This is a genomic window from Pseudomonas sp. AAC, from assembly GCF_000725445.1.
GTDB lineage: Bacteria > Pseudomonadota > Gammaproteobacteria > Pseudomonadales > Pseudomonadaceae > Pseudomonas > Pseudomonas citronellolis.
The window spans coordinates 332643-444304 of sequence record NZ_KL647099.1; the positions used below are offsets into that span (position 1 = coordinate 332643).

Annotated in this window: 99 protein-coding genes and 1 pseudogene (2 of these 100 cut by a window edge); 42 read left to right on the top strand and 58 right to left on the bottom strand. The window is 67.9% G+C overall.

Annotation, left to right across the window (positions count from 1 at the left end; genetic code table 11):
* From FG99_RS22815 to FG99_RS31560, 6 genes are all read right to left on the bottom strand, one after another.
* Positions 1 to 1807: the 5' portion of an ATP-binding protein gene (locus tag FG99_RS22815; protein WP_043272443.1), read on the bottom strand. Its footprint begins 1571 nt before the window's first position; the window shows 1807 of its 3378 coding nt (coding positions 1–1807); the start codon lies at positions 1805 to 1807; the stop codon falls past the left edge of the window.
* Positions 1804 to 2478 (bottom strand): DUF4194 domain-containing protein, encoded by a 675-nt coding sequence (locus FG99_RS22820; protein ID WP_043272444.1) that lies wholly within the window; start codon positions 2476 to 2478, stop codon positions 1804 to 1806. Before FG99_RS22820 ends, FG99_RS22815 begins: the two co-directional genes overlap by 4 nt.
* A gap of 31 nt (positions 2479 to 2509) precedes the next feature.
* Positions 2510 to 3982, bottom strand: a complete 1473-nt coding sequence (locus FG99_RS22825; RefSeq protein WP_009618251.1) for a DUF3375 domain-containing protein — start codon at positions 3980 to 3982, stop codon at positions 2510 to 2512.
* A 95-nt stretch (positions 3983 to 4077) separates the two neighbouring features.
* Positions 4078 to 4683 carry a type IV toxin-antitoxin system AbiEi family antitoxin domain-containing protein gene (locus tag FG99_RS22830; RefSeq protein WP_043272445.1) on the bottom strand — a complete coding sequence of 202 codons (606 nt, stop codon included), beginning with the start codon at positions 4681 to 4683 and terminating at the stop codon, positions 4078 to 4080.
* Positions 4684 to 5046: 363 nt separating this feature from the next.
* Positions 5047 to 5394, bottom strand: coding sequence for a type II toxin-antitoxin system RelE/ParE family toxin (locus FG99_RS22835; protein WP_043272446.1), 348 nt, complete (start codon positions 5392 to 5394; stop codon positions 5047 to 5049).
* Between the two features lie 9 nt (positions 5395 to 5403).
* Positions 5404 to 5655 carry a type II toxin-antitoxin system Phd/YefM family antitoxin gene (locus tag FG99_RS31560; RefSeq protein ID WP_081884705.1) on the bottom strand — a complete coding sequence of 84 codons (252 nt, stop codon included), beginning with the start codon at positions 5653 to 5655 and terminating at the stop codon, positions 5404 to 5406.
* 455 nt (positions 5656 to 6110) lie between these two features.
* Between FG99_RS31560 and FG99_RS22840 the strand changes: the two genes are divergently transcribed.
* From FG99_RS22840 to FG99_RS22855, 4 genes are all read left to right on the top strand, one after another.
* Complete coding sequence (locus tag FG99_RS22840) at positions 6111 to 7526, top strand: amino acid permease (protein WP_043272447.1); 1416 nt, start codon at positions 6111 to 6113, stop codon at positions 7524 to 7526.
* Between the two features lie 125 nt (positions 7527 to 7651).
* Complete coding sequence (locus FG99_RS22845; RefSeq protein WP_043272448.1) at positions 7652 to 8188, top strand: 2,4'-dihydroxyacetophenone dioxygenase family protein; 537 nt, start codon at positions 7652 to 7654, stop codon at positions 8186 to 8188.
* Positions 8189 to 8244: 56 nt separating this feature from the next.
* The gene (locus tag FG99_RS22850; RefSeq protein ID WP_043272449.1) at positions 8245 to 9150 is read left to right on the top strand and encodes a LysR family transcriptional regulator; all 906 of its coding nucleotides are present in this window, start codon (positions 8245 to 8247) and stop codon (positions 9148 to 9150) included.
* 62 nt (positions 9151 to 9212) lie between these two features.
* Positions 9213 to 10454 (top strand): aspartate aminotransferase family protein, encoded by a 1242-nt coding sequence (locus FG99_RS22855; RefSeq protein ID WP_043272450.1) that lies wholly within the window; start codon positions 9213 to 9215, stop codon positions 10452 to 10454.
* A gap of 551 nt (positions 10455 to 11005) precedes the next feature.
* On the opposite strand, the gene tatA is transcribed toward FG99_RS22855, so the two are convergent.
* Entirely contained in the window at positions 11006 to 11230 is a 225-nt protein-coding gene (tatA, locus tag FG99_RS22860) for a twin-arginine translocase TatA/TatE family subunit (protein ID WP_043272451.1), read from the bottom strand.
* Positions 11231 to 11561: 331 nt separating this feature from the next.
* On the opposite strand from tatA, the pseudogene FG99_RS22865 reads away from it, so the two are divergent.
* Positions 11562 to 12467: pseudogene (locus tag FG99_RS22865) on the top strand (transporter).
* A gap of 763 nt (positions 12468 to 13230) precedes the next feature.
* On the opposite strand, the gene FG99_RS22870 reads toward FG99_RS22865, so the two are convergent.
* Positions 13231 to 15081 (bottom strand): sigma-54-dependent Fis family transcriptional regulator, encoded by a 1851-nt coding sequence (locus FG99_RS22870; protein ID WP_043272452.1) that lies wholly within the window; start codon positions 15079 to 15081, stop codon positions 13231 to 13233.
* A 101-nt stretch (positions 15082 to 15182) separates the two neighbouring features.
* Here FG99_RS22870 and FG99_RS32210 point away from each other — a divergent pair, with 101 nt between their 5' ends.
* The 6 genes from FG99_RS32210 to FG99_RS22895 all read left to right on the top strand — a co-directional run bounded on the left by FG99_RS32210 (position 15183) and on the right by FG99_RS22895 (position 21792).
* Complete coding sequence (locus FG99_RS32210; protein WP_141766225.1) at positions 15183 to 15404, top strand: hypothetical protein; 222 nt, start codon at positions 15183 to 15185, stop codon at positions 15402 to 15404.
* Between the two features lie 207 nt (positions 15405 to 15611).
* Complete coding sequence (locus tag FG99_RS22875) at positions 15612 to 17087, top strand: aldehyde dehydrogenase family protein (protein WP_043272453.1); 1476 nt, start codon at positions 15612 to 15614, stop codon at positions 17085 to 17087.
* A gap of 44 nt (positions 17088 to 17131) precedes the next feature.
* On the top strand, positions 17132 to 17467 hold the full coding sequence (locus FG99_RS22880) for a c-type cytochrome (RefSeq protein WP_009618272.1): 336 nt from the start codon (positions 17132 to 17134) through the stop codon (positions 17465 to 17467).
* A gap of 10 nt (positions 17468 to 17477) precedes the next feature.
* Positions 17478 to 18164 (top strand): hypothetical protein, encoded by a 687-nt coding sequence (locus FG99_RS22885; RefSeq protein ID WP_043272454.1) that lies wholly within the window; start codon positions 17478 to 17480, stop codon positions 18162 to 18164.
* Between the two features lie 13 nt (positions 18165 to 18177).
* Positions 18178 to 19746 (top strand): FAD-binding oxidoreductase, encoded by a 1569-nt coding sequence (locus FG99_RS22890; protein WP_043272455.1) that lies wholly within the window; start codon positions 18178 to 18180, stop codon positions 19744 to 19746.
* Positions 19747 to 19863: 117 nt separating this feature from the next.
* Entirely contained in the window at positions 19864 to 21792 is a 1929-nt protein-coding gene (locus tag FG99_RS22895) for a methyl-accepting chemotaxis protein (RefSeq protein ID WP_043272456.1), read from the top strand.
* A gap of 32 nt (positions 21793 to 21824) precedes the next feature.
* On the opposite strand, the gene FG99_RS22900 is transcribed toward FG99_RS22895, so the two are convergent.
* Complete coding sequence (locus FG99_RS22900; protein WP_051879127.1) at positions 21825 to 23099, bottom strand: HD-GYP domain-containing protein; 1275 nt, start codon at positions 23097 to 23099, stop codon at positions 21825 to 21827.
* A gap of 283 nt (positions 23100 to 23382) precedes the next feature.
* On the opposite strand from FG99_RS22900, the gene FG99_RS22905 reads away from it, so the two are divergent.
* The 3 genes from FG99_RS22905 (at position 23383) to FG99_RS22915 (ending at position 27726) form a co-directional block, all read left to right on the top strand.
* Positions 23383 to 24174 carry a response regulator transcription factor gene (locus FG99_RS22905; protein ID WP_009618278.1) on the top strand — a complete coding sequence of 264 codons (792 nt, stop codon included), beginning with the start codon at positions 23383 to 23385 and terminating at the stop codon, positions 24172 to 24174.
* Positions 24164 to 26839, top strand: a complete 2676-nt coding sequence (locus FG99_RS30875; RefSeq protein WP_051879129.1) for a hybrid sensor histidine kinase/response regulator — start codon at positions 24164 to 24166, stop codon at positions 26837 to 26839. The genes FG99_RS22905 and FG99_RS30875 overlap by 11 nt, the downstream gene beginning before the upstream one ends.
* Before the next feature lie 74 nt (positions 26840 to 26913).
* A complete protein-coding gene (locus FG99_RS22915; protein ID WP_051879131.1) occupies positions 26914 to 27726 on the top strand; it encodes a response regulator transcription factor in 813 nt (270 codons plus the stop codon).
* An 18-nt stretch (positions 27727 to 27744) separates the two neighbouring features.
* Here FG99_RS22915 and FG99_RS22920 read toward each other — a convergent pair whose 3' ends face one another.
* The 3 genes from FG99_RS22920 to FG99_RS22930 form a co-directional block, all read right to left on the bottom strand.
* Entirely contained in the window at positions 27745 to 28557 is an 813-nt protein-coding gene (locus FG99_RS22920; protein WP_051879133.1) for a response regulator, read from the bottom strand.
* Positions 28558 to 28598: 41 nt separating this feature from the next.
* Positions 28599 to 29057 (bottom strand): response regulator, encoded by a 459-nt coding sequence (locus FG99_RS22925; RefSeq protein ID WP_009618285.1) that lies wholly within the window; start codon positions 29055 to 29057, stop codon positions 28599 to 28601.
* Between the two features lie 169 nt (positions 29058 to 29226).
* The gene (locus FG99_RS22930) at positions 29227 to 29415 is read right to left on the bottom strand and encodes a Flp family type IVb pilin (protein WP_043272457.1); all 189 of its coding nucleotides are present in this window, start codon (positions 29413 to 29415) and stop codon (positions 29227 to 29229) included.
* 203 nt (positions 29416 to 29618) lie between these two features.
* Here FG99_RS22930 and cpaB point away from each other — a divergent pair, with 203 nt between their 5' ends.
* Genes cpaB through FG99_RS22985 form a run of 11 tightly spaced genes read left to right on the top strand, consistent with a single transcriptional unit; the run spans position 29619 to position 42340 of the window.
* A complete protein-coding gene (gene cpaB, locus FG99_RS22935; RefSeq protein ID WP_043272458.1) occupies positions 29619 to 30536 on the top strand; it encodes a Flp pilus assembly protein CpaB in 918 nt (305 codons plus the stop codon).
* A gap of 35 nt (positions 30537 to 30571) precedes the next feature.
* Positions 30572 to 31840 (top strand): type II and III secretion system protein family protein, encoded by a 1269-nt coding sequence (locus FG99_RS22940; protein WP_081884708.1) that lies wholly within the window; start codon positions 30572 to 30574, stop codon positions 31838 to 31840.
* Positions 31840 to 33084 carry a type 4b pilus Flp biogenesis protein TadZ gene (tadZ, locus tag FG99_RS22945; protein ID WP_051879137.1) on the top strand — a complete coding sequence of 415 codons (1245 nt, stop codon included), beginning with the start codon at positions 31840 to 31842 and terminating at the stop codon, positions 33082 to 33084. The genes FG99_RS22940 and tadZ overlap by 1 nt, the downstream gene beginning before the upstream one ends.
* Positions 33081 to 34322, top strand: a complete 1242-nt coding sequence (gene tadA / locus FG99_RS22950; protein WP_009618290.1) for a type 4b pilus Flp biogenesis ATPase TadA — start codon at positions 33081 to 33083, stop codon at positions 34320 to 34322. Before tadZ ends, tadA begins: the two co-directional genes overlap by 4 nt.
* Entirely contained in the window at positions 34319 to 35215 is an 897-nt protein-coding gene (locus FG99_RS22955; RefSeq protein ID WP_009618292.1) for a type II secretion system F family protein, read from the top strand. Before tadA ends, FG99_RS22955 begins: the two co-directional genes overlap by 4 nt.
* A 9-nt stretch (positions 35216 to 35224) precedes the next feature.
* Positions 35225 to 36136 carry a type II secretion system F family protein gene (locus FG99_RS22960; protein WP_043272460.1) on the top strand — a complete coding sequence of 304 codons (912 nt, stop codon included), beginning with the start codon at positions 35225 to 35227 and terminating at the stop codon, positions 36134 to 36136.
* Positions 36136 to 36942: a tetratricopeptide repeat protein gene (locus FG99_RS22965; RefSeq protein WP_043272461.1), complete on the top strand. Its 807-nt coding sequence runs from the start codon at positions 36136 to 36138 to the stop codon at positions 36940 to 36942. Before FG99_RS22960 ends, FG99_RS22965 begins: the two co-directional genes overlap by 1 nt.
* A gap of 60 nt (positions 36943 to 37002) precedes the next feature.
* Positions 37003 to 37284, top strand: coding sequence for a DUF3613 domain-containing protein (locus tag FG99_RS22970; RefSeq protein ID WP_043272462.1), 282 nt, complete (start codon positions 37003 to 37005; stop codon positions 37282 to 37284).
* Between the two features lie 23 nt (positions 37285 to 37307).
* Positions 37308 to 39077, top strand: coding sequence for a pilus assembly protein TadG-related protein (locus tag FG99_RS22975; protein WP_043272463.1), 1770 nt, complete (start codon positions 37308 to 37310; stop codon positions 39075 to 39077).
* A gap of 45 nt (positions 39078 to 39122) precedes the next feature.
* Positions 39123 to 39581: a TadE/TadG family type IV pilus assembly protein gene (locus FG99_RS22980; RefSeq protein ID WP_043272464.1), complete on the top strand. Its 459-nt coding sequence runs from the start codon at positions 39123 to 39125 to the stop codon at positions 39579 to 39581.
* Positions 39582 to 39589: 8 nt separating this feature from the next.
* Positions 39590 to 42340 carry a PAS domain-containing sensor histidine kinase gene (locus tag FG99_RS22985; protein WP_081884710.1) on the top strand — a complete coding sequence of 917 codons (2751 nt, stop codon included), beginning with the start codon at positions 39590 to 39592 and terminating at the stop codon, positions 42338 to 42340.
* Positions 42341 to 42717: 377 nt separating this feature from the next.
* Here the strand turns inward: FG99_RS22985 and FG99_RS22990 are convergent, their stop codons facing one another.
* Both FG99_RS22990 and FG99_RS22995 read right to left on the bottom strand, forming a co-directional pair.
* Entirely contained in the window at positions 42718 to 42906 is a 189-nt protein-coding gene (locus FG99_RS22990) for a hypothetical protein (protein ID WP_009618311.1), read from the bottom strand.
* Between the two features lie 234 nt (positions 42907 to 43140).
* A complete protein-coding gene (locus FG99_RS22995; RefSeq protein WP_043272465.1) occupies positions 43141 to 43686 on the bottom strand; it encodes a TetR/AcrR family transcriptional regulator in 546 nt (181 codons plus the stop codon).
* A gap of 459 nt (positions 43687 to 44145) precedes the next feature.
* On the opposite strand from FG99_RS22995, the gene FG99_RS23000 reads away from it, so the two are divergent.
* Positions 44146 to 45156 (top strand): MASE2 domain-containing protein, encoded by a 1011-nt coding sequence (locus tag FG99_RS23000; protein WP_168187697.1) that lies wholly within the window; start codon positions 44146 to 44148, stop codon positions 45154 to 45156.
* 361 nt (positions 45157 to 45517) lie between these two features.
* Here the strand turns inward: FG99_RS23000 and FG99_RS23005 are convergent, their stop codons facing one another.
* On the bottom strand, positions 45518 to 46567 hold the full coding sequence (locus tag FG99_RS23005) for an RNA methyltransferase (protein ID WP_043272467.1): 1050 nt from the start codon (positions 46565 to 46567) through the stop codon (positions 45518 to 45520).
* A 412-nt stretch (positions 46568 to 46979) separates the two neighbouring features.
* Between FG99_RS23005 and FG99_RS23010 the strand changes: the two genes are divergently transcribed.
* Together FG99_RS23010 and FG99_RS23015 are read left to right on the top strand one after the other, a co-directional pair.
* Positions 46980 to 47474: a BRO-N domain-containing protein gene (locus FG99_RS23010; RefSeq protein WP_043272468.1), complete on the top strand. Its 495-nt coding sequence runs from the start codon at positions 46980 to 46982 to the stop codon at positions 47472 to 47474.
* Between the two features lie 136 nt (positions 47475 to 47610).
* Positions 47611 to 48171, top strand: a complete 561-nt coding sequence (locus FG99_RS23015) for a DUF6436 domain-containing protein (RefSeq protein WP_009618327.1) — start codon at positions 47611 to 47613, stop codon at positions 48169 to 48171.
* Positions 48172 to 48638: 467 nt separating this feature from the next.
* Here FG99_RS23015 and FG99_RS23020 read toward each other — a convergent pair whose 3' ends face one another.
* The 13 genes from FG99_RS23020 to galB all read right to left on the bottom strand — a co-directional run bounded on the left by FG99_RS23020 (position 48639) and on the right by galB (position 63965).
* A complete protein-coding gene (locus FG99_RS23020; protein WP_009618329.1) occupies positions 48639 to 49973 on the bottom strand; it encodes a TldD/PmbA family protein in 1335 nt (444 codons plus the stop codon).
* Positions 49973 to 51409, bottom strand: coding sequence for a TldD/PmbA family protein (locus FG99_RS23025; RefSeq protein ID WP_043272469.1), 1437 nt, complete (start codon positions 51407 to 51409; stop codon positions 49973 to 49975). Before FG99_RS23025 ends, FG99_RS23020 begins: the two co-directional genes overlap by 1 nt.
* A 381-nt stretch (positions 51410 to 51790) precedes the next feature.
* A complete protein-coding gene (locus FG99_RS23030; RefSeq protein ID WP_043272470.1) occupies positions 51791 to 52684 on the bottom strand; it encodes an alpha/beta hydrolase in 894 nt (297 codons plus the stop codon).
* Between the two features lie 50 nt (positions 52685 to 52734).
* Positions 52735 to 54966, bottom strand: coding sequence for a TonB-dependent siderophore receptor (locus tag FG99_RS23035; RefSeq protein WP_043272471.1), 2232 nt, complete (start codon positions 54964 to 54966; stop codon positions 52735 to 52737).
* Positions 54967 to 55041: 75 nt separating this feature from the next.
* Positions 55042 to 56388: a HAMP domain-containing sensor histidine kinase gene (locus tag FG99_RS23040; protein ID WP_043272472.1), complete on the bottom strand. Its 1347-nt coding sequence runs from the start codon at positions 56386 to 56388 to the stop codon at positions 55042 to 55044.
* Complete coding sequence (locus FG99_RS23045; protein ID WP_141766164.1) at positions 56388 to 57080, bottom strand: response regulator transcription factor; 693 nt, start codon at positions 57078 to 57080, stop codon at positions 56388 to 56390. The genes FG99_RS23040 and FG99_RS23045 overlap by 1 nt, the downstream gene beginning before the upstream one ends.
* A 414-nt stretch (positions 57081 to 57494) precedes the next feature.
* Complete coding sequence (locus tag FG99_RS23050) at positions 57495 to 58304, bottom strand: ABC transporter ATP-binding protein (protein ID WP_043272474.1); 810 nt, start codon at positions 58302 to 58304, stop codon at positions 57495 to 57497.
* Entirely contained in the window at positions 58301 to 59341 is a 1041-nt protein-coding gene (locus FG99_RS23055; protein ID WP_043272475.1) for a FecCD family ABC transporter permease, read from the bottom strand. Before FG99_RS23055 ends, FG99_RS23050 begins: the two co-directional genes overlap by 4 nt.
* Positions 59338 to 60348 carry a FecCD family ABC transporter permease gene (locus FG99_RS23060; protein ID WP_177330916.1) on the bottom strand — a complete coding sequence of 337 codons (1011 nt, stop codon included), beginning with the start codon at positions 60346 to 60348 and terminating at the stop codon, positions 59338 to 59340. Before FG99_RS23060 ends, FG99_RS23055 begins: the two co-directional genes overlap by 4 nt.
* A complete protein-coding gene (locus FG99_RS23065; protein WP_043272476.1) occupies positions 60348 to 61280 on the bottom strand; it encodes an ABC transporter substrate-binding protein in 933 nt (310 codons plus the stop codon). The genes FG99_RS23060 and FG99_RS23065 overlap by 1 nt, the downstream gene beginning before the upstream one ends.
* Before the next feature lie 155 nt (positions 61281 to 61435).
* Positions 61436 to 62515 (bottom strand): 4-oxalomesaconate tautomerase, encoded by a 1080-nt coding sequence (locus tag FG99_RS23070; RefSeq protein WP_043272477.1) that lies wholly within the window; start codon positions 62513 to 62515, stop codon positions 61436 to 61438.
* 2 nt (positions 62516 to 62517) lie between these two features.
* On the bottom strand, positions 62518 to 63234 hold the full coding sequence (locus FG99_RS23075; protein ID WP_009618359.1) for a 4-carboxy-4-hydroxy-2-oxoadipate aldolase/oxaloacetate decarboxylase: 717 nt from the start codon (positions 63232 to 63234) through the stop codon (positions 62518 to 62520).
* The gene (gene galB / locus FG99_RS23080; RefSeq protein ID WP_043272478.1) at positions 63231 to 63965 is read right to left on the bottom strand and encodes a 4-oxalmesaconate hydratase; all 735 of its coding nucleotides are present in this window, start codon (positions 63963 to 63965) and stop codon (positions 63231 to 63233) included. The genes FG99_RS23075 and galB overlap by 4 nt, the downstream gene beginning before the upstream one ends.
* A 156-nt stretch (positions 63966 to 64121) precedes the next feature.
* On the opposite strand from galB, the gene FG99_RS23085 reads away from it, so the two are divergent.
* A complete protein-coding gene (locus FG99_RS23085; RefSeq protein WP_043272479.1) occupies positions 64122 to 65327 on the top strand; it encodes a LysR family transcriptional regulator in 1206 nt (401 codons plus the stop codon).
* A 658-nt stretch (positions 65328 to 65985) separates the two neighbouring features.
* On the opposite strand, the gene FG99_RS23090 is transcribed toward FG99_RS23085, so the two are convergent.
* The 4 genes from FG99_RS23090 to FG99_RS23105 form a co-directional block, all read right to left on the bottom strand.
* Positions 65986 to 67236, bottom strand: coding sequence for an OprD family porin (locus FG99_RS23090; RefSeq protein ID WP_043272480.1), 1251 nt, complete (start codon positions 67234 to 67236; stop codon positions 65986 to 65988).
* A 90-nt stretch (positions 67237 to 67326) separates the two neighbouring features.
* Positions 67327 to 68589: a gallate dioxygenase gene (locus tag FG99_RS23095; protein WP_043272481.1), complete on the bottom strand. Its 1263-nt coding sequence runs from the start codon at positions 68587 to 68589 to the stop codon at positions 67327 to 67329.
* Positions 68590 to 68610: 21 nt separating this feature from the next.
* The gene (locus FG99_RS23100; RefSeq protein ID WP_043272482.1) at positions 68611 to 69948 is read right to left on the bottom strand and encodes an MFS transporter; all 1338 of its coding nucleotides are present in this window, start codon (positions 69946 to 69948) and stop codon (positions 68611 to 68613) included.
* A gap of 217 nt (positions 69949 to 70165) precedes the next feature.
* Complete coding sequence (locus FG99_RS23105; protein ID WP_043272483.1) at positions 70166 to 70900, bottom strand: siderophore-interacting protein; 735 nt, start codon at positions 70898 to 70900, stop codon at positions 70166 to 70168.
* Positions 70901 to 70977: 77 nt separating this feature from the next.
* Between FG99_RS23105 and FG99_RS23110 the strand changes: the two genes are divergently transcribed.
* Positions 70978 to 71406 carry a MarR family winged helix-turn-helix transcriptional regulator gene (locus FG99_RS23110; protein ID WP_043272484.1) on the top strand — a complete coding sequence of 143 codons (429 nt, stop codon included), beginning with the start codon at positions 70978 to 70980 and terminating at the stop codon, positions 71404 to 71406.
* A 377-nt stretch (positions 71407 to 71783) separates the two neighbouring features.
* Here the strand turns inward: FG99_RS23110 and ppnN are convergent, their stop codons facing one another.
* Together ppnN and FG99_RS23120 are read right to left on the bottom strand one after the other, a co-directional pair.
* Positions 71784 to 73160, bottom strand: coding sequence for a nucleotide 5'-monophosphate nucleosidase PpnN (gene ppnN, locus FG99_RS23115; protein ID WP_043272485.1), 1377 nt, complete (start codon positions 73158 to 73160; stop codon positions 71784 to 71786).
* Positions 73161 to 73389: 229 nt separating this feature from the next.
* Positions 73390 to 74292 carry an alpha/beta fold hydrolase gene (locus FG99_RS23120; protein WP_009618378.1) on the bottom strand — a complete coding sequence of 301 codons (903 nt, stop codon included), beginning with the start codon at positions 74290 to 74292 and terminating at the stop codon, positions 73390 to 73392.
* Positions 74293 to 74781: 489 nt separating this feature from the next.
* On the opposite strand from FG99_RS23120, the gene FG99_RS23125 reads away from it, so the two are divergent.
* Together FG99_RS23125 and FG99_RS23130 are read left to right on the top strand one after the other, a co-directional pair.
* A complete protein-coding gene (locus tag FG99_RS23125) occupies positions 74782 to 75633 on the top strand; it encodes a substrate-binding periplasmic protein (RefSeq protein ID WP_043272486.1) in 852 nt (283 codons plus the stop codon).
* Entirely contained in the window at positions 75630 to 78512 is a 2883-nt protein-coding gene (locus FG99_RS23130) for an HD domain-containing phosphohydrolase (protein ID WP_043272487.1), read from the top strand. Before FG99_RS23125 ends, FG99_RS23130 begins: the two co-directional genes overlap by 4 nt.
* A gap of 648 nt (positions 78513 to 79160) precedes the next feature.
* Here FG99_RS23130 and FG99_RS23135 read toward each other — a convergent pair.
* Together FG99_RS23135 and argF are read right to left on the bottom strand one after the other, a co-directional pair.
* Positions 79161 to 80234, bottom strand: coding sequence for an ABC transporter ATP-binding protein (locus FG99_RS23135; protein WP_043272488.1), 1074 nt, complete (start codon positions 80232 to 80234; stop codon positions 79161 to 79163).
* A gap of 126 nt (positions 80235 to 80360) precedes the next feature.
* Complete coding sequence (gene argF / locus FG99_RS23140; protein ID WP_043272489.1) at positions 80361 to 81278, bottom strand: ornithine carbamoyltransferase; 918 nt, start codon at positions 81276 to 81278, stop codon at positions 80361 to 80363.
* Positions 81279 to 81604: 326 nt separating this feature from the next.
* Here argF and FG99_RS23145 point away from each other — a divergent pair, with 326 nt between their 5' ends.
* The 4 genes from FG99_RS23145 to FG99_RS23160 all read left to right on the top strand — a co-directional run bounded on the left by FG99_RS23145 (position 81605) and on the right by FG99_RS23160 (position 86000).
* Positions 81605 to 82039, top strand: coding sequence for a hypothetical protein (locus FG99_RS23145; protein WP_009618388.1), 435 nt, complete (start codon positions 81605 to 81607; stop codon positions 82037 to 82039).
* A 197-nt stretch (positions 82040 to 82236) separates the two neighbouring features.
* Positions 82237 to 84330 carry a molybdopterin oxidoreductase family protein gene (locus tag FG99_RS23150; RefSeq protein WP_043272490.1) on the top strand — a complete coding sequence of 698 codons (2094 nt, stop codon included), beginning with the start codon at positions 82237 to 82239 and terminating at the stop codon, positions 84328 to 84330.
* A gap of 103 nt (positions 84331 to 84433) precedes the next feature.
* Positions 84434 to 84760: a Grx4 family monothiol glutaredoxin gene (gene grxD, locus FG99_RS23155; RefSeq protein ID WP_009618392.1), complete on the top strand. Its 327-nt coding sequence runs from the start codon at positions 84434 to 84436 to the stop codon at positions 84758 to 84760.
* 79 nt (positions 84761 to 84839) lie between these two features.
* Positions 84840 to 86000 (top strand): MFS transporter, encoded by a 1161-nt coding sequence (locus FG99_RS23160; protein WP_043272491.1) that lies wholly within the window; start codon positions 84840 to 84842, stop codon positions 85998 to 86000.
* A 40-nt stretch (positions 86001 to 86040) separates the two neighbouring features.
* On the opposite strand, the gene bfrB is transcribed toward FG99_RS23160, so the two are convergent.
* The 4 genes from bfrB to pyrC form a co-directional block, all read right to left on the bottom strand.
* Positions 86041 to 86517, bottom strand: coding sequence for a bacterioferritin BfrB (bfrB, locus tag FG99_RS23165; RefSeq protein ID WP_009618404.1), 477 nt, complete (start codon positions 86515 to 86517; stop codon positions 86041 to 86043).
* A 207-nt stretch (positions 86518 to 86724) separates the two neighbouring features.
* Positions 86725 to 86940 (bottom strand): bacterioferritin-associated ferredoxin, encoded by a 216-nt coding sequence (locus tag FG99_RS23170; protein ID WP_009618406.1) that lies wholly within the window; start codon positions 86938 to 86940, stop codon positions 86725 to 86727.
* Positions 86941 to 87364: 424 nt separating this feature from the next.
* Positions 87365 to 88039, bottom strand: coding sequence for a ribonuclease T (gene rnt, locus FG99_RS23175; RefSeq protein ID WP_009618408.1), 675 nt, complete (start codon positions 88037 to 88039; stop codon positions 87365 to 87367).
* Positions 88036 to 89082, bottom strand: a complete 1047-nt coding sequence (gene pyrC / locus FG99_RS23180) for a dihydroorotase (protein WP_043272492.1) — start codon at positions 89080 to 89082, stop codon at positions 88036 to 88038. The genes rnt and pyrC overlap by 4 nt, the downstream gene beginning before the upstream one ends.
* A gap of 141 nt (positions 89083 to 89223) precedes the next feature.
* Between pyrC and FG99_RS23185 the strand changes: the two genes are divergently transcribed.
* From FG99_RS23185 to gloA, 3 genes are all read left to right on the top strand, one after another.
* On the top strand, positions 89224 to 90225 hold the full coding sequence (locus FG99_RS23185; RefSeq protein ID WP_043272493.1) for a flagellar protein MotY: 1002 nt from the start codon (positions 89224 to 89226) through the stop codon (positions 90223 to 90225).
* A gap of 117 nt (positions 90226 to 90342) precedes the next feature.
* Positions 90343 to 91560, top strand: coding sequence for an argininosuccinate synthase (locus FG99_RS23190; RefSeq protein WP_043272494.1), 1218 nt, complete (start codon positions 90343 to 90345; stop codon positions 91558 to 91560).
* A gap of 93 nt (positions 91561 to 91653) precedes the next feature.
* Positions 91654 to 92046 carry a lactoylglutathione lyase gene (gloA, locus tag FG99_RS23195; RefSeq protein ID WP_009618415.1) on the top strand — a complete coding sequence of 131 codons (393 nt, stop codon included), beginning with the start codon at positions 91654 to 91656 and terminating at the stop codon, positions 92044 to 92046.
* A gap of 791 nt (positions 92047 to 92837) precedes the next feature.
* On the opposite strand, the gene FG99_RS23200 is transcribed toward gloA, so the two are convergent.
* From FG99_RS23200 to metG, 11 genes are all read right to left on the bottom strand, one after another.
* On the bottom strand, positions 92838 to 93017 hold the full coding sequence (locus FG99_RS23200) for a PA3496 family putative envelope integrity protein (protein ID WP_009620730.1): 180 nt from the start codon (positions 93015 to 93017) through the stop codon (positions 92838 to 92840).
* A gap of 108 nt (positions 93018 to 93125) precedes the next feature.
* Positions 93126 to 93764, bottom strand: a complete 639-nt coding sequence (gene nth / locus FG99_RS23205; RefSeq protein ID WP_009620729.1) for an endonuclease III — start codon at positions 93762 to 93764, stop codon at positions 93126 to 93128.
* A complete protein-coding gene (locus FG99_RS23210) occupies positions 93761 to 94468 on the bottom strand; it encodes an electron transport complex subunit E (RefSeq protein ID WP_043272495.1) in 708 nt (235 codons plus the stop codon). The genes nth and FG99_RS23210 overlap by 4 nt, the downstream gene beginning before the upstream one ends.
* The gene (gene rsxG / locus FG99_RS23215; protein ID WP_043272496.1) at positions 94461 to 95105 is read right to left on the bottom strand and encodes an electron transport complex subunit RsxG; all 645 of its coding nucleotides are present in this window, start codon (positions 95103 to 95105) and stop codon (positions 94461 to 94463) included. The genes FG99_RS23210 and rsxG overlap by 8 nt, the downstream gene beginning before the upstream one ends.
* Before the next feature lies 1 nt (position 95106).
* Positions 95107 to 96144, bottom strand: a complete 1038-nt coding sequence (locus tag FG99_RS23220; RefSeq protein WP_043272497.1) for an RnfABCDGE type electron transport complex subunit D — start codon at positions 96142 to 96144, stop codon at positions 95107 to 95109.
* Between the two features lie 3 nt (positions 96145 to 96147).
* On the bottom strand, positions 96148 to 98445 hold the full coding sequence (rsxC, locus tag FG99_RS23225) for an electron transport complex subunit RsxC (RefSeq protein WP_043272498.1): 2298 nt from the start codon (positions 98443 to 98445) through the stop codon (positions 96148 to 96150).
* Positions 98442 to 99008 carry an electron transport complex subunit RsxB gene (gene rsxB, locus FG99_RS23230; protein WP_043272499.1) on the bottom strand — a complete coding sequence of 189 codons (567 nt, stop codon included), beginning with the start codon at positions 99006 to 99008 and terminating at the stop codon, positions 98442 to 98444. The genes rsxC and rsxB overlap by 4 nt, the downstream gene beginning before the upstream one ends.
* Positions 99005 to 99589, bottom strand: coding sequence for an electron transport complex subunit RsxA (rsxA, locus tag FG99_RS23235; protein WP_043272500.1), 585 nt, complete (start codon positions 99587 to 99589; stop codon positions 99005 to 99007). The genes rsxB and rsxA overlap by 4 nt, the downstream gene beginning before the upstream one ends.
* Positions 99590 to 99632: 43 nt before the next feature.
* Positions 99633 to 99944 (bottom strand): CcdB family protein, encoded by a 312-nt coding sequence (locus FG99_RS23240; RefSeq protein ID WP_043272501.1) that lies wholly within the window; start codon positions 99942 to 99944, stop codon positions 99633 to 99635.
* Positions 99944 to 100189: a type II toxin-antitoxin system CcdA family antitoxin gene (locus tag FG99_RS23245; RefSeq protein WP_043272502.1), complete on the bottom strand. Its 246-nt coding sequence runs from the start codon at positions 100187 to 100189 to the stop codon at positions 99944 to 99946. Before FG99_RS23245 ends, FG99_RS23240 begins: the two co-directional genes overlap by 1 nt.
* 108 nt (positions 100190 to 100297) lie before the next feature.
* Entirely contained in the window at positions 100298 to 102331 is a 2034-nt protein-coding gene (metG, locus tag FG99_RS23250; RefSeq protein ID WP_043272503.1) for a methionine--tRNA ligase, read from the bottom strand.
* 221 nt (positions 102332 to 102552) lie between these two features.
* Here metG and apbC point away from each other — a divergent pair, with 221 nt between their 5' ends.
* Positions 102553 to 103647 carry an iron-sulfur cluster carrier protein ApbC gene (apbC, locus tag FG99_RS23255; RefSeq protein ID WP_043272504.1) on the top strand — a complete coding sequence of 365 codons (1095 nt, stop codon included), beginning with the start codon at positions 102553 to 102555 and terminating at the stop codon, positions 103645 to 103647.
* 60 nt (positions 103648 to 103707) lie between these two features.
* On the opposite strand, the gene FG99_RS23260 is transcribed toward apbC, so the two are convergent.
* Together FG99_RS23260 and FG99_RS23265 are read right to left on the bottom strand one after the other, a co-directional pair.
* On the bottom strand, positions 103708 to 104544 hold the full coding sequence (locus FG99_RS23260) for a hypothetical protein (RefSeq protein ID WP_043272505.1): 837 nt from the start codon (positions 104542 to 104544) through the stop codon (positions 103708 to 103710).
* Between the two features lie 81 nt (positions 104545 to 104625).
* The gene (locus FG99_RS23265) at positions 104626 to 105204 is read right to left on the bottom strand and encodes a tetratricopeptide repeat protein (protein ID WP_043272506.1); all 579 of its coding nucleotides are present in this window, start codon (positions 105202 to 105204) and stop codon (positions 104626 to 104628) included.
* A gap of 331 nt (positions 105205 to 105535) precedes the next feature.
* Here FG99_RS23265 and dcd point away from each other — a divergent pair, with 331 nt between their 5' ends.
* Together dcd and FG99_RS23275 are read left to right on the top strand one after the other, a co-directional pair.
* Positions 105536 to 106102, top strand: a complete 567-nt coding sequence (dcd, locus tag FG99_RS23270; protein WP_009620709.1) for a dCTP deaminase — start codon at positions 105536 to 105538, stop codon at positions 106100 to 106102.
* Between the two features lie 183 nt (positions 106103 to 106285).
* A complete protein-coding gene (locus FG99_RS23275; RefSeq protein ID WP_043268243.1) occupies positions 106286 to 107596 on the top strand; it encodes an IS4 family transposase in 1311 nt (436 codons plus the stop codon).
* 372 nt (positions 107597 to 107968) lie between these two features.
* On the opposite strand, the gene FG99_RS23280 is transcribed toward FG99_RS23275, so the two are convergent.
* The 5 genes from FG99_RS23280 to FG99_RS23300 all read right to left on the bottom strand — a co-directional run.
* Complete coding sequence (locus FG99_RS23280) at positions 107969 to 108733, bottom strand: ABC transporter ATP-binding protein (protein WP_009620708.1); 765 nt, start codon at positions 108731 to 108733, stop codon at positions 107969 to 107971.
* Positions 108734 to 108773: 40 nt separating this feature from the next.
* Positions 108774 to 109487, bottom strand: coding sequence for an ABC transporter permease (locus tag FG99_RS23285; protein ID WP_009620706.1), 714 nt, complete (start codon positions 109485 to 109487; stop codon positions 108774 to 108776).
* Complete coding sequence (locus FG99_RS23290; RefSeq protein WP_043272507.1) at positions 109484 to 110209, bottom strand: ABC transporter permease; 726 nt, start codon at positions 110207 to 110209, stop codon at positions 109484 to 109486. The genes FG99_RS23285 and FG99_RS23290 overlap by 4 nt, the downstream gene beginning before the upstream one ends.
* A gap of 82 nt (positions 110210 to 110291) precedes the next feature.
* Positions 110292 to 111071 carry an ABC transporter substrate-binding protein gene (locus FG99_RS23295; RefSeq protein ID WP_009620702.1) on the bottom strand — a complete coding sequence of 260 codons (780 nt, stop codon included), beginning with the start codon at positions 111069 to 111071 and terminating at the stop codon, positions 110292 to 110294.
* Between the two features lie 326 nt (positions 111072 to 111397).
* On the bottom strand, positions 111398 to 111662 hold the final stretch of the coding sequence (locus FG99_RS23300) for a penicillin acylase family protein (RefSeq protein ID WP_043272508.1). The gene runs 2279 nt beyond the window's last position; 265 of the gene's 2544 nt are visible here — the last part of the coding sequence; the start codon falls outside the window, past its right edge; its stop codon occupies positions 111398 to 111400.

Sequence of the window (111662 nt, forward strand, 5' to 3'; positions counted from 1 at the left end):
GGTCCTTGATCTGTCCGGCGCGGGTGATGGCGCGGGTCTCGCGGCGGAACTGCTCGGTGTTGTCGCAGCAGGCCAGGTCGAAGCGGTGGTGCAGTTCGCGTTCCAGCCAATCGTAGTGCTGCGTGTCGGGCTTGATGAGCAGCTTGCGCACCAGCGACTGGGGGGGCAGGCTGACGGCCTGCGTGGACTTGCGCGCACGCACGTGGAAGTACACCAGACGCGTGCCAAGGTGCTGGCGTTCCACCCAATCGGCCACGTCCTTGTAGTGCACATCCGGCACCAGCAGGGACAGGCCGAAGCCATGCAGCAGGCGTTCGGCCGCGCCCTCCCAGTCGCGTTCGTCCTCGCGCACCTGGATCAGTTCACCGGCAAAGGGCAGGTCTTCCTCTGCGATGGACAGGGCGGTGCACAATGCCTCGCGGATACGCACTTGGGCCGCGTCGATATTGCTCTTGCGACGCGCAAGGCTGTCGATCTCGTCGCTGAGCGCTTTGTGTTCTTCCTGACCCCGCCGCAGCGCATAGCCGTCTTCATTGATCTGCGTATCGTGGTCCGCAATGCTTGTACGCAGCGCTTCGGCGTGTTCTCCGATGGTGGATCTTTGTGTCATGAAAGCAGCTTCGTCTCCCGGCGCTGCTTCGCCAATGCACGTCAATAGCGTGGTGTACGCGTCGGCTTTCTCCTGCCGTTGCTGTTTCTCGGCCTCCTGCTGCTGAATGGCGGCAGCGAGTTGTTGCAGCCGGTCGCCGCCGTTCTCGCGCAGTGCGCCTTCGAGTTTCCCCTGCTCGATTCGGGCGTTGTCTCGTTGCTCTCCCAATTGCTTGATGCGGGCATCCCAGCGCGTCGCATCCTGAGTCAACAATTCCAGGCGCCTCTCCAGCAATGCTGCCTTCAAACCGGCAAAGTACGGGCGTAATGCATCGCGTCCTTGGCGCAGCGCCTGGATCTCGCCGGTGATTTGCCCGTGGCGAAGGCCATCCTCCACCAGCGGAGCCAACAACTCGATCTGGCGCTTGGCCTTGAGTACCGACTGGTGGGCGCGGTCGAGGTCATCGAAATGGCCGAGCAGTGCCTCGATGCGGCGCCCTACGTCGAACGGTTCGAGCATGTGGCTGCGCACGAAATCGGTCAGATTGCCAACCGATTTCATGGAAACCGTCTGATGGAACAGTTCCAGTGCCTGCTCGTGCTCGATGCCGAAGCGGCGGCGGAACCAGGCGCCGTAGGGCGGGAAGCTGTCGTTCAGTTCGCAGCCCATCGCGCGTAACTTCTTGCGCAGGCCGTTGATGTCGCTGCCGAATCCGGAAAAGTGCTCGGTGATGGACAGTTCCCGCTCTACAGCCACGAACAAGCGCGCAGGCTGGCCCTGTGGTTCGCGAAACCAGAAGACTTGCGCCAGTGTGACCGCCTGGCCGTAGCCTTCGTTGCGGAATACACCCAGGATCACGCTGTAGCTGGTGGTGTCGCGTAGCGCCACCGGGCGGGTGCTGCCGGTGGTTTCGTTGCGCTCGCTCTTGTAGTGGCCCAGCACGTAGGACCGCAGTGATCGTTCACGCGTCTCGGCGCCTGCAGCCTTGTTGTAGGCGATGCGTTGCGCCGGCACCAGCAGCGTGGTGACGGCATCGACCAGGGTGGATTTGCCCGAACCGATGTCGCCAGTCAGCAGGCCGTTGCGCCCATCGAGTTCATAGCGCCAGACACGCCGGTCGAATGTGCCCCAGTTCAGGACTTCCAGCCGCTGCAGGCGAAAGCCGACGCGGCTGTCGTCGGCCACGAAATCGAGCTCCTGTGGCGAAAAATCGTTCATCGGCCGGCTTCCTTGTCGCGATCGGCACCTGACAATGCGGTGCGATAGCCCTCCAGGCGTGCATCGAAGTCGGCCAGCCACTGTGCATCGACGAACGCCTTGAGGATGCGCCGTACCTCGTAGCGAGTTGCCTGCTGAGCTGCGCCAGCAGCGGGCTTGAGCTTGCGCAGATAACCCAGTTCCACCACCTTGGTGATGGTCGAATCCACTTGGTCGATGAGGCGCGCCTCGTTGGTGCCGTCCGGCAGGAACACGCGCATCAATTCGGCGATCTCCTCGCGCGACAGCACCAGCCGGGTATCGCCGCCGCTGGCGTCGGATTCGGCCATGCGCTTGCGCAGCAAGGCCAGCATCAGGCTGACCGGGTAGGACAGCGGCCGTCGCGCGATCAGGCGTGGCGGACGGGGTGTGGCGTCCGCATGCTCCGGCTCCGGCTGACTTTTGAGGAAGGCGTAACCCTCGGCTTCGTCCAGTACCAGATCCAGCAACAGCACCGCCGCCTGCTCCCGCACCCGCGCTTGCAGGCTCAGCAGGCTGGCCCACAGGCGCTCGTCGTCCTGAAGGTACAACACGCCTTTGAGCAAATGCACCATCAGTTGCGAGAGTTCCGCGACAACGGGCGGGCGGGACTCGGTACTGCCTTCTGGATCATCCTGGTGCATGTCGTTCATGGCTCTTTGCTCTATCCGTCGCAGCTTGCATTCAACGCGCAAAAATAACGCGGGGCATTCGCGCCCGCCGTCGTACCGTTGAGCCATCGCTGTCCTGCATGGCCCATTCGACGATCTCCTGCACATCGTCATCCACCGTGGCCCTGAGGCCATCCAGCCCGCGGCTGCCCGCGTGCGCCAGTTCCAGCCAGGTCACCAGCTCGGCCAATCCCTGTTGCAGCGGCTGCGTCTCCAGCAACGCGCGCAAGCTGATCTGCGACTGCTGCCGCAATGCCTGCCGCAGGGCCTGACGCAGGCGGGTCTTGTCCACGACGTGCTGGTCGAACAGGCGTGCGGTGTCGATGTCGTCGTCACCGTCCTCAAGGACCAGTTCCGCCAGGCGTGGCTTGGCATGAAGCGCGAACAGGGGGCGTTCCTGCGGCAAGGCGATGTCCGCGCCCATCTCGTCGAGGCGTATCACGTCGCCGGCCGGAGGCATGTCGCGCAAGGCCAGCGCCTTGGTTTCGATGCCGTGCAAGAGTTCGAGGATGCGGCGGTTTTCCTGGAAGGCCCGGTCATCCAGGAAGCGGCGCAGTTGTTGCGACAACTGCGCTACCGTGCGTTGGGTATGTTCGCCCGCTTCCAGCCAATCGTGGTGCACCCGGCGGGTGCGCGGCTCCGGCTTGAGCGCAACCACGGCGGGCAGGCCGAGGATCTGGTCGAGCCGTGCGGACAGTTCTTCCTGGCGACGGCTGGACATCAGGAAGTCCCAGAATGCACGGAAGCTGCGCCCCTGGTCGGAATCCCCGATGGCGTCGCGCTCGCCCATGACCTCGTCGAGCAGCGCCCCCTTGCTCCCGTCCCACAACGCGATCTTCTCGCGGACGCTGCGGTCGAGTTGGCGGAAGTTGTGTTCCACCTGGCGAAAATCGCTCAGCAGTTCGCGCGCCAACTGCTGGAATTGCAGGAAGCGATCCTTGATGGCCGTGTCATCCATGAGCGGCACATCGCCGGACAGGACGCGGCCAATCTCGGCGTCGATCTCATCGCGCTTGCGGCGCAGTTCCTCCAGGCGCTTGGCTGGATCGGCCTCGCTTCCGGTGCTGATCTGCTCCAGCAGCGCGAACAAGGTCAGCAGGCGCGATTCGGTACCGACGAAAGGCCGTTCGGTCAGCGACACCAGCCAGGCGATGGCCTTTTCCGTGGCAGGGGTGAGATCGAACTGGGCCTCGTCGGTGCCGGGCTTGTAGAATTTGCGCAGCCAGCCCTTGTCCGGCGCGCACCAGTCATTCAGGTATTCGGTTGCGGCTTTCGGATACGCCTCGGCACCGAGCTGTTCGCGCAGGGCAAACAACTCGTCTTCCAGCATTTCGGCCAGATCCGCTTCGCTCGTCAGCCGCACGTTCGGTGCAACGAACACCCGGTACAGGAAGCTTGCTACCAATGGCGCATGTGGCGAGGCGAGCAATCGCCATGCAGGATGCCGATCGCGGTATGTCGTGAGCGTGAGGTGGTCCAGTGCCATGATGGGCTGCCTATTCGAGCCGTTCGTTGACAACGACGTCTCGATCCGAATTTACGGATCGGCTCGCCCGGCAAGCGTGAATCAAGGCAGCGTGGTCACTCATGCGAAACCGCCTCCAGGTAAGGACGCATGACATTTGCGACCCGACAGACCTTGGCATGGCGCCATAGGTCATCGGCTGAAGCCTTGCGTGTCCTCCAGGCAGCTGCCTCAATGGCCACGTCCAGGCCGATCTGGTTGCGGTGCTTGAAGCAGTCCGCCACGGTTTTTGCGGCACTGTAGATCCGCAGTCTGGCGCCGTCGCGTTCGTGCTCATCAATGCCCGAGGCATAGGCATCACCCGCCATCTGCACCATCTTGATCGGCGGCTGCTCGATACGTGGGGTGTGGCTGCCGCGAGGCATGGCAATCCAAACCTGGCGAGGCAGTTGCGTGGTCAGTTCGTGGAACTGGAGTGCCGTCAGCAAGCAGAACACGGCTTTGGGAACCTTGACTGCAATCGTGGCAAGGTCCTCGTGCTCGGACATGGGGGTGCCTGGCAAACGGTAGAGGCCGCGCCCGACACGCTCCAACTGCCCGGAAGTAGACAGACGTGTCAGCACCACCCGCGGCGCGCCGATGGTGTCCAAGTCGCTGGTGCGCAGGAAGCCCTGCTTGTGGAGCAGGGCAAGAGCGCGCTGGGCATGTGAGGATCTTTCCATCGTCCCAAAGGTGTTCCTTGATTTCGTTGATCTTATACATCAAACGATAGAATGAAACTCGCCTGCCTGGAGCGCGCGTTGATGACTGATCGCGAATGTCCGCAGACAAATGCGGACAGGATCTGGTTGCCGATGCGGTTCGACCGGTACATGATCTGGCCTGATTCCGTAGCGCCAACGGAATAAACCCGTTATCAATCAACGATATGAGTGCGGCGTGATGTTCCCTTCGCCCGCTCCAGAACACCCTGCCAAGCCCCTGAAATGCCTAGCGTTTCGGGGGTTTTGCTTTTTTGGGGGCGGGAAGGTGTCGAAAAAGTGTCGAGGCATACTTGCTCATACGCACTCGGGCGCAGAGAGCCATCACCCGATAGGCCCCACCAAGCAGTAGCGAATCAATTGCTGTTCCACACTCTGCTTCTGGCGTAAGACCAGGATAACCGCGACCTCGCCTTGCTCTTCGTGTAGTTCGTAAAAGACGCGATAAGGGCCGGTATTGAGTTCGCGATAGTTCAACACCCCCAAAAGGCTTGCCTGCTGGCTGATTGGGTAACCTTGGGGTGTAAGAGAAATCTTCTCTTCAATCTCATCCAAAAGGCTCAGCACTGACTGGAGTGCAGCCTGCGAACCTTGGAATTGAGCCAAGTGGTGTACTTGGTCTTCGATGCTTTGTTCTGCGGTATCGGTGAGACGGATGACGACCTTGGACATCGAACCTCCTTATTCTGGTTGATCGAACCTCCTGGAAAGACGAGCTTTCAGATCATCTACAGAGCGATGTTTGCCTTCTGCGTATTGACGAGAGCCGATCGCAAGCAGCTTCACCAACGCAATTGCTTCGTCACGTTGCTTTCGTTCTGCATATGACTCAATCACGTAGGCAGGAACACCGTTCTGTGTGACGACCATTGGCTCGGATAAATCCAGGTCGGCCGCATGGCGTTTCAAATAACTAATTGTCTCGACTCGCATGAGTCGGTACCTCCATTGCTGTGGGAACACTCAAGGCCTGGAACTCAGGTTCTACGGTGTTCGAACTCCACCAGGCTCCATATCCAGGCAACCGATGGGATTCACACGTCGACAGTTGAACCTGCCGATCGGTTTCGTATCGTAGCCTGAATTCGGACCGAATTTGAACCGTCTGCGGACGCTTTTTTGCCTCTGCCGACACTGTGACGTTCAGCCTATGAGCGGGTTGAATCGCGCATCACTACCCAAATGGCGATTGCTTCAATGAGCAGCGCGGTTCCGACTGCACCGAGTCCTTCGGCTATCCCTCATCCCTAGCTGTGAACCCAGTTCACAGCCCCTATGCCACCAACGGGGATTATCACCCCGCCCCCGGCTCCCTACCCTGCGCAGACCAGGGCCCGTGAGGCCCTGGACAATCACAAGAACAATTCCTGCGTGCCGAGGTGCTGTCGATGAACGCGACGCCTGATAATCCACCCAAGAACCGCCTGGGCCATGGCCTGAAGAGCCGCCAGGTGACCATGATTTCCATCGGCGGCGTGATCGGCGCCGGGCTTTTCGTCGGTTCCTCCAATGCCATCGCCACCGCCGGGCCGGCGGTGCTGCTGGCCTATCTGCTGGCTGCGGTCATCGTCGTGCTGGTGATGCAGATGCTCGGCGAGATGGCCACCGCGCGGCCGGACACCGGTTCCTTCTCGTCCTATGCCGACCAGGCCATGGGGCGCTGGGCCGGGTTTTCCATCGGCTGGCTGTACTGGTGGTTCTACGTGCTGGTGATCAGCATCGAGGCCATAGTCGCCGGCAACATCCTCGCGCCCTGGCTGGGCGTGGCGCCCTGGGTGGCGGCGCTGGGCATCACCCTGGCGCTGACGCTGTGCAACTGCCTGAGCGTCGGCAACTTCGGCGAGCTGGAGTACTGGCTGGCGTTATTCAAGGTGGTTTCCATCGTCGGCTTCATCGTCCTCGGCGTGCTGGCGATCTTCGGCTTGCTGCCGGGTTCTTCCACTTCCGGTGTGCAGCATCTGTATGCCGACGGCGGTTTCATGCCCAAGGGCCCGGTGTCGGTGGTGGCGGCCATGCTCACGGCGATGTTCAGCTTCCAGGGCAGCGAGATCGTGACCATCGCCGCCGCCGAGACCAGGGAGCCGCGCGCCAACATCCGCAAGGCGATCCGCGCGGTGGTCTGGCGCCTGGGCCTGTTCTACCTCGGCTCGATGCTGGTGGTGGTGTGCCTGGTGCCGTGGAACGCCCCGGGGCTGGCGCAGGGTTCCTACCAGTCGGTGCTGGCGGCGATGAACATTCCCTACGCGCCGCAGATCATGAGCGTGGTGGTGCTGGTGGCGGTGAGCAGTTGCCTGAACTCGGCGATCTACACCGCCTCGCGCATGGCCTACTCGCTGGCCTATCGCGGCGATGCGCCGCGCGCCTGGGGCCGCACCAACCGCCGCGGCGTGCCGCTGGGCGCGGTGCTGAGCACCGCCGGCGTGGCCCTGCTGGCGCTGGGCGCGAACTACCTGCTGCCCAAGGAGGTGTTCGACTTCCTGCTCGCCTCCAGCGGCGCCATCGCCCTGCTGATGTACCTGGTGATCGCCATCACCCAGCTGTGCATGCGCCGCAAGCTGCGCGCCAGCGGCGAGCCCCTGGCGGTGGAGATGTGGGCCTTCCCCTGGCTGACCCTGGCGACCATCGCGCTGATCGTCGGCATCCTGGCGATCATGTCGGTGTTCCCCGGCCACCGCGGCGAGCTGCTCACCACCCTGGGCCTGAGCGCCGTGCTGGCGGGCATCGGCCTGTACCTGCAGAAGCGCCAGCCGCAGCTCTCCGCGCAGCGCGCGCAGGGCGGCTTCGGCGAACTGGCGGCGCTGTGACGCCACTTCACAACGCCTGTGCCGGCGGCCCGGTTTTTCCGCCGCCGGCGCCCACCTAACCTGCCCGTGGCGCGGTTCGCCGAGCCCGCCGTGGCCTTCCCCAACTGCCTGATAGAGAGTGATCGATGAGCATCGCGATGAAGCCGGACGAACTGGCGATTCCCTACCAACTGCCGCAGGTGCCGTTCATGGCGCCGGACATGGTCCTGCCCGGCGTGCTGGACCAGTGGCTGGAGGACGACCAGCTGTGGGTCCCGGTGACCGCCAGCGTCTCCTTCAAGCCGCTGCTGCTGAGCGTGAGCGGCGGCTACTACATCAACCTGCTGCGCGTGCGCCAGAGCGGCGTGCTGTCGCGCCATCGCCACACCGGCGGCGTGCACGCGCTGGTGCTCAAGGGCCGCTGGTGGTACCTGGAGCACGACTGGGTCGCCGAGCAGGGCTCCTTCGCCTTCGAGCCGCCGGGCGAGACCCACACCCTGTTCGTGCCCGAGGACGTCGAGGAAATGATCACCTGGTTCCACGTCCAGGGCGGCTACACCTACGTCGATCCGCAGGGCGTGGCGGTGGGCTACGAGGACGTCTTCACCAAGCTGGAGGCGGCGCGCCGGCACTATGCGTCCATCGGCCTGGGCGAGGACTACGTCGAGCGCTTCATCCGCTGAAGCGGGCCGGCACGGCGGGCGCTATGCTCGCCGCCACGGCGCATCGAGGACCGGACATGGACAACTATTCGCAACTGCTGGCCTTTATCTGGGCGGTCGAGCACGGCAATTTCTCCGCCGCGGCGCGCGCCCACGAGATGACGCCTTCGGCGGTCAGCAAGCTGATCAGCCGCCTGGAGGATCGCCTGCAGGTGCGCCTGTTCCAGCGCGGCACGCGGAGCCTGACGCTGACCGAGGAGGGCGCCGCCTACCTGCGCAGCGCCCGCGCCGTGGTGGAGGCGATGGCCGAGGCGGACTCGCTGGCCGAGGCGCTGCCGACGCGGGTCAGCGGCACCCTGCGCATCCACACCATGACCACCTTCGCCAAGCACCAGATCGCGCCCTGGCTGCCGGAATTCCTCGACCGCTACCCGGCGCTGCAGGTGGAGATCCAGGTCGGCGCGCAGTACGTCGACCAGTTCGAGCAGGGCCTGGACCTGGCCATCCACAGCGGCGTGCTGCCGGACTCCAGCCGGGTGACCCGGCGCCTGGGCGAGACGCAGTGGATCACCTGCGCCGCCCCGGCCTACCTGGCGCGCTGCGGCACGCCCCGCCACCCGCAGGAGTTGCTGCGCCACCGCTGCTTCCAGTTCAGCTTCGACAGCCCGTGGAACCGCTGGAGCTTCCGCGCAGGCCCGGAGCGCCTGAACGTGCCGGTGACGCCCGCGGCGACCTTCGCCCAGGGCGACCTGCTGCGCGACATGGCCCTGGCCGGCGCCGGCATCGTGCGCCTGGCCGACTTCCATATCGGCGCCGACATCCGCGCCGGCCGCCTGGTGCAGGTGCTGGAGGAATACCCCAGCGACCTGCGCGAGCCGGTGTACCTGATCTATGCCAACCGCAAGCACCTGAGCCCGAGGATCAAGGTCTTCCGCGACTTCCTCGAGCAGCGCCTGCGGGAGGCACCCTGGAGCCTGTCCTAGGCCAGGCCGTTACGACCCTTTCACGAGGCGCCCGCATGGCGGGCGCGATGCAGGAGTAGACCATGGCCCATCTGGTGGGTGACGTATCCAGCGCCGCGCGCATTCTTCCCGACCTGGACGGCGAGAAGCTGTTCATCCAGCGGGGCAGGGGAGCCTACCTCTGGGATGCCCAGGGGCGGCGCTACATCGATACCGCGCTGGGCTTCGGCGCGGTGCTGCTCGGCCATTCCGAGCCGGCGGTGATCGAGGCGGTGGGCACTGCCCTGCAGGATGCCGCCGCGCCGTCCTGGGCCCACGTGCGCGAGCATGCCGCCGCCGACTGCCTGGCGCGCCACGGCGGCGCGCTCGACAAGGTGATCTTCACCAACTCCGGCAGCGAGGCGGTGCACCTGGCCTGCCGCGCGGCGCGCGCCTACACCGGCCGGCCGCGCATCGCCAAGATGGCCGCCGGCTTCGACGGCTGGTTCGACGAGGTGATCCTGGGCAACGTCGGTTCCGCCGAAGCCACCTTCGCCCCTGGCGAGCGCCCGGCGAGCGAGCGCATGACGCTGTTGCGCTACAACGACTTCGACGACGTCGAGCGGCTGTTCGCCGAGCACCACGACATCGCCGCCGTACTGCTCGAACCCATGCTGGCCAACGCCGGCTGCATCATGGCCGCGCCCGGCTACCTGGCGCACGTGCAGCGCGTGGCCCACGCCCATGGCGCGCTGGTGATCAGCGACGAGGTGCTGATGGGCTTTCGCCGTCACGCCGGGCTGAGCAGCCTGTACGAGGGGCTGGACCCGGACCTGGCCAGCGTCGGCAAGGCCATCGGCAACGGCGTGCCGGTCTCGGCGGTGCTGGGCAAGGCGCACATCCTGGCCGGCTTCGAGGAAGGCCGGGTACTGCGCGGCGGTACCTTCAGCGGCAACCCCATGGCCTGCGCGGCCGTGCAGGCGACCCTGGCGCAGCTCGAAGACGCCGACTATGCCGCGCTGATGGCGCGTGGCGAGGTGCTTCGCAACTGGATCGAGCGGCTGTTCCGCGAACATGGCATGCCCCTGTCCACCAGCGGCTACGGCAACGTCTTCGGCCTCTGGCCGGCAGAGCGGGCGCCGCGGGATTTCGACGAAGCTGTGCGCATCGCCAATCCCGGCTTCAGCAAGGCGCTGCACCTGGAACTGCGCCGCGCGGGTCTGTTGCTGATGCCCTCGCCCTATGGCCGGCTGTACCTGTCCTTCGTCCACACCGATGCGGTGGTCGAGGAGATGAAGGCGGCGTTCGAGCAGGCGGTGGAGCGTTTAGCCGAGGTGCTCTTGTAGGAGCCGAGCTCGCTCGCGAACAAACGCGGTGCCATGCGGTTCGCGAGCAAGCTCGCTCCTACGAAAAGCCGTGCTCGCCTGCAACGTAGGAGCGAAGCTTCTCCGCGATAGCCGGATGTATCGGCGCGCTTCGCGGATGAGATCCGCTCCTACGCTACCCCACCTACGCCATTCCCTTGTAGGAGCGCGCCCTGCGCGCGAAATCGCGGGCAGGGCCCGTGCGGGAATGCGTGGTGTTTTTCCCGTAGGAGCGGAGCTTCTCCGCGATAGCCGGATGTATCGGCGCGCTTCGCGGATGAGATCTCCTACGCTGCCCCACCTGCGCCATTCCCTTGTAGGAGCGCGCCCTGCGCGCGAAATCGCGGGCAGGGCCCGTGCGGGAATGCGTGGTGTTTTTCCCGTAGGAGCGGAGCTTCTCCGCGATAGCCGGATGTATCGGCGCGCTTCGCGGATGAGATCCGCTACGCTGCCCCACCTACGCCATCCCCCTGTAGGAGCGCGCCCTGCGCGCGATTTCGCGGGCAGGGCCCGCTCCTACAGGTTGTGGGCTTTCAGGCTTGCTGGCGGGCGCTTTCCTGCAGCCGCCGGGGCTCGGCGATGGCTTCTTCCCCGGCCAACTTCTGCGCCGCCGGCTCGTCTTCGGCGTTGACCGAGCGGCGGAAGCCCTTGATGGCTTCGCCCAGGTCGCTGCCCAGGTGCTTCACCCGCTTGCTGCCGAATACCAGCAGCGCCACCAGCAGCAGGACCAGCCAGTGTTTCCAGTCGAATATGCCCATCACCATGTCTCCAGGTCGCGGTTCGGTTGTTGTTATTGGCGCCTGCATTTTTGGTGGGTAGGTTCTGCTGCAGAAGGCACTATCCAACAGATAACCTGGACTTTTCGTGGATCGTGCGAGTGGCCGATCTACGGCGGGAGGGCAGGGCTGGAGACTTTTCCGCGAAGAGTGGAATTTTCTTAAGAGTATTCGCTTGGCTTGTCCGCTGAATATTTATAACTAATTGATTTTTAAGTATTTAACTCGTGGCATGGTAATTGACTGGGGGTCGCCGGCGCGGCACGCAAGTGGCCGCACGCCAATCCGATAACAACAAAAGGCCGGCACTCCCATGTTCGATCAATCCGTTCGCCTTCGCGTATCCCGCCTCGCCTGCGCCATGCTCCTGGCCGGCGCCGCCACCTCGGCCCTCGCCACGGAGGGCGGCACCTCCTCCTGGCCCATGGGCATCGAGATCTACGGGATGGGCATCCTTCCACCGCCTGGCACCTACGCCCAGCTGTTCGCGGGCAACTACCTGGCCGATACGTTGCGCGACAACGGCGGCCACAAGGCCGCCGACATCGACCTGCGCGTTTCCACCCTGGTGCCGCGTTTCGTCTGGGTGACGGAGCAGAAGGTGCTGGGCGGCGACCTCGGCTTCCACGCCCTGCTGCCGCTCACCGACATGCGCCTGAACATCAAGAATGGCCCCCACGACCACAAGCGCGGCATCGGCGACGCCCACCTGGGGCCGGTGATCGGCTTCCACCCGAGCGAGAAGTTCCACGTGGCCACCGGCGTCGACTTCGTGCTGCCCACCGGCAGCTACGACAAGGACGACATCATCAACCTGGGCACCCACTACTACACCGTGCAGGCGGTGCTGGCGATGACCTACGTGGACCCGGCGGGGCCCAACGCCGACATCCGCCTGATGCACGACTACAACTTCGAGAACCGCGCCACCGACTACCAGTCCGGCCGTGAGCTGCACGCCGACTACACCCTTGGCTGGGGCATGGGCAACGGCTGGGTGCTCGGCGTCGGCGGCCACGCCTATTAGCAGATCAGCGACGACAAGCTCGATGGCCATACCGTCGAGGACTCCCGCGGGCGGACCTTCTCCATCGGCCCGGCGGTGCAGTACGCGAGTAAGGATGGCTGGTTCTTCAGTGCCAAGTGGCAGGACGATACGGGCGTGCGCAACCGGCCGGATGGGCAGACGTTCTGGTTCAAGTTCACTACGCCGCTCTAAAAGCCCGAGGGCTTTTCGTAGGAGCGGAGCTTCTCCGCGATAGCCGGAACCATCGGCGCGATTCGCGGATGAGATCCGCTCCTACGCTGCCCCGCCTACGCCATTCCCCTGTAGGAGCGCGCCCTGCGCGCGATTCGCGGGCAGGGCCCGCTACGGTAAACATGACGCCCCGTAGGATGGGTTGAGCCTGCGATACCCATGCGGTCGTGGTGATGGGTATCGCTTCGCTCAACACCATCCTACGAAAAGCCATGCTCGCCCATGCGGTAGGAGCGGAACTTCTCCGCGATAGCCGGAACCATCGGCGCGATTCTCGGATGAGATCCGCTACGCTGCCCCGCTTACGCCATTCCCCTGTAGGAGCGCGCCCTGCGCGCGATTCGCGGGCAGGGCCCGCTACGGTAAACATGACGCCCCGTAGGATGGGTTGAGCTTTGCGATACCCATGCGGTCGTGGTGATGGGTATCGCTTCGCTCAACACCATCCTACGAAAAGCCATGCTCGCCCATGCGCTAGGAGCGGAGCTTCTCCGCGATAGCCGGAACCATCGGCGCGATTCGCGGATGAGATTCCTACGCCGCCCCGCCTACGCCATTCCCCTGTAGGAGCGCGCCCTGCGCGCGAATCGCGGACAAGGTCCGCTCCGGTAAACATGACGCCCCGTAGGATGGGTTGAGCCTGCGATACCCATGCGGTCGTGGTGATGGGTATTGCTTCGCTCAACCCATCCTACGACGGTATGCGCAGCTACAGGCCCCCGCCTCAGCGCCCCTTCAACCGGTAGCTGACCTGGGCGCGGCTCATGCCGAGCATCTGCGCGGCGGCGGTGATGTTGCCGCCGGTGCGCTCCATCGCCACTTGCACCAGGCGTCTTTCCACGTCTTCCAGGGAGACGCCGAGGGTCGGGTTGCGGCCGGAGACGAAGGCGAGCAGGCTGGCCAGTTCGGGTTCTTCCACGGCCTTGCCGGGCGCTGCCTCGGGCGTCGCTGGCGCCTGCGCGGGCGGTTCGCCGCCGGCTTCGGCGAGGGGGCGGGACAGCCGGCCTTCCGCCGTCAGCCCTATGGGCGCGGCGATCGGTGCGGCGCCGCCTTCGGCCAGGTGGATGACGTCCATCACCTCGCCATCGGCGGCGGCGATGACGCCGCGTTCGATGAGGTTCTGCAGCTCGCGGATGTTGCCCGGGAAGCGGTAGGTCAGCAGCGCGTTGACCAGGCGCGTGCTGAAGCCCGCCAGTTGCCGGCCGTGGCGCAGGCTGAACTTGCGCAGGAAGTAGCTCATCAGCAGCGGGATGTCTTCCCGGCGCTCGCGCAGCGGCGGCAGGTGGATGGGGAAGACGTTCAGGCGGTAGAACAGGTCCTCGCGGAAGCGCCCGGCCTCCACCTCGCGGCGCAGGTCGAGGTTGGTGGCCGCGACCACCCGCACGTCCACGCGGATCGCCGTGGTGCCGCCGACCCGCTCCAGCTCGCCCTCCTGCAGCACGCGCAGGATCTTGCTCTGCGCGGCCAGGCTGAGGGTGGCGATCTCGTCGAGGAACAGGGTGCCGCCGTTGGCCCTTTCGAAGCGCCCGGGCCGCGAGCGCTCGGCGCCGGTGAAGGCCCCGCGCTCGACGCCGAACAGCTCGGCCTCCACCAGGTTCTCCGGCAGGGTCGCGCAGTTCAGCGCCACCAGCGGCCCCTGGCTGCGCTTGCTGGCCTGGTGCAGGGTGCGGGCGAAGAGTTCCTTGCCCACGCCGGATTCCCCGGTCAGCAGCACCGTCGCCTGGGTCGGCGCCACCCGCTGCAGCAGTTGGCTGGCGGCCATGAAGGCGGCGGAGATGCCGACCATCGGCTGGTCTTCGTCGGGGCTGGGCAGCGTGGCGACCGTGGTCGCCTGGCTGCTGCCGTAGGTGCTGCGGCCGAGGAAGTCGCTGGCGTCCAGGTGGGCCAGGCCGGCGTCGATGTCGTCCCATTCCTCCGCCGGCTTGCCGATGATGCGGCAGGCGTGGTGGCCCATGGCGCGGCACTCCACCTCGCGGAACACCACCAGGCGCCCGAGCAGCGACGAGGCATAGCCGCTGGCGTAGCCGATGCCCATCCAGCACGAGGGCTCGCTGCCCAGGCCGTAGGTGGCGATGTGCTCGTCGGCCTCCAGCGAGTTGTGCCAGAAGAACTCGGAGTAGAAGTGGCCGATGCTGGTGTCGATCTCGAAGTTGATCGGCTCGACGTTGACCATCCCTTCGAGCATGTGCAGGCGCGGCCCGGCGCTGTACAGGCTGGCGTGGTCGCCCTCGGGCCACTGCTCGCTGACCTGCGCCGCGTCGCGCGCGCCGGCCTGCCAGCCGATGCGGGTGAGCAGGCCGCGGGCCTTGTCCAGCCCCTGGGCCTCGATCAGTTCGCGGCGGATGGCGCCGAAGGCGGAGCCCTGTAGCAGCATCATGCGCTGGCCGCACAGCCAGATGCTGCCGTCCTGGGGAGAAAAGGCCACGGTCTCGGCCAGTTGCTCGGCAGAAGGCAGGCCCCGTGGATCGAATTGGCAGGCGCGGTCGACGATCAGGCGTTTCTGCCGGCTGAGCATGTGCCGGAAGAACTCTTCGTCCACCGCGCGCCCGTGTTTGCCCGGATTTGTAATAGTCATAAGGCAGTTCAAGAAGACGCAGGCTGGTCTGGGGAGTATGCCGGCCCGGCCACGGCGGTCAATCGGATTCCAGTCTTACGGGGAGGGGCGGCGAGCGCAAAATGTACGATAACCGCACGAAATCCCGCTTTTGGCCGCGTCCGTCGAGCTTTCTCCAGCGCCGCGTTTTTCTCTGCACAAAATTCCGCGGCCGCCGCGCCGCCAGCGCGAAAGGCGCCGCAGAAATCCTCCGATCAAATAACAACTATTTGTTTTTAAAGGATATTTTTATAGAAAGCGCAGCTGGCACGATAGTTGTTAATGCCGAAACACCTGCAACCTGAAAAATCCATAACAAGAAACCGGTGATTTCGACATGAACATCCTCCGCGCTTTCCGCCATGCCCGTGCGCTAGCCCATCCCGCCCTTGCCCGGCGCCGCCCGGCCCGCCCCGGCGACTGACCTTCGCCCAGCCCGTTTCCCTGTTTCCGTGGCCTTCGCCCAGGCCGGCGGCGGCCGTCCCTCGTCCAGACAAGAGGCACCAGCAACGATGAGCACCAGACCCCAGCCCTACCAGAACCTCGACCTGCAGCCGATCGCCGGCGCCTGGCGCGCCGGGAGCAGCGGCCGGCACATGGAGGTCCTCGACCCCTACAGCGGGCAGAGCCTGCTGCGCCTGGCCCTGGCCGACCGCGCCGACCTCGACGCCGCCTATGCCAAGGCCGCCGAGGCCCAGGTGGCTTGGGCCGCCACTGCGCCCGCCGAGCGCGCCCGGGTGATGCTCGAAGCGGTGCGCATCCTCGATGCGCGCCGCGAGGAGATCATCGACTGGCTGGTCCGCGAATCCGGCAGCACCCTGCTCAAGGCGCAGATCGAATGGGGCGCGGCGCGCGCCATCACCCTGGAGGCGGCCAGCCTGCCGAACCGCGTGCACGGGCGCATCGTCGCCTCCAACGTGCCGGGCAAGGAAAGCCGCGTGTACCGCGTGCCGCTCGGGGTGGTCGGGGTGATCAGCCCGTGGAACTTCCCGCTGCACCTCACCCAGCGTTCGCTGGCCCCGGCCCTGGCCCTGGGCAACGCGGTGGTGGTCAAGCCGGCCAGCGACACCCCGGTGTCCGGCGGCCTGCTGCTGGCGCGCGTGTTCGAGGAGGCCGGGTTGCCGGCCGGCGTGCTCAGCGTGGTGGTCGGCGCCGGCAGCGAGATCGGCGATGCCTTCGTCGAGCACCCGGTGCCGGCCTTCATCTCCTTCACCGGCTCGACCCAGGTCGGGCGCAACATCGGCCGCATCGCCAGCGGCGGCGCGCACCTCAAGCACGTGGCCCTGGAGCTGGGCGGCAACAGCCCCTTCGTGGTCCTGGCAGACGCCGACATCGAGCAGGCGGTGAACGCCGCGGTGGTGGGCAAGTTCCTCCACCAGGGGCAGATCTGCATGGCGATCAACCGCATCATCGTCGAACAGCCGGCGCTGGAAGCCTTCACCCGGCGCTTCGTCGAGCGCGTCCAGGCGCTGCCCTACGGCGACCCGCGCAAGCCGGAAACCGTGGTCGGCCCGGTGATCAACGACCGCCAGCTGCAGGGCCTGCGCGAGAAGGTCGCCAAGGCCCTGGACGAGGGCGCGCGCCTGCTGGTCGGCGGCGAGCCCCAGGGCAACGTCATGCCGCCCCACGTGTTCGGTGACGTGCACGCCGGCATGGAGATCGCCCGCGAGGAAATCTTCGGCCCGCTGGTGGGCATCCAGGCTGCGCGCGACGCCGAGCATGCGCTGGAGCTGGCCAACGGCAGCGAATACGGCCTGTCCAGCGCGGTGTTCACGTCGAGCCTGGAGCGCGGCGTGCAGTTCGCCCAGCGCATCCACGCGGGCATGACCCACGTCAACGACATGCCGGTCAACGACGAACCCAACGCCCCCTTCGGCGGCGAGAAGAACTCCGGCCTGGGCCGCTTCAACGGCGACTGGGCGATCGAGGAATTCACCACCGACCACTGGATCACCCTGCAGCACTCGCCGCGGCCCTATCCCTTCTGAGCGGCCGCCGGCCCCACCAATCCAATAACAAGATGGAGTACGAAATGTCCTTATCCTTCGACAGCCCGGCTGTGAAACGGACCTTCGCTGCTTGCCTTTGCGTGCCCTTGCTCGTGCTGGCCGGTAGCGCCTTCGCCGACGGCGACGGCGTGTGGAAAGGCGGCGCCAACGTCTACGAAAAAGTCTGCGGCCGCTGCCACGAGACCGGCATCGGGCCGGAACTGAAGGGGCGCCAGCTGCCGTCGCCCTACATAGTCGCGGTGGCGCGCAACGGCCTGCGGGCGATGCCGGCCTGGCCCGCTTCCTTCATCGACGACAAGGCGCTGCAACAGGTCGCCGACTACATCTCGCAGGCGCCCGCGCCGGCGGCCAAGCCCTGAGGAGCGCGCAATGAATCTCGAACGTCGTTCCCTGCTCAAGGGCATGGCCCTGGGCGGGCTGGCGGGCATCGCCATGGGCGGCTCCGGCCTGGCCCTGGCGCGTGGCGTCGCCGGCAGCGCCGTGGCGCAGCCGACGCTGGTGCTCATCAGCCCGGTGGTGGCCGGCTCGGCCTTCCTCCAGGGCCTGGCCGCCAACCCGGCCGCGGCCCGGGCCGAGCTGCTGCGCAGCGATGCCAGCCTGGCTTTCGTCCGTGAACTGCAACAGCGCCTGGAGGCCGGACGGCCGCAGCGCATCGTCGGCCTGCTGGACGACGCCAGCGCCGCGCTGGTGGTCGACCTGGCGCGCAGCGCCGGCGCCCGCGTGCAGTGGCTCGGTGAGCATAGCGCCGATGCGCGCGCCTCGCGGCACCGGCTGATCACCGCGGACGCCGCCCACGGCCACGCTCTGCAACTGGGCCTGCAGCTGGACGCCTGCGGCGCCGGCTTCGACCTGCGCGAGCAGTGCCCGCTGGGCAGCCGCCAGCCCCTGCGCCTGGGCGCCGCCGGCCGCAACGCCGGCAATGCCGAGCAATGGGCCGCCACTCTCGGCTACGGCCTGGCCTCGCTCGGCGCGCAGCCGCCGGCACCCGCGCCGCTGGTGGCCGGCCGCCCGAGCCCGCTGGCCGGACATTTCGTTTCGTTCTCGATCCAGGCTTGAAGGAGCACCTCCCATGACTGACGCAACCAACAAGGCCGTGCTCCCGCGCGGCGTCGACGCCAGCCACTTCCAACAGGCGCTGGCCAAGTTCCGCAAGCTGCTGGGCGAGGAGAACGTCCTGGCCAAGGACGACCAGTTGATCCCCTACGGCAAGATCATGATGCCGGTGGACAACGCCGAGCACGCGCCCTCCGCCGCCGTCACCGCCACCAGCGTCGAGCAGGTGCAGGGCGTGGTGAAGATCTGCAACGAGTTCAAGATCCCGCTGTGGACCATCTCCACCGGCCGCAACTTCGGCTACGGCTCGGCGGCCCCGGCGCAACGCGGCCAGGTCATCCTCGACCTGAAGAAGATGAACAAGATCATCCACATCGACCCGGAGCTGTGCACCGCCCTGGTCGAGCCCGGCGTCACCTACGGCCAGCTCTACGACTACCTGCAGGAAAATAATCTGCCGCTGATGCTGTCGTTCTCCGCGCCCTCGGCCATCGCCGGCCCGGTGGGCAACACCATGGACCGCGGCGTGGGTTACACCCCCTACGGCGAGCACTTCCTCATGCAGTGCGGCATGGAAGTGGTGCTGGCCAACGGCGACGTCTACCGCACCGGCATGGGCGGGGTGCCCGGCGACAAGGCCTGGCAGGTGTTCAAGTGGGGCTACGGCCCGACCCTGGACGGCATGTTCACCCAGGCCAACTACGGCATCTGCACCAAGATGGGCTTCTGGCTGATGCCCAAGCCGCCGGTGTTCAAGCCCTTCAGCATCGTCTACGACGACGAGGCGGACATCGCCGACATCGTCGAGATGATCCGCCCGCTGCGCATTGCCCAGATCATCCCCAACGCGGTGGTGATCGCCAACGCGCTGTGGGAGGCCGGCGGCATCAGCGTGCGCCGCTCGGACTACATCAAGGAGAAGGGCGCAACGCCGGATTCCGTGGTCCAGCAGATCGTCAAGGACAAGGGCCTGGGCCAGTGGAACGTCTACGCGGCGTTGTACGGCACCCCCGAGCAGGTGGAGGTGAACTGGAAGATCGTCACCGAGACCGTGAAGAAGTCCGGCAAGGGCCGCATCGTCACCCAGGAGCAGGCCGGCGACACCCAGCCGTTCAAGTACCGCGCCGAGCTGATGAGCGGCGTGCCCAACCTGCAGGAATTCGGCCTGTACAACTGGCGCGGCGGCGGTGGCTCGATGTGGTTCGCCCCGGTCAGCCAGGCGCGCGGCAGCGAGTGCGACAAGCAGAAGGTGCTGGCCAAGCGCATCCTCAACAAGCACGGTCTGGACTACACCGGCGAGTTCATCGTCGGCTGGCGCGACATGCACCACGTGATCGACGTGCTCTACGACCGCACCGACCCGGAGGAGACCCAGCGCGCCCACGACTGCTTCGCCGAGCTGCTGGACGAGTTCGCCAAGGAGGGCTACGCCGTGTACCGCGTGAACACCGCCTTCCAGGACCGCGTGGCGCAGATCTACGGCCCGGTCAAGCGCAGGGTGGAGCACGCCATCAAGCGCGCCCTGGACCCGAACAACATCCTCTCGCCGGGCAAGTCCGGCATCGACCTCGCCAACAACTTCTAGCCACCGCAACGGGCCCCGCCGGCAGTCGCCGGCGGGGCCGTTTCGCACAGCTGGATCCACTGGCCCGTTCCGCGCACGCCGGGTGCCGGGGGCCCCGGAACGGGAGCGACTCGCGCCATGCGCAACTGGTTTGACAACCTCGGCGTCACCTACAAGCTGGGGCTGGGCTTTGGCCTGGTCCTGTGCCTCACCGCGCTGCTCGCAGTGGGCGACTGGATCAGCCGCGAGAGCCTGCTGCAGCGCAGCCGGGCCCAGGAGGTCTACGGCGCGCTCAACGAATCGCTGGCGGAACTGCGCCTGTCGCTGCAGGACTATTTGCTGGACGGCGCCAAGGCGGCCAGCGAGCAGCGCCTGGGCGCGGCGCTGGACGACTTCGAGCGCCAGCAGGCGGCGATGCGCGCGCGCAAGCTGTTCGCCCGCGCGGACCTGCTCGCCCTGGAGCAGCAACAGGGCGAACTGGTCGGCGACTACCGCCAGGCCCTTGGCAAGCTGCAGGCCGCCAACCATGCGGCCAGCGTCGTTCGCGACGAGATGGTCGAGCGCGCCGAGCGGGCCTTCGCGGCGCTCAGTGCCCTGCAAGCGCTGGCGGCGGGCCTGGACGAACACGATGAGCGCCGCTTCGCCTACTACCAGGCCGGCACGCAGCTGATGCAGGACCTGCTGCTGGTCCGCTACCGCGCGGCGGGCTACGTGGCCCACCCCGGGCCGGAGTCCGAGCGGCTGCTGAACGAACAGATGCGCCTGGCCATGGAAAACTTCCCGCGCCAGGCCAAGGTCTTCGGCGCACAGCCCCCCGCCGAGCTGATGGCGGTGGCGGCGGACCAGCAGCGCTACGCCAAGTGCATCGAGGCCTACCGGGCCGCCACCGCCACGGTGGAGCAGGCCCGGCAGGTGCTGGTCAAGGTCGCCGAGCAGACCCGCGAGATCACCCAGGCGCTGACCCGTCAGCAGATCGAACTGCGCGACGAGGTGGCGGCCTTCAGCCGCCTGGCCCAGGCCAGCGTGGCCCTGCTGGCGATACTGGCCAGCGCCCTGGCCGCCTGGTTCATCACCCGCCGCATCACCCGGCCGCTGCACGACACCCTGCAGGTGGTCGAGCGCATCGCCTCGGGCGACCTGTCGCAGAACATCCAGGTCAGCCGCCGCGACGAGCTGGGCAGCCTGCAACAGAGCATGCAGCGCATGAGCTGGAGCCTGCGCGACCTGATCGGCGGCATCCGCGATGGCGTGACGCAGATCGCCAGCGCCGCCGAGCAGCTCTCGGCGGTCACCGAACAGACCAGCGCCGGCGCCAACAGCCAGAAGGTCGAGACCGATCAGGTGGCCACCGCCATGCACGAGATGTCCGCCACCGTGCAGGAAGTGGCGCGCAACGCCGAGCAGGCTTCCCAGGCCGCCTCCGCCGCCGACCGCGAAGCCCACGACGGCGACCGCGTGGTGAACCAGGCGGTGGAGCGCATCGAGCGCCTGGCCCGGGAAGTGGAACGCTCGGCCGACGCCATGCAGCGCCTGGAGCAGGAGAGCGAGAAGATCGGCAAGGTGATGGACGTGATCAAGTCGGTGGCCGAACAGACCAACCTGCTGGCCCTCAACGCCGCCATCGAAGCCGCCCGCGCGGGGGAAGCCGGCCGCGGCTTCGCCGTGGTGGCCGACGAGGTGCGTGGCCTGGCCCTGCGCACCCGGCAGTCCACCGAGGAGATCGAAACCCTGGTCGCCGGCCTGCAGAACGGCACCCGCCAGGTCTCCAGCGCCATGCTCGGCAGCCGCGAGCTGACCGCCAGCAGCGTGGCCCTGAGCCGCCAGGCCGGCGAGTCGCTGGGCAGCATCACCCGCACGGTGTCCAGCATCCAGGCGATGAACCAGCAGATCGCCACCGCGGCCGAGGAACAGAGCACCGTGGCCGAGGAGATCAGCCGCAGCGTGGTCAGCGTACGCGACGTTTCCGAGCAGACCGCCGCGGCCAGCGAGCAGGTCGCCGCTTCCAGCGTGGAGCTGGCGCGGCTGGGCGGCGAGCTGCAGGCGCTGGTCGGCCGCTTCCACGTCTGAGCCCCGAACGCCGCCGGGGCCTGGGCGCGCCCTCAGTCGTGCCCGTCGTCGTGGCCCCGGCTCGGCACCATCCCGGGCGGCACCAGGCCCTCGGGCAGCCAGAGCCGCTCCAGGTTCCTGAAGCCCCAGCGCAGCGGGTCCTCGCGCTGGACGATGCGGTCGTAGATGCGCACGTCGGCCAGGTCGCGCAGTTCCTTGGCGATGGCCTGGCGCCGGTGGGAGCAGAAGAACACCTGCACCTGCGGGCGCGTCAGGTTCTCCGGGTTTTGCTGGACCACCACCCCGAGGTGGCCGGACTCCAGGCGCACCAGGCTGCCGATGGGGTAGATGCCGATGGTCTTGACGAAGGCCTGGAACAGCTGCGGGTCGAAATGCCCCTCCCAGCTGGCCATGCGCGCCAGGGAGCCGGCGGCTTCCCAGGCGCACTTGTACGGGCGGTCCGAGGTGATGGCGTCGTAGACGTCGCAGATCGCCGCCATGCGCGCCAGCAGGCTGATCTGGTTGCCGGCCAGGCGGTGCGGGTAGCCGGTGCCGTCGTAGCGCTCGTGGTGGTGCAGGCAGACGTCCAGCACCTGGGGCGACAGCCGGGTGTGCTGGCGCAGCATCTCGTGGCCGCGCTCGGGGTGGGTGCGCATGATGGCGAGCTCGGCCTCGTCGAGCTTGCCGGGCTTGTTGAGGATCGCCGGCGGCATGGCCATCTTGCCGATGTCGTGGAGCATCCCGGCCAGGCCGGCCTCGCGCTGGGCCTCGACGTCCAGGCCGAGCTGGCGGGCCAGGGCGACCATCAGTGCGCACACCGTCACCGAGTGCATGTAGGTGTATTCGTCCTTGTTCTTCAGCCGCGCCAGGCTGATCAGCGCCGAGGCGTCGCGGGCCAGCGAGGCGCAGATGTCCTCCACCAGCGGCAGGCACAGGTCCAGGTCGATCGCCCGGCCCATACGCGCCTCGCGGAACAGCTCCATCAGCGTCAGCTTGGAGCGTTCGAGGATGCGCGCGGCTTCGAAGAACTCGTTCGGATAGATGGCCGGCGGCGCCTCGCCGACAAGCGCCACGACCGGCTCGGCGATGCCTGCGGCGGGCGCCGCGCCGGGGTCCTGCGCCGCCGGCGCGACGGCGTCGGTGACGCCCAGGCCGCGGGCGTCGTCGATCCACAGCCATTGCACGCCGCTGTTCTGCAGGGCGCGCAGGTCGCCGGGGTTCTCCAGCATGAAGCGGGTCTTCCAGAAGGGGTGGGACAGCCAGCTGCCCTCCAGCGACTGGATGAACATGCCCAGGCGAACCTGGTCGGTGCGAATCCGCTTAAGCATGGGGCAGGCTCCGTGGCGGCGCCGGGGCGCGGCAGCCCTCCGGGGAACGCCGGCCGGGGCGGGCGGGCGAGACAGTCACGCACTCTGCTGGCATGGGGTACCTACGGGCCAAGGGGCCTCTCCTTCGTTCGGTGCCATTATCTCGGCGCCAGGAAGTAGCGCTTCTGCTGGAGTGCTGTGGCCCTTTGCCAGCAGGGAAAATATTTTCGTCGTATACGGAAAATTCCCTCTGTAATGGCAAAGTAACGGTCGGGCGGGAACTGACGTGTAGGAACTCATCGGAATGCCGAGCTTTATTCCCGATGCGCTGGAGGGGCAGCGCATCCTGGTCGTCGATGATCTGGAGAGCGAACGTCGCCTGCTCGCCGAATACCTGCAGCAGCAGGGCTGCCGCATCTACCTGGCGAGCAACGGCCAGGACGCCTTCAAGAAAGTCCAGATGATCAACCCGGACCTGGTGCTGATGGACGTGCTGATGCCCGTGTGGGATGGCCTGACCTGCTGCCGGATGATGCAGGCGAACACCCATACGCGGGATATCCCGGTGGTGTTCCTGAGCGGGGCGAACACCCCCGAGGAACGTGTCCAGGGGCTGCTGGTGGGCGCCGTCGACTACATCACCAAGCCCTTCAACCTCGAAGAAATCCGCCTGCGCCTGGCCATCCACCTGCGCCGCTGGGGCACCGACCGGCAAGCCTCGCCCATGCCGCCCAGCCACGCCGGCAACCTTGACAGCATCCTCTTCCAGTCGGCCCGCCAGGTGCTGCTGCGCGCGCTGTCGCACACCCCGGAACTGCAGGAGCTGGCCGAGGCCGTGGGCACCAACAGCAAGCGCCTGAACGAGGCCTTCCGCCAGTGCGTGGGCGTGACGGTCTTCGAGTACCTGCGCGAGGAGCGCATGAAGGAGGCCTGCGTGCTGCTCAGCGGCACCGGCCTGCCGATCCAGGCCATCGCGCTGGAGGTGGGTTTCACCAGCGGGGCCAACTTCTCCACCGCCTTCCGCGAGCGCTATGGCCTCTCGCCCAGCCAGTTCCGCCAGTCGCGCCTGGACCTGGAGCCCGGCGATGCGCCCTGACCCGCGCGCCGCCTTCACGGCCCTGCTGGGGAGCCTGGCGCTGCTGCTGGTCATGGGCGTGTCGCTGTTCCTCAACCGCGGCGACCTGCAGGCGCCCTACATCGACCTGACCCGCAGCGCCCAGGTGTTCGAGGAGGCCCCCGGCCAGGCGCTGACGCCCGAGCAAGCCTGGCGCCAGGCGGACTGGCGGCCGGCCGATGCCCGCAGCCTGGCGGCGCCACGGCGGGAGGCGACGCTCTGGCTGCGCCTGCGGCTGGAAAACCCCGACGCCAGCGCCTGGGAGCGCTGGCTGGAAGTGGCGCCCTGGCGCGTCGGCGAGGTCGACCTGTACCGCCTGGACGCGGCCGGCGGGCGCGTCGACGGGCACTGGCGCATCGGCCTGTCGGTGCCCCTGGCCGAGCGTTCGCTGCACAGCCGGCGCAACCTGCTGCCGGTGGCGCTGGCCCCCGGGGAGAGCCGCGAGCTGCTGCTGCGGGTGCGCAGCGAGAGCCGCCCGAGCCTGGCCCTGAACCTGTGGGACATGGGCGCCGTGCTGGCCCAGGACAATGTCGAGCAACTGACCCATGCGGTGCTGTTCGGCTGCGTGCTCACCCTGACCGTGCTGCTGTTGCTGCGCCTGGACTGGAGCTTCGCCATGCTCGCCGTGTGGCTGGGCGCGGCCTACGCCCTGGAGGCGGAAAAGGAGGGCTACCTGGCCTTCCACCTGTTCAGCGGGCAGTTCATCCACGGCCCGGGCATGCGCATCGCCTTCTGGCTGGTTTCCCTGGTCGGCTTCCTGGTCGCCGCCCGGCGCCTGCTCGGCCTGGCCGGGCAGGGCGCATGGCGGCGCCTGTACCTGGCCGGCGTGTTCGCCTGCCTGGCGCTGGCCGTCGCCCTGCCGCTGCTGCCGAACAACCTGGCGCGCACGCTGAACCTGTCGCTGAGCTTCTGCCTCCTGGCCTGCTGGCCGCTGTCGCTGTTCTCGTTGCGGCTGCGCGGCGACTTCTGCCGACAGGTGCTGGCGGGGCTGTTCCTGCTGAGCTGGGCGGAAAGCTTCTGGTTCATCCTCCGCTACCTGCTCAACCTGGGCTACAGCGGGCAGTTCAGCGTGGACGTGGTGATGCTCAGGCTGAGCATCATCATCGGCATCATCGGCCTGTTCACCCTGCAGCAGCAGATGCGCAAGCAACGCCTGGAAACCGAGAGCCTGCAGAGCGAACGCCGGCAGAAGGCGCAGCTGGAAGAGGCGGTATCCCGGCGCACCGCGGAGCTGCAGGCCGCCCTGGTGAAGGCCAAGGACGCCAACCAGGCGAAGATCGACTTCCTCGGGCGCGTCAGCCACGACCTGCGCTCGCCGCTGACCTCCATCATCGGCTATGCCCAGCTGCTGCAGGAGGAGGGCGGGCGCGGCACCCGCAAGGCCGGTGTCATCCTGCGCAGCGCCGGCCACATGCTGACCCTGATCAACGACCTGATCGACCACGCCCGCGGCGTTTCCAGCGACCGCCTGGACATCCAGCCGGTGTACATCCACGGCCTGCTCGACGCGGTGGCGATGGATGCGCACATCCTCGCCCAGCGCAACCGCAACGCCTTCCGCCTGACGCTGTGCGGCGACATTCCCACGGTGCTGCAACTGGATGCCAAGCGCCTGCGCCAGGTGCTGACCAACCTGCTGGACAACGCCGCCAAGTTCACCCGCGACGGGCGCATCGCCCTGCAGGTGCAGGCCGCCGGGCAGCCGCCGCAGACGGGCCTGGCGCAGCTGCACTTCTGCGTCAGCGACACCGGCTGCGGCATCCCCGAGCAGGACCTGCCCAAGCTCTTCACCCCGTTCTTCCGCTGCGACGCCACCGGCGTGGAAGGCGCCGGGCTCGGCCTGGCCATCGTCGAGCACTGGGTCCTGCTCATGGGCGGGCGGGTGACGGTGCAGAGCGCGCCCGGCGAAGGCACCCGGGTTTCCTTCGAGCTGACCCTGGCCGTCGGCACCGAGCAGGACATGGCCCAGCCGCAGCTGTTCGACCTGCCGATGAAGAGCCTGCCGGTGCGCGGCGAGGGGCAGCTGGTGTGGGTCGTCGAGGACAACGCCGATATCCGCGACATGCTGGTGGACCTGCTCGAGGCCAGCCGCTTCCGCGTCGAGGCGGCCGTCGACGGGCAGGACTGCCTGGAGCGCCTGATGGGCCCGGGCGGGCAGCGGCCGGACCTGGTCCTGACCGACTACCTGATGCCGCGCTGCAACGGCGGCGAGCTCCTGCTGGCGCTGCGCGAGCGCTGGCCCGGGCTGCCGGTGGTGCTGATGTCCGCCACCCAGCAGACCATGCATTCCCTCGGCCAGGCGGGCGGCCTGCCGTTCGACGCCAGCCTGGTGAAGCCCATCAGCCTGGCCGACCTGGGCGTGACCCTGGCCCAGCTGCTGCGCCTGCGCGGCGGCCTGGCCGGCGTGACCGAAAAGCCTGACCGCCGTCAGCAAGCGCTGGCCGGGCAGTTGGAATCCTTGAGCCGAGGGCAGCGGCAACAGCTTCAGGCGCTCGTGGAAGCGGGCGCCATCACCGACCTCATCGAATGGAGTCGAACACTCGCCGATGCCTCTGGGGAGTTGGCGGTGTACTTGCGAGAACTGGCAGAAACAGGGGACTTGGACTCCATGGAAGAAATGATGGGGTTACTGGGAAGCAACCCGTGAAGTCCCGCGTTTTATTTTTGGAAAGGAAAGGCCCTGGCGGCCTGCGGGCTTAGGGGGCGAGTGTGGGGAGTCAAATGAAAAACAAACAACGCCGGGCGTTCGAGGTGCTCGTCATCGACGATGAGCCGCTGGTCGCATCGGAGCTTTCCGAAGTGCTGGAGAGCGTCGGTTTCTCCTCGGTCGGTTGCAGTTCCATCGCCGAGGCGGTCGCGCTGTTCAAGAAGAACGCCAAGTTGCGCATCCTGGTGTGCGACCTGAACCTGGGCAGCGAATGGGGCCTGGACGCCATCAAGGAAATCCACGGCGCGGTGGGCGATGACTACCTCTTCGAAGTCATCGTCCTCACCGGGTACGGCGAAAGCGACAAGGTGGTCGAGGCGATGCGCGCCGGGGCCTCGGACTTCCTGATGAAGCCGGTGTCGCCGCAGGAGCTGATCGAGTCGGTGGAGCGGGTGGAGAACAAGCTGCTGCAGAGCATCCGCCGGCAACGCAGGATCCTTCACCTCAACGGCCGGCTGGAACATATCGCGGAGTCGCTGAACTCGCTGTTCCAGGACGTCAGCGCGATAAAGATGGACGTCCACGGCGGCCCGAACGTCTTCGACCTGGACGATGACGAGCGCGCCGCCCCGGACAAGGTCGACATCAGCAGCCCGCTGTTCTTCAACCTGACGCAACGCCAGCAGGAAGTCGCGCAGTTGATCTGCAAGGGCTATTCGAACTACCGGGTGGCCCATGAGCTGGGCATTTCCGAGAACACGGTGAAGCTCTACATCACCCAGATATTCAAGCTGCTGCGGGTCAGCAACCGCACCCAGCTGGCCATGCTGCTGGCCGCCTCCTCCGGCGCGCCTGGAGGCTTGGATGCCAGGGGGGCGCTGAGGTAATCCGCAATAAGCGGGCGCCTACAGGTCGTGGTTCGCCTTGCGCCTGGGCGATGACTTGAGCGCCAGCTGCGTGCGGTTGCTCAGCCCGGTGAGGCGCAGCGACTGGGAGACGTAGAGCTTCACCGTATGCTCGCTGATGCCCAGCTTGCAGGCGATCTGGTAGTTGCTCAGGCCCTTGCCGATCAGCCTGACCACGTCGAGCTGGCGCAGGGAGAGCTTGGCGAAGAAGGGGTTGGCCAACTGGTCTTCCGGCGTGTTCAACAGGGCCTCGTCGTCCTTCGAGGGCTCGCCCCTGGCGGGCCTGGACGAGGTGCTGGCGTAATTGATGGCCTTCTTCGCATCGCTGGCCAGGGACTTCAGGCTCTCGGTCAGCACGTCCAGGCGCGACTCCGCGCGGATGACCCGCTGCCGGTCGCGGGCCCGCTCCTCCAGCTTTTCGGCCAGCTTCTCCAGCGCGGCCAGCAGGTGCTCGGGGTTCAGCGGCTTGGCGAGGAAGTCGCAGAAGCCGCTGCGCAGCACGTCGATCAGTTCGTCCTTGCCGGCCCGCCCGCTGATGGTGATGGCCTCGAACAGCCGCTCGCTGCCGGCCAGCGCCTGCATGCGCTCCAGCACCCGCGGGCCCTGGCTGTCCTGCAGGTCGAAATCGAGGATCAGCATGTCGACGCCGGGGTTGGCCTGGAACAGCGCCAGGGCCTGTTCCGCGGTGTGCGCGCCCAGGCAGGGGTAGCCGGCGCAGTTCAGCAGGTCGACGACCTCTTCGACGATGTCGGGCTCGTCGTCGAGGATGAGTGCCTGGTGCCCGTGCAGGTTCGCTTTTCTTGTCGTAGCCACTGTGTTCAGACCTTGTTGCGCAGGCGCCGGGCCCCGGCGGTTCAGCTGGATTGCGTGAGGTTCCGCGAGCGCAGTTCCAGGTATTCGCTCAGGTCCTGGAGCCTGTCGCGCTCCAGCTTCCTGCGCATGTGCGACCTGATCCGGCTGACGAAGGTGCGGGGCTCCACCGGCTTGGGGATGAAATCGGCCGCGCCCAGCTCGAAGCCTTCCAGCTCGGCTTCGGTGGTGTCCTCGCCGGTGAGGAAGATGATAGTGATGTCGCGGGTGCGCGCGTCGGACTTGATCGCTTCGCACAACTGATGCCCGTTCATGCCCGGCATGCCCAGGTCGGCGATGACGATGTCCGGCAGGGGCGTTTCCTCCAGCGTGCCGAGGGCTTCGTGGCCGGAACCCGCGGTTTTTATATTGAAGAGACTTTCGAACAACTCCGCCGTCGAGGCCAGTGCGTCCGGGTCATCGTCAACGAGCAATATCAGGGGAAGTTCCGATCGGGTCAGCATCGCTTTTACCGAAGTTCTGCGGAGAGTGGTATTCGCCTGTTTCCTTTTGCATTTCCGCTGGGCAGGTCTTATTGATTAAAGCTGCCCAGTGCGCGCGCGGATATTCATGAATTTGCCCCACTTCGATTGCGGATATGAAGTGGGGCGGTGCTATTGCCGCGGCGGGAAATCAGAGCGAGTTGGTGATCTTCTCGAAGACCGAGACCAGCTTGGGACCTAGCAGCTTCAAGGTGGCGATGATGGCCACGGAGATCAGCCCTGCGATGACCGCGTACTCGATCGCGGTGGCCCCTTCCTTGTCCTTGGCGAATGCCTTCATGGAAGAGACGAGTTTCTGGATTTTCAACTTGAAGTTCATGGTGCCTCCGTTGCGGGTATATCTTCCGATTCTTTTATGGGGAGTAACTTTTTACAACTAGTAGGAAGGGCCTAGTAGCTTTTGGTCGTTTTATTTATCGGGGCGCCAAGGTAGCTTGCCGGCCTTCTCGCGAGATCGACGAGTCTGCTTTCGATACTTGCTTCCCGAATGTGCTTTCCGCTGGCTGCAACGAAATAATCATCATGAAAAGTAAATTGTTGATGGCGTTTGCCGGGCTTCTGTTACTGGGGGCTGTGGTGGTCGGTTACCTGGGGTTGTCCATCGGCAGGCCCGAGGCGCCGGTGGTCGCCAGTGAACCCGCTCTCACCGTGCTCCCCACCGACCCGGACAAGCTGCAGCGCACCCCCGTGGTGGTGGTCACCCGCGACCTGCCGGCGCTGGCGCTGCTGGGCAAGGACGACCTGCGCCTGGAATACCTGCAGACCGCGCCGGCGGGCAGCTATCCCAAGGTCGAGGCCTTGCTCGGCCAGCGCGTGTGGGTGCCGGTGGCGGCCGGCAGCATCCTTTCCGGCGCCGTGCTCGAACCCGGCGGCCCGCTGGCGCGGACCATCCGCGCGGACGAGCGGGCCATGGCCATCGCCGTGGACGACGTGGTCGGCGGCGGCGGCTTCGTGCTGCCGGGCGACTACGTCGACGTGGTGCTCTACGTCGCCGACCAGCAGGGCATCCAGCGCGACGTCCGCGCCCAACTGGTGCTGCCGGGCGTGCGCGTCCTCACCTATGGCGAGCAGATCGCCGTGGCCGGCGACGGCCAGGCGCGCAACCCCGGCGACGGCCAGGACAAGGAACGCAAGGTGGCGCGCACCACGGTGCTGGCGGTGCCGGCGAACGCCACCGCGCGGCTGATGCTGGCCAGCCAGGCCGGCTCGTTGCGCCTGGCGGTGCGCAGCAAGGACGAGAAGCTCTACGAGAAAGAGCAGCAGGGCAGCTACCAGCACACCGCCCTGAGCGCCGCGAACACCGAGTCCATCACCCTGGAGCAACTGCTCGGCCGCCGCCAGCCGGTGGCCGCGGCGGCTCCGCGCAACCCGGCCCGGCCGCGGGCCGCTGCGGGCGTGACGGTCTACCGTGGCGGCACGGTCGCGCACGAGGCGCCTTGAATCAGCCCCTGAAGCAGGGAGAGGGAGTAGTTAGGATGGCTTGCAATATGGGATACCGGCGTCCGGCTGGTGGGGTGGGCGTTTGCCTGGCGGGCGTCATGGCGTGGGCGCTGCTGGGTTCGGCGCAGGCCGCGCCCAAGGCCTGCGAAGGGCTGGCGCAGTTGCCGCAGAAGCTGGTGCTGGCGCTGCAGCAGGGCGCCCAGCAGGACCAGCAGCTGCCGCTGCCGATCAAGCGCCTGGCCATTGGCGACCCGCAGATCGCCGACGTGCAGCTGCTGGACAAGCGCAACTTCCTGGTCACCGGCAAGGCCCAGGGCGAGACCAGCCTGCTGGTCTGGACCGGCTGCCCGGGCGACCCGCTGCGGGCCCAGGTGCAGGTGGCCGGGCGTTCGATCCGCGACGTGGGCGCGACCAGCGACGCCGTCGCCGCCGCCAACCTGGCCAGCCAGGTGCAGACCGACATCCGCTTCGTCGAGGTCAGCCGCAGCAAGCTCAAGCAGGCCAGTACCTCGCTGGTGCGGCGCGGCTCCAACCTGTTCATGCTCGGCGCGCCGGGCAGCCTGAGCGGCATCAGCGTGGGCTCCGACGGCGGCGTGACGGGCAACTTCGGCACCAGCGACAGCGGCTTCAATGTCATCTGGGGCGGCGGCAGCAGCAAGGTGCTGGGCTTCCTCAACATGCTCGAAGGCAGCGGCTTCGCCTACACCCTGGCGCGCCCCAGCCTGGTGGCCACCAGCGGGCAGAGCGCGTCCTTCCTGGCCGGCGGCGAGTTCCCCATCCCGGTGCCCAACGGCGATAACAACAACATCACCATCGAGTACAAGGAATACGGCGTGCGCCTGACCCTGACGCCGACGGTGATGTCCACCGGGCGCATCGCCCTGAAGGTGGCGCCGGAGGTCAGCGAGCTGGACTTCTCCGCCGGCATCCAGACCAACGGCATCGCGGTGCCGGCGCTCAACGTGCGGCGCACCGACACCAGCGTGATCCTCGCCGACGGCGAGAGCTTCGTGATCAGCGGCCTGATCAGCAGCAACACGGTGAGCAACGTCGACAAGTTCCCCGGCCTGGGCAACCTGCCGGTGCTGGGCGCGTTCTTCCGTTCCTCGCAGCTGGACAAGGACGACCGCGAACTGCTGATGGTGGTCACCCCGCACCTGGTCCAGCCGCTGGCGGCCAATGCCGCGCTGCCCAAGCTGCCCGGCGAGGGCCTGCGCAACTACGACCCCGGCTTCGGCGAGTTCTACTTCCTGGAGAACGGCCAGTACGACGGCCGCGCTTCGGCCAGCGGGATGTCCCAGTGATGGCCGGCGATCCGTTGGGCCGCAGCGGCAGCCGCGTGCCCGCCGCGCAAAGCCGCAACGCCGCCCAGACCTTCGTCGCGCTGACCCAGCACGCCGGCGAGCTGGAGTGGCTGCAGAGCAGCCTGGCCAGCGCCGGCCAGGTGGTCGCCGCCACCAGCGGCACCCTGGAGGAGCTGCTGGCGCTGCTGGAAGTGACCGGCGCCGGCGTGCTCTTCATCAGCCTGAACAAGGCCAACCTGATGGTCCACGGCGCCCTGATCGAGGGCCTGGTGTCGGCGCGGCCGATGCTGGCGGTGGTTGCCGTGGGCGATGGCCTGGACAACCAACTGGTGCTGGCGGCCATGCGCGCCGGCGCCCGCGACTTCGTCACCTACGGCGCCCGCGCCAGCGAACTGGGCGGGCTGGTCCGGCGCCTGGGCGGACGCCTGCCCAGCGTGCCGGTGAGCGCCGTGCAGCAGGGCGAGCTGTTCGCCCTGGCCAGCGCCCGGCCGGACGCCGACGGCGCCTTCGTCGCCCTGCACCTGGCGTTGGCGTTGCAAGCCCGGGAGGGCAACCGGGTGCTGCTGGTGGACATCGGCCAGCCGGCCGGCGAGGCCCTGGCCATCCTCGGCATGGACGCGCCCTTCACCTTTGCCGACGCCATGCGCAACCTGCGCCGCCTCGACCAGACGCTGATCGACAGCGCCTTCAGCCGCCACGACTCCGGCCTGCGCCTGCTCAGCCTGACCGACGAGCCCGGGGTGCTGGAGCGCATGACCACCGCCGAGCTGTACCTGCTGCTGGGCAACCTGCGCGGCGCCTTCAGCCACGTGCTGATCAACTTCACCGCCATGCCCGAAGGCGAGCTCGCCCGCCAGTTGCTGCAGCAGGCCAGCCGCGTGCTGTGGCTGGTGGACCAGAGCGTGCCCTCGTGCCGGAAGGGCCTGGAAAGCCTGCGCCGCCTGCGCGAGAACAGCCAGGCGCTGCCGCGCATCGAACTGCTGGTGGAGCGCTACCTGCCCGCGGTGCCGCCGGACGAGCAGGCCCTGTGCCGCATGTTCGGCCTGGAACTCTTCGGCGTGCTGCCGGCCTCGGCCGAGGCGCGCCTGCGGGCGAAGAACCTCGGGCGCAGCCTGTTCGAGGTGGCCCCGCGCGACCCCCTGGCGCTCAAGCTGCGCGCCCTGGCCGAGCCGCTCGGCGCGCTGGGCGGCCAGGCGCGGCGGCGCTTCCCCTGGTTCGGCCGCTTCCGGGGCGCGCGTCCATGAGCTACGCCAGCAGCCTCGGCGCGCACGAGCAGGAAATGCAGCTGCTGAAGATGCGCCTGCACCGCTACATCATCGACGAGATCGACGAAGACGGCGTGAACCTGCTGGAGGGCGCGCGCCCGGCGGTGGCCCAGTACGTCGCCGAGAAGGTCGGCGAATACGCCGCGCGGCGCCAGCTGGCGATCTCCCGCTACGAGCTGGACCGCCTGGCCGAGGAAGTGGTGGACGAGCTGACCGGCTTCGGCCCGCTGGAAGTGCTGCTGCGCGACCCGGACATCAGCGAAATCCTGGTCAACGGCCCCGACCGCGTCTTCATCGAACAGCGCGGCCGCCTGTACCAGAGCGACCTGCGCTTCATCGACGACCACCACGTGTACCGCGTCATCCAGCGCATCCTGGCGCCCCTGGGGCGGCGCCTGGACGAATCCAGCCCGATGGTCGACGCGCGCCTGCCCGACGGCAGCCGGGTCAACGCCATCATCCCGCCGGTGGCCCTGGACGGCCCGTGCATCTCCATCCGCAAGTTCAGCAAGGAGCTGCTGCAGAGCGCCGACTTGCTGGCCTACCAGAGCGTCGACGAGGCGCTGCTGGGGTTCCTCCGCCAGGCCGTGGAGAACCGCTGCAACATCCTCATCAGCGGCGGTACCGGCACCGGCAAGACCACGCTGCTCAACGTGCTGAGCGGCTTCATCGACGCGCGCGAGCGCATCGTCACCATCGAGGACACCGCCGAGCTGCAGCTGGGCCATGACCACGTGGTGCGCCTGGAGACGCGCCCGCCGAACGCCGAGGGCTACGGCGAGGTGACCGCCCGTGACCTGATCCGCAACGCCCTGCGCATGCGCCCGGACCGCATCATCCTCGGCGAGATCCGCGGGGTGGAAGTACTCGACGTGCTGCAGGCGATGAACACCGGCCACGACGGCTCGATGAGCACGGTGCACGCCAACTCGGCGATGGACTCGCTGCTGCGCATGGAAATGCTGGTGGGCCTGGCCGGGCACAAGCTGCCCGAGCAGACGCTGCGGCAGATGATCTGCGCGGCGCTGGACATCGTGGTGCAGATCACCCGCCAGGCCAACGGCCGGCGCTGCATCAGCGAAGTGCTGGAAGTGCTGGAGGTGCGCGACGGCATCTACGTCACCAACTCGCTGTTCAGCCTGGACCGGCGCGCCAGCGGCAGGTTCGTGCGCACCGGCGTGCCGTCGGGGCTGAAGCTGCGCCAGGTGGCGGCATGAGCGCCGGGGCGCTGTTGCTGGCGGTGGCCAGCCTGGCGCTGGTGGGCCTGGCCGTGCTGCTGCTCGGCCTGGGCCTGCGCGCACGCAACAACGAACAGGTGGTGCGCCGCCTGGTGCCCGGCCAGGCCCTGGGCGACCTCGCCGCGGCGCGGCCGCGCACCCAGCATTGGCTGGTGCGGCGCATGCGCCGCGCCGGCATCGTGCAGATGCGCCCCTGGCTGGTCGGGGCGGGGCTGGCGATGCTGGCGCTGGTCGTGCCGGGCTGGCGCCTGCTGAACGTGTTCGGCGTGCTGCTGGCCGTGCCGCTGGTGCTGCTGCTGTTCAACGGCCTGCTCGGCCTGCTGTACCAGCGCCGCCTGCAGAAGATGATCCGGCAGATGCCGGCCTTCCTCGACCAGGTGGTACGCAGCCTGCAGGCCGGGCGCACCCTGGGCGACGCCATCGAGCAGGCGGTGGCGGCGGCCGACGACCCGCTGCGCTCGATCTTCGCCCGCGCCAGCAGCCACGTGCAGCTGGGCATCAGCCTGCCCGAGGCGCTGCAGGACATCGCCGAACTCTACGACGTGGAGGAGCTGCACATCCTCGCCCTGGGCGTGACGGTGAACTACCGCTACGGCGGCAACACCACGGACCTGCTGGACAACATCATCAAGGTCATCCACGAGCGCGAGAAGATCGGCCGCCAGCTGCGCGCCATGACCGGCGAGACGCGCTTCAGCGCCCTGGTGCTGGCGGTGCTGCCGCTGGGCCTGGGCATGTACATCCTGGCCAGCAACCCCGGCTACCTGATGGCCATGTGGAGCGACGGCTTCGGCCGCACGCTGCTGCTGACCTCGCTGGGGCTGCAGGCGGTCGGCTGCGTCACGCTGTGGCGCATGCTCAAGAGCGTGTAGGAGACGGACATGGACGCAACCTGGTACGTACTCCTGGCCCTGCTGCTGTTCGGCGCGGCGCTGGCCCTGCTGGTGTCGCAGAGCCGCGCGGCCAACCGCGAGCAGCACCTGATCGAACAACGCTTGGGCGCCGCCGCGCAGGGCGGCGAGGACGCCGCGCGCTGGGGCGCCCGGGCCATCGAACGGCTCGGCGACGGCCCGCTGGGGCGGCGCCTGCAGCCGGGCGACCAGGAGGTGCGCGACCTGCTGGCCCGCGCCGGCTGGAACGGCAACCTGCCGCGCAGCCTGTACCAGGCCGCGCAGCTGGCCGCGCCGCTGCTGGCCTGCGCCCTGGTGGCGCTGGCCGGCCTGCTGCGGGGCGACGCCCTGGACGATCTGCTGCTGCCGCTGGTCTTCGCCGCCGGCCTCGGCTTCCTGCTGCCCAAGCGCGTGCTGGCGCACCTGGCGGACAAGCGCTGCCGGCGCCTGGCCGAGGAAGTCATCGTCTTCATCCAACTGATCCGCATCCTCTTCGACACCGGCCTGACCGTGGAACAGGCGTTGCGGGTGGTGCAACTGGAGGGCCGCAACATCGTGCCGCTGCTGACCCAGGAGCTGGACCTGGTGCTGGCCCACGCCGACAGCGGCCTGGACCTGGCCGACGAGCTGGACCAGTTGGCCAGGCGCCTGCAGGTGGCCGAGCTCGCCGACTGCTGCGGCGTGCTGCGCCAGATGCTGCGCCAGGGCGGCAGCGCGCGGGCCTCGCTGGCGACGCTCAAGGCCTTGTTCGAGGACCGCCGGCTGACCTCGCTGCAGGAAAAGATCAGCAAGCTGGCGGCGAAGATGAGCCTGGTGATGATCACCCTGCTGTTCCCGGCGCTGCTGATCATCCTGGCCGGGCCGGGATTCATGGCCATCACCAAGGCACTGGGGGGAATGTGATGAGGACGTTGTGCTTGCTGGGCTTTATCGGCCTGGCCCTGGGCGGCTGCGCCAACCTGCCGGACGACCTGCGCGGCAACCTGGCGGAGAACTTCCCGGCCCTCGGCCAGAGCTGCGGCAGCCGCCTGAGCCAGGACCAGGAACTGCAGCTGGACATGGCCCGTGGCATGTTGCGCGAGGGCCGCCTGCACGCCGCCCTGGCGCACCTGCAGACGCTGCCGGCGCAGTCGCTGGACGTGCGCGAAAGCAAGGCCGTGGCGCTGCGCCGTATCGGCAGCCCGCAGGCCAGGGCCGAGTACCAGGCCCTGCTCGGCACCTGCAAGGCCGGCGAGGCGCACCACGGCCTGGGCCAGATCGCCCTGCGCGAGGGGCGCATCGCCGAGGCCGAGCGCGAACTGCGCGTGGCGGCGCGGTTGCAGCCCACCAACCGGCTGGTGCGCAACGACCTGGGCGTGGTGCTGCTGCGCAAGGGCGACCGCGAAGGCGCTCGTTTCGAATTCCTCACCGCCCTGGAACTGGACGGCGACGACAAGCTGCCGGCCAGCAACCTGCTCAGCCTGTTGCTGCTGGAGGGCAAGACCGCCCAGGCCACGGCGCTGGCCGAGAAGGCGCGGCTGTCCGACGAGCAGGTGCGCCAGGCCCGCCAGCGCGCCGATGCGCTCAGGAGCGGCGCGCCGGCGCCGCGGGTGGCTCAAGTGGCAGCGCCGCTGCCAGCCGTGCCGGCAGCGGACGGCGCCAGCGTGGCCCAGGTCCGCGTGCAGGCGCAGCCCCTGCCGCAGCCGCTGGTGGAACAGCAGATCAGGTAATCGACGGCGGGCGTCCGGCCGCAAGGCGGCCAGGGCCCGCGATGGAAACGGAGACTAGCTATGAAACGGATCATCCTCACCGGCCTTCTGCTGGCCGCCCCCCTGAGCCTTGGCGCCACCGAGTCGGCGCGGCCGCAAGCGGGCAGCAGCGCCCGCGACCAGTGGGAAGTCGACCACTGGCTGCAACTGCAGCGCAGCGGCCAGCAGGCCTCGGCTAACCGCCAGGCCGCCACCGCGGCCGAGCGCGACCGCGCCTACCGGCGCTACCTGGACAGCTACAGCCACCCGATCCCCGAGTACCTGCTGGACGAGAACCAGGGCTTCAACACCGGCAGGAAGTGATCCCCGACGTCAAGGAGATGTCCATGTTCGGCAAACGGCAGCGCGGCGCTATCGGTGTGCTGGCGGCAGTCACCCTGCTGTTGGTGCTGATCTGCATGGCCCTGGTGGTGGACACCGGGCGCCTGTACCTGGAGCAGCGCAAGCTGCAGCGGGTGGCAGACATGGCGGCGCTGGAGAGCGCCACCCAGAGCGGCATGTGCGCCACCCAGGCGAACGCCGACGTGCAGGCGCTGGCGATCACCAGCGCGCGGCGCAACGGCTTCCCCGACGACGGCCGGCTGGTCGCAAGCCTGGGCGACGTGGTCTTCGACGGCAGCGGCCAGCGGCGCGTGTTCCGCGCCGCCAATAGCAGCTGGAACGACTCGGTGCAGGTCGTCGCCAGCCGCACGGTGCCTTCGAGCCTGGTGCTGAACATCGCCTCGGTGTTCGGCGCCGGCACGCCCACCAGCGTCACCCTCCAGGCCCAGGCGGTGGCCCGGCGCCAGGCCATGGCCGCGCTGTCGGCGGGCAGCGGCCTGCTGCGCCTGGACAGCAGCAATTCGGCGCTGCTCAACGCCTTGCTCGGCGGCCTGCTGGGCACCCGGCTGAACCTCGACCTGGTGACCTACCAGGGCATCGCCGGCGCCAACGTCAACCTGCTCGCCCTGGGCGAGCAGCTGCAACTGGCCGGCGTCGACCTCGACCTCGGCTCGGTGGACAGCCTGCTGGACGCCGACGTCAGCGTGGCGCAACTGCTGCAGGCTGCCATCGACGCCGCCGACGCCTCGCAGGTCGCCGGCGTCAACCTCGCCCTGCTGCGCAGCGCCCTGGCCAGCATCAAGGTGCCCTCGGCGAACCTCAGCCTGGGGCAGATCATCAGCGTCATCGCCCCGGACAGCGCGCGCAACATGGCCCTGGGCGCCGACGTCAACCTGCTGGACCTGCTGATGACCACCGCGCTGGTGGCCAACAAGCAGCATGCGCTGGCTATTCCCGGCCTGACGCTGAACGTGCCGGGGCTGACCAGCCTGACGGTGAAGCTCACGGTGATCAGCCCGCCGACCATCGCCGTCGGCTACCCCGGCAAGGACGCCGCAGGGCAGTGGCGGACCCGCGCCAGCTCGGTGCAGGTGGCCCTGAACGTAGTGGCCGACGTGGACCTGCTCAAGCTCGGGCTGGTCAACGCCCATATCGACCTGGGCGCCAGCGTGGCCCAGGGCTACGCCGCCCTGGACAGCATCGCCTGCGGCGGCGCCCAGCGGGCCTCGCAGGTCAACGTCAAGGCGCAGCCCGGCGTGGCGGCGGTGGCGCTCAACGACCTGAGCGTGAAGCTGCTGGACAACGGCAACGCCTACCTGGCCTGCGTGTCGGTGAATACCCGCAAGGGCGACGTGGCGCTGGTTGCCCCCGGGGAACAGCCGCTGGCCTTCGACATTGCCTCGCCGGCCGACCTGCCCAGCGCCGTGCAGCGCGTGCAGAGCCCCCTGGGCGCCTCGCTGGCGGCGGGCATCGCCAGCCTGTCGCGGAACCTGAGCCTGTCCGTCGAACTGAACACCCAGGGCCTGCTGTGCAAGGCGCCCCTGGTCGGCTGGCTGCTCTGCCCGCTGGGGAAACTGCTCGACGGCGTGGTCGGCGGCCTGGTGAATTCGCTCGGCGACCTGACCAGCCTGCTGACCCAGGCGCTGGCCTCGGTGCTCGCCAGCCTGGGCAGCCAACTGATCGACCCGCTGCTGCAACTGCTGGGCATCCAGACCGGCACCCTCGACGTGCGCATCATCGACCTGCGCACCCCGGGCGCCCAACTCCTGATCTAGGCCACGGCCGTCGCCAGGCAACCACGACTCTACCCGGGGGAACCCATGCCGCAGAAACACCCGAGCCGCCAGCGCGGCGCCGTGACCATCGAGTTCGCCGCCGCCTTCATCCTGTTCTTCACCGTGATGTACGGCGTGCTGGCGTATGGCATCCCCATGCTGGTGCTGCAGTCGTTCAACGACGCCGCGGCCGCCGGCGCGCGGGTGGCGCTGTCGGTGAACGACTCGCTGGGCTCGCAGCAGTACCAGGCGGCCCTGCAGGACACCGTGGCCCAGGCCGTGTCGAGCCGCCTGGGCTGGATGCCGAGCCGCTGGTACACCGGCTGCAGCGGCGGCAAGTACGTGGCCGCGCCGGTGGCCGAGGGCCGCTACACGCGCATCACCGTCTGCGTGCGCTACCCCGCCGACGCCACCCCGCTGGTGCCGGTGCTGACGCTGCCGGGCATCGGCCCGGTGCCGCGGCTGCCCGCGGTGCTGCAGGCCCAGGCCAGCCTGCTGCTGTGAGGCCGACGATGCGAGGATTGTTCCGTGGCCAGTCCAACGACAAGGCCGCCCCGGCACCCGGTGGCGATGCGCTGATGCAAGAGACACAGAGCGGCCTGGACGAGCCGTTCTGGCAATGGAGCCAGGCGCACTGGGACCTGTGCATCGAGCTGGATGCCGAGGACCGCGTGTGCCGCCTGGGCGGGCGCCGCGCCCGCTGCCTGGCGCAGCCGACACATGCCGGCACGGCGCGCCTGGGCGACTACCTGGAGCGCAGGTCCCGGCCCGCCGGGGCGCCGCTGGAATTGCGCCAGGGCCGCCAGGTGGACCTGGCCCTGCGCAGCCTCGACCAGCAGCCGCTGGTCTTCCGCGTGCAGGTCAGCCCGCTGGCCGGCCGCGGCTGCCTGCTGCTGGGCACCGACATCTCCGACCTGAACTGGCAGAGCGACCGGGAAAAGTCGCAGATGCAGTGCTTCAACGTCATCAAACAGTTGCTCTCCCGGCTCAGCCACGTCGCCCTGGCCGAGCTGCCGGGCGCGCTGGGCGAAGTGCTGGAGGTCATGGCCAACAGCTTCGCGCTGCAATCCATGGCGCTGGTCCTGGCGGAGCCGGGCGGCGGCGGGCGGGTATTCGCCTGCTACGTCCGCCCCGGCGCCCACAGCCTGCTGCGCGAAGGCCTGGCCCTGCCGGATTGCGGGCTCGCCGCCCTGGCCGACAGCACCCTGCTCGGCGCCGGCGGGCCCGGCTCGGCGTTGCTGAAGCAACTGTGCTGCGAACGCCTGCGGGTGGTGCCGGCGACGCCGCAGGGCGGGCAGGGCGCCTGGCTGATCGGCGAACCGGACGGCCTCGACGAAGGCCGAGCGGGACTGTCGCCCGGCGACTGGCAGTGCCTGGCCGAACAACTGGCGCTGCAGGTCTTCGGCCGCCTCGAACACAAGCGCCTGCGCGATGCCCTGCACCGGCTGAACCTGCTGGAGAGCAGGGTGCAGGGCGGCTACTGGCGCTACGATGCGGCGCGCGAAGGCTTCCAGTTCTCCGCCGCGGTGGCGGCCATCCTGGAATTGCCCGAGGGGCAGACGCGGCTGTCGCGGGAGGAACTGCTGCAGCGGCTGCACCCCGCCGATGCCGACGAACTGCTGATACGCCTGCGCCAACTGGGCCCCGGCGGGGAGCTGGCGCAGGACCTGCGCCTCTGCCCGGATTCCTGGACCCGCATCCGCCGCTGGCTGCACCTGCAGGGGCGCTGGCAGGGCGGCAGCGAGCACGGTTTCCTCGACGGCGTGCTGCTCGACGTCAGCGAGGCCCGCCAGCAGGCGCAGCAGGCCGAGGCCACCCATGCGCGCCTGCGCAACCTGATCGACAAGGCGCCGGTGGTGATCTACGTGCAGCGCGTGGAAGACGGCCAGCTGATTCCGGAGTTCTACAGCGAAAGCGCCGGCAACCTGCTGGGCCTGGACCTGCAGGCGAACAGCTGGCAGGCCCTGGCCGAGCGTGTGCACCCGGACGACCTGGGCAGCTTCTTCGAGCGCGGCCGCACGCTGCTGCGCGAAGGGCGCGTCAACGCCGAGTACCGCCTGCGCGACGGCGCCGGGCAATGGCACTGGCTGTACGACGAGGCCAAGCTGCTGCGCGACGCCCAGGGCCTGCCGCGGGAAGTGGTGGGCCTGTGGCTGGACGTGACCGAGCGGCACCAGGCCGCGCAGCGCATCGCCGAGAGCGAGGAGCGCTACCGGATGCTGGTGGAGGATTCGCCGGCGCTGATCTGCCGCTATTCGGCCAGCCTGGTGCTGACCTTCGTCAACCACACCTTCGCCAGCTTCCTCGGCGAGCCGGTGGAGGCCCTGCTGGGGCGGCGCCTGGACTACTGGCTGTCCGAGCGCGATTGCAGCGCCCTGCGCGCCCGCCTGGTCGAAGGGGCCGGCGGCGGCGTCGAGGAATCCTGGGAACTGCGCTTCAACCTGCCCGGGCGCGAGTGCCGCTGGCTGATCTGGAGCGACCGCCTGCTGTTCGACGAGCAGGGCCGGCTGCGCGAAGTCCAGGCGGTCGCCCGCGACAACACCTCGGTGCGCCATTCCCAGCAACAGCTCGCCCAGGGCGCCAAGATGGCCGCCCTGGGGCAGATGGTCAGCGGCATGGCCCACGAGATGAAGCAGCCCCTGCACGTCATGCGCCTGGCGCTGTTCAACGCCTGGCAGCGCCTGGACGACCCGCAGTACCTGGGCGAGAAGCTCAAGCGGGTGGACGCGCAGGTCGACCGGCTGACCCGCGTGGTCAACCACATGGGGGTGTTCAGCCGCAAGTCCGACCTGGACATGGCCCCGTTCGATCCCCAGGCCTGCTGCGAGGCGGTGGTGCTGCTGCTGGGCGAGAGCATGACCCAGCAGGGCATCACCCTGGAACTGGAGGCGCCCCAGGCGCGGCCGAAGGTCATGGGCTTCGCCGACCAGCTGGAACAGGTGCTGGTGAACCTGCTGGCCAACGCCCGCGACGCCTTGCTGGAAAAGCGCGAGGGCGACAGGTGGATCCGCCTGGGCCAGCACCCTTGCGCCGAGCCCGGGTGGCTGGAACTGCACGTGTGCGACAGCGCCGGGGGTATCGAGCCGGCACTGCTGGAACGCATCTTCGAACCCTTCTTCACCACCAAGCCGGTGGGGCAGGGCACCGGGCTGGGGCTGTCGGTGAGCCACGACCTGATTCGCAACATGGGCGGCAGCCTGTGCGTGAGCAACGCCGAAACGGGGGCGCTGTTCGTCATCCGCCTGCCCCTGGCGGAAGGCTGAAAGTTCCGGGGTGATGATTGCCGGCGATGAAGTTCGCCGGTTTTTTCTTGCGATGAAAAAGTGGGTTTTGATGTCGGGCTAAGTTGCTCCCTGGTGGTGTACTTTGTTTTTCATCATTCGAAGAATACTTGGGTGCGACGATAATACATCGAGGGCATTTGTATGCTGTTGGCGATCCTTGCTGGCGTGCTTGTTGTTATTGTCCTTGAGTTTCTACGCGTATTGAGAAACTCTGCCCGTAGACGGCGGCGCAATCCTGAAGACGAATGAGCAAGAGAGGGCGGGAGGCTGTCCCTGCAACGGGGGCGGCCAGGTGTTGCGGAGGGGCGCTGCCTGGGCTGTAGCGGCTGCGCGGGGTGGCGGGGTTGCGCGCCGGGCTAGCCGGCCCGGGCCCTGGAGAAGCGGATCTTCTGCCAGCTGACCTCGCTTCTGAAGTCACCGGTATCACCCAGCAGCCTGAAGCGCATGCTGCGGTACAGGGCGGTGGGGAAGCTGCAGCCTATTCTTCTGAGATGACCATACATCCAGAGCAGACCGGAGTCCTCGTATTGAACTTTCGCTTGCATGGCATTCCTTGAATGAAGGATGAGTCGTTCTTCTGGTTTTGCATAGGGCTCGACTTTTGAATTATGGAAGTGGGTGGATAACTTGGGTATATCCACATGGAACTAGTTGCTTCGTCTAGTTATTGAATAGGCGCGACTTTCCCGGGGTTATCCCGGTGGACTATCGGCGTGGGTTCTCGGACGGTGGGTGCACTGCGGGAAGGGAAGGCCTGCGCCTCCCCGGTCATCGAGCGTTCATTCCCCTGGCGGGAGCAGCGTGTCGATCTCGCGGAAGATCGCCTGCCATTCCGCCTCGCTCATCTCCATCAGGCCGAAGGAGCGCAGCAGGAAGGCGCCCTTGGCGGCGAGGAAGGCCAGGCGGGCGTTGCGGCTGCGCTCGTCGTCGCCGCCGTCCTGGATCAGCAGGGGGCGGTACCAGTCGCTGGAGCGCTGGCGCAGCTCCTCGCGGCTGAGCATCGCCGCCAGCACGGCCGCGGCGCGCTTGGCCAGGGCCTCGTCGCTGGCGGCCAGCAGTTGCACGTGGGCGCGCAGGTTGTCGAGCGGTTCCGCTTCGTCTGGGGCGTTGTCGCGCACAGCCACCTCGAACTCCGCTTTCCATCGGTTGAACATGGCCTCGATCAGCCCATCCTTGGTGCCGAAGCAGGATTGCACGCCACCCTTGCTGATCCCGGCGGCCTTGGCCACCTCGCCAATGGACAGCGCCGCAACGCCTTCGCGCATGACCAGGCCTTCGGCGGCATCCAGGACCTTGCCTCTATCAATGATGGGGCGCTTACTCATCAGGCCTCTTCTGCATTAGAATACGTTCGTATTTTAAGGTTGGCCAGCCGTGCGGCCGCCCGTGCTCGTCCTGCTTTGCTGCGCCTGGCAGCCAGGGGACGGCACGGCCCTTCTCGATTCGCAGCAGCCGCTGGAGTTGCGCGCTTGCGGTAATGGCCAGGGACCCTGTCCGGCAGGGAGGCGGTGGCTTCCATTCCTGATCGATTCGTCAACGCTTGCCACCCGCCTGGCGAGGGGCAAGTCATCACTGTTCATGGCAATGGCGTTTTTTTGACATTGCCGGTCTTGCGGGTGAACGTCGCCGCTATGTGGACGGAAGGCTGACGCTTTCACCCAATGGGGAAGCATAACGCGCCCAGCGGGAAAGGCACGTCAGACATGCTGGCAATTTACAGGCGCCATTGCCGATGCCGCCTGTCGACCCTTCGCCGAAGGCCGTCTCTGGATTGATGTATGGAAATGGAAAGCAGTACTTGCGCCGGTATCGCCTTCGCCAGGCGCATCTACGCGCCACGCAGCCTGGGCTGTGGTCTCAGCTTCGTTTTCATCGCGGTGCTCACCTATCCCGGGCACCCCGCGCTCTGGGCCTGGATGCTGGTCAACGGCTTCCTCTGGCCGGGTCTGGCCCGCTTCATCGCCGTGCGCGCCGCCGAGCCCTACCGGGCCGAACTGCGCAACCTGCTGCTGGATTCGCTGTTCGCCGGCGGCTGGGTGGCGCTCATGCACTTCAGCCTGCTGCCCTCGGCGCTGCTGCTGTCGATGGTCACCATGCACAACGTGGCGGCCAACGGCCCCGGCTTCATGCTCAAGGGCCTGCTGGCCAACGCGGCGGGCATCCTGGCGATGGGCTTGCTGACCGGCTACCAGGTGGACCTGGAGACGCCCGGGCGGGTGATCTGGGCCTGCCTGCCGATGCTGTTCTTCTACCCGCTGGCGGTGGGCTGGACCAGCTACAGCCTGGCGCGCCGCCTGCACGCCCAGCGCCGCGCCTTCTCCCTGGTGGACTGCTTCGACCAGCAGTTGCTGCTGTCCTACGACGTCTGGCTGCACCGCCTGGCCCAGGAATTCGGCCGCTGCCGCCGCGGCGGGCCGCGGGCGACCCTGGCGCTGATCCGCATCGACGACCACGCCCGCCTGCGCCTGCGCTACGGCAACCTCACCGCCGAAGCCCTCAGCGTGCGCCTGGGCCACCTGATCAAGGCCGAGGTGCGCAACACCGACCACGTCAGCCGCAAGCACCCGGACGAATACCTGGTGCTGTTCCGCCAGACCCACGGCGCCGGCGCCCGGGCCTGCGTCGAACGCATCGCCCAACTGTTCGGCAACTTCGACGAAGCCTCGCTGCCGCCGCTCTCGCTGAGCGTGGGCCTGGCCGACTACTCGACCGACTTCGCCAGCGAACACGACTGGATCGAACACGCCCGCCAGGCCCTGGCGCCGTGCGCCGCCGCCGAGGACGCAGCCCCGTAGGAGCGGAGCCCTTCCGCGAACCACGCCGGTGGTTCCGGTTATCGCGGATAAGATCCGCTACGGGGGAGGAATACCGTGCTCCCCAGCAACCTGTAGGAGCGGGCCCTGCCCGCGATTTCGCGCGCAGGGCGCGCTCCTACAGGGGAATGGCGCGGGTGGGGCAGCGTAGGAGCGGATCTCATCCGCGAACCGCGCCGGTGGTTCCGGCCATCGCGGACAAGGTCCGCTCCTACGGGTAACTCTGGATTCGCCATTCGCTCCGAACGGCCCCCTCTCCCTTCAGGGAGAGGGTTGGGGAGAGGGCGCTCTTACCCCCAACACCACAGTCACCGGGAAACTCCCTTCGCGAGCAAGCTCGCTCCTACGAAGAGCGCCTCGGCGCGATGCTCAGCCGGCTGGTATCCACCAACTCCACCACCCGCGCCCGCAACTGCCCGCAACCACCCTCCACATCCTGCCCGGCGCTGTTGCGCACCTTGGTCAGCACCCCCCGACTGTGCAGGTAGCGCACGATCTCGACGATGCGCTCGCCGTCCGGGCGCTGGTAGGCGTCGCCTTCCAGGGCGTTGAAGGGAATCAGGTTGAGCACCGCGAACTTGCCCCTGAGCAGGCGCAGGATGCCGTCCAATTCATCCTGGCCATCGTTCACGCCCTTGAGCAGCGTCCACTGGTACTGGATGGGGTAGCCGACCTGGCGGGCGTAGGCCTCGCCCAGCTCCACCAGTTCGTCCGGGGTGAGCTTCGGCGCCTTGGGCAGCAGGTGTTCGCGCAGGTCCGCGCGGGTGGTGTGCAGCGACAGGGCCAGGGCCGGTTTCACCCGCTGTTGCGGCAGGCGCTCGAACACCCGCGGGTCGCCCACCGTGGAGAACACCAGGTGCTTGTGGCCGATGCCGCCGTCGCTGCCGAGGACATCGATGGCCTCCAGCACGTTGTCGAGGTTGTGCGCCGGCTCGCCCATGCCCATGAACACCACCTTCTTCACCCGACGCAGGCGCCGCGCCAGCACCACCTGGGCGACCATCTCGGCGGCGCTGACCTGGCGCAGAAGGCCGCTGCGGCCGGTCATGCAGAAGCGGCAGCCCACCGCGCAGCCGACCTGGCTGGACACGCACAACCCATCGCGCGGCAGCAGCACGCTCTCCACCATCTGCCCGTCGGCCAGGCTCACCAGCAGGCGCTCGGAGCCGTCCCCGGCGGGGTGGCGGGAGTGCAGGCGCGCCAGGCCTTCCAGCTGCGCGGCCAGCTCCGGCACGGCGTTGCGCACCGCCAGCGGCAGGAAGTCCTCGCTGGCCTGGCGCTTGGTCCCGGCGTCCAGCGCCCGGCCCTGCAGCCAGGCACGCAGCATCCGCCCGCGATGGCGGGGCAGGGCGCCGAGGTCGGCGAGGCGTTGGTCGAAATCGGTCAGGCGCATGGGGCGCGCATGCTAACACCGGCACGGGGTGTGGCGAAGGTGGGGTGATGGGCGAGCAGGTCCGTCCGGACCATGCCCCGAACAGCGTTTCGGAGGCTTCCCACATGGCTATCCGTTACGGGCTTACATTGCGTCTCTCTATCCTCCGCCGGTCACGGTCGATCCCGTGGCCGGGTTTGACGACCCGTGGAACAGGCGCGATCGCGCCGATGGCGTATGCGAAAACGGCGTAGCGTTTTTTGCAGGCCCCCGTGCGCAGTTCGATCCATCTGCCACGCTTCATGGCGGATCGCGCGGGGAGGCCTTCGGGCCTGCCGGTACCTGTTCCCGGTTCGTCAACCCCGCGCGGTCCGCCTCCCTTCGTTTGACGACGTAGCGGCGGACTCCCTCTCTCTGAACAGGAGTTCCCAGCATGCATGATGCCTATACCGCCACCACCTTCCTCCGCCACAACCGTCCCCTGCGCGGCCTGCTGATCGATGACCAACCCTGGTTCGTCGCCCACGACCTGGCGCGCCTGCTCGGGCTGCATCATCCACAGGCGCTGGCGCGGCGGCTGGATGCGCACGAAGCGCGCTCGGTGCTGTTGTGCGCGGCCTCCGGCGCCGAGGAGTGGCTGGAGGTGGTCAACGAAGCCGCGCTGTACAAGGCGTTGATCCGCTTCGGTCACCCGGAGAACCGAGCCCTGGGGCGTTGGCTGGGCGAGCAGGTGATTCCGCTGCTGCGCGACCAGGGCCGCGTCGATCCGCAACGGCCCCGGCGGGTGCTGATGAGCTGGCGCTCGCAACGGGTGACGTTGCTGGACTGGCAGGGTGAGCTATGGGTGCCGCTGCAGCAATTGCCCACCTTCAGCCCTTGCAGCGGCGAAGGCAGTGGCTGGCTGGGGCGCCTGCGAGCTTCGCTCTAGCCTGCGTATGCGAACGGGGCCGCCTGGTTTTGTCGTCATCCGGCAGGCTGCGGCCACAGCCTGCCGGTCAGGAAAGGCTTGCCCTGGCGGCTGGACGTGGCAAGCTAGCGGCCCTCCTGTCCACCCCTTCCGCATCATGTCGCTCAATCGCAAAGTCGTTCTCGCGGGCGTGCTCATCGTGGCCTGGCTCGGCATCCTGTTCGCCGCCTTCTGGTCGTTCCAAGGCCGCTACCTGCGCAGCTATCCCGATACCACCCAACTGTTCGATGGCCAGGCGCTGCAACTGCCGGCGCAACTGGCCGGCCCGGGGCACATCCGCGTGGTGCATTTCTGGGACCCGGAATGCCCGTGCAACGTTGCCAACCAGCAGCATCTGGCCTCGCTGATCAAGCGCTTCGAGCCCCAGGGCGTGGATTTCTACGCCTACCGCAAGCCCGGCACCCAGGGCCGCCTGGCCAGCGAGCTGTGGGGCCTGAAGCCGCTGCCGGAATTCCCCTCGCCGCCGCCCATCGCCGCCAGCCCCTCGGTGGCGGTGTGGGACCGCGACGGCAAGCTGGCCTACTTCGGCCCCTACAGCGAAGGCGCCACCTGCACCTCGGCCAACAGCTTCATCGAGCCGGTGATCCAGGCGCTGGTCGAAGGCCGCCAGGTGAAGTCCCCCAGCACCCTCGCCACCGGCTGCTACTGCGACTGGTAACGGCGTTGGGCGTGACGTAGGGCAAATAATCGTTCGCGGTTATCCGCCGATACACCGAGGCCACAGCCAACGCCCAGGCCAACCCCGGAGCCGCCGGGGACCAAGGCCAAACGGCGGATAACGCCGTAGGCGTTATGCGCCCTACGCCAGGCCCACCCGTAACGTAGGGCGAATAACCGTTCGCGGTTATCCGCCGATACACCGAGGCCACAGCCAACGCCTAGGCCAACCCCGGAGCCGCCGGGGACCAAGGCCAAACGGCGGATAACGCCGTAGGCGTTATGCGCCCTACGCCAGGCCTGACCGTGACGTAGGGCGAATAACCGTTCGCGGTTATCCGCCGTTTGACCTTGGCCCCAGGCCGCGCTGGATTCGAACCCGAAGCTCCCGTTTCCGAGCGCTCCGGGCTTGACTGAGAGGCCAGCGTTGAGATGGGTGTGGCGTACAACCGCGAACGGTTGTACGTCCTACAGCGTCAGCGTGAAACGCTCCACCAGCGCCCCCGGCAGCAACTGGGTGGCCGCGCTGCGGCGTCCGTAGGTGTTGGTGTCGATGCGCAGCGAGCGTTCTTGGGTCAGCGCCTGCAGGTGTTCGCCGAGCAGGCTGTAGAGGCTGTTGTCGAAGCGCATGCTGGCCAGGGGCGCGACTATCCGGCCGTCTTCCACCCAGAAGCTGGCGAAGCGCGTCATGCCGGTGATGCGCGCGGCGGCCAGGTCCGAGTAGTTCAGGTACCAGAGGTTGCCGATGTACAGGCCGGTGCCCAGGCGCGCCAGTACTTCGTCCTCGGGCAGTTCGCCGGCGGCCATGACCAGGGACTGCGGTGTCTCGTGGCTGTTGGCGCCGTAGGCGGGCAGGTTGAACTCCTTCGCCGAGCGCGGGCTGACCAGTTGGCCGACCATGCGCCCGCCTTCGATCAGCGCCTGGTCGCGGCGCAGGAAGCCGTCGCTGTCGAACAGCGGTTCCAGGCCGGCGCTGGCCGCTTCCTCCAGGCTGACCTGCGGCGACAGGCTGGCATGGCCCAGGTGCAGCGACAGCAGCGGGCTCTGGCGGGTGGCCAGTTCGCGGGCGGAGAAGCCGCCCCAGCACAGCAGCGAGATGATTTCCTCCAGCGCCGCCGGCGCCAGGTAGGCGCGGTAGGCGCCGGGTTGCAGCGTGCGCCGTGGGCGTTGCAGGTAGTCCAGCTGCTCGCGGGCGCGGGCGAAGGCCTGGCCCAGGGCTGCGGCATCCCAGTCGCGCGCGGCGTAGGTGGTCTTCACCGCTTCGCCGTTGTCGGCGAACAGGCTCCAGTCCAGGCTGGCGCTGCCGGCGGCATGCCAGCCGAAGCTGCCGCGGGTGTTGGCGAAGCCGCGGTACAGCGGGCCGCCGGCGTAGATGCCGACCAGGTCCAGGCCTTGCGCCTGGGCGTCCACCTGGTCGATCACCTCGCGGACTTCCGGCAAGCGGCCGGGGGCTTCCTGGACGCGGGTCCAGGGCTCGTCCTCCAGCAGCAGGTAGGGGTCTTCCGGAACCACTTCCAGGGTGCCGCGCAGTTGTTCCAGGCCTTGCTGCAGGCGCTGGCGGTCTTCCTCCGCGCCGCCGGTCAGGCTCAGCTCCAGACTGGCGTGGCGGGCGCCGCGGATCAGCCGCAGCTGCGCCTCGATCTGCAGCACGCGGGTGGCCTGGCGCACCCGGGCGTGGTTGAAGCGCACGAAGTCGGAGTCCTCGGCGGCGAGCCACAGGCTGAATTCCTCGTCGCCGCGCAGCCGGCCCTTGAGCCAGTCGGCGAGTTCGCGCAGGTGTTCGGGGGACAGTCGCAGTTGCATCAGGCCTGCCCTCCGAACACGGTGACGTCCTTGAACACGCAGGCCGGCGAGGCGTGGCCGACGGTGATCGCCTGGTTGGGCTCGCCCTTGCCGCAGTTGGCGGTGCCCAGCACGCTGAAGGTGGAGGTGTCGCCCACCGCGCCCAGGCTGCGCCAGAACTGCGCGGAGATGCCGCGGTAGTTGGGGTTGCGCACCACGCCGGCGAGTTCGCCGTTTTCGATCAGCTGGCCCCATTCGCAGCCGAACTGGAATTTGTTGCGCGCGTCGTCGATGGACCAGGAGCGGTTGGTGGCCATGAGGATGCCTTTTTCGATGCCGCCGATCAGTTGCGCCAGGCTCTGGTCGCCGGGCTCGACGTTGAGGTTGGCCATGCGGTCGATGGGCGCGCGGTTCCAGCTGCTGGCGCGGCTGTTGGCCACCCCGGCGAGCTGGCTGCGGGCCTGGGACAGGGCGCCGCCCAGGGGGCGCTGGAGGATGCCTTCGGCGATCAGCAGCTGGCGCTCGGCGGGGGTGCCTTCGTCGTCGTAGGCGTAGCTGGCCAGTTCGTCGGGCACGTCCGGGGCGAAGCTGACGTTGAGCAGCGGCGAGCCGTACTGGTAATGGCCGAACATGTCTGGCGTGACGAAGCTGGTGCCGGCGTAGTTGCGCTCGTCGCCGAGGATGCGGTCCAGCTCCAGCGGGTGGCCGATGGATTCGTGGATCTGCAGGATCATCTGGTCGGGCATCAGCAGCAGGTCGCGGGTGCCCTCCGGGGTGTTGGGCGCCAGCAGCAGTTGCAGGGCCTCGTCGGCGACGCGCGCGGCGGCGCCGGCGAAGCCGCTGTGCAGCACCACCTCGGCGCCGCCCTGGCGCGCCACGTCGAAGGTGCGCGTCTGGCTCTGGCGGCCGTCGAAGGCGGTCACCGAGAGCCAGGGGTAGAGGCGCTGGGTCTCGTGCAGCAGGTCGCTGCCGTGGCGGTCGAGGTACAGCTGCCGCTCGCGCACCACGCGCAGGCTGGCGCTCCAGTCGACGATGCGTTCCTCGCGCGGCACCGCGGCGCATTCCGCGCGCAGCAGGTCCAGCCATTGCGCCAGGTCCGGCAGCGGGGTGTCGAGGTTCGGGCTGCTGCGCCGCTGGCGGCCGAGGTCGGCGCCGGCCTGAGCCGGGCGTGGCAGGGCGCGGGCGGCGATGCCGGCGGCGAGCTGGCGGGCGCGTTCGAAGGCCTGGCGCAGGCCCTGTTCGCCGAGGTCGCTGGTGGCGGCGAAGGCTTCCACGCCATCGACCTCGGCGCAGAGCATGGCGCCCTGGTCGAGGCCGTGGCGCACCGGGTCGGGCTGGTCGCGGGTGACGCCGCAGTCGAGGCTGTGCCGCTGCACCAGGCGCAGGGAGCGGAAGGCCGGGTCGTGGCGCAGGGTGGAAACGAAGTGGCGCAGGGCCGCATGCAGGCTGTCGGGCATCCGGGGGCTTCCTGGGGAGGGGCGAACTCCGGATTGTGCTCCTGCCGCAAACTTCATTGCCAGTGTGAAAAAGGGGGAAGAGCGGAGGGGATGGCTTTGGCTTTTCGGCTTTTTGGCTTTTTGGCTTTTCGTAGGAGCGAGCTTGCTCGCGAACAGGGGTTACCGGTGGCGTAGGTGTTGGGTTTCAGAGCGCCCTCTCCCCAACCCTCTCCCTGAAGGGAGAGGGGGCTGTCCTCTGCGGGCTGGAGGTTAGGCGCCATCCTTGTACATCGTCATTTCCGCGAACGGTTGTATGCCCTGCATCACTGGGTGGGCCTGGCGTAGGGCGGATAACCGTTCGCGGTTATCCGCCGTTTGACCTTGCTCCCCGGCGCGCCTCGGTTACGGGTAATGCTCCAGCAGATAGCGCAGCGACGCCGGCAACATGGGCCCATGCCCCAGGCCGTCGAAGCGCTGGTACTGCACCTGCAGGCCCGGCACCTTGGCCAGGTCGGCGCTCAGTTCGCGGGCCGGGCGTTCGGCGTCGCCTTTCAGCGGGCCGCGCGGGTTGCCCGGTTCGTCGCCGCCGCGCATCAGCAGCAGGCGCGGGCGGCTTTCGCCCAGGCGTTGTTGCAGGCCCGCGGCTTCGCGGACGATGGCGCCGTCGTGCCACCACAGCGAGGGGCTGGCGGCGGCGTAGGCGCTGAACTCGCCGGGGCGGGTGAACAGGGCGTGGAGCACGGCCAGGCCGCCGTAGGAGTGGCCCCAGAGGGTCTGCCGGCTGGCGTCGATGGGGGCGACGGCGGCGACCATGGGGCGCATGCGTTGGCGCAGCAGGTCGAGGAAGGCGTCGACGCCGCCGCTGGGCTGGCCGGTCAGCGGGTCGAGTTGCCTGGCTTCGCCGGGCAGCGGCGGGGTGTAGTCGTAGGTGCGGGCGTTGCGTTCGATGCGCTGCTCGGTCTGGTAGCCGACCGCGACCAGCAGCGGCGCCTGGCCGCTGGCGAGCTTGTCCAGGCTGGCGGCATCGAGCGCGCCGAGGGCGGCGTTGCCGTCGAGCATCCACAGCACCGGGTAGCCGGCGGCGGGTGCCGGGCGTTCGGGCTTGCCGACCCACAGGCGGTAGTGGCGCTGGCCGTCGGCAGAGTCGAGTTCCAGTTGGGTGAAGCGGTAGGCCAGGTCCTGGCGTTGCAGCAAGGTGGTGTCCATCTTCTGGTCCGGCGCCGGTTGCGCCAGGGCCACCGGGGCCGGCGCGGCCAGTGCCAGCGCCAGGACCAGGGGCAGGGTGGTGGTTTTCATCAGGCTATCTCGTCTGCCGGCCCCCGCCGGGAGCGGGGGCCGGGTGGTCCTCAGAAGGACGCGGTCAGGCTGGTGTAGAGGGTGCGGCCGGGCTCGTTGTAGGTGGCGGCGCCGGCGCCGGCGATGTTGGCCACGCCCTGGGCGTTGCCGGCGCGGTACAGGCGCTTGTCGAAGATGTTGTCGACGCCGGCGGTGACGCTCAGGTTCTTGCTGATCTTGTAGGTGCCGCTGGCGCCGGTCAGCGCGTAGGGCGAGAGCTGGTCGTTGGCGCTGCCGGTCACGCGGTTGCCCTGGTAGTCGTACTTCTTCGGCTTCTGCTTGCCGTACCAGGCCACGCTCAGCTGCAGCGAGAGGTCGTCGCTGGCCTGCCAGTCGAGCATGGAGTTGAGGGTGTACTTCGGCGTCACCGAGAGCACGTCGCCGGTTTCCTTGTTCTTCGACTGCAGCATGTAGGTGAAGTTGTTGTTCCAGGTCAGCTGCGCGGCCAGCGGGATGCTCAGGGTGCCTTCCAGGCCCTCGACCAGCGCCTTGGGCACGTTCTCCCACTTGTAGATCGAGGCGTTGGCGTAGCTGCCGGTGCCGCCGCTGGCGGTGCCCACCGGGGTCAGGCCGGAGTCGATCTTGTTCTTGTAGTCGTTGCGGAAGTAGGTCAGCCCGGCGACCCAGCCGTCGTCCTTGAACTCGATGCCCAGTTCCTTGTTGACGCTGGTCTCGGCCTTGAGGTTCTCGTTGCCCTGCAGGTAGCAACTGGTGCTCTGCCCGTAGCAGCCCTGGCCGCGGCTGTAGAGCAGGTAGTCGGGGTTGAGCTGGTACAGGTTCGGCGCCTTGTAGGCGCGGGCGATGCCGGCCTTCAGGGTGAGGGTGTCGGTCAGCGCGTGGGACAGGTTGAGCGACGGGCTCCAGTTGTCGCCGACGATGCTGTGGTGGTCGAAGCGCAGCGCCGGGGTGAGCATGGTGCCGGGGAGGATCTCGATGTTGTCTTCGGCGAACAGCGAGAAGATCTGCGCCTGCGAGGTGGTGTCGCGGCCGCTGCTGGTCAGGCCTGCGACCGAACCGCCCTCGGTGGTGGTCTGGGTGTTGGCGCTGGGGTCGTCGAGCTTCTGCTGGTTCCACTCGCTGCCCAGGGTCAGGGTCTGGTCGCGCCAGGCGTGCAGCGGCAGGTTGACTTCGCCGTGGGCGGTCAGGTCGCGCAGGGTCGAGGTGTAGAAGTCGGTGTTGCTGAAGATGCCCTCGGTGCCGCCGGCCAGGCCTTCGTTGATGCGGCTGTTGCGCGTCTTCTCGTACTGCAGGTAGGCCATCGAGCTGCCGAAGTCCCAGTCGCCGCGGTGGGTGAGCGAGTAGTTCTCGCGGTACATGATGTTGGTCTCGTGACCCAGCATGCTCTTCACGTTGGCGTTGCTGTTGGTGTTCTGGGTGTCGCCGGTGTAGATGTTGCCCTGGCGGCTGAAGCCGCTTTCGAACTCGAGGCTCTGGTTGGGCGCCAGTTTCCAGCTCAGCTGGCCGTTGATGTCCTTGTTGCGCACGCCTTCGCGGCCGGCGGGGAGGGTGCCGGCCTGGTTGCCGGTGCGCGCCGATTCGTGGCCGGCGTTGATGTCCCAGTCGTCGGCGTCGGTCTTGGCCAGGTTGCCGTAGACGCGGTAGCTGAGGGTATCGGTCAGCGGGCCGTTGAGGCCGAAGCTCACGCGCTTGCTGGCGCCTTCGTCGCCGTGCTGCGGGAAGTTCTGGTAGACGGTGAGGTTGCCGTGGGTTTGCTTGGCCGCCTGCTTGGTGATGATGTTCACCACCCCGCCCATGGCGCCGGAGCCGTAGCGCGCCGCCGCCGGGCCGCGGATGACTTCGATGCGCTCGACCTGGTCGGCCGGCACCCAGTTGGTGTCGCCGCGGGTGTCGCGCTCGCCGCGCCAGCCGTAGCGCACCGAGCTGCGGCTGCTGACCGGCTTGCCGTCGACCAGGATCAGGGTGTTCTCCGGGCCCATGCCGCGGATGTCGATCTGCCGGTTGTTGCCGCGCTGGCCGCTGGTGGAGTTGCCGGTCAGGTTGACCCCCGGCATGGTGCGGATGATCTGCGAGAGGTCGTTGGCCGGCGGGCGCTTGGCGATGTCCTCGGCGGTGATGACGGACACGCCCGGAGCCTGCTTGGTTTCTTCCTGGGCGGTGGCGACCACGGTCTGGCTGTCCAGTTCGACGGGCTGCTCGTCCTGGCTGGCGGCATGGACGGCGCTGGCCAGCAGGCAGCTGGACAGCAGCAGGAAGGGGACTAGGGGTTGGGCACGGGACGACATCTTCGATCTCCGGAAGTTCAGCCTGAAGGCGAGAGATCGAAGATGATAATTACTCACAATTGCGAGTAAAGCGCATTAACTTTCTAAACACTTCCAGGCCGCCGGCAACAGCAGGTGCAGGCACAGGCCGGGGTGGGCGTTGGTGGCCCACAGGCGGCCGCCCTGCAGCTCGATGGCGCGGCGGGCGATGGCCAGGCCCAGGCCGAAGCCGGCGCCGCTGCCTTCCAGGCGCTGGTAGGGCTCGAAGATGCGTTCCAGGTCGGCCTCGGCCACGCCGGGGCCCTGGTCGCGCAGGCACAGGTGCCAGTGCCGGCCCTCACGCCAGCCGTCGAGGCTGACTCGGCCGCCCGCCGGCGAGTGGCGGATGGCGTTGCGCAGCAGGTTCTCCAGGGCCTGGGCCAGGCTGTCCAGGTGTACCTGCACGCTGCATTCGGTGCCCAGCGAGCAGGGCAGCCGCGCCGGCTCCCAGCCGCTTTCGAAGCAGGCGTCCTCGCGCAGCGCTTCCCATACCGAGAGCACCAGCACCGGTTCGGTGGGCAGTTGCGGGCGCTCGGTGTCCATCCAGGCCAGGTCGAGGGTGTCTTCCAGCAGCCGCTGCATGTCGGCCACTTCGCGGCCCAGGCGCTGGCGCAGCTGCTCGGGCGGCAGTTCGCCGTCGTGGGCGATGCGCAGCCGTGCCAGGGGCGTGCGCAGTTCGTGGGACAGGGTGCGCAGCAGCAGGCGCTGCTGGGCCAGGCTCTGGCGCAGGCGCGCGGCCATGTGTTCGAAGGCCTGGGCCAGTTCGCCCAGTTCGTCGCGGCGCTCCTGCAGCGGCAGGCCGGGGCTGTCGAGGTCGTCGGCGCGCAGGGCGTCGGCACGGTCGCGCAGGCGGTTGAGCGGCACCACCAGGTGGCGGTACAGGGCCAGGCCCAGCAGCAGGGCCAGCAGGGTCGGCGCCACGCCGTGGGTGATGACGTGGGTCCAGGGTGTCAGGCCGCTGGGCAGCAGGCGCTCGGGCAGCTGGATGACCAGGCGGCCGTCCTCGGGGCGTTCGGGGAATTCGATGCTGACGTAGGGCAGCTCGTCCTGCAGGCGCCGGCTCATGGGCCAGTCGAGCTTGCGCATGAAGGTCAGGTGGCTGGCCTCCTCGGCGCTCAGCGGCGTGGTGCCGAGGCTTTCCAGGCGCGGGCCGACCAGGGCGACCCAGGTGTCTTCCTCGCGTTCCAGCTGGCGGCGGAAGGCTTCGGCGCCGGCCGCGCCGCCCTGGCGCCAGGCCTGCTCGGCCTGCAGGGCGTAGCGTGCGAGGTACAGGCGGTCGGCTTCGTCGAGGAAGTAGGTGCTGCGTTCCACCGACAGGCCCCAGTTCCAGATCAGCCAGGTCAGCGTCAGGCAGAAGCCCACCTGCAGCAGGGCCAGCTTCCACAGCAGCGGGTGGCGGCGCATCAGGCGCCGTCCGTCTCGACCAGCACGTAGCCCTGGCCGCGCACCGCCTGGATCTGCAGGTGCTGCGCGCCGATGGCGGCGAGCTTGCGGCGCAGGTTGCAGACGTGCACGTCCAGGCCACGGTCCAGGCGGGTGTAGGCGCGGTGCAGCACGCTCTGGTAGAGGAAGGCCTTGCTCAGCGCCTCGCCGGGGTGCGCGCGCAAGGTTGCCAGCAGGCGGTATTCGGAGCCGGTGAGGCCGGCGGCTCGGCCCTGGTGGGTGACGTCGCGGGCCTCTTCGTCGAGGGTCAGCTCGCCGTCCCGGGGGGCCTCGGCCGGGCGCCGGTCGAGGGCCACGCGGCGCAGCAGGGCGTCGACCCGGGCGTCCAGCTCGGCCAGGCTGAAGGGCTTGGGCAGGTAGTCGTCGGCGCCGCGGGTGAAGCCGCTGATGCGGTCCTGCTCGGCGCCCAGGGCGGACATCAGCATCACCGGCACGGTCTGCCGGCGGCGCAGTTCGTCGAGCAGGCTGAGGCCGTCGACGCCGGGCAGCATGATGTCCAGCAGCACCAGGTCGAAGCGGCCCTCGCGCAGCGCGGCCAGGCCCTGGGTGCCGGTCTCGCAGGCGCGCACGGCGAAGCCGCGGGCCTGGAAGTGGCGTTCCAGGGCCGGGCGCAGGTGGGCGTCGTCTTCCACGAGGAGTAGTTGCGGTGACACGTGATCGGCCATGGATGAGAACAAAAAGCAATTGCAAATGATCCCACTGGCGGTGGGGGCGGGGCAATGGCTGGGTGCTGGCATTTCGTCGCATCTGAGGTTCTGGGGGGGATGGTGCTTTTCGTAGGAGCGAGCTCACGAACAATGGCGTCAGGTCTTGCTCCGGAGCGATGTCGAAGCCCGTCCCCTCTCCCCAGCCCTCTCCCTGAAGGGAGAGGGGGCTTGTCCGTGCCGAGAGGAGGGCGGTTTCAGCCTGTAGCCACCGTGCCTGCCGGCTGACTCCAGAACATCCGTGTCTGCCCAACGGTCCCCTCTCCCTTCAGGGAGAGGGTTAGGGAGAGGGTGCTCTCAGTCTTGGCGCCGAAGTCCCCGGAAGACCCATTCGCGAGCAAGAACTAGGCGTCCCCCTCGCTCCTACGAAGAGCAGGCTCGCACCCGACTGGCCCCAACGATCAGTGGCGTGCCGCTGTACGGATCGCTCAACAACGTACAGCGCACGCCATACAGCGCCTCCACCAGCTCCGCCGTCACCACCCGGGCCGGCGCGCCTTCGGCCAGCACCTGGCCGCCTTTCATCGCCACCAGGTGGTCGGCGTAGCGGCAGGCGCTGGACAGGTCGTGGACCACCATCACCACCGTCTTGCCGGCTTCGGCCAGGTGGCGGATCAGTTCGAAGACCTCGATCTGGTGGCCCAGGTCCAGCGCCGAGGTGGGTTCGTCGAGCAGCAGCAGCGGGGTGTCCTGGGCGATGGCCATGGCGATCCAGGCGCGCTGGCGCTGGCCGCCGGACATGGATTCCAGCGGCCGCTCGGCCAGCTCGCCGAGGTCGGCGGCGGCCAGGGCGGCGTCCACCACCTGCTGGTCCTCGGCGCTCCATTGCTGGAACAGGCCCTGGTGCGGCTGGCGGCCGAAGCGGATCAGCTCGGCCACGGTGAGGCCGTCCGGGGCGCTGGCGTCCTGGGGCAGCAGCGCCAGGCGCCGCGCCACTTCTTTCGACGGCAGGCTGGCGATGGCCTTGCCGTCGAGCAGCACGGCGCCGCCGCTGGGCTTCTGCAGGCGCGCCAGGCCCGCCAGCAGGGTGGATTTGCCGCAGCCGTTGGGGCCGACGATGGCGGTAACCTGGCCGGCCGGCAGGCGCAGGTCCAGGCCTTCGATGATCGGCCGCTTGCCGTAGGCCATGCACAGGCCGCGGGTTTCCAGCGGGGCGACGGGGTTCGGGTTCATGGCTGTCTCCCGGAGGGTTGGCGCAGGATGATCCACAGCAGGTAGGGCGCGCCTATCACCGCCATGACGATGCCCACGGGGATTTCGATGGGCGCCAGCAGGGTGCGTCCCAGCCAGTCGGCCAGCAGCGTCAGCAGGGCGCCGGCCAGGGCCGCGTTGAGCACCGGCACGCCGTGTTGGCCGCCCAGGTAGCGCGCTGCCTCGGGGGCGATCAGCGCCACCAGGCCGACCGGCCCGGCCACCGCCACGGCCAGCCCGGTGAGGGCCACGCTCAGCGCCAGGGTGGCGATGCGCATGGCGCCCAGGCGCACGCCCAGGCCGATGGCGACGCTGTCGGAGAAGCGCATCGTCGTCAGTGGCCGCGTCAGCAGGCGCGCCGCCGGCAGGCCCAGGGCCAGGCCGCCGGCCAGCAGCCACACGGCCAGCGGCGGGCGGGCGTTGAGGCTGCCGACGGTCCAGGGGTAGGCGGCGTTGGCCGCGTCTATGTCGGCGCGGGCCAGCATCAGGTTGGTCAGGGCGCCGAACAGCGCGCCTATGCCCAGGCCGACGACGATGAAGCGATAGCCGCGGGCGCCGGCCCCGGCCGCGAGCAGGAAGGTCAGCGCGGCAGCGCTGGCGGCGCCGGTCAGGGCCAGCGCGGAGGGCGCCAGGCTGGTCGGCACCGCGACTATGGAGGCCACGGCGAAGGCGGTGGCGCCGTTGTCCAGGCCGACCATGCCCGGGGTGGCCAGGCGGTTGCGCGCCAGGGTCTGCATCAGGCAGCCGGCGGCGCCCAGGGCGGCGCCGCTGAGCAGGCCGGCGAGCAGGCGCGGCAGGCGCAGTTCGCGCACCAGCAGTTGCTGGAAGGGGTCGCCCTGGCCGAGCAGGGCGGCGATGGCCTGGCCGGCGCCGAGGCCGTCGCCGCTCAGGCAGAACACGAAGGCGGCGGCCAGTGTTGCCAGCAACGCCAGGCCGACCATGAGGCTGCGGCGGTGCCAGAGCAGCGACAGCCGGCCCAGGCGCAGCAGGCCGTAACCGTGGGGAGAGGGCGCGTTCATTGGCGTTGCAGCGTCGGCAGGCGGTGCGAGCGCACCACGGCGATGAGGATGGGCGCGCCGACGAAGGCGGTGACCACCCCTACCGGCATCTCGTAGGGGCGCACCAGCAGGCGCGCGATTATGTCGGCCAGCAGCAGTACGCAGGGCCCCAGCAGCAGGCACAGGCCGAAGCAGCTGCGGATGTCGCTGCCCACCAGGCGGCGGGCGATGAAGGGCACGATCAGACCGAGGAAGGCGATGGGGCCGGCGGCGGCATTGGCCGTGCCCACCAGCAGCGCCACCGCCAGCAGGGTGGCCAGGCGCACCCGCTGCGGGTGGTGGCCGAGGCCGCTGGCCACGCGTTCGCCCAGGGCCAGGGCGGCCAGCGGGCGGACCAGCGGCAATGCCACCAGCAGGCCGAGCAGCAGCCCCGGCAGGCTCCAGCGCAGGGTGTCCAGCGGGCGGCCGGCGAGGCTGCCGACCACCCAGAAGCGCACTTCGTCGGCGGTGCGCTGGTCCCACAGCAGCACCAGGCTGCTCAGGGCGGTGAGCAGGCCGGAGAAGGCCACCCCGGCCAGCACCAGGCGTACCGGGTCGTCGCCCACCCCGCGCAGGCGCGACACCGCCAGCACCAGCAGGCAGCCGCCCAAGGCGCCGAGCACGGCCACCGCCAGGTTGAGGCCGGCGGCGGTGGCGCCGAGGTTGATCGCCAGGGTCACGGCGAAGGCCGAGCCGGCGCTGACGCCCAGCAGGCCGGGCTCGGCCAGCGGGTTGCGCGTCACCGATTGCAACAGCAGGCCGGCGGCGCCCAGGGCCACGCCCACCAGCAGGGCCAGCTCGGTGCGCGCCAGGCGCAGCACGCCGACGACGAAGCGGGTGTCTTCGTCGGCGCCGCCGAACAGGGCTTGCAGGCTGGCCCAGGGGCCGGCGTCGCCGGCGCCCAGCAGCAGGCTGGACAGGCACAGCAGCAACAGAAGCGAAGCCGCCAGCCCGAGGGCCAGCGGCTGGGGCAGGCGCGCGGGCAGCATCAGTTGGCCAGCGCCTTCTCCACGTCATCCAGCACCTGCTGGGCGGCCAGGTAGCCGGAGCTGCTGCTCCAGATCTGCCCGTCGACGCTGGCCAGGTGCCCGGCCTGCACCGCTTTCAATCGGGTGAAGGCCGGTTGCTGGCGGGCTTCGGCCAGGGCCTTTTCGCCGTCGGGGTTGAGGGTGGCGAGGAAGATCCAGTCGGCATCGGCCTTGGACAGGTTCTCCAGGCTGAGGATGTCGGTGTGCGGGCGCTGGGTCTGCTGCGCCGCCAGCGGGTTGGGCCGCAGGCCCAACTGGTCGAGCAACTGGCCGGCGAACAGGTGGCTGGACATCATGATCGGCCCCTGCGGGTTCCAGCGCACCACGCTGAGGCTGGTGTTGGCCGGCAGGCGCGGGCGCAGTCCGGCGATGCGCTGGTCGAGTTCCTGCAGGCGCTGCTCGGCCTCGGCGTTCCTGTCCAGGGCCGCGGCATAGGTGCGGAAGGCTACGCGCCAGTCGTCCAGGGCGCCGCCCTTGGGCACCACGGTGGGCGCCATCAGGCTGAGCTTGGCGTACTGCTCGCGGGTCAGGCCGGGGCTGGCCAGGATCAGGTCCGGGCGCAGCTTGAGCACCGCCTCCAGGTTGACCTCGCGCACGGTGCCCACCAGCGGCAGCTTGCCGGCCTTGGCCTTGAGGTATTCGGGAATGTCGCTGCCGCCGCGGCTGGCCAGCGCGCCCAGGGGCTGCACGCCCAGGGCGAGGGCGGCGTCCAGGGTGTTCTCGCCCAGGGCCACCACGCGCTGCGGGTGGTCCTTGACCTGCACCGGGCCGAAGGCGGTGTCCAGGCTGGCGGCGCTGGCGCCGGTGGGTTGCAGGAGCAGGAAGGCGCTGGTGACGGCGGCGGCCACGCTGGCCAGCAGGCGGCGGGAGAGGGGAAGGGCTCGGGCTTGCATGGAGGTTTTCCTGAGGCGCCGAAAGTGGCGGGCGGGTGGAAAATGCCCATAGATACGACAGAAGCGAGTTGGAATCACTCGCATTTACCGTTTTTTTACAACTGCGATGATTTGTGTCAAAGCCGCGCGGCAGAGCGCCGCGCGGTTCGCCCAGGTCAGTGGCCGGCCCACACTGCCCGGGGAATGCACACCTGGCCGTCGAACAGCAGGCGTGCGCTGCGCACCAGGCCGCAGCCGGCGATGCGCCCGTCGTGCAGGCGGATTTCCACGCTGAATTCGCCACTGGGATGTTCCACCGCCAGGCGCCGTACCTCGCCTTCGCCGGCGCTGGCCACGCTCTGCGCCACCGAGCCTTCGACCAGGCAGGCGCTGGCCACGCTCACCGCGCCGAACACGCCGATGGAGGCATGGCAGCGGTGCGGGATGAACGAGCGGGTGTTGATCGCCCCGCCCTGGCGCGGCGCCGAGACCAGGCACATCTTCGGCACGTTGCGCTGGCCGACGTCGCCCAGGTTCATGCGCGGGCCGGCCTGCAGGCGGATGGACTCCAGGCGCGCCTTCAGCTCGGCGTCGGCGTCCAGTTCCTCGCGGCTCTCGCAGCCGCTGCGGCCCAGGTCCTCGGCGCGCAGCAGCACCACCGGCATGCCGTTGTCGATGCAGGTGACCTCGATGCCGTCGAAGCTGTCGCGGGCATTGCCGGTGGGCAGCAGGGCGCCGCAGCTGGAGCCGGCCACGTCGGCGAATTCCACCACCAGCGGCGCGGCGCTGCCGGGCACGCCGTCGATGCGCGTGTCGCCGGCGTATTCCACCTCGCCGTCGGGCGTGGGGACGTGCGCCACGGCGATCTGCCCGGTGTTCTCCATGAAGATGCGCACCGCCGTGCTGGCGCCGCGCACCGGCACCAGGCCGCGCTCGATGGCGAAGGGGCCGACGCCGGCGAGGATGTTGCCGCAGTTCTGCCCGTAGTCCACCCGCGCCTCGTCCACCAGCACCTGGGCGAACAGGTAGTCGACGTCGGCGTCCTCGCGGCGCGAGGCCTGGACGATGGCGACCTTGCTGGTCAGCGGGTCGGCGCCGCCGAGGCCGTCGATCTGGCGCTTGTCCGGCGAGCCCATCACCGCCAGCAGCACGCGCTCGCGCAGGGCCGCGTCGGCGGGCAGGTCGGTGCTCAGGAAGTAGGCGCCCTTGGAGGTGCCGCCACGCATGAGCAGGCAGGGGATGCGCGTCTGGCCCATGTTCAGCCTCCCAATTCGTCGAGGCTGTCCACATAGCGCAGGCCCTTGGCGGCCAGGCGCGGGCGCATTTCGTAGATGTCCAGGCCGAGTTCGCCGGCGGCCAGGCGCAGGCGCTTCTGCTCTTCCAGGTCGGCGCGCTTGCGCGCGGCTTCCAGCACCTGGGCTGCTTCGCCGTGGCGCACCACGACCACGCCGTCATCGTCGGCGACGACGATGTCGCCGGCGTTCACCAGTTGCCCGGCGCACAGCAGCGGCAGGTTCACCGAGCCGAGCACTTCCTTCACCGTGCCCTGGGCATTGATGGCCTTCGACCAGACCGCAAAGCCCATCTCGCGCAGGGTGTGGCTGTCGCGGATGCCGGCGTCTATCACCAGGCCGCGCACGCCGCGGGCCTTGAGCGAGGTGGCGAGCAGGTCGCCGAAATAGCCGTCGCTGCACGGCGAGCTGGGCGCCACCACCAGCAGGTCGCCGGGGCGGCACTGTTCGACGGCGACGTGGAACATCCAGTTGTCGCCCGGCGCCACCAGCACGGTCACCGCGCTGCCGGCCACCGCCACGCCCTGCTGGATCGGGCGGATACCGGTGTTCAGCAGGCCCTTGCGGCCCTGGGCCTCGTGCACGGTGGCCACGCCCAGGCGGCCGAGTTCGTCGATGGTTTCCTGCGCGACACGTGGGATGTTGCGCACCACGATGCCGGTCTTGCCGATCAGCGCGCTCATGCCAGGTTCTCCGTCACGCGCGGGAACACGCTCTGGAAGCCTTCGGCGTAGACGATGTTGCGCGCGCTGGTGATGCCGACGTTGCGCTTGGCCTGCACGCCGCGCTGCAGGGCGACGCGGGTGTAGTACTCCCACAGGTGTTCCTGGCCGGCCATGCACTGGATGGCGGCGTACTTCCTGTCCCACACGCCGGTGATGTCGAGGAAGGTGTCCGGGCGCCATTCGCACTGCTCGGGCTGGTGCGGTTCGAAGGCGTATACGGGCGGCGCGCCGACGATCTTCTCGCCCGGCTTGTAGCCCTCGGCCTGGGCGATGATGCGCGCCTCCTGGGCGAGGTTCATGGCCAGCGGGTGGTCGTAGTTGTACGGGTCCTTCAGCGAGTGGCTGAGGACGAATTCCGGCTGCACGCGGCGGAACACGTCGGCCAGGCGGAACAGGGTGCCCTGGTCGGCGCGCATCGGGTAGTCGCCGATGTCGAAGAACTCGACGCTGGCACCGAGAATTTCGGCGGCGGCCAGGGCTTCCTCGCGGCGCGCGGCCTTGACCTTTTCTTCGGTCATCTCGCCCTTGCGCCACAGCTTGGCGGATTCGCCGCGCTCGCCGAAGGACAGGCAGACGATGTGCACGGCGTAGCCCTGCTCGGCGTGCAGGGCGATGGCGCCACCGGCGCGCCAGACGAAATCGGCGGAATGGGCGCTGACCACCAGGGCGGATTTTTGTGCTGCGTTCATGTGGGTGGGCTCCGGTTGGGAATGTGTCGAGGATGTCACCGAGGGCCGCGGCGGACTAATGCGTTCAGTTGTTGGAGGTATGCGTTCTGCTTATTGCGCTTGTCGGGAGGGCTGGGCATAGTCCCGTCGGAGTAGGGCTGCGCGCCGGGAGGGGATATGAGTGACTTCGAACTGCCGAACCTGATGCAGGTCCGCGCCTTCGTCCGCGTGGCGGACCTGGGCAGCGTGTCGCGGGCTTCGGAAGCGCTGTTCCGCGCGCAGTCGGTGGTCACCCGCGCCATCTCCGAGTTGGAGGCGCGGCTCGACGCGCCGCTGTTCGAGCGCCACGCCAACGGCATGCGCCTGACCGACTACGGCGACTGCGTGCTGCCCCGCGCGCGCCGCGTGCTGGCCGAGCTGGAGAGCGTGCCGAAGGTGCTGGGCGCGGCGCCGGTGGAGCCGCTGTACCTGTTCCAGGGGCGGCGCCTGGAGGTCTTCGTCAAGCTCTGCGAGACGCGCCACATGCAGACCGTGGCCAGCCACTTCGGCCTCAGCCAGCCGGCGGTCAGCTCGGCGCTCAAGGTGCTGGAGGGCGGCTGCGGCCGGCCGCTGTTCGAGCGCACCCCGCGCGGCCTGCAGCCGACGCGGGCGAGCCACGAGATCCTCTTTCCGATCCGCCGCGCGCTCAACGAGCTGCGCCACATCGAGACCGACCTCAGCGCCATGCGCGGCAGCCTGCAGGGCGTGGTGCACGTCGGCGCGTTGCCGCTGGGGCGCACGCGCATCCTGCCCGAGGCCATCGTCCGCCTCACCGCCGAGCATCCGGGGGTGCGGGTGATCACCAACGAAAGCCCGTTCGACCTGCTGGCCACCGAGCTGCGCGCCGGCGACCTGGATTTCGTCTTCGGCGCCCTGCGCTCGGCGGACTACGCTAGCGACCTGGCCGGCGAGGCGTTGCTCACCGAGGAGATGGTGCTGCTGGCGCGCCGTGGCCATCCGCTGCTGGAAGGCACCCGCGAGCTGGCGGAACTGCAGCGGGCGCGCTGGGTATTGCCGCGCGCGGGCTCCCCGGCCCGGGGCCTGCTCGACGCCTGCTTCGCCGCTTCGGGCATGGCCGCGCCCTGGCCGGTGGTGGAAAGCGGCGACCTGGCGACCATCCGCGGCCTGCTGCTGCGCTCGGACATGCTCGCGGCGGTGTCGGCGCACCAGCTGGAACACGAGATCGCCTCCGGCGAACTGTGCCGCCTGCCGGTGCAGCTGCAACAGACCACCCGCGCCATCGGCCTGACCTGCCGCAGCGGCTGCCTGCATTCGCCGGTGTCGGCGGCGTTGATGCAGAGCATCCGCGAGGTGATCCAGGGGACAGGGCCCCACACCCTGTAGGAGCGGGCCCTGCCCGCGATTCGCGCGCAGGGCGCGCTCCTACATGGGAATGGTGTGGGTGGGGCAGCGTAGGATCTCATCCGAGAATCTCGCCGGAGGTTCCGGCTATCGCGGACAAGGTCCGCTCCTACGGGGGAGAATGCCATGCCTCACGGAGCGGGCCCTGCCCGCGAAATCGCGCGCAGGGCGCGCTCCTACAGGGGAGTGGCGCGGGTGGGGCAGCGTAGGAGCGGATCTCATCCGCGAATCTCGCCGGAGGTTCCGGCTATCGCGGACAAGGTCCGCTCCTACGGGGGGAGAATGCCATGCCTCGCGGAAACCTGTAGGAGCGGGCCCTGCCCGCGATTCGCGCGCAGGGCGCGCTCCTACATTGGAATGGTGTGGGTGGGGCGGCGTAGGAGCGGATCTTATCCGCGAATCGCGCCGGAACGCCCGGCTATCGCGGACAAGGTCCGCTCCTACGGGGGAGAATGCCATGCCTCGCGGAAACCTGTAGGAGCGGGCCCTGCCCGCGAAATCGCGCGCAGGGCGCGCTCCTACATTGGAATGGTGCGGGTGGGGCAGTCGTAGGATGGGTTGAGCGAAGCGATACCCATCGCCATGGCCGCATGGGTTTCGCAAGCTCAACCCATCCTACGAAAGCGCCTCGGCGTGGGGTCTACAACAGGTTCAACGGATAACTCACGATCAACCGGTTCTCGTCGAAGCTGTTGGTCCGCCCCCAGTCGCGGCGCATGTTGGAGTTGCGCCATTTGACGTTCAGCATCTTCAGCGGTCCGGACTGCACGGTGTAGGCCAGCTCGCTCTCGCGGGCCCATTCGGTGCCGTCGTCGGTGCTGGCGTTGTGCACGTTGTCGCCGTGGATGTAGCGGTTCATCAGAGTCAGGCCGGGCACGCCGAGGGCGGCGAAGTCGTAGTCGTGGCGCAGTTGCCAGGAGTGTTCCCTGGCGCTCTCGAAGCTGGAGCCGAAGGCGTCGTTGGCCAGGGTGCCGCCGCTGGCGCCATTGACGCGGAACCACTCGTCGTCGCCCATGACCTTCTGCAGGCCGACGTAGAAGGTGTTGCCGCCGACCTTCGCCGAGAACATCCCCGAGGCGGTGCGGTTGTCCAGGTCGCCGGCCTTGGCGCTGCCGTCTTCCTTACCCCAGAAGTAGCCGAGGTTGGCGCCCAGCACCCAGTCGCCCAGCGGTTGGAAGTGCTGCACCTGCAGGTACTGCTGCTGGTAGATGTCCTTCAGCTCGGCGTTCCACAGGCCGACCAGGGTGCGCTCGTGGTTGAAGCGGTATTCGCCGCCGACGAAGTCGAAGCGGTCGGAGGTGTAGGCCGTGCGGTTGAACAGGCTCATGTCCTCCATGCTGGCGTCGTTGCGCGGGCTGTTCTGGCGGAATTCGCCGCCGTAGAGGGTCAGCCCGGCGAGTTCCTTCGAGGTGAGTTGCGCGCCCTGGAAGGTCTGCGTCAGCGAGCGGCCATCGTCGGAACGCAGGATCGGCAGCGCCGGCGCCCATTCGCCGACTTTCAGTTCGGTCTTCGATACCCGTGCCTTGCCGGCCACCGCCAGGCGGCCGAAATCATCGGCCGGGCGGCCATCGTCGTGCACCGGCAGCAGCTGGGTGCCGGCGGTGCCGCGGCCGCCATCGAGCTTGATGCTGTACAGGCCGAGCACATCCAGGCCGAAGCCCACGGTGCCCTGGGTGAAGCCGGACTTGAAGTCGAGGATGAAGCTCTGCGTCCATTCCTCGGCCTTGCCCTGGGCGGCATCGCCAGTGTAGTCGCGGTTCATGTAGAAGTTGCGCAGGGTCAGGCTGGACTTGGCGTCGTCGAGGAAGCCTTCGGCCAGCGCCTCCAGCGGCAGGGCCGAGGCCAGGGCCAGGGTGCAGACGAGACGGTGCTTGTGGGGCGGGCGGATCATTGTTGTTGTTCTCCGTTTCTTGGGCAAAGCGTCGCCGGCCAGCGGCGCGGTGGCGTCGCTGGTGGGCGGTGAAGCTGGGGGGGAGCGGGGTTAGCGCGGGGCCTTGCCGGCCACCGAGTAGCGCACCTGCTGGTTGCGCGTCTTCATGAAGTCTTCCAGGCTCTGGCCGCGCATGGCGGCGTAGATGTCCAGGTTGGAGACGCCGAGCACCGCGCCGAGTTTCTCCAGCACGAAGAAGATCACCCCGTAGTGGATCAGCCCGCGCCAGTCGCGGCGGCGCAGCAGGTCGCGCTCTTCCTCGCTGAGTTCGGCCTCGGCGTACAGCGCCTCGGGCTCGGCGAGGAAGCGCTGGCGCCACTGCGGCTCGATCATGCGGTGCAGGAACTTGTTCAGCCGGTAGCCCTTGGCGCTGCGCTCCAGGGTGTAGGGGTAGGTGCCTTCCAACTGCTCGGCGCCGGCCAGTTGGTGCTGCATGTGCTGGCGATGGCGCTCGATGGCCGGGGCCGGCAGGCGCTGGTCGCGGTTCTGCAGCAGCAGGGTGGCGATGCCGGTCATGGACGGCAGGTAGTAGTCCTGGTGCAGCTTGTCGACGCTGGCGGACAGCGCGCCGCGCATGATCAGCCAGGTGATCACCTCGGCGCCTTCCATGCCGCCGAGGGTGGCGTATTCGGCGACGGTCATTTCGGTCAGGCGCTCGGGGTCGTTGACCAGCAGCTCGATGAACTGCGCGTCCCACTCCGGGTTGTTGAAGCCGCAGCGCTCGCCGTGGACCTGGTGCGACACGCCGCCGGTGGCGACGATGGCGACCTTGAGGTCCTCCGGGTAGCTCTCGATGGCGCGGCGCAGGGCCTGGCCGAGCTTGTAGCAGCGTCGCGCGCTGGGGATCGGCAGCTGCAGCACGCCGACCTGCAGCGGCACTATCTGCAGCGGCCAGCCGTCGGCGCAGGGCAGCAGCGCCGACATCGGCGAGAAGAAGCCGTGGTCCAGCGGCTTGTCGCGGAAGAAGCTCATGTCGAACTCGTCGGCCATCAGGCTCTGCCCGATGTGCCGCGACAGCGCCGCGTGGCCGCCCACCGGCGGCAGCTCCCGCGGGTTGCCGCCCTCGTCGGCGACGCCATAGCGGTCGTCGACGCCGAGGGTGAAGGCGCTGTAGTGGTCGAAGAAGAACGAGGTGACGTGGTCGTTGAAGATGTAGAAGAGCACGTCCGGGCGCTGTTCCTGGAGCCAGGCGCGGATCGGCTCGAAGCTCTTGAAGATCGGCGCCCAGGCCGCCTCTTCCTGTTTGTCGTGGTCGACGGCGAAGCCGATGGTCGGGGTGTGGGAGACGGCTAGGCCACCAATGATGCGTGCCATGACGGGGTCCTCTGGTTCAGGTTACTGCGTGGCCAGTACCTGGCTCGCGCGGCGCCGGGCGTGGCCGTTGGCCAGGATCGCCAGGGCCGCGACGAACGCCGGCAGGCCGAGGAAGGTGAACAGCAGCGGCAGGCCCAGGCCGAGGCTGAGCACCGCGCCGCCGATGAGCGAGCCGAAGATGGCGCCGAAGCGGCCGATGCCGAGCATCCAGCTTACCCCGGTGGCGCGGAACTCGGTGGGGTAGTAGCCCGGGGCGAAGGCGTTGAGGCCGGTCTGCGCGCCGCTCATGCAGAAGCCGGCGGCGGTCACGCCGAGCACCAGCAGGCTGGATTCCAGGCTCAGCGCGCCGAGGCTGACGATGCACAGCCCGCCCAGGGCGTAGGCGATGGCGATGACGCGGTTGGGGTTGCGCCGGTCCATGATCCAGCCGACCACGATGGCGCCGACGGTGCCGCCGATCTGGAACAGCCCGGTGATGGTGGCGGCGCGTTCGATGGACAGGCCGCCGTCGCGCAGCAGGGTGGGCAGCCAGCCCATGGTCAGGTAGATCACCAGCAGGCCCATGAAGTAGGTGGCCCACAGCGCCAGGGTGCCCAGGCGGAAGCGCCCGTCGAACAGCTGGCGCACCGGCGCCTTGTGCTGCACCGGCGGCTCGCTGACGCTGAAGCGGGTGCCTTCGGCGAAGTGCCCGCCGAGCTTGGCCAGGGCGGCGGCGATCTGCTCGGCCGGGGCCTTGCGCGCGGCCATGAAGCGCGCGGACTCGGGCAGCAGCCACAGCAGCAAGGGCAGCAGGGCCAGCGGCAGCAGGCCGCCGGCGAGCAGCACCGCCTGCCAGCCGTGGTGCGGGATCAGCCAGGCGGCGAGGAAGCCGCCCAGGCCCGAGCCCATGTTGAAGCCGGTGAACATGATGGTGATCAGCAGCGAGCGGCTGCGCTCGGGCAGGTATTCGGCCAGTAGCGTGGTGCTGTTGGGCATGGCCGCGCCCAGGGCGACGCCGGTGAGCAGGCGCAGGAAGGCCAGTTCGTAGGGGCTGCGGGCGAAGGCGCAGGCCAGGCTGAGCAGGCTGAAACCGGTCACCGCGATCAGCAGCACCTTCTTGCGGCCGAGGCGGTCGGCGTAGGGGCCGGCGGTCAGAGCGCCTATGGCCAGGCCGATCATCCCGGCGCTCATCACCGGGCCGAAGGCGGCGCGGGACAGGCCCCACTCCTGCATCAGCGACGGGGCGATGAAGCCCATCACGGCGACGTCGAAACCGTCGAACAGGACGATGAGGAAGCACAGCGAGAGGATGAGCCACTGGTAGGCCGAGATCGGCCGGTTGTCGATCCAGTCTTTGACGTCGACGGTTTGCTTGAGCATTCGCGTTCACCTTTTGTTCTTGTAGTGGTGAAAATTCCAACAGGCTTCGAAAACGATGATGACCGGCAGGAATCACCTCGCCGTTTTTCGGCGTGGGGCGACTGTAAGGCTCAAGGGGCGGGGCCTGCCTCTGGGAAATCCTTAAGCGGGTATCGGTTTTGTTTATGGGGTGCTTGCGCAGGCGTTGCCGGGGCCGGCGACGCCTGGCGGGCGGGTTTCACTGGCTGAGTTCTTCGTGGTAGTCGGATTCACCCTGGCGCCAGTAGGCGGCGACGCGCATGGCTTCCTTCGCCTGGCCCTTCTCCAGCAGCAGGTTGCGCACGCGGACCATGGCCGCGGCCTCGCCGGCGCCCCAGGCGAAGCCTTCGCCGGCGGGCAGGCGCAGGGCCTCGACGGCGGCCAGCAGGGTTTCGCCGTCATCGAACCAGCGCAGTTCGAGGTCGGCGGCAGTGGTGAACTGGCGACGGTCGGCCGCCTCCACCTGCAGCAGGACGATGGCGCGGGTGCCGGCCGGCATTTCCTCCAGGCGCCGGTGCACGGCGGGCAGGCCGGTGGCGTCGGCGACGAACAGGTGCCAGGCGAAGTCCAGCGGGACGATCATCGAGCCGCGCGGGCCGCCGATCACCGCGTTGTCGCCGACCTGGGCGTGCTCGGCCCACTGGCAGGCCTTGCCGTGGCCGTGCAGGGCGAACTCCACGGTCAGCTCGCGGGCCTCGGCGTTGAAGCGGCGCGGGGTGTAGTCGCGGCGCACGATGCTGCCGTCGTCGTCCTCGAACATGAACTTGACGTGGTCGTCGAAGCCGGCGGAGACGAAATCGGCCAGGGCTTCGCCGGCGAAGGTGAGGCTGACGAAGTGCGGGCTGAGCTGTTCGCGGCGGGCGACCTGTACTTCGCGCATGCGCAGTTCGTGGCGGACGCGTTGCACGCGGCGTTGTTGGGTGGCTTGAGTCATGGGTGGCCCTCTTGGGCTATGGTTGATAATATCAACGATCATAAGAATCATTAGTTGATAAAGTCAACCGTATAGCCATGAAAGCCGACGACGTTCTCGAAACCATCCACTCCGTCATGCACCTGTACCGTTCGCGGCAATACCGCGAACTGCGCGACGGCCCCCATGACCTGACGCACATGGAATTCAAGGTGCTGGCCTTCTTCGCCCGCCGCCCGGGCGCCACCCAGCGCCAACTGGTGGAACACAGCGGCCGCGACAAGGCGCAGATCGCCCGGCTGATCCAGGGTCTGCGCAACCGTGGTTTGCTGGAGGGCAGCGCCGATGTGCTGGACAAGCGCAGCGTGTGCCTGAGCCTGAGCGCTGCGGGTCAGGCGGTTTACGCCGAGGTGGAAGGGCTGGGCCGGCATTTGTCGGAGGTGGCGGTGCGGGGGTTCAGCGCGCAGGAGCGGGAGCAGTTGCAGGGGTTGTTGGCGCGGGTGGAGGCGAATTTGCAGGGGGAGTGAGGGTGTTCTTTGTGGGGTGCTTGCCGGTGGTTTCGGTGTGTTGGGTGGGCGCCGCCCCTCTCCCCAGCCCTCGGCTGCGCGCCCCGCCCTGAAGGGAGAGGGGGCTAGTTCGTGCCGAGAGGAGGAATGGTTTCAGTTGGAAACCATTGATGTGGCCGGCTAACGCCATAACATCAAACCCTGCCCAACGGTCCCCTCTCCCTTCAGGGAGAGGGTTAGGGAGAGGGCGCGGAGGTTGGCATGGCAGCGGAGCCGCCGGTTACCTCGTTCGCGAGCAAGCTCGCTCCTACGAAAAGCTGGCCAATACCCGAGCGCAATAGCGGCTCCCGTAGGAGCGGGCCCTGCCCGCGATTCGCGCGCAGGGCGCGCGGCGTAACTCAGCCCTCCACCACCCGATAGCACGGCTCATACGCCGCCCCACCCGGCAGCTTCATCCGGTGCTGCTTGACGAACGCGTGCAGCAGTTCATCCAGGCGTCGCATCAGCGCGGGTTCGCCGTGGATTTCGTAGGGGCCGAATTCCTCGATGGCGCGCACGCCCTTTTCCTTGACATTGCCCGCGACTATCCCGGAGAACGCCCGGCGCAGGTTGGCGGCCAGTTCGTGGGCCGGCAGGTCGGTGCTCAGCTGCAGGGCGGCCATGTGCTCGTGGGTGGGGTCGAAGGGGCGCTGGAAGCCGACGTCGATCTTCAGCAGCCAGTTGAAGTGGAAGGCGTCGTTGCGCTCGCGGCGGAACTGCTTGACCTCCTTCAGGCCCTGGGCCATGTGCCGCGCCACTTCGGCCGGGTTGTCGACGATGATCTGGTAGCGCTGCTGCGCCGCCTCGCCCAGGGTGGCGCCGACGAAGGCGTGCAGCTGCTCGAAGTAGGCCGAGGCGCTGCGCGGGCCGGTGAGCACCAGGGGGAAGGGCAGGTCCTGGTTGTCCGGGTGCATGAGGATGCCCAGCAGGTAGAGGAATTCCTCCGCCGTGCCGACGCCGCCGGGGAAGATGATGATGCCGTGGCCGACGCGGACGAAGGCCTCCAGGCGCTTCTCGATGTCCGGCAGGATCACCAGTTCGTTGACGATCGGGTTGGGCGCCTCGGCGGCGATGATCCCCGGCTCGGTCAGGCCCAGGTAGCGGCCGCCGTGGTGGCGCTGCTTGGCATGGCCGATGGTGGCGCCCTTCATCGGCCCCTTCATCACGCCCGGGCCGCAGCCGGTGCAGACGTCCAGGTTGCGCAGGCCCAGCTCGTGGCCGACCTTCTTGGTGTACTTGTACTCCTCGGTGCTGATGGAGTGGCCGCCCCAGCACACGACTATCTTCGGCTCCACGCCCGGGCGCAGGGTGCGCGCGTTGCGCAGCAGGTGGAAGACGTAGTCGGTGATGCCTTGCGAGGTGTGCAGGTCGACGCGCTGGTTGTCCAGCTCGTTGGCGGTGTAGACGATGTCGCGCAGGGCGCTGAAGAGCATCTCGCGGGTGCCGGCGATCATCTCGCCGTCGACGAAGGCGTCGGCTGGCGCGTTGACCAGCTCCAGGCGCACGCCGCGGTCCTGCTGGTGGATGCGCACCTCGAAGTCGCGGTAGGCGTCGAGGATGGTCTTGGCGTTGTCGATGCGCGCGCCGGTGTTGAGGATGGCCAGGGCGCACTGGCGGAACAGTTGGTAGACGCTGCCCGTGCCGGCTTCGCTGAGTTGCTGGACTTCGCGCTGGGACAGGGTTTCGAGGGTGCCCTTGGGGCTGACCGAGGCATTGATGGTGGGTCTGGGGGACATTACAGCTTCCATTGGTGCGGATGCCCGGGAGGGCACCTGGGTACTCGACCGCGCGGGTGGCGGTGTCCTGCCCCGATATGGCCGCAAGGGCGGCCCGGTGAGGGTGGGGCTTAAGCGGATAGTAGTGCGTGGGGAGCGAGGCCGCGAGCCCTGCGGATTGCCATCACGGCTGCGGGAAGGCCTCGGCCACCCGCCGGGAAGGCGGGAGCCGGACGACGGGACGGGGCGTTCAGCCGGCCAGGGCGGCCAGCGGAATGCCTTCGTGGTTGGGCAGGTAGCCGTTGCCCAGGGACAGGCTGACCGGCTGGCGCTGCGGCTTGAGGAAGCCGAGCAGGGCATCGCGGGTGTCCTGCCAGCCCTGCTTGTGCTCGACATCGATGAAGTGCCCGGCATTGCGGATGGTGCGGAACTCGCAATCGCGGATCAGCTGCTGGAACAGCTTGGCCTCGGCCGGCGTGGTGTAGAGGTCCAGCTCGCCGTTGAGGAACAGCAGCGGGATGTCGATGGCCGCGAACTTCTCCATGTAGCTCTCGGCGCTGAGCTTGAGCACCTGGCAGACGTGGAAGTGCATCTGCCGGTACTCGTGCTCGTCCAGGCCGGCGACGTGGCGGAAGTTGTAGCGCTTGAACAGCTGCGGCAGGTAGCGGCCGATGGTGTCGTTGACCAGGTTGGCGATGTTCGGCCGGTCGCAGGCGCCCAGGTAGTCCAGGCCGCGGTGCAGGTAGTCGAGCATCGCGGCGTTGAGCAGCGGCGAGAAGGAACTGATCACCGCCTTGCGGATGCGGCTCGGGCGCTGCGCCAGGGCCAGCAGGGTGGCCACCCCGCCCCAGGAGAAGGACATCACCACGTCGGCGCGGTAGTGCTCGATCAGCCCGAGCAGCAGCTGCGCCTCGTATTCCTTGCTGATGAATTCGCGGCAGTCGTTGTGCGCCCTGGACCGGCCGGCATAGGGCTGGTCGTAGCAGACCACGTTGAAGTGCGGTTGCAGGTATTTCACCGTTTGCGCAAAGGAGGCGGTAGTAGCCAGCGAGCCGTTGACCAGGATGATGGTCTGGCGTGCTTCCCTGTTCGCGTGGAACTCCGTGTAGACCCGGTGTTGCAGAATTTCGACGACGGCGGTTTCCGGCCTCATGTCGCTTCCTCCATACGCAGCTCGAATGGATGCACCCACGATTGGGTACGAGAGAACTACCAGGCAGAAGGAAAGCGCCTTGAGGTGACAGCTTCATGTCACCTGGCGAAAGTTCATATTTCTTTTATTTTCAACAGCTTATAAGTGCAAAAGCGAAGCGCCGAACCTCTTCGGGAGGGCCGTGCGCGGGGCTTTCGAGGCAGGTAGGAAAGGCTGGGCGAGAAGTGCCGAGCGGAAAAAATCTTCTTGGACGTGATGCGTGACCGATGAGTCACGCATGGGCCAGAGTTAAGCAGGACGGTTCGCCCGCCGCAAGCCTGTGGCGGGCGTTTTCCCGCCGCCGCCGGGGTGGAATCCGACGAACTGCGTTTTTCCGGCAAAAGGCCAGCCTCCTATTACACTTTCCTACAGCTCTTTCTTACTAATTCTCCTGCCGCGGAAGAGGTCGTTGCGCTCCTCCCTGGCCGACACAACGGATGGGTCGGATTCATGGTCGTGCACCCTGTTTTGCGAACCGGGCTGGTTTTCGCCGTGCTGGCCTGCCCGGCCCCGCCCGCGGCTGCGGATGACCCCTACGGCTGCGCGCAACCGGTGCGCCTGGCGTTCTACCGCAACCAGGTGTTCTACCACGACGGCAAGGGCCTGGACGCTGACCTGGTGGCGGAGTTGGCGCGTCGCACCGGCTGCGCCTTCGAGGTCTCGGTGCGGCCGCGGGCGCAGATCTGGACGGCCCTGCAGCGCGGCGAACTGGACATGGCCACCAGCGCCGTGGCCACCGTCGAGCAGCGCCGCTACGCCTACTTCGTGCCCTACCTGCGCCTGCGCGAACGGCTGATCGTGCCGCTGGACCTGTCCGCCGACCTGCACAGCCTGGACGACTTCCATGCGCTGCCGGGCGTGCGCCTGGGCGCGGTCGCCGGCTACAACCACGGCCCCTACCTGGACGCCATGCTGCGCATCCTGCGCAGCGAGGGGCGGGTGCGCGAATACGTCGACGAGACGGCCTGCTTCAACGCCCTGCTGGGCGGCGAGGTGGACGGGCTGATCGGCCACGAACTGAGCCTGGCCGGGCTGCTCCACGAGCCGGCGCTGCGCCACCGCTTCCGTGGCATCGACGTGGCCCGCGGGCCCGGCGTGCCGCGCAGCCTGGTGCTGGCCCGCGGGCGTTTCAATGCGGCGCAGAGCGCGCAGTGGCAGCGCCTGTTCGAGGACCTGCGGCTGGACGGCTCGCTGGTCCGCATCTTCCTGCGCAACGCGCCGCTGGACGTCGCCGCGGCGCTTCTCGACAACGGCTACCGGCCGACCCCCGACGGGCAAGGCGGACAGGACGAGGCACCATGAGGGCAGACAAACGCGGCATCCCCCTGCAGGTCCTTGTGACCGGCGCCATCATCCTGAGCATGCTGGTGCTGGCCGTGTCCCTGCTGGTGCAGGGCTACCGGGGCGTGGAAGGGGCGTTGGTGACGGCGGCGGGGGAATCCGCAGCGCAGCTCGGGGTGACGGTCAACGAGCGCATCCGCCGGCTGCTCGACCCGGCGCAGAACACCCTGCGCCTGCTCAGCTACGACGGCATCTCGCAGACCGACAACCTGCCGGCGCGCCTGGAACGCCTGCCGATGCTGGCCGAGAACCTGCGCGCCAACCGCACCCTCAGCGCGCTCTACGTCGGCTACCCGAACGGCGAGTTCCTGCTGATCCGCGCCCTGCGCACGGCCAAGGCGCGCCAGGCGCTCAAGGCCCCGGAGAAGACCTTCTACCTGGTGCAGAGCCAGACCCTCGGCGAGCAGGGCGCGCTGGTCGGCGAGTGGCGCTTCTACGACGCGCGCCTGCAGCTGCTGCAGCGCCAGGAACGCCCCGACTACCGCTACGACCCGCGCCAGCGCCCCTGGTACAAGGACGCCTATGCCGGCAAGGGCACGGTGCTGACGCAGCCCTACGTGTTCTTCACCACCCAGGAGATCGGCCTGACCCTGGCCCTGCGCAGCGTCGACGGCGCGGCGGTGATCGGCATGGACGCCTCGGTGGACGACCTGGCCACCGAAATGGGCGGCCTGCGCCAGACCGCCAACACCGAGCTGGCGGTGCTCGGCGCGCAGAACACGGTGATCGCCTACCCGGACCTGGAGCGTTTGCTGCTGCACCGGGGCGACGAAGTGCGCCTGGCCCATCTCGACGAACTCGGCGTGCCCAGCCTGGAACGCCTGGTGGAGCTCGGCGGCCCGCCCGGCACGCCGCAGCGCTACCAGGTGGCGGGGCAGGACTGGTACGGCATCTGGGTGCCGCTGGTGAGTTTCGCCAGCGGCCAGGCGCGGGTGCTGATCGGCATCCCGGCCGACGAACTGCTGGCCGGCGCGCGGCAGATGCTGCTGCGCCAGGCCGCCTGGAGCGGCGCGCTACTGCTGGCCCTGCTGCTGCTCGGCTGGCTGATCGGCCGGCGCATCGCCCGCCCGCTGCGGGCCCTGGCCGACCAGGTGGGGGCGCTGGCGGCCTTCGACTTCGCCCGGCCGGTGGGCGTCGACTCGAAGATCCGCGAGGTGCGCGAGCTGAGCCGGGTGCTCGGCGGCATGTCGCGGACCATCCACAACTTCCAGGGCATCACCCTCAGCCTGAGCCGCGAGACGCGCCTGGACAGCATGCTCGCCGAGGTGCTGTCGCGCCTGGTGGTGGCCACCGGCGTGCAGGGCGGCGCGGTGTACCTGCTGCAGGAACAGGACAACCGCCTGGCGCAGGCCTGCGCGGTGAACGGCGAGCACTACCCGCAGTCGCTGCTCATCGAGGGCTTCGACGAGGCACAGTTGGCCAGCCTGCTGGACCAGGCCCTGAGCGGCCGCGGCCGGCACATGGAGGTGCCGCTGCGCAACCGCAGCGAGGAACTGCTGGGCATCCTGGTGCTGCAACTGCAGGAGGAGGGCGAGCGCCGGCGCACGCCGCGGCGGCCGTTCAAACGTTTCGTCGAGGAGCTGTCCGGCGCCGCCGCCGTGGCCATCGAGACGCGCCAGCTGATCGAGGCGCAGCAGCGCCTGCTGGACGCCATCATCAAGCTGCTGGCCGACGCCATCGACGCCAAGAGCCCCTACACCGGCGGCCACTGCGAGCGCGTCCCGCAACTGGCCGGCATGCTGCTGCAGAAGGCCATCGACGACCGCGATGGGCCCTACGCGGCCTTCGCCATGAGCGACGCCGAGCGCTACGAATTCCAGATCGCCGCCTGGCTGCACGACTGCGGCAAGATCACCAGCCCCGAGTACGTGGTGGACAAGGCCACCAAGCTGGAGACCCTGTACAACCGCCTGCACGAAGTCCGCATGCGCTTCGAGGTGCTCTGGCGCGACGCCGACATCCGCTACTGGCGCGGCCGCGCCGAGGGCGGCGAGGAAAGCCAGCTGCGCGAGCGGCGCGATGCCGAGCAGCAGGCGCTGCGCGAGGACTTCGCTTTCGTCGCCCAGGCCAACGTCGGCGGCGAGTTCATGAAGGACGAGGACATCGAGCGCCTGGCGCGCATCGGCGAGCGCCGCTGGTGGCGGCACTTCGACGACCGCATCGGCATTTCCCACGACGAAGCCGAGCGCCTGGCCGCGACGCCGGTCGAGCCGCTGCCGGCGGAGGAACGCCTGCTGGCCGACAAGCCCGCGCACCAGGTGCCCTGGGGCGAACGCAAGCCGCCGGTGGCCAAGGACGACCCGCGCAACACCTGGGGCTTCGACATGCGCCTGCCGGCCTTCGCCAGCCACTACGGCGAGCTGTACAACCTGGGCATCCGCCGCGGCACCCTGACCGACGAGGAGCGCTTCAAGATCAACGAGCACATCGTCCAGACGCTGATGATGCTCAGCGCGCTGCCGTTGCCCCGGCACCTGCGCCGGGTGCCGACCATCGCCGCCAACCACCACGAGAAGATGGACGGCACCGGCTACCCGCGGCGGCTGTCGGGCGAGGCGATGAGCATTCCCGAGCGGATCATGGCCATCGCCGACATCTTCGAGGCGCTGACCGCCGCCGACCGCCCCTACAAGGCGCCGAAGACGCTGTCCGAGTCGCTGAAGATCCTCGCCTGCATGGCCCGCGACCGTCATGTGGACGCGGGGCTGTTCCGGCTGTTCGTGGCCAGCGGCGTGTACCGCGAGTACGGCGAGCGCTTCCTGCGGCCGGAGCAGATGGACGTGGTGGACGAAGCGGCGGTGCTGGCCATCGTCGAGGCGGGGCAGGCGGAGAAGGCCTGAGCCGCGGCGTAATGCTGATCACTACGGCGTTATCCGCCGAATCGCGGACAGAGTCCGCTCCTACGGGGGAGGCATGCCGTGCTTCCCGGCAACCTGTAGGAGGCCCTGCCCGCGAAATCGCGCGCAGGGCGCGCTCCTACATGGAAATGGCGTGGGTGGGGCAGCGTAGGAGCGGATCTCATCCGCGAATCGCGCCGGATCGTCCGGCTATCGCGGACAAGGTCCGCTACGGGGGAGGCATACCGTGCTTCCCAGCAACCTGTAGGAGCGGGCCCTGCCCGCGATTCGCGCGCAGGGCGCGCTCCTACATGGAAATGGCGTGGGTGGGGCAGCGTAGGAGCGGATCTCATCCGCGAACCGCGCCGATATGCCCGGCCATCGCGGACAAGGTCCGCTACGGGGGAGGAATACCGTGCTTCCCGACAACCTGTAGCGGGCCCTGCCCGCGATTCGCGCGCAGGGCGCGCTCCTACATGGGAATGGCGTGGGTGGGGCAGCGTAGGAGCGGATCTCATCCGCGAATCGCGCCGGATTGTCCGGCTATCGCGGACAAGGTCCGCTCCTACGGGGAGGAATACTGTGCTTCCCGGCAACCTGTAGCGGGCCCTGCCCGCGATGGGATTCACCGGCACGAACAACGGGGCGGCGTCAGCGCGCCGAGTCCAGCGCCACGCTACCCTCGGCCTGGAACAGCACCAGGTGGTCGGCGGCCACGCCGATGCCCACTTCCTCGCCCGGCTGGTGGTCGGCATGGCTGGGGAAGATCGACTCCAGCAGGGTGCCGGTGGCCAGTTGCAGGCGGTACAGGGTTGCCGCGCCGAGGAACGACTTGCCGACGATGCGCGCCTTCAGGGTGCCCTGCGGGGCGTAGACGAGGTCGTCCGGGCGCAGCAGCACGTCCACCGCGCTGCCCTGGGGCAGGCTGTAGGCGCGGTTGCCGCGCAGCACGCCCAGTTCGGTCTGTACGCTGTCCGGGTCGAGCATCTGCCCGCGGATGAAGTAGCCCTGGCCGATGAAGCTGGCGACGAAGGGCGTCTGCGGCTCGTGGTAGAGGTTGAAGGGAGTGTCCCACTGCTCCAGGTGACCGTGCTTGAACACGCCGACCTGGTCGCTGACGGCGAAGGCCTCTTCCTGGTCGTGGGTCACCAGCACGGCGCTGGTGCCGCGCGCCTTGAGGATTTCGCGGACCTCGTGGCTGAGCTTGCGGCGCAGCTCCACGTCAAGGTTGGAGAAGGGCTCGTCGAGCAGCAGCAGCAGCGGCTCGGGGGCCAGCGCGCGGGCCAGGGCCACGCGCTGCTGCTGGCCGCCGGACAGCTCGTGGGGGTAGCGCCGGCCGAGCTTGTCGAGCTTCACCAGCTCCAGCAGCTCGGTGACGATGCGCCGGCGTTCGGGGTGTTTGCGGATGCCGAAGGCGACGTTGTCCTCCACCGTCAGGTGCGGGAACAGCGCGTAGTCCTGGAACACCATGCCGATGCGGCGCTTCTCCGGCGCCAGGGTGAAGCCGGGGCGCGAGATGGCTTCGCCGGCCAGGTGGATCTCGCCTGCCTGCACCGGCTCGAACCCGGCGATGGCGCGCAGGGTGGTGGTCTTGCCGCAGCCGGAAGGGCCCAGCAGGCAGCCGATGTCGCCGGCGTTCAGGTGCAGGCTGACGTCCTGCACCACGCGCTGCTGCCCATAGCCACAGGAGAGGTTTCTGAGTTCGAGCAACAGCGGTCGGGTCATGGATCGGGCCGTGGAGAAAGAAGCGGAGGCAGAGAGTTTACACGCGGCGAATGAGAATTACTCGCCGGCGCGAACGCGGCGACCCCGTGCCGCACGGCGGGCCGGGGCCGTGCGGCTGGGTGAAGGTCAGGCGTAGTGGGCGTGCTCGACCAGCAGTTCGAGCAGTGCCTTCTGCGCGTGCAGGCGGTTCTCCGCCTGGTCCCAGGCCACCGAACGCGGGTCGTCCAGCAGGTCCTCGCTGATCTCCTCGCCACGGTGCGCCGGCAGGCAGTGCATGAACAGCACGTCCGCGGCGGCGCCGTCGAGCAGTTCGCGGCTCACCTGGTAGGGGCGGAAGGTGCGCAGGCGCGCCTGGGCTTCGTCTTCCTGGCCCATGGAGGCCCAGACGTCGGTGCTCACCAGGTGCGCGCCGGCCATCGCCTCGCGCGGGTCGCGCACCACGCGCACGCGCTCGCCGGCCAGTTCCTGCAGCGCGGCGCTGGGCTCGTAGCCTTCGGGGCAGGCCACGCGCAGCTGGAAGTCGAAGCGGATGGCCGCCTCGATGTAGCTGTTGCACATGTTGTTGCCGTCGCCGATCCAGGCCACCGTCTTGCCGGCGATGCTGCCGCGGTGCTCGTGGAAGGTCTGCATGTCGGCCAGCAGCTGGCAGGGGTGCAGGTCGTCGGACAGGCCGTTGATCACCGGTACGCGGGAGTTGGCGGCGAACTCGGTGAGGGTGCTGTGGGCGAAGGTGCGGATCATCACCGCGTCGACCATGCGCGACATCACCTTCGCCGCGTCGGCGATGGGTTCGCCGCGGCCCAGCTGGGTGTCGCGCGGGGAGAGGAAGATCGCCTGGCCGCCGAGCTGGATCATGCCGGCTTCGAAGGAGATCCGCGTGCGGGTGGAGGCCTTCTCGAAGATCATGCCCAGCACGCGGTTCTTCAGTGGCTCGTAGAGCACGCCTCGGTCGCGCAGGTCCTTCAGCTCGCTGCCGCGGCGGATCAGACCGAGGAGTTCGTCGGTCGTGTAATCCAGCATCGAGAGGAAGTGCCTTGCGCTCATGATTCAGTACCTACTGCTTGTTCTCAGAGTTGCGACCGAGGGTCTGGCCGGCTTTTCGAGAAAAAACGGACTGAACCTGCGGCCTGACCGCATGCAGCGGAAATTTAGGGGGAAGACGCGATCCTATAAGGAAATTACGCATCCACGCAAGTTTGCCGCGGAGAGCCCCGCCGGGCCCGGTGACGGCGGGTTTCGGAACATTTCGCAAACGAACGGAAAGGTCCTATTGGGTCTGGCGAGCGGGACTACATAAATGCCCGCGTCTCCCTTGATAGCTTTTCGCCGCCGCCGAGTCCGGCGGCACAAGCCATTAGGAGAAGCTTTCAATGAAGAAACTATGGATGAGCACCGCCCTGGCAGCGGTGATCGTGACCGCCAGCGGTTGCACCAGCTACAACGTCAACCAGCCGTCGGCGCCCATGGATGGCGTGGTGAGCACCGACCTCAAGGCCGACGTCCGCGTCGGCGAGCCGATCACCGGCCAATCCTCGGTGAACATCCTGTTCGGCTTCCTCAAGTTCGGCGGCGACAACCAGTTCGCCGACGGCGTGGCCTACGGCGGCACCGACGGCGGCTCGCTGCTGTCCTTCGACCCGGTGTCCAGCGTCAAGTCCGCCGCGGCCTTCAAGGCCGTCAAGAGCTCCGGCGCCGACCTGATCGTTGCGCCGCGCTACGAGGTGTCGGTACAGGACTACTTCGTGTTCAAGAAGGTCGACGTCAAGGTCACCGGCAACAAAGGCAACATCGCCGGCATCCGCTGATGCCGGCACGGTCGGCATCCCCCCTCTGCCGACCGTCGTCCCCTGGTGGAGGGCCGGCCTCGTGCCGGCCCGATTCACGTCTATATCCCTCGATTCACTGCACTTAGGCTTGTGGCGTTCGCCGCGGCGCGGTTCCATAGTGCTCGCTCTGGTAACGACCGGCCCATGAAGGCCGGCGCAACAACAAGAGGCGAGCCATGAGCAAGACCCTCCACCACCGTGCGTGCCACCTGTGCGAGGCCATCTGCGGCCTGACCATCGAAACCGAGGAGCAGCGCATCCTGTCGATCAAGGGCGATGCGCAGGACAGCTTCAGCCGCGGCCACATCTGCCCCAAGGCAGTGGCCCTGCAAGACATCCAGAACGACCCCGACCGCCTGCGCCAGCCGATGCGGCGGGTCGGCGGCGAGTGGCAGCCGATCGCCTGGGACGAGGCCTTCGAGCTGGTCGCCGCGCGCCTGGCGGAGATCCGCGAGCGCCACGGCAACGACGCGGTGGCCGTGTACCAGGGCAACCCCAGCGTGCACAACTACGGGCTGATGACCCACAGCAACTACTTCCTCGGCCAGTTGAAGACGCGCAACCGCTACTCGGCCACCTCGGTGGACCAGCTGCCGCACCACCTGGTCAGCCAGCAGATGTTCGGCCACGGCCTGCTGATCCCCATCCCGGACATCGACCACACCGACTTCATGCTGATCCTCGGCGGCAACCCGCTGGCCTCCAACGGCAGCATCATGACCGTGCCGGACGTGGAGAAACGCCTCAAGGCCCTGAGGGCCCGCGGCGGCCGCCTGGTGGTGGTGGACCCGCGGCGCACCGAGACCGCGGCGCTGGCCGACCAGCACCTGTTCATCCGTCCGGGGCAGGACGCGGCGCTGCTGCTGGGCATCCTCGACGTGTTGTTCGGTGAGCACCTGGGGCGCGCCAGCCACCTGCCGGTGGTTGGGCTGGAGGAGGTGCGCGCGGCGCTGGCGCCCTTCGGCGTCGAGGCCATGGCGCAGCGCTGCGGCGTGCCGGTGGCGAGCATCCGCGAGCTGGCCCGGGACTTCGCCGCCGCCGACAAGGCGGTGTGCTACGGGCGCATGGGCGTTTCCACCCAGCGCTTCGGCACCCTCTGCCAATGGCTGGTGCAACTGATCAACCTGGTCACCGGCAACCTCGACCGCGTCGGCGGCAGCCTCTGCACCACGCCGGCCGTGGACCTGGTGGCGAGCACTTCCGGCGGCGCCTTCGGCCGCTGGCGCAGCCGGGTGTCCGGCCTGCCGGAGTACGGCGGCGAGCTGCCGGTGGCGGCCCTGGCCGAGGAAATGCTCAGCGAGGGCGAGGGCCAGATCCGCGCGCTGATCACCGTGGCCGGCAACCCGGTGCTCTCCACCCCCAACGGGCGGCGCCTGGAGCAGGCCCTGGACGGCCTGGAGTTCATGCTCGCCATCGACCTCTACATCAACGAGACCACGCGCTACGCCGACCTCATCCTGCCGCCCACCGCGCCGCTGGAGCACGAGCACTACGACAGCACCTTCAACGTCTTCGCGGTGCGCAACGTCACCCGCTTCAACGAGGCGGTGCTGCCCAGGCCCGCCGGCGCGCTGCACGACTGGGAGATCTTCGTCGGCCTGGCCAAGGCCTATGCTGCGCGCCAGGGCACCGAGCTGAAGCCGACCGTGGCGCCGGAACAGATGATCGACATGGGCCTGCGCTTCGGTCCCTATGGCGATGCCAGCGAGCACAAGCTCAGCCTGGCGCGGCTGCGCGAGCATCCCCACGGCCTCGACCTGGGCCCGCTGCGGCCGAACCTGGCGGCGCGCCTGAAGACTCCCAGCCGGCAGGTGGAAGCCGCGCCGGCGTTGTTCCTCGCCGACCTCGGGCGCTTCGCCGACACCCCGGCGCCGGCCGAGGGCCAGTTGCTGCTGATCGGCCGCCGCCACGTGCGCAGCAACAACTCCTGGATGCACAACTACCACCGCCTGGTGAAGGGCAAGCCGCGCCACCAGTTGCTGATGCACCCCCGGGACCTGGCCAGCCGCGGCCTGGTGGACGGCCAGCGGGTGCGGGTGCGTTCGCGGGTGGGCAGCGTCGAGATCGAGGTGGCGGCCAGCGACGAGGTGATGGCCGGCGTGGTCAGCCTGCCCCACGGCTGGGGCCATGCGCGCCCCGGCGTGCAACTGGCCATTGCCAGCGAGCAGGGCGGCGCCAGCGCCAACGACCTGACCGACGAGCGCCACCTCGACGCGCTGTCCGGCAACGCCGCGCTCAACGGCGTGCCGGTGGAGGTGGAGGCGGCCTGAGTCGCGCGGCAAAGCCGAGCGCTGTGCTCGGCTTTCCGGTACACTGTCGGCAAAGTACCGGCTGCATTGCCGGGCAGTAGCGAAGTTCAGCCGAGGTTAGCCAATGGACATCATCGATACCATCAAAGAGCAGATCGCCAACAACCCCATCCTGCTGTACATGAAAGGTTCGCCGAACGCTCCGCAGTGCGGTTTTTCCGCCCGTGCCGCGCAGGTGCTGATGGCCTGCGGCGAGAAATTCGCCTACGTGGACATCCTGCAGAACCCGGAAATCCGCGCCAACCTGCCGAAGTACGCCAACTGGCCGACCTTCCCGCAGCTGTGGGTGGGGGGCGAACTGGTCGGCGGTAGCGACATCCTCGTCGAGATGTTCGAAAAGGGCGAACTGCAGCCGCTGATCAAGCAGGCCGTCGGCAAGACCGAAGCCTGATCGCAGGCGTAGTCGCCGTAGCGAAGAACCCCGCGCCAGCGCGGGGTTTTTCATTTGTGCGGAGAAAGGATTCGAACCGATGGACGACCGCAAGAGAGCCCGCGCGGCCCGCTGGGCCTGCGCCTTCTGCTTCGGCGCCGGCGGGCTGGTGCATGGCAGCGCCATGGGGCGCATCCCGGCGCTGAAGAACCTCGCCGGCGTCGACGAACAGGGCCTGGGCCAGGCGCTGCTGGGCGCCGGGCTCGGCGCATTGCTGGCGTTCTCCTTCGCCGGCTCCCTGGTGCGGCGCCTCGGCAGCCGGCGGGTGACCCTGGCCAGCGCCGCGGCGCTGCTGCTGGTGTTCCCGCTGCTGGGCCTGTGCCAGAGCTGGTGGGCGCTGGCTCTCGCGCTGCTGCTGGTAGGGCTGACCTTCGCCACCCTGGACGTGGCGATGAACACCCAGGCGGTGGAGGTGGAGCGCCTGCTGGGCCGGCCCTGCCTGTCCAGCCTGCATGGCATGTACAGCCTCGGCGGCCTGCTCGGCGCGCTGGGCGCGGCCTTGCTGGCGGGGTTCACACCGTTCTGGCACTTCAGCCTGCTCGCCGCGCTGGCGCTGCTGGCCCTGCCGCTGTTCGGCCGGCGCCTGCTGGAAGGGCGCAGCGAACCTCAGGCCGACGCGCAACCGCGCCGGCGGGGGCTCCGGCTGCCGCCGGCGGCGCTGGTCGGCCTGGGGCTGCTGACGCTCTGCGCCTTCGTCTCCGAAGGCGCGGTGGCGGATTGGAGCGCGCTGCTGCTGCACAGCGTGCTGGGCGCTTCGGAGCGGATGGCCGCGCTAGGCTTCGCCGCCTTCTCGGCGACCATGGTGATCGGCCGGCTGTTCGGCGACCGGTTGCGCGTGCATGTCGCCGACGTGGCCCTGGTGCGGGGGCTCAGCCTGCTGGCCATCGCCGGCATGCTGCTGGCGCTGTTCGGCGGCCGCGTCGAGTTCTCGGTGGCGGGCTTCGCCCTGGTCGGCCTGGGCCTGTCGGTGGTGGTGCCGATCCTCATCGGCGCGGCCGGCAACCGGCCGGGCGTGGAGGCATCGAGCGGGGTCGCGGCGGTGGCGTCGTTCGGTTATGGCGGGCTGCTTCTGGGGCCGCCGCTGATCGGCATCCTGGCCGAGCACATCGGCCTGCGCCAGGCGTTGCTGGTGGTGGTGGGGCTGTGCGCGGGGCTGCTGTTCTGGGCGCACCTGGTGCGCCGCCCGCAGCAGGCGGGGTAGGGAAGGGCGGGGGCGCCGCGCGAGGCGGCGCCCGCAACCGTCAGTCGTCTTCGTGCATGTGCGACTGCAGGTAGTTCTCCAGGCCGACCTTCTGGATCAGGCCGAGCTGGGTCTCCAGGTAGTCGATGTGCTCTTCCTCGGATTCGAGGATGTTCTTGAGCAGGTCGCGGCTGACGTAGTCATGCACGCTTTCGCAATGCACGATGGCGTCGCGCAGGTCCTTCGCGGCCTTGAGTTCCAGGTTCAGGTCGCACTGCAGCATTTCCTGGGTGTTCTCGCCGACCAGCAGCTTGCCCAGGTCCTGCAGGTTGGGCAGGCCCTCGAGGAAGAGGATGCGCTCGATGAGCTTGTCCGCATGCTTCATCTCGTCGATCGACTCGTGGTACTCGTGGGCGCCGAGGCGCTTCAGGCCCCAGTCGTTCCACATGCGCGAGTGCAGGAAGTATTGATTGATGGCGATCAGCTCGTTACCGAGGACCTTGTTCAGATGCTGGATGACTTTCTTGTCGCCTTTCATGCCGAGTCCTGCCGTGTGGAGTGGGTAGGACTGGAATTTTCGCCCTCTTATAACCGGATGTCAAACGTAAGCTATTGATTTAGTTATAAAAAGGAATATGAATACGAATGTTTTCATTCCGCAGTTAGACGCTAAATCCTTGAATTGCGGGCATAAAAAAACCGGGCCTGGGCCCGGTTCTTCTGGCGTATGCCGAATCGGCATCGCTCAACTGGCGGCATAGGCCAGCGAGTAGTTCATCGTTTGTGCGCCCTGCAGGTCGCCGAGGGTCTCGCGGACCACCTGCTTGGCGAGGCAGGCGCACTTGCCGCACTGAGTGCCGACGCCGGTGCTTTCACGCACTTCGCGGTAACTGCAGCATCCCTCATAGATCGCGTCGCGGATCTGGGTATCGGTAACACCTTGGCAGAGGCAGACGTACATGGATGGCACTACTGGTGTGGGGTTGTTGGCGTCGATACTAATGTTAATGAGAATGATTGTCAAAGCTTGAGAGAAGACTTTTTGGCGTGTCGACGAACGGTCTTTCGGGGGGGAAGGGCCCAATCGCGGACGGAGTCCGCTCCTACGGTTCCAGGAAGCATGGCTTTTCGTAGGATGGTGTTGAGCGAAGCGATACCCATCACCACGGCAGCATGGGTATCGCAAGCTCAACCCATCCTACGAAGAGCACCTCGGCGTAAGCCTGAGGTTCAGGGAGGTACGGGCGTAGGAGCGGACTCCGTCCGCGATGGGGTTCACCGGCCACGCCGGACGCCCCGGTGGCACGAACAGCCCCAGGCATCGATCCAATAAAAAAGCCCCGCATCGGCGGGGCTTTCTCATAGCAAAGGGCCAAGAACAAGGATCAGTCCTCATCCTCCATCCACCCACCGCATTCCTTCCAGCGGTTGACGATCCCGCAGAACAGCTCCGCGGTCTTCTCGGTGTCGTAGCGCGCCGAGTGCGCCTCGCGGTTGTCGAACTCCATGCCGGCGGCCTGGCAGGCTTTGGCCAGGACCGTCTGGCCGTAGGCCAGGCCGGCGAGGGTGGCGGTGTCGAAGCTGGAGAAGGGGTGGAACGGGTTGCGCTTGATCCCGGTGCGGTTCACCGCGGCGTTGAGGAAGCCCAGGTCGAAGCTGCTGTTGTGGCCGACCAGGATCGCCCGCTTGCAGCCGTTGGCCTTCAGCGACTTGCGCACGCCACGGAAGATCTCGGTGAGCGCCTGCTCCTCGGCCACCGCCATGCGCAGCGGGTGGTCGAGCTTGATGCCGGTGAACTCCAGGGCCGCCGGTTCGATGTTGGCGCCTTCGAAGGGCTCGACGCGGAAGAAATGGGTATGTTCCGGGAACAGGTAGCCGTTCTCGTCCATGCCGATGGTCACCGCGGCGATTTCCAGCAGGGCGTCGGTGGCGCAGTTGAAGCCGCCGGTCTCGACGTCCACCACCACCGGCAGGTAGCCGCGGAAGCGGCGCGCCATGGGGTGGCGCGGGCCGGGGGGAAAGTTGCCGTCGAACTCTTCTTCGTAATGCTCCTCGCTCATGCGCCGGCCTCCAGCAGGCGCCAGCGCAGTTTTTCGCCGGCGCGCAGGGGCACCACCTCATGGTCGCCGAAGGGCAGGCTGGCGGGCGCCTGCCACTCCTCGCGGACCAGGGTGATGCTGTCGGCGTTGCGCGGCAGGCCGTAGAAGTCCGGGCCGTGGAAGCTGGCGAAGGCTTCCAGCTTGTCCAGGGCGTTGCGCTGCTCGAAGGCCTCGGCGTACATCTCGATGGCGGCGTAGGCGGTGTAGCAGCCGGCGCAGCCGCAGGCCGCTTCCTTGGCGTGGCGGGCGTGGGGCGCCGAGTCGGTACCGAGGAAGAACTTCGGGCTGCCGCTGGTGGCGGCGTCGAGCAGGGCTTCCTGGTGCACGTTGCGCTTGAGGATCGGCAGGCAATAGAAGTGCGGGCGGATGCCGCCGACCAGCATGTGGTTGCGGTTGTACAGCAGGTGGTGGGCGGTGATGGTGGCGCCGACGTTGGCCGGGGCGGCCAGGACGAACTGCGCCGCATCGCCGGTGGTGATGTGCTCGAACACCACCTTGAGCGTCGGGAAGCGCTCGACCACGCGGGCCAGGTGCTCGTCGATGAAGCGCTTCTCGCGGTCGAACACGTCCACCTCGGCGCGGGTCACCTCGCCGTGCACCAGCAACGGCAGGCCGACCTCGGCCATGGCCTCGAGCACGTGGAAGATGTTGTCGATGCTGGTCACGCCGGAATCGGAGTTGGTGGTGGCGCCGGCCGGGTACAGCTTGGCCGCGTGGACGAAGCCGCTGGCCTTGGCGTTGCGCACGTCCTCGGCACTGGTGCGGTCGGTGAGGTAGAGCACCATCAGCGGTTCGAAGCGGCTGCCGGCCGGGCGCGCGGCGAGGATGCGCTGGCGGTAGGCGTCGGCTTCGCCGGCGTTGCGCACCGGCGGCACCAGGTTGGGCATGACGATGGCGCGGCCGAAGGTGCGCGCGGCATCGCCGACGGTCTGGGCGAGGGCGGCGCCGTCGCGCAGGTGGATGTGCCAGTCGTCGGGGCGCAGCAGGGTCAGGCGGTCGGACATGGGGATACCAGAGGACGATTTGCAGCGGAATTGAAGTGGGGAAATGCTACCGGAAAAGCCCGCCGCCGGCACTCGCTATCAAGTTTCGCCGGGACCGTCCGATATCTCCTGGGTACTTTCCAGCATTACCCGGAGCTGTCCGTGCGCCATTCCTACTTTCTCCTGCTCGGCCTGTGCGCCAGCCTGCCGGCCTGGGGGCTGACCTTCCAGACGCGCCTGGAGAACGCGCGCTGGACGGCGGCGGGCGACCAGTTCGAATGCCGCCTGTCGCAACAGGTGGACGGCTTCGGCGTCGGCGAGTTCGTCTGGCGCGCCGGCGAGCAGCCGACCTTCCGCCTCAAGCCGCAGCGCAACTGGGCCGGCGGCGGTTCGGCGACGCTCCTGGCGGCGGCGCCGCCGTGGCGGCCGACCCAGGGCGACATCAACCTGGGCTCGGTGGCCCTGGTCGCCGGCGATGTGCCCTTCACCAGCAGCCAGCAGCAGGCCGGGCGCCTGCTCGACGGCGTGCTGGAAGGGCGCAGCCCCGAGGTGCGCTTGCGCGCCATGGGCGGCCAGGACCTGCGGGTACGCCTGCTGCCGGCGCGTTTCGCCGATGGCTACGCGCAGTTGCAGGATTGCTCGACGAAGATGCTGCCGGTGAACTTCGAGCAGGTGCGCCAGGCGCAGGTCGGCTTCCCCGGCGGCGGCGACGCCCTGGACGCCGTGGCCCGCGCCAAGCTGGACATCGTCCTGCAGTACCTCAAGGCCGACCCGACGGTGAACCGCATCGAGCTGGACGGCCATTCCGACAACAGCGGCAACCGCCTGAGCAACCGCGACATCTCGCGGCGCCGCGCGGTGGCGGTGATGGAGTACCTCAAGGCCCACGGCGTGCCCGAGGAGCAGATCACCGTGCGCTTCTACGGCGAGCGCTACCCGCTGGTGAAGAACAACTCCGAGGCCAACCGCGCGCGCAATCGCCGGGTGACCCTGCACCTGTCCCGCGAGGCCGTGCCGGAAACCCCGCCGGCGCCCGCCGCCGCGCCCAGCGCGACGCCGCCCGCGCCGCCAGCCCCCGCGCCCGCTGCCCCGCAGGCCAAGACACCGGCCGGCAATGCCCCGGCCTCGGCGCCGCCGGGCCAGTCGCCAGCACGCGGCGCCTAGTCGCACTCACGATAGAATCTGTCGCTTTGTCGTCAAAAGCTGTCGCGCCTCTGTAATTTCCTGAAGCGCGGCAGTAGAATCGGGGGTTTTCGTGACAACCCCCCGTGGAGTGATGGCATGGCGGACGTGAAGAAGGTAGTCCTGGCGTATTCCGGTGGCCTGGATACCTCGGTGATTCTCAAGTGGCTGCAGGATACTTATAACTGCGAAGTGGTGACCTTCACTGCCGATCTCGGCCAGGGTGAAGAGGTCGAGCCTGCCCGCGCCAAGGCTAAGGCCCTGGGTGTGAAGGAAATCTACATCGAGGACCTGCGAGAAGAGTTCGTCCGCGACTTCGTCTTCCCGATGTTCCGCGCCAACACCATTTATGAAGGCGAGTACCTGCTGGGTACTTCCATCGCCCGTCCGCTGATCGCCAAGCGCCTGATCGAGATCGCCAACGAGACCGGCGCCGACGCCATCTCCCACGGCGCCACCGGCAAGGGCAACGACCAGGTGCGCTTCGAACTGGGCGCCTATGCGCTCAAGCCGGGCGTCAAGGTCATCGCCCCCTGGCGCGAGTGGGACCTGCTGTCCCGCGAGAAGCTGATGGACTACGCCGAGACCCACAGCATCCCGATCGAGCGCCACGGCAAGAAGAAGTCGCCGTACTCCATGGACGCCAACCTGCTGCACATCTCCTATGAAGGCGGCGTGCTGGAAGACACCTGGACCGAGCACGAAGAAGACATGTGGAAGTGGACCGTCTCCCCGGAGAAGGCCCCTGACGCCCCCACCTACATCGAGCTGACCTACCGCAAGGGCGACATCGTCGCCATCGACGGCAAGGAAATGACCCCGGCGCAGGTGCTGACCGAGCTGAACCGCATCGGCGGCGCCAACGGCATCGGCCGCCTCGACATCGTCGAGAACCGCTATGTCGGCATGAAGTCCCGCGGCTGCTACGAGACCCCCGGCGGCACCATCATGCTCAAGGCCCACCGCGCCATCGAGTCGATCACCCTGGACCGCGAAGTCGCTCACCTGAAGGACGAGCTGATGCCGCGCTACGCCAAGCTGATCTACACCGGCTACTGGTGGAGCCCGGAGCGCGAGATGCTGCAGCAGATGATCGACGCCTCCCAAGAGTACGTGAACGGCGTGGTGCGCCTGAAGCTGTACAAGGGCAACGTCATCGTGGTTGGCCGCAAGTCCGACGACTCGCTGTTCGACGCCAACATCGCGACCTTCGAGGAAGACGGCGGCGCCTACAACCAGGCCGACGCCGCGGGCTTCATCAAGCTCAACGCGCTGCGCATGCGCATCGCCGCGAACAAGGGCCGCAAGCTGTTCTGATAAGCTTGCCAGCCTGAGCCAGACAAGCCCCGGCCACGAGCCGGGGTTTGCTTTTATGCGCCCGAAACGGGCCGGATGAGGAGAACGACCCCCATGAGACTGCTGCATACCATGCTGCGCGTCGGCGATATGGACAAGTCCATCGCCTTCTACACCGAAGTCCTGGGCATGACCCTGCTGCGCCGCAAGGACTACCCGGACGGCCAGTTCACCCTGGCCTTCGTCGGCTACGGCGCCGAGGACGAGAACAGCGTCATCGAGTTGACCTACAACTGGGGCGTGGACAAGTACGAGCTGGGCACCGGCTACGGCCACATCGCCCTGGAAGTGGACGACGTCTACAAGGCCTGCGAGGACATCCGCTCGCGCGGCGGCAAGATCACCCGCGAGCCGGGCCCGATGAAGCACGGCACCAGCATCCTGGCCTTCGTCGAGGACCCGGACGGCTACAAGATCGAGCTGCTGTCGCCGCAGCGCAAGGACTGAGCCGGAAAAACGAAGCCCCGCCACGGCTACGGCGTTATCCGCCGAATCGCGGACAAGGTCCGCTCCTACCGCATGAGCGAGCATGGCTTTCGTAGGATGGTGTTGAGCGAAGCGATACCCATCACCGCAACCGCATGGGTTTCGCAAGCTCAACCCATCCTACGAAGAGCACTTCGGTGCAGCCTGTAAGACAGTTGTTCCTACAGGTTGATGCCGAACTTCCCGTCCATGCCGGACAGCCCCCTCTCCCGCTTGCGGGAGAGGGTTGGGGAGAGGGAACGGAGTCAGTCCGATGCACCGTTGCCGCCGGTGAACACCTTTCGCGGACAAGGTCCGCTCCTACCGCATGAGCGAGCATGGCTTTCGTAGGATGGTGTTGAGCGAAGCGATACCCATCACCGCAACCGCATGGGTTTCGCCAAGGCTCAACCCATCCTACGAAAAGCGTCTCGGCGCGGCCGGCAAGACAGTTGCTCCTACGACTCCAGGAAGCGCGGCTTTTCGTAGGATGGCGTTGAGCGAAGCGATACCCATCACCGCAACCGCATGGGTATCGCAAGCTCAACCCATCCTACGAAAAGCCCCTCGGCGTAAGCCTAAGGTTCAGGGAGGCACGGGCGTAGGAGCGGACTTTGTCCGCGATTGGGTTCACCGGCCACGCCGCACGCCCCGGAGGCACGAACAGCCAGAGGGCTGGGGCGAGGGGGCGGAGCCGGGATCAGGCGCCATGGCCGCGCCGGAAAAACGAAGCCCCGCCAAGTGCGGGGCTTTTTTCAGCTTGGGCGCAAGGCTCAGAGATCGAAATCGTAGTCCGACAGCTGGCGCTGCAGGCGGCGCTCTTCGAGGTAGTTGTCGATGATGCGGCGCTTGGTGAGGTTGGTCTTGGCGACTTCGACGACGGCTTCGACGCTGTCGTCGGCATCGTCGGTGCTCACTTCGTCTTCGAGCTCGAGATCTTCTTTATCGGCCATAACGATCACTCCAACGTGCGGGGTGTGCTTGGCGCCCCTTATAGCGACAAAGCTCGGGGCGGTAAAAAAGATTTTTTCAATGAGCAGCGATGCTTTTGACGATAGCACTCAATCGTCGGAAGTCTTGTGCTTGTACTCGCACAGGTCCTCGATGCGGCAGCTGCCGCACTGCGGCTTGCGCGCCTTGCAGACGTAGCGGCCATGCAGGATCAGCCAGTGGTGGGCGTCCAGCAGGTATTCCCTGGGCACGAACTTGAGCAGCTTGCGCTCCACCTCCAGGACGTTCTTCCCCGGCGCGATGTTGGTGCGGTTGGCGACGCGGAAGATGTGCGTGTCCACCGCCATGGCCAACTGGCGGAAGGCGGTGTTGAGCACCACGTTGGCGGTCTTGCGCCCGACGCCGGGCAGGGCCTCCAGGTCCTCGCGGTTCTCCGGCACCTTGCTGCCGTGCTTCTCGATGAGGATGCGGCAGGTCTCGATGACGTTCTTCGCCTTGCTGTTGTACAGGCCGATGGTCTTGATGTACTCCGACAGCCCGTCCACGCCCAGGGCGTAGATGGCTTCGGGGGTGTTGGCCACCGGGTAGAGCTTGGCCGTGGCCTTGTTCACCCCGACGTCGGTGGCCTGGGCGGAGAGGATCACCGCGATGAGCAACTCGAAGGGCGAGTCGTAGGCCAGCTCGGTCTTGGGGTCGGGGTTGTCTTCTCGCAGTCGGCGGAAAATCTCCGCGCGCTTGGCGGCATTCATTCGATCACTCCGGTCACGCGGACGCGCTGGCGCTCTGCGGCGGGTACGTTGCCCGCCTGCGCCTTGGCGCGTTCCGCCAGGCTTTCATCGATACGGTTCTTCAGGGCTATCAGCAGGCCCAGCAGGAGGAAGGCGCCGGGCGGCAGCACGGCGAGCAGAAAGCCCTGGTAGTCGGCTATCTGCAGCTTCCAGCCGGCGGCGGCCGGGCCGAACAGCAGGTTCATGTCGGCCAGCAGGGTGCCGTGGCCGATGAGTTCGCGCAAGGTGCCCAGCACCAGCAGCACCAGGGCGAAGCCGGTGCCGGTCATCAGGCCGTCGAAGGCCGCGCGGGCCACGCCGTTGCGCGCAGCGAAGGCCTCGGCGCGGCCGAGGATCACGCAGTTGGTGGTGATCAGCGGGATGAAGATGCCGAGGATCTGGTACAGCTCGTAGGTCCAGGCCTGCATCAGCAGTTCGATGCAGGTGGTCAGCGCGGCGATGATCAGCACGAACACCGGCAGCCGCACCGCCTCGCCGACCCAGCGGCGCGTCGCGGAGATGGCGGCGTTGGAGCAGGCCAGCACGAAGATGGTCGCCAGGCCCAGGCCGAGGGCGTTGACCATGGAGTTGCTGGTGCCCAGCAGCGGGCACAGGCCCAGCAGCTGGACCAGCCCGGGGTTGTTCCGCCACAGGCCCTGGCGGGCGATCTCGCGGTAGCTATTCATGTTGTTCGCCTCTGGCCGCCGGCGCGAGCAGCGCGGCCTTGTGCGCATCGAAATACTGCAGCGCCTTGTGCGTGGCCTTGACCACGGCGCGCGGGGTGACGGTGGCGCCGGCGAACTGGTCGAACCGGCCGCCGTCCTTCTTCACCTTCCAGCCGGCCTCGTCCGGGTCGGCCAGGGAGCGGCCGTCGAAGCCGTGCAGCCAGTCGCTCTTGCCCGGCTCGATCTTGTCGCCCAGGCCCGGGGTTTCCTTGTGCGCCACCACGCGCACGCCGAGCAGGCGGCCTTCGGCGCTGACCCCCACCAGCAGTTCGATGGCGCCGCTGTAGCCGTCCGGCGCGGTGGCCGGGAGTATGACGCCGGTGGCGCGGCCCTGCAGGCGGGCGACGAAGGCCTGGGCCGGCTGCGGCTTGCCCAGCAGCTTGGGCTCGAAGACTTCGACGGGGGCGTCCAGTGGGTGGTTGTCGTAGCTGCCCGGCGGCAGCAGTTCCAGCAGCAGGCGCCCGCGCGCCTCGCGCTGGGCCTGCTCGATGCGCGCCTGGGTGAACTGGTGGATCACCGCCACCAGGCCGACGCAGAGCACCGCGAAGGCCCCCAGCAGCAGGGCGTTCTTCAGCATGGAACGGCGGCTGTCGGCCATCTCATTCCCCCAGCTTGAAGCCGCGCTTGGGCTTCTTGTGCCCGTAGGTGCGCGGGCGGGTGTAGTAGTCGATGGTCGGCGCCGCCAGGTTCATCAGCAGCACGGCGAAGGCCACGCCGTCGGGGTAGCCGCCCCAGGCGCGGATCACGTAGGTGACGATGCCCACGCCGAGGCCGAACACCAGGCGCCCGCGGTTGCTGGTGGCGCCGGAAACCGGGTCGGTGACGATGAAGAACGCGCCGAGCATGGCCGCGCCGCTGAACAGGTGGAACAGCGGCGAGCCGTGGGAATCCGAGCCCGAGCCGTTCCAGAACAGCAGGCTCATGACGAACAGGCCGCCGAGCATGCCCACCGGCGCATGCCAGGTGAACAGCTTGCGCCAGAGCAGGAACAGGCCGCCGGCGAGGAAGGCCAGGTTGACCAGCTCCACGCCGCGCCCGCCGACATGGCCGAAGGCCGCGCTCTGCGTCACCAGTTCGTCGATGGTCAGGCTGTGGTTGTTCTTCAGCACGTCCAGCGCGGTGGCGCCGGCCCAGGCGTCCGGCGGCGGCGCGCCCAGGCCGAGGATGCGCGACAGGCCGTCGACCAGGCCGAGGCCGGCGTCGGGGCTGGGCCAGCGCGTCATTTCCAGGGGGAAGGACACCAGCACCACCACGTAGCCGAGCATCGCCGGGTTGAACGGGTTCTGCCCGAGGCCGCCGTACAGGTGCTTGCCGAACACCAGGGCGAAGGCGCTGGCCAGCAGGCTCAGCCACCAGGGCGCGTAGGGCGGCAGGGCCAGGGCCAGGAGCACGGCGGTGACCAGGGCGCTGCCGTCCTTGAGGAACACCGCCAGCGGGCGCTTGCGCAGGTGCAGCATCAGCGCCTCGGTGCCCAGGGCCACGGCGGAGCACCAGAGCAGGTTGAACAGGGTGCCGACGCCGTACAGGGCGATCAGCGCCAGGGCGCCCGGGGCCAGCGCGGCGAGCACTTGCAGCATGACCTTCTGCGTGCGATTGGCGCCGGTGGCGTGGGGCGAGGAAAAACGCGGCAGGGCCATGGGTCACTCCGTATCGCGCGCGGCCAGCGCGTTTTCCGCCGCCGCCAGGCGCTCGCGCGCGGCGGCCAGGCGGGCTTCGTCGGCGCCTTCGCGTTCGAGCTTCTTGAGGTCGGCGCGGGCGTAGGCCAGTTCGGTCTTGAGGGCGCGGGTGGCGGCGTCCACCGGGCGCTTGTCGATGCGTTGCAGGTCCGGCGCCGGCTTGCCGCTGGCGTCCTCGGCGGCGTGCAGCTGGCGCTCGGCCTCGGCCAGGGCTTCGCGCAGCAGGGCCAAGTCGGCTTCGCCGGCGCCGTCCTGCTCGGCTTTCCTCAGCTCGGCGCGGCGGGTGACCAGGGCGATCTTGGCTTTCTTCAGGTTCGCCATGCCGTCGCCGGCGGGCTCCGCCTTGGCTTCGGGCGCTGCCTGCAATTGCGCCAGGTGGCGCTCGGCCTGCTCGGCGGCTTCGCGCAGCTGGGCGAGGGTGGCCTGTTGCTGTTCGTCGGGCGCTTCGCCAAAGGCTTTCTCGGACTTCTTCAATTGGGCGCGGGCCATGGCGGCGTCGATCTTCGCCTTCTTCAGGACCGCTTCGTCGCCGATCGCTGGTTTGGGAGCGGCGGGGGCTGGTTCGGCTTCGGCGGCTTCCAGGGCCTGGCGGGCCTGCTCGGCGGCCTGGCGCAGCGTCTCGACCTGGGCGCGCAGTTGCTCGGTGTCGTGGGCGGCCAGTTGCTTCTCGGCCTTCTGCAGGGCGACGCGGGCCATGCTGGCTTCGATCTTCAGCCGCTTGAGGTCGGCGCCGGCGTTGCCCACGGCCTTCTCCGCCTTCACCCGTTCGATGACCGCTTGCGGTGCTTCCGCCACCGGCGCGGCAGCCTGGGCTTGGCGGGCGCGGGCGGCGCGTTCCAGGCGGGCCTGGCGTTCCTCGGCCTTGCGTTGCTCTTCGCGGCGCAGGCGTTCCTGGCGGTGCTCGAAGCGCAGGCGCGAGTGTTCGGCCTTCTGCTGTTTCAGCTGCAGTTCGCGGATGTCCGCCTTGGCCGCGCGGTAGTACTGCACCAGCGGGATGCTGGAGGGGCAGACGTAGGCGCAGGCGCCGCATTCGATGCAGTCGAACAGGTCGTAGGCCTGCAACTGCTCGTGGTCGTCGCCCCGGGCGAAGAAGCACAGCTGCTGCGGCAGCAGGCTGGCCGGGCAGGCCTGGGCGCAGTCGCCGCAGCGGATGCACGGCAGCGCCGGCGGTGGTTCCGGCAGCTCCTCGGCGCTGGCGGCCAGCAGGCAGTTGGCGGTCTTGATCAGCGGGGCCTGCAGGTCGCCGAGGGTGATGCCCATCAGCGGGCCGCCCATGACCAGGCGGCCGAGCCGGCCGCGATCCAGCCCGGCGAATTCCAGCAGTTCGCCGATCGACGTGCCGAGCAGCGCCTCGACGTTCATCGGCCGCGCCAGGGCGGCGCCGGTCAGGGTGGTGATGCGCGAGATCAGCGGGCGCCCGAGGATCAGCGCGTCACGCAGCGCCACGGCGGTGCCGACGTTGACGCAGACCATGCCGATGTCCGCCGGCAGGCCGCCGCTGGGCACCTCGCGGCCGCTGAGCAACTGGATCAGCTGGCGTTCGCCGCCGGAGGGGTATTTGGTCGGGATCACCCGCAGTTCGATGGCGCGCTCGCCGATGGCCTGGCGCAGGGCCTCGATGGCCTGGGGCTTGTCATCCTCGATGCCGAGCAGCACCTGCTGCGGCTGCAGCAGGTGGATGAGAATCTCGATGCCTTCCACCAGCTCGGCGGCGCGTTCGCGCATCAGCATGTCGTCGGCGCTGATGTAGGGCTCGCACTCGGCGCCGTTGATCACCAGGGTGTGCAGGTCTTCGGCGGCGCGGGCGGCCAGCTTGGCAGCGGTGGGGAAGCCGGCGCCGCCGAGCCCGGCGATGCCGGCCTGGCGGATGCGCTCCAGCAGGGCGGCGGGGCTTTCCTGGCGGTAGTCGGGGCAGGGCTGCAAGGGCGCCCATTCGTCCAGTCCGTCGGCGTCGATGACGATGGCTTCGGCCAGCAGGCCTGAAGGGTGTGGATAAGGCTGCTCGCCGATCGCCACCACAGTGCCGGAGGTCGGCGCATGCACGGCGGCACTGATGGCGCTGCCGGGGCTGGCGATCATCTGGCCCTTGAGCACGCGCTCGCCGACGTCCACGCAGGGCAGGGCCGGCGCGCCGGTGTGTTGCTGCAGCGGCAGGATCAGCCGGCTGGGCAGTGGCGCGCGGACGATGGGGCCGGCGGTGGATTGCGCCTTGTTGGTCGGCAGATGCAGGCCGCCGGGGAAGTCCCAGGCCTTGGCGTTCATGCGGCCTGCTCCCGGTCGCTGGCGATCAGCCGGGCATCGGGCAGCGGCCATTTCCAGTCGCGCACGCCGACTTCCAGGTCGAGCATGTCGATGCAATCCACCGGGCAGGGCTCGACGCACAGGTCGCAGCCGGTGCATTCGGCGGCGATCACCGTGTGCATCTGCCGCGCGGCGCCGACGATGGCGTCCACCGGGCAGGCCTGGATGCACTTGGTGCAGCCGATGCACTCGGCCTCGCGGATGAAGGCCACGCGCGGCGGGGTTTCCTCCGGCGCGTCCAGGGGCGGCGCCTCGACGTCGAGCAGGTCGGCGAGGGCGGCGATGGTGGCGCTGCCGCCGGGCGGGCACTTGTTGATCGCGTCGCCCTGGGCGATGGCTTCGGCGTAGGGCTTGCAGCCGGCATAGCCGCACTGCCCGCACTGGGTCTGCGGCAGCAGGGCGTTGACCTGTTCGGCCACCGGGTCGCCCTCGACGCGGTAGCGCACCGCCGCGTAGCCGAGCAGGGCGCCGCTGGCCAGGCACAGGGCCAGCAGCACACCGACCGCGAGCAGCACGGCAGTCATAGCTTGATCAGCCCGGTGAAGCCCATGAACGCCAGGGACATCAGCCCGGCGGTGATCATGCCGATGGCCGCGCCCTGGAACGGCTTGGGCACGTCGGCGATGGCGATGCGCTCGCGCAGGGCGGCGAACAGCACCAGCACCAGGGAGAAGCCCAGCCCGGCGCCGAAGCCCTGCACGCTTGACTGCAGGAAGCCATACTCGGGCTTGTTGGCGTTGAGCAGGGCCACGCCGAGGACGATGCAGTTGGTGGTGATCAGCGGCAGGAAGATGCCCAGCACGCGGTACAGCAGCGGGCTGCTCTTCTTCACCAGCAGCTCGGTGAACTGCACCACCACGGCGATCACCAGGATGAAGCCGATGGTGCGCAGGTACTCCAGGTCCAGCGGCCGCAGCACGTAGCGCTGCAGGATGTAGCTGCAGATCGAGGCCAGGGTCAGCACGAAGGTGGTGGCCAGGGCCAGGCCGATGGCCGTCTCGATCTTGCGCGACACGCCCATGAACGGGCACAGGCCGAGGAACTGCACCAGCACGAAGTTGTTGACCAGGATGGTGCTGACCAGGATCAGGGCGAGTTCGGTCATGGCCGGGCGCCTCGGGCCGGGCGGTGGCGGAGCTTGGGCATGCTCAGATTCCCGTGATCAGCAGGTCGATGGCGGCGATGATGTCCAACCGCAGGTGCGCCAGGCTGCCCACCGGCTCGCCCAACTCGCGGCGCGCCACACCGGCCATCTGCGGGGTGAGCAGCAGCAGCGTTTCGCCCCCCACCGTCACCTCGGGCATCAGCCGGTCGATGCCGGCCAGGCCCTTGCCGCGGCTGAGCGGGATCACCACGCGGGTGTTCAGCGAGGCGAGCAGGTCGCTCTGCACGTCCAGCAGCAGCGGGATGTCCTCGCGGCTGCGCGGGCTGGGGTTGCGGTACAGGTCGAACTGCGGCATCAGAAGCTCCGCAGGTCGTCGGCGAACACGCCGGCACCGTCCACATGCTGATTGTAGGCGTCGATGGCCTGGCGGTTCTGTTCCAGCCAGCGTTGCCGCAGGCGTTCGCGCACCACGTCGGCCAGCGCTTCCTCCAGCACCGCCGAGAGGTTCACGTCCAGCTCGCGGGCCTGCTTGAGCAGGTCGCTGTTCAGGCTGAGGTTGGTGGCTTTCTTCGGGGCTTGGGGATCGTAGGTCGTGTGCATGGGAACCTCTGAGGCGGATGCGCATAGGTTATGCGCATGGTCGTACCCGGGCAAGGCAGAAACGACGACGCCGGCCCTGGGGCCGGCGTCGCGTTCGGTGTTTGCCGCTTACTTCACGCGCTGGCCCGGCTTGGCGCCGCTGTCCGGGCTGAGCAGGTAGATTTCCTCGCCGCCGGGGCCGGCGGCCAGGACCATGCCTTCGGAGACGCCGAACTTCATTTTGCGCGGGGCCAGGTTGGCCACGTACAGGGTCAGGCGGCCTTCGAGCTTGCTCGGGTCCGGGTAGGCGCTCTTGATGCCGGAGAACACGTTGCGCTTCTCGTCGCCGATGTCCAGGGACAGGCGCAGCAGCTTGTCGGCGCCCTCGACGAACTCGCACTTCTCGATCAGCGCGATGCGCAGGTCGATGGCGGCGAAGGCGTCGAAGTTGATTTCCGCGGCCAGCGGGTCCTTCACCAGTTCGCCGTTGCCAGCGGGTTTGTTGGCGGCGGCGAGGTCTTCCTTGGAGGCTTCGATCATGGCTTCGATTTTCGCGGGCTCGATACGGGTCATCAGCGGGTTGAACGGGTTCAGCTGGTGGTTGGCCAGCAGTTGCTCGTGGTCGCTCCACTTCAGCGGGGCGACGTTGAGGAAGGCTTCGGCGGCCTCGGCCAGCTTCGGCAGCACCGGCTTGAGGAAGATCACCAACTGGCGGAACAGGTTCACGCCCAGGGCGCAGATGGCCTGGACCTCGGCCTGCTTGCCTTCCTGCTTGTTCAGCGCCCAGGGCGCCTTGTCGGCGATCCAGGCGTTGGCCTGGTCGGCCAGGGCCATGATTTCGCGCATGGCGCGGCCGAAGTCGCGGGCTTCGTAGGCGGCGGCGATGCTCGGCGCGGCGGCCTTGAAGGCTGCGACCAGTTCCGGCGCCGGGTCGGCGTCCACCAGCACGCCGGCGTTGCCCTTGTGGATGAAGCCGGCGCAGCGGCTGGCGATGTTGACCACCTTGCCGACCAGGTCGGAGTTGACCTTCTGCACGAAGTCCTCGAGGTTCAGGTCGAGGTCGTCGACGCCGCGGCCGAGCTTGGAGGCGTAGTAGTAGCGCAGGTATTCCGGGTCCAGGTGGTCCAGGTAGGTGCGCGCCTTGACGAAGGTGCCGCGGGACTTGGACATCTTCTGCCCGTTGACGGTCAGGTAGCCGTGCACGTTCAGCGCGGTGGGCTTGCGGTAGCCGGCGCCTTCGAGCATGGCCGGCCAGAACAGCGCGTGGAAGTTGACGATGTCCTTGCCGATGAAGTGGTACAGCTCGGCCTTGGAATCCTTGTTCCAGAAGGTGTCGAAGTCCAGCTCCGGGCGGCGCGCGCAGAGGTTCTTGAAGCTGGCCATGTAGCCGATGGGCGCGTCCAGCCAGACGTAGAAGTACTTGCCCGGGGCCTCGGGGATCTCGAAGCCGAAGTAGGGCGCGTCACGGGAGATGTCCCATTCCTGCAGGCCGGCGTCCAGCCATTCGGCGATCTTGTTGGCCACCGACTCCTGCAGCGCGCCGCTGCGCGTCCACTGCTTGAGCATGGCGTCGAAGTCCGGGAGCTTGAAGAAGTAGTGCAGCGACTCCTTGAGCACCGGGGTGGCGCCGGAGATGGCCGACTTCGGGTCCTTCAGCTCGGTGGGCGAGTAGGTGGCGCCGCAGGCTTCGCAGTTGTCGCCGTACTGGTCGGCGGTGCCGCACTTCGGGCAGGTGCCCTTGATGAAGCGGTCGGCCAGGAACATCTGCTTTTCCGGGTCGAAGTACTGGGTCACCGGGCGCGTGGCGATGTGCCCGGCGTCGCGCAGCTTCAGGTAGATGGCCGAGGACAGCTCGCGGTTCTCTTGCGAATGGGTCGAGTAGTAGTTGTCGAAGTCCACCAGGAAGTCGGCGAAGTCGGTCATGTGCTCGGCGCGCACGGCGTCGATCAGCTGTTCCGAGGTGATGCCTTCGCGCTCGGCGCGCAGCATGATGGCCGAGCCGTGGGCATCGTCCGCGCAGACGTACACCGCCTGGTTGCCACGCATCTTCTGGAAACGCACCCAGATGTCGGTCTGGATGTATTCCAGCATGTGGCCCAGGTGAATGGAGCCGTTGGCGTAGGGCAGGGCGCTGGTGACGAGGATCTGGCGGTTTTCGGACATGATGCTCAGGCCATTGGGGTAAATCGAGGGAAGTCGGTAACTATAACAGGCTGCAGGCAGCAGGCTATAGGCTACAGGTAGGAGCGAAGAGCGATCGGTGCCTGAAGCCCGAAGCCTGAAGCCTGAAGCCTGAAGCCTGAAGCCCGAAGCCTGCAACCTATAGCCTGCCGCTGCTGTTAATATTCCCGCCTACCGTGCTCAGCCTTTTTTCGGGAGAACCCATGAGCGTCGTCACCCGCGCCACGGTGGAGGCCGTCCTCCGCCAGATCACCGACCCGCATACCGGCCAGAACCTGCTCGACGCCGGCTACCTGCGCGACCTCGACATCCAGGGCGGGCGCATCGCCCTGGGCCTGGAGCTGGGCTACGCCTGCGGCCTGTTCAGGAATGGCCTGGCGCAGACCGTGCAGATGGCCCTGGAAGCCCTCGACGGCGTGGACTCGGCCCAGGTGAAGGTGGACGTGAAGATCGCCGCGCACAAGGCCCAGGCCCAGGTGCCGGGCATGAGCAACGTGAAGAACATCATCGCCGTGGCCTCCGGCAAGGGCGGCGTGGGCAAGTCCACCACCGCCGCCAACCTGGCCCTGGCGCTGGCCCGCGAAGGGGCCAAGGTGGGCATCCTCGACGCCGACATCTACGGCCCCAGCCAGGGCATCATGTTCGGCATTCCCGAGGGCACCCGGCCGAAGGTGCGCGAGCAGAAGTGGTTCGTGCCGCTGGAGGCCCATGGCGTGGAAGTCATGTCCATGGCCTTCCTCACCGACGACAACACTCCTGTGGTGTGGCGCGGGCCGATGGTCTCCGGCGCGCTGCTGCAACTGATCACCCAGACCGCCTGGAACGACCTGGACTACCTGGTGATCGACATGCCGCCGGGTACCGGCGACATCCAACTGACCCTGGCGCAGAAGGTCCCGGTGGCCGGCGCGGTGATCGTCACCACCCCGCAGGACCTGGCCCTGCTCGATGCCAGGAAGGGCGTGGAAATGTTCCGCAAGGTCAACATCCCGGTGCTGGGCGTGGTGGAGAACATGGCGGTGCACATCTGCTCCAACTGCGGCCACGCCGAGCACCTGTTCGGCGAGGGCGGCGGCGAGAAGCTGGCGGCGCAGTACGGCGTGGAACTGCTGGCTTCGCTGCCGCTGTCCATGGCCATCCGCATGCAGGCCGACGGCGGCAAGCCGACGGTGATCGCCGACCCGGAAAGCCAGCTGGCGATGATCTACCAGGAAATGGCCCGCTGCGTGGGCGCGCGCATCGCCCTGAGCGAGAAGGACGCGCCGGCGATGCCGAGCATCTCCATCAGCGAGGACTGATCAAGGGCGCGGCCTGGCGGCCGCGCTCGTCATTTGCCGGACGCCATGGCCGCGGTGGCCTCAGTTGACCTTCAGCTTGCCGCCACGGCCCAGCCCGCCCTCGACGTTCTGGGCCTTGTAGTCCTGCAGGGACACGACCATCTTGTTCCAGGCATCGATGAAGGCGACCACCGTGGCCTTGCCTTCGGGCGTGCGGGAAAAGCCGCCCAGCCCCCCGCCGACGCCACCGCCGAAGCCGGCCAGCGCGGCTCCGTAGTTGGTCGCGGTCGAGTTGCCTTCGGCTGCGGCGATCTGCACCGAGGAGCGAATGTCGAACAGCGAGAGCGTGACCACCGAGGCCTTGGTTTGCAGCGCGCCGGCGAGTTGGCCGATGGTGGCGTTGCCGATCAGGCCGCCGAGGGTTCCGGCCAGGCCGCCGATGGCGGAGTCGTTGATGATGATCTGCGGTTCCAGGTAATAGTCGGCGGCGACCCGCTGGCCCTTGTGCTGTTTAGAACCGGCGCGGTATTCGCCGGATAGCCGCTGTATCTCGGTGATGCGCGAGAGGCGGGCGTCGGATCGCTGGTTGCCGATCGAGGTGATGACGAAGCAGTTCGATTGCTGTACCGCCAGGCGCAGCAGGGGTTCGATGGAGGTCATCTGCGTGGCGCTGCCGAAGGGGCCGTACCAGTCGGCCTCGCGCCCGTCGTCCACGGCGATGGTGCCCAGTGGCCTGTCGCAGCGCTGCAGCGATTGCTGCGCGCCGTTGCTGTTGCCGCCGGCCGCCGCGCCGGAAACCCCGGCATGCTGTCCCCCCGGCGAGAGCAACCCCCCGCCCAGTGCCGCGCATCCATTCAATGTGCCGGCAATGGCCGCGCCCAGCATGTATTTAACAATGCTCTTCGATTTTGATTTCATGTTGTTTTGCCGTTTGGTGTTGGGGGGTGTTTGTTCTTCTGCCAGTTGCCGTTGCGGAAACTTTCGACTTGTGACTTCCAGCTAGCGCCAGTGCCAGTTGTCATCCCGCCAATAACTGCGATAGGGATAGGCCGAGTACCAATAGCGCAGGGTCATTTCCCGCCAGTCGTTCTTCCACTTGAAATAGGCGGCTTCGGAACTTTTGGCGGCGCGGGCCTGGGCCAGGAGTTGCATCGACTCCTGGTCGCCTCGGCCCGCGGCCATCGCCAGCCATTTCTCGGCTTCCTGCGGGTCCGCGCCCATTTCCTCGAGGCCGCCCAGGTAGAGGCCGCCGAGGGCCTTCTGCGCCTCCAGGTCCCCGCGCTCCGCGGCGCTGCGCATCCACTGCAGCGCCTGGTAGCTGTCCTGGGCCACGCCATCCCCGCGGAAATAGCGCAGCCCCAGGTCGTAGGCCGCGCGCGGGTCGCTGGCGGCGAGGGACAGGAGCGCGCTCGAGGCTCGGTCCGCGTCGATATCCGTGGGGTTATTGCCGGCAACTGAGGATGACGCTGGGGGCTGTTGTGCTCCACAGCCTTGTTCATCGCAAACCGGCTTCGGGTCGTTTGTCGTGCATGCAATCAGCAACAAGGGAAACAGCAGGAGGGGAATCTTTGGATTCATGGGAGTTCCCTGCGGGGCGTTTATTGTGATTTCCGCTGTAGGCAACTTATGGCGGGGCAGGGGACAAAGTATCTTTCACGTCCGGTTCAAGGTGCAGGTGAGGTTTCTTTTGAGTCTTGTGAGATTTTTCTTAAAAATTCGGAAGTATCTCGGCAATATCTGAAATACGCGTTGGCCCACCACTCTCGTGGACTGCATTCGTGCATTGCTGGAAGGTCTTCGGCGGGCCTGTGCGCAACGTGTTCTCGACGTTGGTCATGCAGCCTTTGCTGCCGACGGGCGCTGCCGGTAAGATTCGCGTTTCTTTTTCAGCAGCTACGGGACGCCCGCCATGAGCATTAAATCGGACAAGTGGATTCGCCGCATGGCCCTGGAGCACGGGATGATCGAGCCCTTCGTCGAGCGCCAGGTGCGCGGCGCCGACGACAGCCGGGTGATCTCCTACGGCGTCTCCAGCTACGGCTACGACGTGCGCTGCGCGGCCGAGTTCAAGGTGTTCACCAACATCCACTCGGCGGTGGTGGACCCGAAGAACTTCGACGAGAAGAGCTTCGTCGACATCAACAGCGACGTCTGCATCATCCCGCCGAACTCCTTCGCCCTGGCGCGCACCGTGGAGTACTTCCGCATCCCCCGCGACGTGCTGACCATCTGCCTGGGCAAGAGCACCTACGCGCGCTGCGGCATCATCGTCAACGTCACCCCGCTGGAGCCGGAGTGGGAAGGCCACGTGACCCTGGAGTTCTCCAACACCACCAATCTGCCGGCGAAGATCTACGCCCACGAGGGCGTGGCGCAGATGCTGTTCCTGCAGTCGGACGAGGCTTGCGAGGTGTCGTACAAGGATCGTGGGGGCAAGTACCAGGGGCAGACTGGGGTGACGCTGCCCAAGGCTTGAGGCTTGAGGCTTGAGGCTTGAGGCTTGAGGCTTGAGGCTTGAGGCTTGAGGCTTGAGGCTTGAGGCTTGAGGCGATGCGAGAAACCGGGCTTTGGCCTAATGCCAGTCAGTTAAGGCTGACACATTGACCTTTAGTCTGCAGGCCGCAAAATCCGATGCTTGGAAACGAGCATCGGATTTTTTATGCGCCTGTCACAAGCCCTGTCCCTCACTCACGAAATGGCATCGCGGCCTCATGCGCTGGAGGGGCTGGGAGCTTTGCTCGATCCAGACATCGTGAAACAGGCTTTCGAGACTGCAGGTGTCTCGACCATTCGCAAGCGTCGTCTTCCGCTTGAAAGCCTGGTGTGGTGCATCATCGGCATGGCGTTGTTCCGCCGGATGTCGGCTTGGGATGTCGTGAACCACATGGACATCATGCTACCGGGCAAGCGGCCGCTGGTGGCGCCCAGCGCTGTTGTGCAAGGGCGGCAGCGGCTGGGTAGCGAAGCTGTACGCGAAGTCTTTACGCTGACCCAGCAGCGATGGCACGAAGAAACCAAACATCCGCAGTGGTTGGGATTGACGCTGCTTGGCGTGGACGGCGTTGTCTGGAATACGCCTGATACCGCAGAAAATCGTGCGTGCTACGGCAGCGCGACCAACCAGCATGGTGACGGCAGCTTTCCTCAAGTTCGGATGGTCTGTCAGATGGAGCTGACCAGCCATCTACTGATAAGCAGCACTTTCGAGGGCTATCACAGTAGCGAAATGAAGCTGGCAGAACAGCTGATCGCCACCACGCCGAATCATTCGTTGACCCTGTTCGACAAAGGTTTCTACTCGTTGGGCTTGCTGCATCACTGGCAATCGCACGGCGAGCATCGACACTGGCTGATCCCTTTGAAAAAGGGCACTCAGTATGAGGTAGAGCACAAGCTTGGGCGCAATGATGCCCAGGTCGTTCTGCGTACATCGCCTCAGGCTCGCAAACAATGGCCAGACTTGCCGTTGGAAATTCGAGCGAGGTTGCTGAGCAAAACGATCAAAGGAAAGGTGGTGAGCGTCTTGACCTCAATGACCGATCCGCTGCGTTTCCCTGGCGATGAGATCGTCGATCTTTACAGTCAGCGCTGGGAAATCGAACTGGGCTATCGGGAGATCAAGCAAGGACTTTTGGGCGGCGAATACACCCTGAGAAGCAAGACTCCGGAGATGATTGCGCAAGAACTGTGGGGCGTGCTGCTGGGCTACAACCTGTTACGTTATCAGATGGTACAGATGTCGAGGCAGTGCCCGGGGGTATACCCATGCGAAATGAGTTTTACCGCCTGCAGTTGGGCAATCCTGGGCTTGCTGCATGGCACGTCGCTGAACCATCCCGGTAACTTGCCAGGATTTCTGGCAGATTTGCAGGCCTCAGCGGCGCAGTATGTCCTACCTCATCGGCGACCTGATCGCTGGTTCCCGAGAACGGTGAAGCAGCGACCAGCAAAATATTCGACACGAAAATGAAAATGCCAGTCAGCTTAACTGACTGGCATTAGGCTTTGGCCCGGTTTTTTGTTGCCGGCTGACTCTTGACCTTCAGCCTGCTCAGGACAAGCCCTCTCTCCCTTCAGGGAGAGGGCTGGGGAGAGGGGACGGACTTCGACGACACTCCGGCGCTGGGACTTGGCCCCGTTCCCCCTCCCTAACCCTCCCCCGCAAGCGGGAGAGGGGACCGTTCGGTGTGAAGCGGGGCTACGGAGCTCCCTGCGAGACTATGGCGTTGCCGGCTGACTCCTGATCTTCAGCCTGCTCAGGACAGGCCCCCTCTCCCTCTGGGGGAGGGCTGGGGTGAGGGTGACGGACTTCGACGATACGCCGGCGCTGGGCTTGGCCCCCTCACTTCAAATTCCCACTGAGAAACTGCCGCAACCGCTCGCTCTTCGGCTGGCCCAGCACCTCCTGCGGCGGCCCCTGTTCCTCGACGCGGCCCTGGTGGAGGAACAGCACCTGGCTGGAGACCTCGCGGGCGAAGGCCATTTCGTGGGTCACCAGGATCATGGTGCGGCCTTCCTCGGCCAGGGCCTTGATCACCTTGAGCACCTCGCCCACCAGTTCCGGGTCCAGCGCCGAGGTGGGTTCGTCGAACAGCATGATCTCCGGCTCCATCGCCAGGGCGCGGGCGATGGCCACGCGCTGCTGCTGGCCGCCGGAGAGGAAGGCCGGGTACTTGTCCTCCACCTGGGTCGGCAGGCCGACCTTGGCCAGGTAGCTGCGCGCGCGTTCCTCGGCTTCCTTGCGCTCCACGCCCAGGACGCGGCGCGGGGCCAGGGTGACGTTCTCCAGCACCGTCATGTGGCTCCACAGGTTGAAGTGCTGGAACACCATGGCCAGGCGCGTGCGGATGCGCTGCAACTGCGCCGCGTCGGCCACGCGCATGCCGCCGGGGCTGGCGACCATGCGGATTTCCTCGCCATCCAGGCTCATGCGGCCTTCGTCGGGCTGTTCGAGGAAGTTGATGCAGCGCAGGAAGGTGCTCTTTCCCGAGCCGCTGGCGCCGATCATGCTCACCACGTCGCCGGTGCGGGTCTCCAGGGACACGCCCTTGAGCACCTCGTTGTCGCCGTAGCGCTTGTACAGGCCTTCGATCTTCAGTGTGGTCATGGAGTCCTCAGGTTACGACCGCCGCGCGGCCGGGATGGGTTCAGCCATGGCTGGGGCCGAGGAAGGCCAGCCAGCGGCGTTCGGCGAGGCGGAACAGGCCGACCAGGGTGAAGGAGGTCACCAGGTACAGCGCCGCGGCTATGCCGAAGGACTGGAAGGAGAGGAAGGTGGCGGCGTTGGCGTCGCGGGCGATCTTCATGATGTCCGGCACCGTGGCGGTGAAGGCCACGGTAGTGGAGTGCAGCATGAGGATCACCTCGTTGCTGTAGTAGGGCAGCGCGCGGCGCAGCGCCGAGGGCATGATCACGTAGCGGTACAGGCGCCAGCCGCTCAGGCCGTAGGCGCGGGCCGCTTCCACCTCGCCGTGGGCAATGTTGCGGATGGCCCCGGCGAATATCTCGGTGGTGTAGGCGCAGGTGTTCAGGGCGAAGGCCAGCAGCGTGCAGTTCAGGCCGTTGCGGAAGAAGGCGTCGAGGATCGGCTGCTCGCGCACCGCCGCCACGCTGTAGATGCCGGTGTAGCAGACCAGCAACTGGATGTAGAGCGGCGTGCCGCGGAACACGTAGGTGTAGAACTGCACCGGCCAGCGCAGCAGCGGGTTGCGCGAGACGCGGGCGATGGACAGGGGAATGGCGAAGGTGAAGCCGAAGGCGATGGACACCGTCAGCAGCCAGAGCGTCATGGCCAGGCCGGTGATGTGGTAGCCGTCGCTCCAGAGGAAGGCCTTGCCGTACTGCTGCAGCAACTCGATCATCGCAGGGCCTCGCGCACGCCGATGGCGTAGCGGCGCTCAAGGGCGTTGAGCACGATGTTGGAGACGGTGGTGAAGAGCAGGTAGATGGCCGCCGCCACCAGCAGGAAGAACAGCAGGCGGTAGCTGCTCTTGCCGGCGTCCTGGGCGGCGCGCACCACGTCGGAGAGGCCGATGATGGAGACCAGCGCGGTGGATTTGATCAGCACCATCCAGTTGTTGCCCACCCCCGGCAGGGCGAAGCGCATCATCTGCGGGAAGAGCACGAAGCGGAAGCGCTGCAGGCGCGTCAGGCCGTAGGCGCTGGCCGCCTCCAACTGGCCGCGCGGCACGGCGAGGATGGCGCCGCGGAAGGTCTCGGTGAAGTAGGCGCCGTAGATGAAGCCGAGGGTGATGATGCCGGCGCTGAAGGGGTCGATCTCGATGTAGTCCCAGTCCATGTAGTCGGTCAGGTCCGCCAGCCAGGTCTGCAGGCTGTAGAAGATCAGCAGCATCAGCACCAGGTCGGGCACCCCGCGGATCAGCGTGGTGTAGCAGGTGGCGGGGAAGCGCAGCAGCCTGGAGCCGGACAGCTTGGCGCTGGCGCCCAGCAGGCCGAGGGTCACCGACAGCAGCAGCGAGCAGATCGACAGCTTGACGGTCATCCAGGTGCCGTCGAGGAGGATGGAGCCGTAACCCTTGAGGCTCATGGTCTCGGCCAGGGTACGGAAGAAGTCCTGGAGCATGCGCAGGAAACTCCTTGTGCCTTGTCAGCAGAATAGACCGCACCCGGCCGTCTTGACGGCAGCCGGGTACGGTGGGCGCGGGTCAGTCGTTGTAGATGTCGATGTCGCCGAAGTATTTCTTCTGCAGCTTGTCGTAGGTGCCGTCGGCGTGGATCGCCTTGATGCCCTTGTTGATCATCTCGCGCAGTTCGTTGTTGCCCTTCTTGATGCCGATGGCGATGTCGGCCGGCATCAGCGGATCATGCACCGGCTTGCTGATCTCGAAGCCCTTGCCCTGGTCGGTGGTGAGGAAGCCCTGCTCGGCCTGCAACATGTCCTGCAGCGATACGTCCAGGCGCCCGGACACCAGGTCGGCGTAGACCTGGTCCTGGTTCTGGTAGCTCTTCACGTTGACCCCGGCCGGCTCCAGCTTGGCCTTGGCGAAGGTTTCCTGGATGGTGCCCTGCTCGACGCCGACGGTCTTGCCCTTGAGCGATGCGGCGGTGGCCTCCAGGCCCGAACCCTTCTTGCTGATCATCGCGGTGGGGCTGGTGAACAGCTTGTCGCTGAAGTCGATTTCCTTCTGGCGCGCCTCGGTGACGGTCATCGAGGAGATCACGCCATCGAACTTGCGAGCCTTCAGGCCCGGGATCATGCCGTCGAAGTCGTTGGCCATCCACACGCACTTGACCTTCAGGTGCTCGCAGATGGCGTTGCCCAGATCGATGTCGAAGCCGACCAGGCTGCCGTCAGGCGCCTTGGATTCGAAGGGCGCGTAGGACGGGTCGGTGGCGAAGCGGATTTCTTTCCATTCCTTGGCCTGCAAAGCTCCGGCGCCAGCCAGCAGCACCAGGGCGGAGAGGGTCAGCCATGCTTTTTTCATCGGTTGGAATCCTTGGTGGTTGATTCAAGCAGTGGAACCAAAGGCATAACATCAATGTGACAGCAAGTTTCGAACCAGAGGCGCAACCACGGGCCTCGGCGGTAGGAGACGGACGACAGGCGCGTTCCTACGACAGGTATAGCAGCCGGTCGGGGAAGGGATGCCCCATGACGGGGCGAGGAGGCGGGGTTTTCGGTAACAGCCTGGTGCGCCGGTTGTGGCGTGGGCAGCAAAAAAGAAAGGCACCCGAGGGTGCCTTGAAGATGATCATGGAGTAAGTCGACAGATCCGACCCGCCGGCGCGGCGGAAGTTCCGCGCCGCGCGCTCATTTCTGCGGAACGAGGGTCAGGCGCTTGCTGCCGTAGACGCGGTCGAGGTTCTGGCTCTGGAACGGGAAGCTCATGTAGTCGCCCTTCAGCCAGGCGTCGATGCCGTCGGCGTAGTGCGGACTGGCCGGGTTGCCGGACTGGCCGCTGCTGTTGACGCCGAGCATGGGCTCGCTCTGGCCGAAGTCGACGACGATGCGCATGGCCGGGATCAGCCAGGTGTCGAAGTTCTGGCCCCAGTTGTAGGCAGAAACGTTCAGCGTG

What these genes read in the sequence shown, in the direction of transcription:
- FG99_RS22830 (WP_043272445.1), bottom strand. Translation starts at nt 4,683, where the DNA reads ATGGAAAGATCCTCACATGCCCAGCGCGCTCTTGCCCTGCTCCACAAG.
- FG99_RS23295 (WP_009620702.1), bottom strand. Translation starts at nt 111,071, where the DNA reads ATGAAAAAAGCATGGCTGACCCTCTCCGCCCTGGTGCTGCTGGCTGGC.
- pyrC (WP_043272492.1), bottom strand. Translation starts at nt 89,082, where the DNA reads ATGTCCGACCGCCTGACCCTGCTGCGCCCCGACGACTGGCACATCCAC.
- FG99_RS22930 (WP_043272457.1), bottom strand. Translation starts at nt 29,415, where the DNA reads ATGAACTTCAAGTTGAAAATCCAGAAACTCGTCTCTTCCATGAAGGCA.
- FG99_RS23055 (WP_043272475.1), bottom strand. Translation starts at nt 59,341, where the DNA reads ATGAACGCGCCCTCTCCCCACGGTTACGGCCTGCTGCGCCTGGGCCGG.
- FG99_RS22905 (WP_009618278.1), top strand. Translation starts at nt 23,383, where the DNA reads ATGCCGAGCTTTATTCCCGATGCGCTGGAGGGGCAGCGCATCCTGGTC.
- FG99_RS23285 (WP_009620706.1), bottom strand. Translation starts at nt 109,487, where the DNA reads ATGATCGAGTTGCTGCAGCAGTACGGCAAGGCCTTCCTCTGGAGCGAC.
- FG99_RS22990 (WP_009618311.1), bottom strand. Translation starts at nt 42,906, where the DNA reads ATGCAAGCGAAAGTTCAATACGAGGACTCCGGTCTGCTCTGGATGTAT.
- FG99_RS23040 (WP_043272472.1), bottom strand. Translation starts at nt 56,388, where the DNA reads ATGCGCCGCCACCCGCTGCTGTGGAAGCTGGCCCTGCTGCAGGTGGGC.
- FG99_RS23000 (WP_168187697.1), top strand. Translation starts at nt 44,146, where the DNA reads ATGGAAAGCAGTACTTGCGCCGGTATCGCCTTCGCCAGGCGCATCTAC.
- galB (WP_043272478.1), bottom strand. Translation starts at nt 63,965, where the DNA reads ATGAACGCAGCACAAAAATCCGCCCTGGTGGTCAGCGCCCATTCCGCC.
- rsxG (WP_043272496.1), bottom strand. Translation starts at nt 95,105, where the DNA reads ATGGCCGACAGCCGCCGTTCCATGCTGAAGAACGCCCTGCTGCTGGGG.
- apbC (WP_043272504.1), top strand. Translation starts at nt 102,553, where the DNA reads ATGAGCGTCGTCACCCGCGCCACGGTGGAGGCCGTCCTCCGCCAGATC.
- FG99_RS23050 (WP_043272474.1), bottom strand. Translation starts at nt 58,304, where the DNA reads ATGAACCCGAACCCCGTCGCCCCGCTGGAAACCCGCGGCCTGTGCATG.
- FG99_RS23190 (WP_043272494.1), top strand. Translation starts at nt 90,343, where the DNA reads ATGGCGGACGTGAAGAAGGTAGTCCTGGCGTATTCCGGTGGCCTGGAT.
- FG99_RS23240 (WP_043272501.1), bottom strand. Translation starts at nt 99,944, where the DNA reads ATGCCGCAGTTCGACCTGTACCGCAACCCCAGCCCGCGCAGCCGCGAG.
- FG99_RS22960 (WP_043272460.1), top strand. Translation starts at nt 35,225, where the DNA reads ATGGACGCAACCTGGTACGTACTCCTGGCCCTGCTGCTGTTCGGCGCG.
- rnt (WP_009618408.1), bottom strand. Translation starts at nt 88,039, where the DNA reads ATGAGCGAGGAGCATTACGAAGAAGAGTTCGACGGCAACTTTCCCCCC.
- argF (WP_043272489.1), bottom strand. Translation starts at nt 81,278, where the DNA reads ATGAGCGCAAGGCACTTCCTCTCGATGCTGGATTACACGACCGACGAA.
- FG99_RS23145 (WP_009618388.1), top strand. Translation starts at nt 81,605, where the DNA reads ATGAAGAAACTATGGATGAGCACCGCCCTGGCAGCGGTGATCGTGACC.
- FG99_RS23220 (WP_043272497.1), bottom strand. Translation starts at nt 96,144, where the DNA reads ATGGCCCTGCCGCGTTTTTCCTCGCCCCACGCCACCGGCGCCAATCGC.
- FG99_RS23070 (WP_043272477.1), bottom strand. Translation starts at nt 62,515, where the DNA reads ATGGGCCAGACGCGCATCCCCTGCCTGCTCATGCGTGGCGGCACCTCC.
- FG99_RS22955 (WP_009618292.1), top strand. Translation starts at nt 34,319, where the DNA reads ATGAGCGCCGGGGCGCTGTTGCTGGCGGTGGCCAGCCTGGCGCTGGTG.
- FG99_RS22965 (WP_043272461.1), top strand. Translation starts at nt 36,136, where the DNA reads ATGAGGACGTTGTGCTTGCTGGGCTTTATCGGCCTGGCCCTGGGCGGC.
- gloA (WP_009618415.1), top strand. Translation starts at nt 91,654, where the DNA reads ATGAGACTGCTGCATACCATGCTGCGCGTCGGCGATATGGACAAGTCC.
- FG99_RS23150 (WP_043272490.1), top strand. Translation starts at nt 82,237, where the DNA reads ATGAGCAAGACCCTCCACCACCGTGCGTGCCACCTGTGCGAGGCCATC.
- FG99_RS22925 (WP_009618285.1), bottom strand. Translation starts at nt 29,057, where the DNA reads ATGCTGACCCGATCGGAACTTCCCCTGATATTGCTCGTTGACGATGAC.
- nth (WP_009620729.1), bottom strand. Translation starts at nt 93,764, where the DNA reads ATGAATGCCGCCAAGCGCGCGGAGATTTTCCGCCGACTGCGAGAAGAC.
- FG99_RS22840 (WP_043272447.1), top strand. Translation starts at nt 6,111, where the DNA reads ATGAACGCGACGCCTGATAATCCACCCAAGAACCGCCTGGGCCATGGC.
- FG99_RS22870 (WP_043272452.1), bottom strand. Translation starts at nt 15,081, where the DNA reads ATGACTATTACAAATCCGGGCAAACACGGGCGCGCGGTGGACGAAGAG.
- FG99_RS22995 (WP_043272465.1), bottom strand. Translation starts at nt 43,686, where the DNA reads ATGAGTAAGCGCCCCATCATTGATAGAGGCAAGGTCCTGGATGCCGCC.
- FG99_RS22890 (WP_043272455.1), top strand. Translation starts at nt 18,178, where the DNA reads ATGACTGACGCAACCAACAAGGCCGTGCTCCCGCGCGGCGTCGACGCC.
- tadZ (WP_051879137.1), top strand. Translation starts at nt 31,840, where the DNA reads ATGGCCGGCGATCCGTTGGGCCGCAGCGGCAGCCGCGTGCCCGCCGCG.
- FG99_RS22875 (WP_043272453.1), top strand. Translation starts at nt 15,612, where the DNA reads ATGAGCACCAGACCCCAGCCCTACCAGAACCTCGACCTGCAGCCGATC.
- FG99_RS22880 (WP_009618272.1), top strand. Translation starts at nt 17,132, where the DNA reads ATGTCCTTATCCTTCGACAGCCCGGCTGTGAAACGGACCTTCGCTGCT.
- FG99_RS22980 (WP_043272464.1), top strand. Translation starts at nt 39,123, where the DNA reads ATGCCGCAGAAACACCCGAGCCGCCAGCGCGGCGCCGTGACCATCGAG.
- FG99_RS22825 (WP_009618251.1), bottom strand. Translation starts at nt 3,982, where the DNA reads ATGGCACTGGACCACCTCACGCTCACGACATACCGCGATCGGCATCCT.
- FG99_RS22985 (WP_081884710.1), top strand. Translation starts at nt 39,590, where the DNA reads ATGCGAGGATTGTTCCGTGGCCAGTCCAACGACAAGGCCGCCCCGGCA.
- rsxC (WP_043272498.1), bottom strand. Translation starts at nt 98,445, where the DNA reads ATGAACGCCAAGGCCTGGGACTTCCCCGGCGGCCTGCATCTGCCGACC.
- FG99_RS23120 (WP_009618378.1), bottom strand. Translation starts at nt 74,292, where the DNA reads ATGAGGCCGGAAACCGCCGTCGTCGAAATTCTGCAACACCGGGTCTAC.
- FG99_RS23280 (WP_009620708.1), bottom strand. Translation starts at nt 108,733, where the DNA reads ATGACCACACTGAAGATCGAAGGCCTGTACAAGCGCTACGGCGACAAC.
- metG (WP_043272503.1), bottom strand. Translation starts at nt 102,331, where the DNA reads ATGTCCGAAAACCGCCAGATCCTCGTCACCAGCGCCCTGCCCTACGCC.
- FG99_RS22845 (WP_043272448.1), top strand. Translation starts at nt 7,652, where the DNA reads ATGAGCATCGCGATGAAGCCGGACGAACTGGCGATTCCCTACCAACTG.
- FG99_RS23160 (WP_043272491.1), top strand. Translation starts at nt 84,840, where the DNA reads ATGGACGACCGCAAGAGAGCCCGCGCGGCCCGCTGGGCCTGCGCCTTC.
- FG99_RS23060 (WP_177330916.1), bottom strand. Translation starts at nt 60,348, where the DNA reads ATGCTGCCCGCGCGCCTGCCCCAGCCGCTGGCCCTCGGGCTGGCGGCT.
- FG99_RS23065 (WP_043272476.1), bottom strand. Translation starts at nt 61,280, where the DNA reads ATGCAAGCCCGAGCCCTTCCCCTCTCCCGCCGCCTGCTGGCCAGCGTG.
- FG99_RS23035 (WP_043272471.1), bottom strand. Translation starts at nt 54,966, where the DNA reads ATGTCGTCCCGTGCCCAACCCCTAGTCCCCTTCCTGCTGCTGTCCAGC.
- FG99_RS22885 (WP_043272454.1), top strand. Translation starts at nt 17,478, where the DNA reads ATGAATCTCGAACGTCGTTCCCTGCTCAAGGGCATGGCCCTGGGCGGG.
- FG99_RS23020 (WP_009618329.1), bottom strand. Translation starts at nt 49,973, where the DNA reads ATGCAACTGCGACTGTCCCCCGAACACCTGCGCGAACTCGCCGACTGG.
- FG99_RS22940 (WP_081884708.1), top strand. Translation starts at nt 30,572, where the DNA reads ATGGCTTGCAATATGGGATACCGGCGTCCGGCTGGTGGGGTGGGCGTT.
- FG99_RS23005 (WP_043272467.1), bottom strand. Translation starts at nt 46,567, where the DNA reads ATGCGCCTGACCGATTTCGACCAACGCCTCGCCGACCTCGGCGCCCTG.
- FG99_RS22855 (WP_043272450.1), top strand. Translation starts at nt 9,213, where the DNA reads ATGGCCCATCTGGTGGGTGACGTATCCAGCGCCGCGCGCATTCTTCCC.
- dcd (WP_009620709.1), top strand. Translation starts at nt 105,536, where the DNA reads ATGAGCATTAAATCGGACAAGTGGATTCGCCGCATGGCCCTGGAGCAC.
- FG99_RS23170 (WP_009618406.1), bottom strand. Translation starts at nt 86,940, where the DNA reads ATGTACGTCTGCCTCTGCCAAGGTGTTACCGATACCCAGATCCGCGAC.
- FG99_RS23075 (WP_009618359.1), bottom strand. Translation starts at nt 63,234, where the DNA reads ATGAGCGCGCTGATCGGCAAGACCGGCATCGTGGTGCGCAACATCCCA.
- FG99_RS23260 (WP_043272505.1), bottom strand. Translation starts at nt 104,544, where the DNA reads ATGAAATCAAAATCGAAGAGCATTGTTAAATACATGCTGGGCGCGGCC.
- FG99_RS23135 (WP_043272488.1), bottom strand. Translation starts at nt 80,234, where the DNA reads ATGACCCGACCGCTGTTGCTCGAACTCAGAAACCTCTCCTGTGGCTAT.
- FG99_RS23095 (WP_043272481.1), bottom strand. Translation starts at nt 68,589, where the DNA reads ATGGCACGCATCATTGGTGGCCTAGCCGTCTCCCACACCCCGACCATC.
- rsxA (WP_043272500.1), bottom strand. Translation starts at nt 99,589, where the DNA reads ATGACCGAACTCGCCCTGATCCTGGTCAGCACCATCCTGGTCAACAAC.
- rsxB (WP_043272499.1), bottom strand. Translation starts at nt 99,008, where the DNA reads ATGACTGCCGTGCTGCTCGCGGTCGGTGTGCTGCTGGCCCTGTGCCTG.
- tadA (WP_009618290.1), top strand. Translation starts at nt 33,081, where the DNA reads ATGAGCTACGCCAGCAGCCTCGGCGCGCACGAGCAGGAAATGCAGCTG.
- FG99_RS23010 (WP_043272468.1), top strand. Translation starts at nt 46,980, where the DNA reads ATGCATGATGCCTATACCGCCACCACCTTCCTCCGCCACAACCGTCCC.
- FG99_RS23100 (WP_043272482.1), bottom strand. Translation starts at nt 69,948, where the DNA reads ATGCTCAAGCAAACCGTCGACGTCAAAGACTGGATCGACAACCGGCCG.
- grxD (WP_009618392.1), top strand. Translation starts at nt 84,434, where the DNA reads ATGGACATCATCGATACCATCAAAGAGCAGATCGCCAACAACCCCATC.
- FG99_RS22900 (WP_051879127.1), bottom strand. Translation starts at nt 23,099, where the DNA reads ATGCTTAAGCGGATTCGCACCGACCAGGTTCGCCTGGGCATGTTCATC.
- FG99_RS22895 (WP_043272456.1), top strand. Translation starts at nt 19,864, where the DNA reads ATGCGCAACTGGTTTGACAACCTCGGCGTCACCTACAAGCTGGGGCTG.
- FG99_RS22835 (WP_043272446.1), bottom strand. Translation starts at nt 5,394, where the DNA reads ATGTCCAAGGTCGTCATCCGTCTCACCGATACCGCAGAACAAAGCATC.
- FG99_RS23265 (WP_043272506.1), bottom strand. Translation starts at nt 105,204, where the DNA reads ATGAATCCAAAGATTCCCCTCCTGCTGTTTCCCTTGTTGCTGATTGCA.
- FG99_RS23245 (WP_043272502.1), bottom strand. Translation starts at nt 100,189, where the DNA reads ATGCACACGACCTACGATCCCCAAGCCCCGAAGAAAGCCACCAACCTC.
- ppnN (WP_043272485.1), bottom strand. Translation starts at nt 73,160, where the DNA reads ATGTCCCCCAGACCCACCATCAATGCCTCGGTCAGCCCCAAGGGCACC.
- FG99_RS23290 (WP_043272507.1), bottom strand. Translation starts at nt 110,209, where the DNA reads ATGCTCCAGGACTTCTTCCGTACCCTGGCCGAGACCATGAGCCTCAAG.
- FG99_RS23085 (WP_043272479.1), top strand. Translation starts at nt 64,122, where the DNA reads ATGAGTGACTTCGAACTGCCGAACCTGATGCAGGTCCGCGCCTTCGTC.
- FG99_RS22850 (WP_043272449.1), top strand. Translation starts at nt 8,245, where the DNA reads ATGGACAACTATTCGCAACTGCTGGCCTTTATCTGGGCGGTCGAGCAC.
- FG99_RS23025 (WP_043272469.1), bottom strand. Translation starts at nt 51,409, where the DNA reads ATGCCCGACAGCCTGCATGCGGCCCTGCGCCACTTCGTTTCCACCCTG.
- FG99_RS23110 (WP_043272484.1), top strand. Translation starts at nt 70,978, where the DNA reads ATGAAAGCCGACGACGTTCTCGAAACCATCCACTCCGTCATGCACCTG.
- FG99_RS23015 (WP_009618327.1), top strand. Translation starts at nt 47,611, where the DNA reads ATGTCGCTCAATCGCAAAGTCGTTCTCGCGGGCGTGCTCATCGTGGCC.
- FG99_RS32210 (WP_141766225.1), top strand. Translation starts at nt 15,183, where the DNA reads ATGTACGATAACCGCACGAAATCCCGCTTTTGGCCGCGTCCGTCGAGC.
- FG99_RS22970 (WP_043272462.1), top strand. Translation starts at nt 37,003, where the DNA reads ATGAAACGGATCATCCTCACCGGCCTTCTGCTGGCCGCCCCCCTGAGC.
- cpaB (WP_043272458.1), top strand. Translation starts at nt 29,619, where the DNA reads ATGAAAAGTAAATTGTTGATGGCGTTTGCCGGGCTTCTGTTACTGGGG.
- FG99_RS23200 (WP_009620730.1), bottom strand. Translation starts at nt 93,017, where the DNA reads ATGGCCGATAAAGAAGATCTCGAGCTCGAAGACGAAGTGAGCACCGAC.
- FG99_RS23210 (WP_043272495.1), bottom strand. Translation starts at nt 94,468, where the DNA reads ATGAATAGCTACCGCGAGATCGCCCGCCAGGGCCTGTGGCGGAACAAC.
- FG99_RS23030 (WP_043272470.1), bottom strand. Translation starts at nt 52,684, where the DNA reads ATGAAAACCACCACCCTGCCCCTGGTCCTGGCGCTGGCACTGGCCGCG.
- FG99_RS22915 (WP_051879131.1), top strand. Translation starts at nt 26,914, where the DNA reads ATGAAAAACAAACAACGCCGGGCGTTCGAGGTGCTCGTCATCGACGAT.
- FG99_RS23090 (WP_043272480.1), bottom strand. Translation starts at nt 67,236, where the DNA reads ATGATCCGCCCGCCCCACAAGCACCGTCTCGTCTGCACCCTGGCCCTG.
- FG99_RS23105 (WP_043272483.1), bottom strand. Translation starts at nt 70,900, where the DNA reads ATGACTCAAGCCACCCAACAACGCCGCGTGCAACGCGTCCGCCACGAA.
- bfrB (WP_009618404.1), bottom strand. Translation starts at nt 86,517, where the DNA reads ATGAAAGGCGACAAGAAAGTCATCCAGCATCTGAACAAGGTCCTCGGT.
- FG99_RS22975 (WP_043272463.1), top strand. Translation starts at nt 37,308, where the DNA reads ATGTTCGGCAAACGGCAGCGCGGCGCTATCGGTGTGCTGGCGGCAGTC.
- FG99_RS23125 (WP_043272486.1), top strand. Translation starts at nt 74,782, where the DNA reads ATGGTCGTGCACCCTGTTTTGCGAACCGGGCTGGTTTTCGCCGTGCTG.
- FG99_RS23130 (WP_043272487.1), top strand. Translation starts at nt 75,630, where the DNA reads ATGAGGGCAGACAAACGCGGCATCCCCCTGCAGGTCCTTGTGACCGGC.
- FG99_RS22820 (WP_043272444.1), bottom strand. Translation starts at nt 2,478, where the DNA reads ATGAACGACATGCACCAGGATGATCCAGAAGGCAGTACCGAGTCCCGC.
- tatA (WP_043272451.1), bottom strand. Translation starts at nt 11,230, where the DNA reads ATGGGCATATTCGACTGGAAACACTGGCTGGTCCTGCTGCTGGTGGCG.
- FG99_RS30875 (WP_051879129.1), top strand. Translation starts at nt 24,164, where the DNA reads ATGCGCCCTGACCCGCGCGCCGCCTTCACGGCCCTGCTGGGGAGCCTG.
- FG99_RS31560 (WP_081884705.1), bottom strand. Translation starts at nt 5,655, where the DNA reads ATGCGAGTCGAGACAATTAGTTATTTGAAACGCCATGCGGCCGACCTG.
- FG99_RS23275 (WP_043268243.1), top strand. Translation starts at nt 106,286, where the DNA reads ATGCGCCTGTCACAAGCCCTGTCCCTCACTCACGAAATGGCATCGCGG.